This is a genomic window from Nocardiopsis sp. YSL2 (assembly GCF_030555055.1).
Classification (GTDB): domain Bacteria; phylum Actinomycetota; class Actinomycetes; order Streptosporangiales; family Streptosporangiaceae; genus Nocardiopsis.
In genome coordinates this window covers 2,699,651-2,814,993 of record NZ_JAMOAO010000001.1, presented here as the reverse complement: position 1 = coordinate 2,814,993, position 115,343 = coordinate 2,699,651, and the positions used below count along the sequence as shown (strand labels likewise).

Genomic DNA, 115,343 nt, shown 5'->3' with positions numbered 1-115,343 from the left:
CCAGGCACGCTCCCTCACCGGGGTCAGACACGTCGTGTGCAGTGGAGAGGCACTCACCGCAGGGCTGCGTGAGGACTTCACGCGCCTGTGCGATGCCCGCCTGCACAACCTGTACGGGCCCACCGAAGCAGCCATCGACGTCACCGCCCATGAGTGCGTGGACCCCTCCTCCGATGGGGACACCGTCCCCATCGGACGTCCCATCAGCGGTGTCTCGGTGCACGTACTGGGACCACGCGGGGAACTCCTCCCCCCGGGCGTGATCGGTGAACTCCACATTGGCGGCATCGGGCTCGCCCGAGGTTACGTAGGGCGACCCGAACTCACCGCCGACAGGTTCGTCCCTTCTCCCCTCGGAGAGCCCGGCGCACGGTTGTACCGCACGGGCGACCTGGGCCGACGGCTCACCGACGGATCCATCGAGTTCCTCGGGCGCAATGACGGCCAGGTCAAGCTCCGCGGCTTCCGGATCGAACTGAGCGAGGTGGAGAGTGCGATCGAGCGGGTCCCCGGAGTCCGCCAAGCCGTCGCTGCACTCTGGACGGGCCCGTCCGGAAAACCCGTGCTGGTCGCCTACCTGACCTGCTCACAAGAGGACCCGCACGTGGTTCAGACGACCCGGGACGCACTCGCTCAGTGGCTGCCCGAGTACATGGTCCCCACGCAGTGGACGGTGCTGCCGCACTTTCCGCTTCTGCCCTCCGGGAAGGTCGACCGTTCAGCGCTGCCCCAACCCGACAGTCCTCGTGGTCCCGACGAGGACGAGGGCGACCAGGCATGGACCGACCGCGAGACACTGCTCGCCCAGCTGTGGGAGCGGACGCTGGGCGTGCCCCCGCGCAGCCCGCGCGACGACTTCTTCCTCCTGGGCGGCGACTCGATCCTCAGCATCGACCTCGTTTCCGCCGCGCGCGCGGCCGGTCTCGAACTCACCGTGGAAAAGGTCTTCCAGAACCCCGTGCTCACGGCCATGGCAGCCGTGGCCGACGACATCGACACATCCCAGGTGCCGACCGACACAGCGCCCTTCGCCCTGGTCCCCCCCTCCGTCCGCACACGCCTCCCTGCAGGAGTGGAGGATGCCTTCCCCCTCTCCCGGCTGCTCGCTGGGCTCTACTACGAGTCCACGGCCAACCCCGACTACCGGGTCTACACCACCTCCTTGCGGCTCCGGGGAGAGTTCGACGCGTCGCGCATGAGAGCGGCCCTCAAAGCGCTGGTAGACCGCCACCCCTTCCTGCGCAGCTCGATCGACGTCACGTCCTTCGACGAGCCCCTCCAGTTGGTCCACACGCACATACCGGACGCTCTCACCGTTGTCGACCTGCGGGAACTGGACCCGTCACACCAACGCACCGCGTTCGACCAGTGGTTCACCGTCGAGCGCGACCGCTCCTTCGACTGGCAGTGTCCCCCTCTGCTGGTGCTCACCGCCCACCTGATGTCCGATGACGAGTTCCAGCTCACCCTGACCGAGCCCTTCCTCGACGGCTGGAGCGTCGCCCTGGCGGTCAACGAACTGCTCGACAACTACCGGGAACTGGCCATGGGGCCCCTCCCCCAGCCAGAGCCCGTACGCGCCCAGACCGATTTCCTGCTCCTGGAGTCCGCCGCCTGCAAGGACCCCGGGGCCCGGGACTACTGGCTCGGTGTCCTCTCCGACCCGCCCCCCGCCGGCCTGCCCGGACGCTCCTCCTCCGGGTACGAAGTACGCCCTGTGCGGGTCACGGCAGAGACCTCCGACGGGCTCCAAGCACTGGCCGAGTCCCTGGCGGTCCCGCTCAAGTCCGTCCTCATGGCCGCGCATGTCCAGGTCGTGTCGTTGCTGACCGGCCGACGTGACGTCCTGACCGGCCTGATGGCCAACAGTCGTCCGGAGAACGCCCACGGCGCCGCTGCGGTCGGCATGTTCCTGAACACCACACCGATCCGGGTCAACGTGGGAACCGGGTCCACGGTCGACGACATCCGCAGAGTCCACGCCGCCGAGGCCGGCGCCCTCACCCACCGCGGCTACCCCTACGCCCAGATGCTGCAGGATGCCCGGATCGACACCCCCTTCGACACCACGTTCAACTACACCCACTTCCGGCCCTACGAACACCGCACACACGACAGCGGTCCACAGTTGCTCTCCTTGCGCGCCACCGACCAGACCTACCACCGTCTCACCGCGCAGTTCCGACGCGACGTACTCAGCGGCGGGGTGGGGTTGTTCCTGGAGTTCTCCGACGCGGGTCTGAGCGACGCGCACATGGACGGCATCGCCGGGTACTACGAAGAAGCCCTACGCCATATGGCCTCTTCCCCCCACGCTCCGGCCTCCCCACTGGACCGGCTGCGCGCAGCCGAGACACCCCGCGTCCAGGACACCTCACACGACCTGATCGACGAGGAATCCGACCTGTTCGACCGGTTCACGCGCCAAGCACAGCACACGCCCCGCGCGGAAGCGCTGCGCTGGGAGGGCGAGGCGGTCCGCTACGCCGATCTCGCCGAGGACGTCGCGCGCCTGTCCGCGCACCTGGCTGCGCACGGAGTGTCAGAAGGCACGGTCGTACCCGTGTGCCTGGAACGGACACCCGCCTACGCAGCCGCCGTTCTCGCCGTCCTGAGGCTGGGGGCGTCCTACGCTCCCATGGACCCTTCCCAACCACGGGAACGCCTGCGCACCCTGCTCAGCGCCGCGGCCGGGCCCGTGGCTCTGGGAAACACCGCCCGACTCCCCGTGCCCTCAGGGACGGTCGCGCTGGACGTCAGCTCACCGCCCGCGCCGGGCTGGGTACCCGCGGTCTCCCCCGACCCCGGGCGCACCGCCGCCGTCGTCTTCACCTCCGGAAGCACTGGACAGCCCAAAGCAGTGGCGTTGCCGCACACGGCGATCATGAACCGCCTCGACTGGTCCACCCGCGAGGAGCCCGCAGGCCCTGACGAGGTCTTCGCGATGCGCACACCGATCGGCTTCGTGGACTCCATCGCCGAACTGTTCGACGGCCTGCTCAGGGGCGTCCCCACCGTGATCGTCCCCGAGCGCGTCCAGGCGCCCGAAGACCTCATCGCCGTCCTGTCGCGCAGCAACGTCACGAAATTGACGCTGGTTCCGACCCTCCTGGCGGAAATCCTCCGCACGGGCACCGACCTCGCCGCGGTGCTGCCGAACCTGCGCACGTGGCATCTGAGCGGCGAGCCCTTGCGCGCCTCCCTCGCTCACGCCCTACACGACCAGCTGCCGAACGCCCGCATCCGCAACATCTACGGTTCGACGGAAGTCTGCGCGGATGCCACCACTCACCTGGTGACCGGCCGCGAAACAGGCCGCGTGCCGGTGGGTACGCCCCTGTCCGGTGTGACCGTACACGTGCTCCATGAGGACGGCGGCACCGTGCCGGACGGCACCGTGGGCGAGCTGGCCATCGGCGGCGCCTGCTTGGCCCAGGGCTACCAGGCAGACGCAGCGATGACAGCGTTGCGGTTCGCCCCGGCACCAGGCACGCCCGGGCTCCGCGTCTACCGCACGGGCGATCTCGCCGTGCGGAGCAGGGACGGCTCACTCGAACTCCTCGGCAGAGCCGACCGGCAGATCAAGGTGCGCGGCGTCCGCATCGAACCAGCTGAGGTCGAGGCCGCACTCACCTGCCACCCCCAGATCGACGAAGCGCTCGTGGTGCAACGCGAGCGCGACCACGGGAAGCCGGTCCTCGCCGGTTACCTGCTCCTGAACTCCGCGACGCCACCGTCTGCCGCGGAACTACGCCGCTTCCTCCTGGACAGACTCCTCCCGGCGTCGATCCCGGAGGCCCTGGTACCCGTCACCGGCTGGCCCCGCCTTCCCTCCGGAAAGATCGACGCTGCTGCCCTTCCCCGCCTGGAGACGGGTCTGATCACCACACGGCCTCGTCTGCGCCCGCCTTCGGGCCTGCTCGAAACCGAACTAGCCACGCTGTGGGAACAGCGCCTCGGCGAGCTGCCGAGCGACGTGTCCGACGACTTCTTCGACCTCGGGGGAAACTCCCTGCACGCGATCGTGTTGGCCGGGCTGGTCAGCCGTTGGACCGATTCCCCAGTGAAGGTGGCCGACATCTTCAACAATCCGACCCTGGCCGAGCAGGCGCTCATGATCGAGCGGATCCTGGTGAACGAGGGATCACCACCCATGGAAACCAAACCATAACAGTGTGTACTATCGCTACGGTCGAGGACTGCCTCTGAGCACCCTCCAACGGAATACTCCCAGCCTGGGATCCCATCGCGCACCGTCCGCGCCCCTTACCAGGGAAAGGGCTCTTCTTTGCAGCGGCAAGACTTCCTCCCAAGATCACATGTTGGCCTAACCTGGCCATCCGTTCTCGGTACCCGCGGATACCCCGCGCAGGATGCCGACTATCACTTGGTTATCATGATGAAGCCGGACCCCTCGGAGCTGAACCCGTTGGGTGGTCTCGGCTTCCCGATCACACAGCCCCTCGCCCCCGTCGAACACTGGGGCACCTCCCGGTCATTCGTCCACGGCGGCTACTCGGTCACTCTGATCCCTGTCACGGAAAGCGCCCACCCCGAGGCGTTGGAGAGCCTGATCGCGCAAGCTTCCGCCTGGATCGAGGCGACCGGTGAACGACGCTGCGCCGCCTTCGGATCCGCAACCGGGCACAACCGGATCGGCACCACCGTGGACGACCTTGAAATGGTCATACGTGTGGTGGAACGGCTGGGGTACTCACCGGGTGTCTACCGAACCGAAGACATACCGATAGAAATCGCTCTCATGCGTTCACCGGACCTCGCCGAACTACTCGCGGGCCGACTCGTGCCGCTCACGCTCGCGGGCGCCCCGTTGATGGAAACGCTCCTGTCATATCTGGAGCACGGCAGGGAGCGTGCCAACGTCGCACGACAACTCCACATCCACCCCAATACGCTGGACTATCGCCTGCGCAGGATCCACGAACTGACCGGACTGTCCCCCTGGTTGATGAAGGACATCCAGATTCTCGGAGCTGCCTCGATCGCGGCGAGACTTTCGCCGGAGAACGAGGGTCGGTGCCATACCGCCGTGGCGACGCCACAGGCCAGAGGGGCTACTGATGGGGACGAGGGCTTCCTGAGATGATGGGGGCCTGGGCCGCGCGGCCCAGGCCCCCGGGACGTTCTCATAAGGAAAATGCCGACCAGATGGCACGCGCCGGCAGGAGGCGCCACACAACATCAGGGACGCTAGGCCCTGACCATAGGAAACGTCATAGCGCGATACCACACGGAACGATATAACCCTGGTCTTCGCTCTGATCATGCGGGTGGGGGAGCGAACCCCCGGGTTCAAATCCCATATCCTCCGCGCTTCGACCTGGGGCTTTCCGCATCGCGGAACTCCCCAGGTCTTTTTTCGTGTCCGGAGGCATCCGCACGGCACCCGGCCTACGCCCCGAGGTTGAGCCGCCACATCGTGAAGCTCAGCAGTGCGGCGAAGGTCGTCCACGCCCAGTAGGGGACCAGGAGCCAGGCCGCCGGTCGCGAGAGCCTCGCGAAGAGGGCGATCGTCGCGGACAGGACCACCCAGAGCACGACGATGTCGGCGAAGGCGATGCCGCGCAGCCCCAGGGTGAAGAACAGAGGGCTCCACGCGGCGTTGAGCAGTAGCTGCAGTGCGAACAGCGAGAGCGCCGGGCGCGCCTCCCTCCAGCCGAAGCGCCGCCACACCAGCCAGCCCGCCAGGGCGATCATGGCGTAGAGGGTCGTCCACACGGGGCCGAACAGCCAGGACGGGGGCGCCCAGTCCGGCTGGTCGAGCCGCGCGTACTCCTGGGCGGTGTCAGGACTCAGGAGTACGCCCGCCAGGGCGGTGGCCGCCACCGCCGACACGAACACCACCAGGCCCGCCAGGGCGGTGGCGCCGCCGTGCCGCCGTTCTCGCGGTGCGATCGTCACGCCTGCCCTCCTCTCGAGATCGCCGTACGCCGGCGCCCCGGGATCGGGACACCGGCGCCTCACACAGCGTCATTCCACGTGGCCGCGGAAATAATCTCGAAAATCGAGTATCTCTGTATCCGCACTACGCTGGCGCGTTCTCAGCGGCGGGCGGACGTCCAGCGGTGGCCGGCCACGCCCCGCTCGGTCCCGTGGTCGGCGGCCCGGAGTTCCAGGTCCCACCCCTGGGCGACCAACCAGGTCTCGACGGCCGCCCTCTCGTGCCGCAGCGAGTGGTACCGGGCCCGGCAACGCTCCCGACGACCGGTGTTCCTCGGTGCCTGCCGCAGCGCGCGGGCAGCCTTGGCGATGCGCCGTTCATAGAACTCGCCGACGACGGTGGCGGCGTTCGCGTGACTGAGGTATCCGTGCTCCTGCCACGCGGTCAGGTCTTCGGCGTGCAGTTCCGCCATGGCCTCCCCCGCGCCCCGCGCGGCCCCGTCCGCCTGTCGCGCTCTGCGGTACACGCTCAGCGTCTTCTCCAGACGGCCCACGAGGAACTCCTCGATCGCCGCGCAGGCGACGGCCTCCGTGTCTCGCGGGTCAGACTCCTGCACCATGGTCGTCCACCTCCCCCTCAGCAACCGATTCTAGGACCATGCCGGGGACTTCCCCGAGGTCACGCGGCCGTGGCCGGGGGATCGAACACCTGCCCTCGGACGCCCCGCGGGACCCGGACCGGCGCCCGTCGGCCCCGCGCCAGTTCTTCCTCGATCCCTCCACGGCCCGCCCCGGGAGCGCCGTCACGACGAACGGGCCGAGGTGCCGACGCCGCCGGAGCGGGCGGCACGGGCACGCGAGGTGAGCCCCGCGGCCGTCGCGCGCACGACCTCCTCCCACGGGGTCGCCTCGATCCCGAAGGTCTCGGTGGTCACGTCGGCGTCGATGACGTAGGGAGCGTCCCACTGGTAGAGCAGCTCCCCCACCTCCCGGAGGAACGGTGAGAACGGGAAGGCCGCCCTGAGCAGCGGCCGCGGGATCTTCGACACGGAGGGGTGGTCCGCACCGAACTCCCGCGCCAGGTCGGCGACCGTCTCCCGCACCGTGCGAGCCCTGGGCGAGGGCACGTGCCAGCCCAGCCCCCACGCCCGCTCGTCGGTGGCCACAGCGGCCAGCGTGCGGGCGACGTCCGGGACGTAGGTGACGCTGTGCACCTGGTCGGGGTCGGCGAAGGTGAACACGCGCCGCCGGGTACGCGCCTGGTCGGCGTAGAACTCGGGGTAGCTGTTCATCGGGTTCATGGCACCCATGTAGTCCGAGGCGCGCACCTCCGTCACCCGGACCGCGCCCGCCTCGTGCCGGGCCAGCGCGTCCGCCCACATCCGCGCGCGCAACCGCCCCTTGTGGTCGGTGGCGGCCAGGGGCAGGTCGCGGTGGATCGGCCCCTGGACCGGGCCGTAGCCGTAGAGGTTGCCGCCGATGGCCAGGACCGCCCCGGTCCGCTCGGCGGCCTCCAGCAGGGAGGCGGCCAGCGGGGGCCAGAGCCGTTCCCACATCTCGTAGGAGGGCGGGTTGGCGCAGTTGTAGAGGACGGCGGCGCCGCGCGTGAGCCGGATGAGCTCGGCCGCGTCGGTGGCGTCGGCCCGCACCCGCTCGACCGACGGGTGCTCGGGGCCGCCTCCGGAGCGGGTGATGATCCGGACCTCGGTACCCCTCTCCGCGAGCTGCAGGGCCAGGGAGGTGCCGAGCGCACCCGCACCGACGATGACGTGGAAAGACATGGTGGACCCTTCTCGACATTGGCGAGAACAGTGATCTCGCACAAGATCAGCGTTCCACGATGAAGACCCTCCAGTCAAGATCACTGTTCACACTTCACATCACTGATCTTTCGTGGCAGACTCGCCGCATGGTTGGCATCCGAGACCGCGTTCGCGCCGAGTACGTCGCCGAGATCACCGAGGTCGCGCGCCGCCATCTCGCCGAGCGCGGCGCGGCGGGCCTGTCGGTACGCGCCGTCACGCGCGAACTCGGCATGGCCGCGTCGGCGGTCTACCGGTACTTCCCGAACCGGGACGCGCTGCTGACGGCGCTCATCGTCGCGGCCTACGAAGGAGCGGGGGACGCGGCGCAGAAGGCGGAGTCCGCCGTCGCCCGCGACGACCACGCCGGGCGCTGGATCGCCGTCTTCCGGGCGGTACGCGCCTGGGCGCTGGCCCATCCGCACGAGTACGCCCTCATCTACGGCTCACCGGTACCGGGTTACGCGGCACCGCGGGACACCACCGAACCGGCCACCCGCGTCGTGCTGCTGCTCACGCGCATCGCTCACGATGCCCGCCAGGGGCCGGGCCTGGCCCCCGCGGACCTGCCGCCGGTGCCGCCGGAGCTGCGAGACGACATCGTGGCGCGTATCGAGCGCATCGCCGCCGACCTGGAGCCCGAGCAGGCCGCGATGCTCACCGGTGCCCCGCCGGAGATGGCGCTCGGGGTCATCGACGGGTGGACCACACTGTTCGGAACGGTCGGCTTCGAGCTCTTCGGCCACTACGCCAACATCATCGACGCACGCGAGGCGCACCTGGAACGCGTGGCACGCGCGGCGGCGCGCGCCGTCGGCATCCCCGGAGCCTGACGCCACCGGCAGGGCGTACCGTGCGGCGCCTCCCCGACGCGGGCGTGGCGGGCGCCGTCCGGCCCGGCTTCTCGACCCCGCTCGCCCGGTCGCCCTGGGGCGGGAGGCGCCCGCCGGTGCTACTCCAGGCCCTTGCGGCGCAGCAGCGGGCCCATCTCCGCGTCGCGGCCGAGGAACTCGCGGAAGGCGTCCAGGGGGTCGACGCTCCCGCCGCGCGCCAGCACCAGCTCCCGGAAGCGGTCACCGTTCTCCCTGGTCGGTCCGCCGTTGGCGGTGAACCACTCCACGCTCTCGGCGTCGAAGACCTGGCTCCACACGTAGGAGTAGTAGCCCGCGTGGTAGTCGCCGGAGAAGATGTGCAGGAAGTAGGCGGTGCGGTAGCGCGGGCGCACCTGGTCGAGGTCCAGGCCCCACCGCTCCAGCGCGCGCGCCTCGAACGCGGGCGGGTCCAGGTCCTCGTCGGCGCCGATGCGGTGCCAGGACCAGTCGAGCAGGGCGGCCGCGAGGTACTCCACCATCGCGAAGCCCTGGTTGAACGTCTGGGCCTCGGTCAGCTTCGCGACGAGGTCGCCCGGAAGCGGCTCCCCGGTCTCGTGGTGCCTGGCGTAGCCGGCGAGGATCTCCGGCCAGAACATCCACATCTCGTTGACCTGGGACGGGTACTCCACGAAGTCGCGCGGCACGTTGGTGCCTTCGAGCCGGGGGAAGCGGACCGACGAGAACAGGCCGTGGAGGGCGTGGCCGAACTCGTGGAAGGCCGTCCGGACCTCGTCCAGGGTCAGCAGGGTCGGCCCGGTCTCCGGCTTGGCGATGTTGAGGTTGTTGACGACCACCGGGCGCTCGTCCAGCAGGAACGACTGCTCGACCAGGTTGTGCATCCAGGCGCCGCCCCGCTTGGTCGGGCGGGCGTAGGGGTCGAGCAGGAAGAGCCCGAGTGCGGTGCCGTCCTCGTCGAAGACCTCCCACACGCGTACGTCGGGGTGGTAGCCGTGCAGGTCGTGCCGCTCGGTGAGGGTGACGCCGTACAACAGGGCGGCGGCGAGGAAGACCCCGTCCTCGTAGACCCGGTTCAGCTCGAAGAAGGGCCGCAGGGCGTCCTTGTCGATGTCGTAGCGCGCCTGGCGGACCTTCTCGGTGTAGAAGGACCAGTCCCAGGGCTCGATGGCGTGGCCGGCCTGCTCGGCCAGTGCCTCGGCCTCCTTCAGGGCGTTGCGGACGGCAGGGCCGACGAGCTGTCCGAGCCGCTCCTCCACCGCGTCGACGGTCCTCGCCGTCTGGTCGGCGACCTTGTACGCGGCGTGGTCGGGGTAGCCGAGCAGCACGGCGCGCTCGGCGCGCAGAGTCGCCATCCGGGCCGCGAGGGCGAGGTTCTCCGGGGCGCGCTCGGTGCTGAGGGTGTAGAGCCGCTCGCGCGTGGCGCGGTCGGTCAGCCGGGCGAGCGCGGGCTGCACGGTGCTGTTCAGCAGTGGGAGGACGTACTCGCCGTCCTTTTCGATCGCCCGGATCCGGGCCTCGTCCAGCCCGTCGAGCTCGGCGGCGTTCCCGACGACGAGCGCGGACTCGGTGGCGGATCTGAGGACGTTCTGGGCGAACTCCGTGGAGAGCTCGGCGAGCTCGCCGTTGAGCTCGCGCAGCCGGGCCTGCTGGTCCTCGGTCAGGTCCGCGCCGGCCTTGACGAAGTCCGTGCGGTAGCGCTCCAGCAGCCGTGCCTCCTCGGGGTCGGCGGCGGTGACCCGCCTGATCCGCTCCCACAAGGGACGGTGGAGCGTGATCGCGTCCCGGTGCCGGGCGAGCCTCGGCGCCATCTCCCTCTCGATCTCCCAGATGCCCTCCGTGCCGAGGGACTCGGCCAGCGTGTCGAACACCGTCTGGACGCGGTGCAGGATCCGGCCGGACCGCTCCAGCGCCGCGAGGGTGTTGTCGAAGGTCGGCGGTTCGGGGCTGTTCGCGATCGCCTCGACTTCGGCCAGGTGGTCGGCCATACCCCGCTCGAACGCCGGGACGAAGTGCTCCTCGCGGACGGCGGCGAAGTCCGGCAGTCCGTAGGGAAGGGTGCTGGGCGCGAAGAAGGGATTGTCGGTCAAGGCTGCGGCTCCTGGGGTCGGTGCTCATCGGCCTGGGCGGCCCACCCCGGTTGCGGCGGCGGGAAACGTCGTGGCGAGCCGAGACGACCGCTGCCGGGCACGGCGGGACGGCCGGAGCCCACCAGCGGCCGGTCCGCGCGCCCAGGACACTGCCTGCCGTTCTATCGCGCCCGACTCGCACTGTCACGTGACTTTCGGGTGGTGTTGGACGTTTGCGCACCGAAGAACAGAGATCGTGCCCGAATGTCTCACCTTCCGACGGCGGAAACCCCGTGGAGGGAAGGACAGGCCCCGGGTTTCTGTTCCGCCTTCCCTGCGAGCCGTGGCGCGCGGACCCCGCCGCCGAGGGAGGTTCCGGTCGTGGCACTCTCCTCACTGCCCCGAGCCGACAGGTACCTTGATGTCAAGGTACCTGTCGTCTAGGTTCCGGATCGGCCGGGCGACAGGACCACCGGGCGCTCGTACAGGTACTCCAGGCCGTCCGCCTTCTCCCACTGCTGGCCCACGTGCTCGAACCCGAATCCGGCGATGACCGCCAGCGACGCGGGGTTGTCCGGGCTGATCGCCGCGCGCACCGTCGTGACCTCCGGGGCCGTGGCGGCCCGGACGATCAACGCCGCCACGATGGCCCTGGCGTAGCCGCGACGGCGGAACTCCGGAGCCACCGCGTAGCCGATCTCGACCATCCCGTGGTCGTCCGGCGGCCCGTGGAAGCTGGCGAACCCGACCGCCGCGCTCGGCCCGTCGGCCTCGGCGTCCACCGCCGCGTGGGCCAGCCACCCGGCGCGGTGCGGATCGTCCTGGAGCTGGGACTGCCGCAGCCGCCACCACCAGGTCTCGCCGAGGAAGTAGGGCCCCAACTCGGCCCCCGCGGCCTCACCTGCCGCGGCCAGGTCCCCGTCGGCCAGTGCGGCGAGAGCGGGTACGCCGAGTTCCACGAGGCGCACCCGCCGGGCGCTCCGGCCCGCCGGGTCGGCGCTCGCGTCGATATCCGTCATGGCTCGATCATCCTCCGGGAGGTGCCCGCCCCACAACGCCATTCCCCGCACTGTCCGCCGGCGCTGCCACCATGGGGGACGACCACCGCACACCAGCGCTTCGAGGAGTCGCCATGCCCCCGACCGACGACCGACTGTGTTCCTGGGCGCAGGGCTCCTCGGAACTCATGCGCGCCTACCACGACACCGAGTGGGGCCGGCCCTCGCACGACGACCGCCACCTGTTCGAGATGCTGGTGCTGGAAGGGGCCCAGGCCGGACTGTCCTGGTCCACCGTGCTCAACAAGCGGGAGAACTACCGCGCGGCCATGGACGGCTTCGACGTCCAGCGGATCGCGGAGTACGGACAGGCCGACACCGACCGCCTCCTCCAGGACGCCGGGATCATCCGCAACCGCCTCAAGATCGCCTCCGCCGTCCGCAACGCCCAGGCGTTCCTGCGCGTGCAGAAGGAGTTCGGAACCTTCGCCGACTACCTGTGGGGGTGGGTGGACCACACTCCGGTCGTCCACCACTTCACGGACGCCTCCGAGGTCCCGGCCAGCACGCCGTTGTCGGACCGCGTCGGCAGGGACCTGAAGAAGCGCGGGTTCAACTTCGTCGGCACCACCATCGTCTACTCCTATCTCCAGGCCAACGGGCTGGTCGACGACCATCTGGTCGGCTGTCCCGCCAAGCCGGCGACCCCGTGCGCTACCGGCTCTCCGTGAGCCGTGAGCGGGCCGCCGCGGCCGACCTGCGGCGGGCGGCCAACATCGCTGCCGACGCCGCCGTCCGGGCCTGCATCGCCGCCCGCGTTCCGTCGCGCGGAGCGTGAACGGCCCCACGGAGGCGGCGCCGTCGACGCCGCGCGGCGGAACGGAACGTGCGCCGCGCCCGGCGATAGGGTGGACCACGCGTCGGCTCCGCATCGGCGCGCGACCGCGCCGCGTATCCCGGGAGGGGATGGTATGGAGGACCTCGACCTGTCGTTGATCGGCGACCTGTACCGCAGGTACCGCGGTCCGCTGGCGGAGGTCCGGGACGCGCAGCGGGAGTTCCTCCGGCGCACCGAGGGGCGGATGACCCCCCAGCTGGACGACCTGGAGGCGGAGATCACCTACCTCCTCCTGCGCGAGCGGCGACCGGACACGGTGATGGAGCTGGGCACCTTCCACGGCTGGTCCACCACCTGGATCCTGTCGGCGCTGCGCGACAACGGCCGGGGGACGCTGCACTCCTTCGACATCGTGGACAACGTGGTGGCGAACGTGCCCGAGGAACTGGCGCTGGGCCGCTGGGAGTTCCACAAGGGCGACGTGCGCCAGAACATGGCCGAGGTTCCCGAGGGGATCGACTACCTGTTCGTGGACGCCGCGCACAACGGCCGCTTCGCGAAGTGGTACCTGAACGAGCTGTTCCCCCGGGTGGCGCCGGGTACGCCGGTGAGCGTCCACGACGTGTTCCACGGCAAGCGGGCCCTGCCGCTGACCGAGGGGGCCGTGGTGCTGTCGTGGCTGCGCCGGACCGGCACCGACTTCCTCACCGTCTCGCGCAAGAAGGCGCCCGCCCCCTACACCGCGCTCATGGAGCTGCGGGAGGACCTGGGCCTGGGTGAACCGGTCCGCACGAGCACCCACAACCCGATGATCTTCTTCCGCATGCCGGTGCACCAGGACGTGCGGCCCGCCCGCTGAGGCCGGGTTCCCCGAACCTCGTCCCCGGTTCGCCCCCGGGTGCCGGAGGCGCGTGACCTACGGCCGCCCTCCCCAGTCACCGATCTCCCGGAGCCGCCGTCGCTGCTGGCGGGCGGCTCCGCCGTTGGCCGGGTCCCGGGCGACGAGCCCGTCGGCGATCTCCGCGCGCTGTTCGGTCGGTCTCCGGTCGTCGTACTTGAACTTGGCGGCGGCCTCCTCCACGTGCAGGCGCAGGCCCCGGATGCCGGAGAGCAGCCGGGCGTACGGGGGCCCGTCCGGGGTGACGGGCGCGTAGCCCTCCTCGCTCTGGAAGTAGGCCATCTGGGCGTTGAGCAGCTCGGCCTTGTCCGTCGGATCGTCCACGAACTCGGCCCGGCAGGTGAACTGGACCGCCGCGTAGTAGCTGGTGGGCACGCCGTCGCGCGGGTCCGTTCCGGGCTGGGCGCGCAGGGTCCCCGGAACGAAGGCGTGGTCGTCGATCACGGTGTAGAGCACCGGGTCGCCGTCGGAGAGGACCTTCCACACCGGATTGGGCCGGGCCAGGTGCACCAGCAGCCGCCCCGGTTCCGGGGCGGCGTGGACGGGGACGACCACCGGCGGGCGTCCGGCGGGGCCGTTGACGGCGAGCTGGCCGAAGTCGCGGCCCTCAGCGATCCAGGTGCGCCACTCGTCGTCGCCGACCGCGGCGTCCCACGGATGGATGAGCACGACATCACCTCAAGAATATGCAGTAGTCTGCATACTAAACCATACCGCGCGTATCGTCTGCCTTCGCGAACGGGAACGGCCGTGCGCCCCTCGTGGGGACACACGGCCGTTCAGGTCCTCTCGCGCCTCAGCCGCGCAGGGCGGCGGCCTCGCGGGCCAGCGCCTCGACCTTGTCCCACGCGCCCGCCGACACCAGGTCGGACGGGGTCAGCCAGCTGCCGCCGACACAGCCGACGTTGGGCAGCGCCAGGTAGGTGGGTGCCGACGCGGCCGTGATGCCACCGGTCGGGCAGAACCGCACCTGGGGCAGGGGGCCGCCCAGCGACTTCAGGAACGGGACACCGCCCGCCGCCTCGGCCGGGAAGAACTTCATCGCGGTGATCCCGCGCTCCATCAGTGCCAGCGCCTCGGACACCGTGGCCACACCCGGCAGGAAGGGCAGTCCGGTGTCGGCCATCCCCTGGGCCAGGTCGGGGGTGCAGCCGGGGCTGACCAGGAAGCGGGAACCCGCCTCCGCCGCCGCCCGCGCCTGGTCCGGGGTGGCCACGGTGCCCGCGCCCACGACGGCCTCGGGCACCTCGGCGGCGATCCGCTCGATCGCCTCCAGCGCGGCCGGGGTCCGCAGGGTCACCTCGATGCCGGGCAGCCCGCCCGCCACCAGCGCGCGGGCCAGCGGCACCGCCGTCTCGGCGTCGGAGACCACGACCACCGGCATGACCGGGGCGAGGTCCAGGATGTCGGCTCCAGATCGGGGCGTCGTCGTCATGTGCGTGCTCTCCAGGATTCGATCAAACTGAGCTGGGCGCGAAGCGCCTCGGTTGAGGGCGGTAGCCCACCCCCGCGCAGCACCCCGGTGGGCGATGGCGGGCGACGGGCGGGCTGGGCGCGAAGCGCCTCGGTTGAGGGCGGTAGCCCACCCCCGCGCAGCACCCCGGTGGGCGATGGCGGGCGACGGGCGGGCCGCCGGGCGGGTCAGAGGTGGAAGACTCCGGCGCCCTTCTCGGCGGGGCCGACCGAGCCGCGCATGGCCGCGAACAGCTCGCGGCCGGTACCGGAAGCGGAGTCCGCCGTCGCCTCGGCGGGCTCGCGCCCGCTGAGGTCGGCCAGCACCTCCAGTGTGCCGGTGGTGGCGTCCAGCCGGATGAGGTCGCCGTCGCGCACGAACGCCAGCGGACCGCCCGCCTTCGCCTCCGGGGAGACGTGGATGGCGGCGGGCACCTTGCCGGAGGCGCCGGACATGCGCCCGTCGGTCACCAGGGCGACCTTCTGGCCGCGGTCCTGGAGCACCGCCAGCGGCGGGGTGAGCTTGTGCAGCTCGGGCATACCGTTGGCCCGCGGGCCCTGGAAGCGCACCACGGCGACGAAGTCACCGGTCAGCTCACCGGCGGAGAAGGCGGCCTGGAGTTCGGCCTGGTCCCCGAACACCTTGGCCGGGGCCTCCACGACGTGCCGCTCGGGGGCCACGGCCGAGACCTTGATGACCGCGCGGCCCAGGTTGCCCGAGAGCATGCGCAGGCCGCCGTCGGGGGCGAAGGGGTCCTCGACGCCGCGGAGCACGCTGGTGTCGCCGCTCTCCTTGACCTCGTCGACCCAGGTCAGGTTGCCGTCGTCCAGGCGCGGAGCCAGCCGGTACTGCGACAGGCCCCCGCCCATCAGGGTGCGCACGTCCTCGTGGAGGAGACCGGCGTCGAGCAGGGAGCCGATCAGGTAGGCCATGCCGCCGGCCTCGTGGAACTGGTTCACGTCCGCGGCACCGTTCGGGTACATGCGGGTGAGCAGCGGCACGACCTCGGACAGGCTCGCGAAGTCGTCCCAGGTCAGCTCGATCCCGGCCGCGGCGGCCATGGCCACCAGGTGCAGGGTGTGGTTGCTCGACCCGCCGGTGGCCAGCAACGCGACCACGGCGTTGACGATCGCGCGTTCGTCGACCTGCTCACCGATCGGGGTGTGGTGCTGCCCCAGGGCGGTGTGCCCGAGGACGCGGCGCCCGGCTTCGGCGGTGAACGCCTCGCGCAGCGGTGTGCCCGGCTGCTCGAAGCTCGCACCGGGCAGGTGCAGGCCCATGACCTCCATGAGCATCTGGTTGGAGTTGGCCGTGCCGTAGAACGTGCAGGTGCCGGGCGAGTGGTAGGCGGCGGACTCGGCCTGGAGCAGCTCGCGGCGCCCCACCTTGCCCTCGGCGAACTGCTGGCGCACCCGCGCCTTGTCCTTGTTGGGCAGGCCGGAGGGCATCGGACCGGCGGGGACGAAGGCCACCGGCAGGTGACCGAAGGACAGCGCGCCGATCAGCAGGCCGGGCACGATCTTGTCGCACACACCCAGCATGAGGGCGCCGTCGAACATGTCGTGGGAGAGCGCAACGGCGGTGGCCATGGCGATCACGTCGCGGCTGAACAACGAGAGCTCCATGCCCGCGCGCCCCTGGGTGATGCCGTCGCACATGGCGGGCACGCCGCCGGCGAACTGGGCGACGCCGCCCGCCTCGGCCACCGCGGCCTTGATGGTCTCGGGGTAGTCCTTCAGCGGCTGGTGCGCGGAGAGCATGTCGTTGTAGGAGGAGACGATCGCCAGGTTGGGGGTCACGTCGCCCGACAGCTTGAGCTTGTCGGAGACTCCGCAGGCGGCGAATCCGTGAGCGAGGTTGGCACAGCCGAGGGAGCCCCGGGCGGGACCCTCGCTCGCCGCGGCGGCGATCCGCTCCAGGTAGGCGGAGCGGCTGGCGGCACTGCGCTCGGCCAGGCGTCGGGTGACCTCGGCGACGACAGGGTGGACCCCGCGCTGGAGGCGTCCGTCGGAGGTGGTGGCGGGCGACGGGTGGACGGTGTTGCCGTCACCGGCGTCGGGGGTGTTCGCGGTCATCGGTGCTGCTCCTCTTCGTGCCACGTCCGGCCGGTACGGCCGATGAGCCGGTGGGCGCCCGCGGGGCCGGCGCTTCCGGCGGGGTAGGTCTCGGGAGTGGTGCTCAGGCCGTTCCAGGCCTCGATGATGGGATCCACCCAGCGCCAGGCGGCCTCGACCTCGTCACGCCGCATGAACAGGGTGGAGTCCCCCGCCAACACGTCCATCAGCAGCCGCTCGTAGGCCTCGGGCGAGCGGGTGGCGAAGGTGTCGGCGAAGCTGAGTTCCAGGGGGACCGGCCGCAGCCGCAGCGCTCCCGCGCCGGGGGTCTTGGCCAGCATGGTGAGGTGGATGCCCTCGTCCGGCTGGAGGCTGATGACGAGGCTGCCCGCACCGGGAAGGCTGTTGGTGCCGGGGAAGATCGTGTGGGGGACCTCGCGGAAGCGGATCACGATCTCGGAGCGGGAGTGCCCGAGGCGCTTTCCGGTGCGCAGGTAGAACGGCACGCCCGCCCAGCGCCAGTTGGCGACCTCGGCGCGCAGGGCCACGAAGGTCTCGGTGGTGCTCGCCGGGGAACCGCCGGGCTCGTCGAGGTAGCCGGAAACCTCGGTTCCCTGGATGACGCCGCCGCCGTACTGGCCCCGGACGGTGTCCTCGGTGACCTGGTCGCCGGACAGGGGGCGCAGGGACTGCAGGACCTTGAGCTTCTCGTCGCGCACGGCCTCGCGGTCGTAGCTGGCCGGGGGCTCCATGGCGGTGAGGCAGAGCAACTGGAGCAGGTGGTTCTGGACCATGTCCCGCATCGCGCCGGAGCCGTCGTAGTAGCCGCGGCGCCCGCCCACGCCGACGGTCTCGGCGGCGGTGATCTGGACGTGGTCGATCCAGCGGGAGTTCCACAGGGGTTCGAGGAAGACGTTGGCGAACCGCAGCACGAGCAGGTTCTGGACCGTCTCCTTCCCCAGGTAGTGGTCGATCCGGTAGATCTGCTGCTCGGTGAAGATGGCGCCGACCTCGTCGTTGACCTTCTGCGAGGAGGCCAGGTCGCGGCCCAGCGGCTTCTCCATGACGACGCGCGACTCGGGCGTGACGAGTCCGGCGTCACTGAGGCCGCGGCAGATGCCGCCGGAGATCATCGGGGGGACGGCGAGGTAGAAGACGCGGTCGCGGTCGGGCGACAGGGCCGCCACGAGGTCCGCCCAGCCGGAGGGGTCGCCCCCGACGTCCACGGTGACGTGGGAGAGGCGGTCCAGGAAGCGACTGAGCACGTCGGGTTCGGTGACCTGCACGGCCTGGTGGCCGCGGACCGCCGAGGCGGCCTTGTCGCGCAGATCGGCGTCGGTGAGGCCGTCACGGGAGACCGCGACGACCCGGGTTCTCCCGTCCAGGTGCCCGTCGCGGTCCAGGAGGTAGAGGGAGGGGAGGAGTTTACGCATGGACAGGTCGCCGGTACCCCCGAAGACCACCAGGTCGGTGGGACGGGACACGGACTGCTGCGACATCTCGGCTTCTCCTGCGGGGATGCGGACGGGGAGGGAGGGGGTGTGACGCCGACCGCCACGAAGACGTGTGGCAAGTGAGAGGCGAACCACCGGTTCGACCCCCCTTGGCCTCTTTCGAGCCTAAGGCCGACTATGGTAAAAAACCAAGCACACTTCAGAACACTTCTTTACATAACCTCCCAGCCTTCCCACCGCAACGCGGGTGAAATGGTTCAATGAGACATGGCTAGAACCCCGGGACGCCTGTCCTCCTCGGCGACCAGCGGCCACATCCTGGAGATGATCCGCACCGGCACCGCGACGAGCCGCTCGGAGATCGGACGGGCGACCGGGCTCTCCCGCCCGTCCGTCGCCCTACGCGTCACCGAGCTGATCAACAGCGGCCTGGTCGTGGAGCGGACCGGCGCGGTCTCCAGCGGCGGACGCCCGCCGACGCTGCTGGAGTTCAACGCCGACAGCGGACTCGTCCTCACCAGTGCCCTGGGCATGGCACGCAGCCAGGCCGCCGTATGCGACCTCAACGGCACGATCCTGGTCCGCGCGCCGGGCTCACCCGACATGGAACAGGGACCGGACGCCACGGTCCCCTGGCTGCTGGACACCTGGTCCGAACAGATCGCGGCGCTGGGACGGGACCCCTCCGAGGTGCGCGGCGTGGGGATCGGCCTGCCCGGCACCGTCGAGTTCCACGCGGGGCGCGCCGAGGACCGCCCCTTCCTGGGCAAGTGGGCGGGTGTCGCCCTGGCCCCGCTGATCGCCGAGCGCTTCCCCGTACCGGTCCTGGTGGACAACGACGTGAACGTGATGGCGCTCGGCGAACACGTCGCAGGAGGGCACGGGCACCCCGACGACATGGTGTTCGTCAAGGTCTCCACGGGGATCGGCGCCGGCCTGCTCTCCGGGGGGAACCTGCTCAGGGGCGCACTGGGCGCGGCCGGCGAACTCGGCCACATCCCGGTGCGCGGGGGCGGGGGCCTGCCGTGCCGGTGCGGCAACACCGACTGCCTGGAGGCGGTGGCCGGGGGCCGCCGACTCCTGGAGCGCGCCGCCGAGCAGGGACGGCCGGTCGCCGGGCTCAAGGACCTGGTGTCCCTGGCGGGCGAGGGCGACGCGGTGGCGGTCACCCTGATCCGCGAGGCGGGCCGACGCCTCGGTGAGGCGCTGGCCGGGGCGGTCAATCTGCTCAACCCCGAGGTGATCGTGCTCGGCGGGGACCTGTCGGAGGCCTACGACCACCTCGTCGCGGGCGTGCGGGAAGTGGTCTTCCAGCAGTGCACCGCGCTGGCGACCCGCCAGCTGCGCGTGGTCCCCAGCAGCCTGTGGGACGACGCGGGCGTGCGCGGCTGCGCGACGCTGGTCACCGAGGAGATCCTGTCCCCGGAGGCGGTCAACAAACTGCTGTCCGGCTGACGTTCGGGCACCGGCGGACGGCGCGCCGGTGCCTCGGGGCGGGGTTTCGGGTCGGGGCTCCGGGGCGCGGTTCGTCCACAGCCTGTGGACAGGAGGTTTGCCACCCCCGCCGCCCCGGGCACGACTCCTATGAAGGACGTGGTCCCGTCTCCGCCCGTCGGCGCCCACCGCGGCACCGCGCAGGGGATGGGCCGGCACCCCCCCGAACGAGGCGCTCCGCGCCCGACCCGCCCCATTCCACCGATCCCGGCCATGCCCCCGCGCCCCGCACCGACCGACGCCTTCGGCGCGGATACACCGCCTGGACCTGCACGGACGCCGTTCACGACGAGCGTCGGTCCCGTCATGACACTTGACAAGCACCCCCTCGGTGGCGAATAGTCCACCAGCACCGTTCCCGACCCCGCACACATCCGTCACCCCCGTGACCGCACCCCGTGCGGACCCCCGCCCGGAAAGGTCCCCCGTGCTCACAGAGAACCCGATACTGCTGATCCTGCTGGGCGCCGCCATCAGCCTCGTCACCAGCGTGGTCGTGACCGGCGTGCAGGCCCGCATCATCCGACGCGGCGACATCCGCGCCTCCTCACGGTCCTCGGCCCGCAGCCTGACCAGCGCGTTCATCGCGGAGCGCGACGCGGATGACTCCAGGGAGAGCTTCCTCGCCGAAGCGGAGCTCACGGTCATGTCGATGACCGACCGCAAGACGCGCGACCGGCTCCGGGACACCATCCGGCTGCTGCGCGAGCGCACGCTCCCGGAGGTCGAGGAGCTCGGCGGCATCAAGGCCGAGCGCGCCCGGCAGGTGCTGTGCGACCACGCCCTTGAGGTTCTCGGAGCCCACCTGCGCTCCGAGCGGCTGCCCGAGACGCCCCCGCAGATCCGCAAGATGCTCAGCATCGAGGAGGAGGCGCTGAGCATCCACTCCGGTGAGGCTCCGCGGCCCAACCCGCCCATCGCCAAGAGCGCCGTCACCTCCCGCCCGCGGCACACGCCGGCCAAGACGACGCCCGCGCCCGCGCGCAAGTCCGCCAAGAGCGGTACGAAGACCACCGCCAAGCCCGCGGCCAAGGGCGGGCGCACCGGTACCGCGACCGCCGACGAGAACGAGGACAAGGACGAGAAGCCGAGCACCTTCTGGGACGACTGACCCCCGCGTCCCCCTCCACCCGTCGCAGTGGCCCGCCGTGTCCGATCACGGCGGGTCATGCGTGTTTCCGAGGGCTCTGCTGAGAGGATCGGGCAAGGAAGCGTCCGCGGACGACGACCGACCGAGGATTCGTGCGGCGCAATTGGGGTCAGGACACGCGTGCGCGGACAACACGCGCGCGCACACCGACGGAACTTCACCTAGGATCACTGCGACGCGGGGATTCCGGAGCCGTCGACCGGTTCCCGCCGTCTCCGCTGTCGAGACCCCCCGTGCCCCCGCCGTTCTCGCGGTCGGCCCCTCGTCGCCCATGGCCTTCCCCGTGTGTACCCCCCGCGCCCTCCGACCGCCCCCGGCCCGGACGCGCGCGTTCCCCTGGTGTCCGGCCGTTGGCACGCCTCGCCGTCCGCCCTGACCGAGATTGCGCTATGCCCGCTGACGAGAACTTTCCGCCCGACCACGGCGAGGACCGCACTCCGGATGCACCGTCCGACGACGGGAGCGACTCCGTGAGAGAAGAGGACACCGGCGACCTGGCCGGACCCGACCCCGCGCCGCCGGAGGACGCCGCCGCCGCGCCCGCCCTCGGGGCGGCCTCCGGTCCCCCGCGCCGACGCGGTCGCCGGATGGCCCTGTGGGCCGCCGCGGGCCTGGCCCTGGTCATGGCCGCCGGTGTCGCCACCGCCTACGGCTACTACCAGTCGCTGCGTTCGGGCATGGTCCAGCACGACCTGGAGGCCGTGCTCGACGAGGCCGACCGCCCCGACCGCCTCAGCGACGCCGTGAACATCCTCTTCATCGGCTCCGACGGCTACGAGGAGGGGAGCACGGCCTACCAGCGGGAGTTCGAGGGCGAGCGCTCGGACTCGATCATGCTCGCGCACATCTCCCCGGACGACCGGGTGTCGGTGATCAGCTTCCCCCGCGACTCGCTCGTCCAACTCCCCCAGTGCGACGCCTACGCACAGACCGAGGGCACCTCCGGCTACTTCGGCATGATCAACGCGGCGATGTACCACGGCGGTCCGCCGTGCGTCGTGCGCACGGTCGAGAGCCTCACCGACATCCGCGTCGACCACTTCGTGCACCTGAGCTTCATGAGCTTCCGCGACGTCGTGGACGCCATCGGGGGCGTGCGGATGTGCATCCCCGAACCCATGAGCGACCGCCGCTCCCACCTGGACATCGACGCGGGCGACCAGGTGCTCGACGGAGACCAGGCCCTGTCCTTCGTACGGGCGCGCTACGAGATCGGCGACGGCGGCGACATCGGCCGCATCGACCGCCAGCAGATGTTCCTCGGGGCCCTGGCGGACCAGGTGACCAGCGGCGACGTCCTCACCAGCCCGGGCAAGCTCAACGGTGTCCTGGAGGCGGTCGCCCAGCACAGCGCTACCGACCGGGAACTCACGCTCAACAAGATGCTGAGCGTGGCCGTGACGCTGACGGACGTGGACCTGTCCGACATCGAGTTCCACACGGTTCCCTGGTACCAGGCGCCCCACGATCCCAACCGGGTCATGTGGTACCCGGAGGAGTCCGAGGAGCTGTTCGCCGCCGTGCGGGAAGGCCGTTCCCTGCCCCCGCTCCCCGCCGACGAGGCGGGCACGCCGCAGGAGCGTCCGGATGCCTCACCCACACCCGCGGACACATCCGCCACCGAGGACGACCGGCAGGCCTCCGAAGAGCGGTCCCCGGACTCGCTGAACGGTGGCGGCCGCGACGCCACCTCCAACCCGTGCGCCGACGGCCTCGGCTTCGGCTCGGACGAGGACGGGGTCGAGGAGCGCTAGCGTCCGACGGGCCCTCGCGGACGTCCACCGCGCGGGCCCGCGGGGCGGCAGGGCCCCGCGGGGCGGCCCGTGGAGACCGCACCGCGTCGGAACCAGGCAGTACAGGACCGCGGCCCCGGACGGATGTCCGGGGCCGCGGTGTGCCCCGGGCGGCGGGAACTCTTCGTCGGACCGGTACACACCGGGAACCCCCACAGTTCGACCGGTGCCACATCGGAAGGACGTGGTTCCGCGCGCCACCCGAGGCGTGTGCGCCCGCCACGACCGGCGGGCGCACGTTCGGGGTGGTCCTTCTGTCAGACCAGGCCGCCACCCAGCAGGTCGGTGACCTGGCCGGTGTCGACGGTGGGCTCGCCCACCTCGGGCAGGCCGTTCACGGAGGCCACGTCTCCGCCCAGGACGTCCGACCCCACCAGGTCCGTCACCGCGGAGGTGTCGGGCGCGGCCATCGGCAGCATCTCGGTGTCGGCCGCGTCGGTGAGCGAGCCGACGCCGCCCACGACGTCGGTGGCCTCGCCGGCCTCGGGCAGCGCGGGCAGCTCCGGGGCACCGCCGGCCATGGGCAGGACCTCGTCGGTCGGCACCACGCCGGTGACCAGGTCGCCCGCGCCACCGGTCAGGTCGGTGTTCTCACCCGCGTCCAGGGCGATCGGCTGGTCCGTGCCGGCCATGGCGACGGTCTCGTCCAGACCGACCAGCTCGCCGCCCACCTGCTCGGCGCCGGACTCGGCCAGCGCACCGACCTCGGACACCTGGCCGTCGGCCTGCTCCACGGGCCCGGCCAGGTGCAGCGGCTGGCCGCTGGTGGCGGGCTTCACGGTGCCGTTCAGCTCGTTGAGCGGCTGGCCGCCGGTGGCGGGCTTCAGAGTGCCGTTCAGCTCGTTGAGCGGCTGGCCGCCGACCGGGTTGCTCATCGGCAGGGTCTCGGGCGACAGGCCGCCGGTCAGTCCGCCGAGCGTGTCGACGCCACCGAGCGTGCCGCCGCCCGTCAGGCCGCCCAGCAGACCCGAGAGCGGGTCGCTCGCGCCGTTGGACAGCGGCACGACGTCCGACTGCGAGCCCAGGCCCACGGTCCCCAGGAGCTCCGAGACGGGGTCCGAGCCCAGTTCCTGGCCCTCGGCGGCACCGGTGACGGTGCCGGAGGCGTCGGACAGGGGCAGGGTCTCGGTCAGGGCCAGCGGCCCGAGGTCGGCCGCGTTGTCCTCGGCCACCTCCAGCGGGGCGTCGGTCGTGAGGCCCTCACCCGCGGCCCTCTCGACCGGTGCGGTGTTGTGCTCGATCTCCGGAGCCGCCGAGACCTCCCCGGGGTCGACCTGGACCAGGTCGCCCAGCGGGGTGGAGACACCCTCGGTCAGCGGTGCGGGGACCTGGCTGCCCAGGTCGTTGAGCGGGAGACCGTCCGTGGCACCACCGAGCGCGTCGGCCCCTGCGATCCCGGCGCCCAGAGCGACGAAGCTCGCGGCGCTGGCGGCCACCAGCAGGGCCCTGGCGGAGGTGCGGGCGGTGTTGAACATGGGAGTCCTTCCGAAAGTGCGTTGTCTCGCTATGGCGGTGTGTACGGCGGGACGGGTGTCGTGCCCCGCCGTGCCGCGGTCCGGTTCCCCTTGGCCGGGGGGAATCCGAGGGCCGCGGTGGGTCGAGCTCTCCGTCCGGGGGTGTTCCGCCGTTCCTGGTGGGAGCGACGGACCCGGTCGGTTTCTCCAGTCCTTGGTCTGGCCGACCACTGACTGACGTGAACCTCGCCGCTTCGAGTGCGCGGCTCACGTCAATCCCCAGAGCGTCGCGGGACCGTCCCCGCGGTGATGCGGGTGTCCCGTGGCTGGGATGGGGGTGCCAGGAAGGGGTCGCTCAGGCGACCGAACCGGGGAGAGGCGCCGCGCTAGTCGGGCGAGAAGGTGGGCTCGTCGGCGTCTTCGGCGGGAACCGAGCGCAGGACGTGCCACGCGGCCTGGGACAGGCCGGGCTGCGGGGCCGAGGCCCCGATGGTGAACGGGTGGTCCGCGACCAGGCCACCGACCGCGGTGGCCGGGGCGGAGGAACCGGAGGACGCACCGGTGACGCTGTTGAGCGACGACACCACGGACGTGTCGGTGGTGACGGCCGGGGTGTCGGAGTCGGCCGCGGGCTCGGCCGCGCCGGCCTCCTCCTCGGGGACGTCGGCGGCTTCGGGGAACGCGACGTCCTCGACCGGAGCGAACGCCGCGTCGGCGTCCACGTCCGCCTCCTCGACGGCTTCCTCGTCCGCGGAGCCCTCGGGCTCCGACTCGGGGGCGTCAGGGCGGGGGTGACCGGAACCCGGGCCGTGGCCCCGACCGTGTCCGACGGCGTTCTCGGAGACCTCGGTGACGGTCTCGCGCACGGTGTGGGAGACCTCGGGGCCGTGGTGCGACGGCTCGAAGGCGGCCGCGACGGGGGTGGAGGCGGGCACGCTCTGCGCGACCTGGGAGGGCCGTGCGGCGTGTCCGGCGACGGCCGAAACGGTGTCGGCCACCGGCTTGTCGAGCCCGGGCGGTACCTCGGGTGCGCGCCCCTGGGACGCCCCCGGCCCGTTGCCCCGCTCGGACGCGCCCGCCGCGGCGTTGGCCGCGGCCGCCGGATTCTCCCCCGCCTGAGCCGGTACGGCGGCCGCCAACCAGGCGGCGACCAGGATTCCGGCGACCAGGCCGACGAGCAGCAGAGCCCGGCGGCCCGGCACGGAAAGCACGGCGGAACGGGCGCCGGAGGCGCTCGTCAAACCGTGGATTCCAGACACCGGGGATTCCTTCCAGCGTGGGGTGGTCCAGCAGAAGTCGCTCCGACTGTGGGGGAGCCGGGCGGGACAGGGTAGGTCAGACTACTCGGACCCGTCTCGACGCGGAAGGGCAGAGACCCTTCGTGCGCCGGCTGATCGCGACGTTAGCATGAATTGCTCCGTGTGACTCCGCAACCCGGGGAATTACCGCAGAGTAGGAAGCACGAGTCTGTCCAGCCTGAGGTGGCAAACCGGCAAAAAACCGACGACAATTCGACCATTGCAGGGAATAGCGCGCTTCGCCAACAGAGCCCGCCCGAGCGGCTCTGCGGAGGTTGACCGACACCATGACAGAGATCCCCCAGAGCCACCGACCCTCACCGGCCGGCCTGGACGACCTGCTCGGCGAGACGCACACGCGCCTCGACCCGGGCCTGTCGGCCCAGGGCCGGGTGCACTCGCTCCTCCAGGCGGTGCTGACCATCGGCGGTGACCTGGACCTGGCCACCGTGCTGCGCCGCCTGACCGAGGCCGCCGCGCAGCTGACCGGTGCCCGCTACGCAGGCCTGGGAGTGATCGACGACGACGGCAGCTTCGCGGAGTTCATTCCCGTCGGCATGACCCGGCACCAGGCCGAGCGGATCAACCGCTTCCCCCACGGGCTGGGTGTCCTGGGGGTCCCCCTGCAGGCCCGCACGGCGCTGCGCCTGGCAGATCTGCGCGAACACCCGGACTTTCGGGGATTCCCCGAGGGCCATCCCCAGATGACGAGTTTTCTCGGTGTTCCCATCCAGGTCCGCGACGAGGTGTTCGGCAACCTCTATCTCACGGAGAAGGCCAACGCCGAAGAGTTCGACGGTGAGGACGAGGCGATGGTCACGGCGCTGGCCACCGCGGCGGGCGTGGCGATCGAGAACGCGCGCCTGTACGAGGAGGCCCGGCTGCGCGAGCGCTGGCTGGCCTCCTCCACCGAGATCACCACCCGGTTGCTGTCGGGCGCCGACACCGAGGAGGTGCTCGCCTACATGGCGGGGCAGGCCCGCGAGATCGGCGGTGCCGACACGGCCGTGATCCTCCTGCCCGACTCCCGCGCCCGGGGCCACCTGTTCGCGGAGTTCGCCGACGGGCCGATCGCCCAGGAGGTGCTGGGGACCTCGGTGTCGCTCCACGACACGGCCTGCGGGCGGGTGTTCGAGTCGGGCGAGCCGGAGAGCATCACCGACCTGCGCCAGGCCAACTGCCCGATGCTGACCCAGCGCGGCTACGGCCCCGGCCTCCTGGTGCCCCTGGGCACGCCGGGCAACACCCGGGGCGTGCTGCTGCTCGGGAAGCTGTCGGACCGGGCGCCGTTCGCGGGCACCATACGCCGCATGCTGCACGGCTTCTCCGTCCAGGCCGGTGTGGCCCTCGAACTGGCGGAGGCCCGGCGGGACACCGAGCGGATCGTGGTCCTGGAGGAGCGCGACCGTATCGCCAAGGACCTGCACGACGTCGTCATCCAGCGACTGTTCGCCTCGGCGATGACGCTGATGAGCACGGTGCGGCTGATCACCTCGCCCGACGCTGAGGAACGGGTGCAGCGCACCATCGACGAGCTCGACGGCACGATCCGGGAGATCCGGTCGACGATCTTCGCACTCCAGCACCCGCCGAGCCGGCGGGACACGTCGTTGCGCGGACGCATCCTGGAGCTGGCCGAGAACACCGCGCACAGCCTGGGCTGCCACCCCGGAGTGAGCCTGGACGGACCGATCGACGCGTCGGTGCCGGACGACATCGGGGAGCAGCTGCTCGCCGTGCTCGGCGAAGGGCTGAGCAACGTGGCCCGCCACGCCGACGCCACGGAGGTGCACGTGTCGGTGGCGGTGGAGGAGACCGCGACCACCGGCCGTGCCACCACGCTGACACTGACCATCACCGACAACGGCGTGGGGCTGCCCGAGGGCGGGCGCCGCAGCGGGCTGCGCAACCTGGACGAGCGGGCCCAGGCCCTGGGCGGCGGGTTCACGGCGCGCCGGGGCGAGGTCGCGGGCACGGTCCTCGTCTGGCGGGTTCCGGTGCCCGACGACGCGGTCCCGCCGCCCGACAGCTTCTGAGCCACGGGCGACGCGACGGGCGCGGTCGAAGGTTCAGCGCGCGGAGGGCGCCACGACGCAGAACTCGTTGCCCTCGGGGTCGCGCAGCACCTGGAAGGAGCCCTGGTCGTCGGTCACGACTCCGCCGACGGGTTCGGCGCCGCGCGCGACGACGGCCTCGGTGGCCGAGACGATGTCGGCCACGCGCACGTCGGCGTGGATCCGGTTCCGGCCGTCCTTCGGCGCGGGATCGGGCTGGAAGGACAACCGGGGGCGTCCGAGGGCCGGATCTCCCTCCACGAACGCCCAGCCGTCCGGCCGGGTCACCGCCTCACCGCCGAGGACGAAGGCCCAGAAGCGGGCGAGGGCCTGGGGGTCGGCTGCGTTCACGACCCACTGGTCAAGGTTTCCCACGGTCATGAGCGGGACCCTACCGTCCGGCGTCCACCGCGGTCGGGGGCGGTGGCGGTGGCGGGCAGAGGGGACAGCGGCCGCAGGCCGTCCGTTGAGGGTGGTAGCCCCGCGCACACGCGCGCAGCGCACTTCGCGGGGCGATGGTGGGCGACGGGCAGGGTCAGGGCCCACATCTCAGTAGCGGCGGCCTCTGAGCTCGGCGATGAGCACGGCCGCCTGCGTACGGCGTTTGAGGTCGAGCTTGGCGAGCAGCGCCGACACGTAGTTCTTCACGGTCTTCTCCGCCAGGTAGAGGCGCTCGCCGATCTGCCGGTTGGTCATGCCCTCGCCGATGAGGTCGAGGATCTGTCGCTCCTGGCTGGTCAGCTCCGCCAGCGGGTCGGGTTCGGCCTGGGCGCCGCGCAGGCGCTCCAGCATCGCTCCCGTGCTGCCCGAGTCCAGCAGCGACCCGCCCGCCGCGACCGTGCGCACCGCCCCGACCAGGTCGGCGCCGTGGATCTGCTTGAGCACGTACCCGGCGGCACCCGCCATGACGGCGTCGTACAGGGCGTCCTCGTCGGCGAACGACGTGAGCATCAGGCAGGCGATCTCGGGGTGGTCCGAGCGGATCTCCCGGCACACCTGCACCCCGGATCCACCGGGCAGGCGCACGTCCAGGATCGCGACGTCGGGCAGGACCACGGGAATGCGGGACAGCGCCTGTTCGGCCGTCCCGGCCTCCCCGACGACGGTCATGTCGTCCTCGGTCTCCAGCATGGCCGCAACTCCCCGGCGCACCACCTCGTGGTCGTCCACGAGGAAGACCCTGATGCGCTCGCGCGCCTCGCCGGTTCCACCGCCGCTCATCCGCTCACCCTCAATCCCTGTGCCCGCGCGGGTCCGACACGACTCCGAGGATGACGGTAGTACGAGCGGGCGACACCGCGCGGGCCATTGGGCACGGAACTCCCCGGACGAAGGTCCCGGAAAGGGACAAAGCCCCCGCCCGGGGAGCGAATCTCAGAAGATGATCGGTATCGATCCCGTCACGGGCGGCGATCCGCCCACGGGCGCGCGATCTCGAACGCCCGGCAGGCCGCCAGTACCCGGGCGTCCGCGTGCCTGGGGCCGACGATCTGCAGGCCCACCGGCAGCCCGGCTCCGTCGAATCCGCACGGGACACTCGCCGCCGGCTGCTGGGTCATGTTGAAGGGGTAGCTGAACCCGGCCCAGGAGGTCCACCGCTCCCCCGCCAGCTCGGGCGGCGACTCCAGCCCGGCCTCGAACGCCGTGATCGGCATCGTCGGCGTGAGCAGCAGGTCGTACTCGGTGTGGAAGCGACCCATCCGCGCGCCCATCTCCATCCGCAGCGCCATCGCCGTCAGGTAGTCCTGCGCGGAGTAGGTCAGGCCCTCGTCGATGATCTCCCGCAGTCCCGGGTCGAGCAGGTCCCGGTCCCGCTCGGTGAGCTTCTCCGTGGCCTTGGCCGCGCCGGAGAACCAGAGCACGTGGAACTCGTCCCGTGATTCCGGCAGGCCGGGGTCGACCTCCTCCACCCGGGCACCGAGCTCCTCGAACACGGCGACCGCCTCGGCGACGGCCCGCGCCACCTCCGGGTGGACGTCGAGCCCGTTGAGCGTGGGGCTGAAGGCCACCCGCATCCCGCGCACCAGCTCCGCGGCGTCCGTGCGGTAGCGCACGTCGGCCAGCCCCGGCCCCGGCGTGGGCAGCGCCGCCCAGTCCCTGGGGTCGGGCCCGGTGATGACCTCCAGCATCAGGGCCGTGTCGCCCACCGTGCGGGTCATCGGCCCGGTGTGCGCGAGTGAGCCGAACGGGCTCGCCGGGTAGTGCGGCACCAGCCCCCAGGTGGGCTTGAGCCCGCAGATCCCCGTGAAGCTCGCCGGGATCCTGATCGATCCGCCCCCGTCGGTTCCCGTCGCCAGCGGCCCCATTCCGGCGGCGACCGCCGCCGACGAGCCGCCGCTGGACCCGCCCGGCGTGGTGGACAGGTCCCAGGGGTTGCGCGTGACGCCGGTGAGCGGGCCGTCCGTGACACCCTTCCAGGCCAGCTCCGGGGTGGTGGTCTTGCCGAAGAACACCGCGCCCGCCTCCCGCAGGCGGGCCACCACCGGCGAGTCCTCGTGCCACGGCCCGTCCTGGTCCGTGGTGACCGAGCCGCGCAGCGTGGGCCAGCCCCTGGTCAGGTGGATGTCCTTGATCGCGGTGGGCACCCCGTCGAGCATGCCCGCGGGCTCGCCGCGCCGCCACCGCTCAGCGGAGGCGCGGGCGGCCTCGCGGGCTTCCTCGGGCCGTACCAGGCAGAAGGCGTTGAGCGCGGGGTTGTCCTGCTCGACCCGCTCCAGGACGGCGTCGACGGCCTCCACCGGCGATAGTTCTCCGGCGGCGTAGGCCGCGAGCAGTTGCTCCGCGGACAGGTCGGCCGGTGTGGTGGGCGCCTCGTCGCGCGCCCGCGGAACGCCGGCTGCCGCCGACCCGGACGTCTGCGCCCGGTCGGTGTCGGCCCGATCGATCGTCACTTCAGCCTCCTGTGTCATGCCTGGGCAGGGGTCACCCGGGGACGTAGCCGCGGGTCTTGTCGACGACGTAGAACAGTTCGCGCCCGTCCAGGTAGCGGGCGAGGTTGTCCAGGAAGAGGTCGACCAGCTCGTCGCGCCAGCCGACGACGTCGCCGGACATGTGGGGGGAGACCAGCGACCCGGGCAGTCCCCACAGGGGGGAGACCGCCTTGAGCGGCTCGCGCTCGAACACGTCCAGGGCCGCGCCGTCGATGTCACGGCGTTCCAGGGCTGTGGCGAGGTCGGACTCGACCACGATGGGGCCGCGCGCGACGTTGATCAGTCGCGCGGTGGGCTTCATCAGGTCCAGGAAGCGGTGGTCGACCAGGCCCTCGGTGGCGTCGGTCAGGGGTGCGGCGATGACGACGTAGTCGGCCTCGGGGAGTTCGGCGGCCAGGGTGGTCCCGCCGTCGGCGCCACGCTCCGCCAGGGAGGCCTCGGCCACGGTGCCGAAGTCGGCGTCGCCCGAGCGGGCGACGCGCCCCCCGCCGCGCACGTCCATGCCCACGGCGGAGAGCTTGCGGGCGATGTGGCGCCCGATGGGGCCGGTGCCGATCACCAGGGCCCGCTTGCCGGAGACGCGTTCGGTCTCACGGTGCTGCCACCGGCGTTCCTGCTGCAGGTGCCAGGTCCGGTGGAAGTCCTTGGCGAAGGCGATCACCTGGCCGAGGACGTACTCCGCGATGGGCTCGTCGAAGACCCCCCGCGAATTGGTGACGACGGTTCCGCTCTCCACCAGGCCCGGGAACATGAGGTTGTCCACACCGGTGGTGGCGGCGTGGACCCAGGTCAGGCTGTCGGCCTTGGGCCAGGAGGCGGCGAGCGCCTCGGAGAACAGGTCCCAGACGAGCAGGGCGTGCGTACCCGGCAGAGCGGCGTCGAGGCCGTCCGCCGTGGTGTAGACGACCTCGCCGAGGCGCGGATCGGCGTCGATCCGTTCGTGCCCCGGGGGTAGGTCGCCGCCGTGCAGGACCAGGAGCCTGGGCCGGTCCGGGGCGCTCGGGACGGCCGGTGCGGACGTGGTGGACGGGGCGGAACTGTTCACGGGCGGGCACTCCGGTTGGCGACGTGGTCGGTGCTGACGTGTGCGGTGGGATGTTCGCCCTGCAGGAGAAACGCTAGGGAGCCGACATAGGATTGTCAACAATCCACAAAGTGGCGGATCTGCGGGCAAAACACCACCTCACTCCCCACTCTGACGGGTGCGGGAGCCCACGGGCGCGATCTATTGCCGCGCCTGGCATGTAGATCATAAGATTGTCGACAATCAACAGTGCTGTTGTCGCGTAGTTCGTCACGAAAGTCCGCCAGCACCAGGCTCCCGTCGAAGGGACTCCCGACATTGCCGAGGTACATGACCATCACGCTGCCCAAACGCGGGGTGTCCTGCGTGGCCGAGCTCCTGGACAAGGACGCCCCGCGCACCTGTGAGGCGGTGTGGAACGCACTGCCCCAGGGGGACGCCGTGCAGCACGCCAAGTACGCGCGCAACGAGGTCTACACGATGGTGCCGCGGTTCGCCGAGACCGAACCGGGCCAGGAGAACCCCACCGTCACCCCCATCCCCGGCGACATCGTGTACTTCTCCTTCGACGGAGGCATGCTCGACCGGGGGTTCAAGGAGGACAAGGGGATCGGCCACCTTCCCGGGGTCATCGATCTCGCCCTGTTCTACGGGCGCAACAACCTGCTGCTCAACGGCGATGTCGGCTGGGTCCCCGGCAACGTGTTCGCCACCGTCGTCGAGAACCTGCCCGCCATGGCCGAGGCCTGCAACGACGTCTGGCGCTCCGGCAGTGTCGGCGAGCGCCTCCTGTACGAGCGGCTGGTCCGCTGATCCCGACCGCGGCCACCGCGGCCGGGTCCGTCCCGGGCAGCCGTCGTCCTTCTCCACCAGTCCCGCCAACCGCGGCGGCCCTCGCACCCGGCCGTCGTTTCCCACACACGACACACATCCCGGGAGGTGAGTGACCGATGCGAACTGACGGAGACGGCAGGGTCGTCGAGGACTCCGGAACGGACCACGAGGTCGTCGAGCTGGCGGCCGCGACGCGGACGCCGTGGCAGTCGGGGGTCGGCGTGATCGCGCCCTACGACTTCGCGCTCGACCGCGAGCTGTGGCGGTGGACGCCCGACGACATCTCGCTGCACGTGACGAGGCTGCCCTACGTGCACGTTCCCGTGACCGTCGACCAGGCCGCCGCGCTGAGCCAGGAGGGGAACGTCGCCCCCGCGGTCCGCGCGCTGCTCGCCCCCGAACCGCTGTCCATCGGGTACATGTGCGCCTCCGGCAGCTTCGTGCACGGGGCCGAGGGCGAGCGCCGGCTGCACCGGACGATGACGGACGCCGGAGCGCCCGCCGCGGTCACCACGTCGGGCGCGCTCATCCAGGCGCTGAACGCCCTGGAGGTCGACCGCATCGCCGTCGTCACGCCCTACGTCGACAGCGTGACCGACCGCCTTCTCGACTACCTGGGCGAACACCGCATCAACGTGTCCTCCAGCGTGGGGCTGGGCCTGCTCAGCCACATCTGGAAGGTCGACTACGCGGAGGTCTCCCGGGCGGTGCACTCGGTGGACCACGCGGACGCCCAGGCCGTGTACATCAGCTGCACCAACGTGCAGACCTACGACATCATCGCGCCGCTGGAGCGGGAACTCGGCAAGCCGGTGATCGCCGCCAACCAGGTGACCATGTGGGCGGTCCTCAGGGCGGCGGGCCGGCACGCGGTCGCGCGCGGCCAGAGCCTGCTCAACGCGACGACCCCGACCACCTTGGTGTGAACCGCACGGGACCAGGGACGCAGGACCAACAGAAGGGACGGACATGACCCGCGTCGGATTCCTCTATCCCGGCTTCAGCGCCGAGGACGACTACAAGGTGTTCGAGTCGGTGCTCGACGGCGTCGAGCTCTCCGTCGTGCACACGCTCATGCGCGAGGACGCCCACCGGGTGGACGCCCTGCTCGACGTGGGCAGCGGGGACGTGCTCGCCGAGGGCGCCGGCAAGCTCGCCGGGATGGAGGTCGACGCGGCGGTCTGGGCGTGCACCAGCGGCAGCTTCGTGTTCGGCTGGGAGGGCGCCCGCGAGCAGGTCCGCGGAGTGCGCGAGGCCGCGGGCGCGCCGGCGTCGAGCACGTCGTTCGCGTTCGTGCACGCCCTGAGCCAGCTGCGGCTCTCGCGCGTGGCGATCGCGGCCACCTACCCCGACGACGTCGCGCAGCGCTTCGTCGAGTTCCTGTCCGCGGCCGGGGTGAGCGTGCTGTCCCTGGCCAGCCACGGCATCGCCACCGCGGCCGAGGTCGGGCGCCTGGACCCGGACGAGGCCGTGGACTTCGTCATCACCAACGACCACCCCCGGGCGGAGGCCGTCCTGGTCCCGGACACCGCCCTGCACAGCGCGGACCTCATCGAACCCCTGGAGGCTCTGCTGGGCAAGCCGGTTCTCACCGCGAACCAGGTGAGCGTGTGGGAGGGGCTGCGGCTGGCGGGCGAGACCGGACCCCGGAGCGGACCGGGGGCGCTCTTCCGCGCGGGGTCGGCGGCGGTCACCAGCGCGCTGGCCGCCGGTTAGCCTCGACCACGGAAACGTCCCCTGTGCCACAGGAAAACCGGAGAAGAAGGAAGATCACGTATGTCCGCCCCAGGTCAGCTGAGACCCGTGCCCCGGCGGTCGACCGCCGAACTCATCGCCGACCAGTTGCGCGAGGCGATCATGTACGGCTCGCTGGCCCCGGGCGACCAGCTCGGTGAGGCCGAACTGGCCGGACAGCTGGGAGTGAGCCGCGGTCCGCTCCGCGAGGCGATGCAGCGCCTGGCGCAGGAAGGGCTGCTGCGCAGTGAGCGGCACAGGGGCCTGTTCGTGCGCGAGCTCACCCCCGACGACGTCCGGGACATCTACGTGGCGCGCCTCGCGGTGGAGCGGACGGCGTGCGAGCTGATCATGCGGGGCAACCGGGGCGAGGCTCTGGCGAGGCTCACCCCGGCCCTGGACGCGCTCGCCGAGGCCGCCGCCGGCCGCGACCGGACCGCGATGAGCAACGCCGACCAGTCCTTCCACCGCACGCTCGTCAGCTGCGCGGGCAACCGGAGGCTGGAGCGGATGGCGCAGACGCTGCTCGTGGAGACCCGCATGTGCCTGTCGGTGATGCAGGAGGTCTACCCGGAGCCGGAGGAGATCCTGGAGGAGCACCGGCGCCTGCTCGACGCCATCGTCGAGGGCGACGAGGAACGGCTGCTGGCGCTCATCGAGTCGCACATGGTGGACACGGTCGCGCGGATCAACGCCGAACCCGGAGCCGGATCCGCGCACGGGCCGGAGCCCGAGGCCGACACGGGCGCCTGACGCGCGGGCGGCCGACGGCGCGACGGGCCGGCGGCCGGATCCCCGAGCACCCCGCCCCGAGTCTGGATCCCAGCGGTTCCCGGCTCGTTCGGCCGCACGCGCGGTCGAAGCCGCGTCGTTGCGTTCGCCGGGCGGAGCGGAGGAGGCGCGGCTCTCGTACCGGTGTACCGGGCGCCCGAGTACCCGGGAGGGGCCGGGGTGTCGGGGGGAGCGCCGCACGACGCTCCCCCTCGGGCCTCAGATGCCGCCGATGCCCACGTACTTGGTGTCGAGGAACTCGTCGATGCCCACGCGGCCGCCCTCGCGGCCCAGGCCGGAGTGCTTCACCCCGCCGAAGGGGGCCGCGGGGTTGGACACGACGCCCTGGTTCAGGCCGACCATGCCGGTCTCCAGGGCCTCGCTGACCCGCAGGGCGCGGTTGAGGTCGCTGGTGTAGAGGTAGCTGACCAGGCCGAACTCGGTGTCGTTGGCGACGCGGAGCGCCTCCTCCTCGGTGTCGAAGGTGAGCACGGGGGCCACCGGGCCGAAGATCTCGGTGGTGGACAGCTCCGCGGCGAAGGGCACGTCGGCGAGCACGGTGGGCTGGTAGAAGTGCCCGGCGCCCTCACCCGGGCCGCCCCCGACCAGGACGCGCGCGCCGCGGTTGACCGCGTCGTCGACCAGGCCCTGGACCTTGTTGCGCGCCTTGTCGTCGATGAGCGGGCCCACGTTGACCCCGTCGTCCAGGCCGCGGCCCATGCGCAGCGCGCCCATGCGTTCGCTGAGCCGGCGCGCGAACTCGTCGGCGATCCCCGCCTGGGCGTAGATGCGGTTGGCCGCGGTGCAGGCCTCGCCGATGTTGCGCATCTTGGCCAGCATCGCACCCTCGATGGCGGCGTCGAGGTCGGCGTCGTCGAAGACGAGGAACGGCGCGTTCCCGCCGAGCTCCATGGAGGTGCGCAGGACCTGCCCGGCGCTCTGTTCGAGGAGTTTGCGGCCCACGGCGGTGGATCCGGTGAAGGAGAGCTTGCGGATCCGGCCGTCGCTGAGCAGGGGTTCGGTGATGCCGCCGGGGTCCGTGGTGGGCAGGACGCTGAGGACGCCCTCGGGCAGCCCCGCCTCGGAGAGGATCCCGGCCAGCGCCAGGGCGCACAGGGGCGTCTGGTGGGCCGGTTTGAGGATCATGGTGCAGCCCGCGGCGATGGCGGGGCCGATCTTGCGGGTGCCCATCGCCATGGGGAAGTTCCAGGGGGTGATGAGCATGCAGGGGCCGACCGGCTGGCGCATGATGAGGAAGCGCGACTTGCCGTCGGGCGAGGTGGAGAAGCCCCCCTCGATACGGACGGCCTCCTCGGAGAACCAGCGGAGGAACTCGGCGGCGTAGGCGATCTCGCCACGGGCCTCGGCGAGGGGCTTGCCCATCTCCAGGGTCATCAGGACGGCCAGGTCCTCCTGGCGTTCCATGAGCAGCTGGTAGCCCCTGTGGAGGATCTCGCCCCGTTCGCGGGGGGCGACCTTCGCCCAGCCGGGCTGGGCCCGCTGCGCGGCGTCCAGAGCGACGAGGGCGTCCTCCTTGCCCGCGTCGGACACCTCGCAGAGGGTCTCGCGCGTGGAGGGGTCCTCGACGGCGAGGACGGCCCCCGAAGCGGCGTCGGTCCAGGCGCCTCCCACGAAGAGCTTCTTGTCCACCTGCGCGACGACGCGTGCTTCCCGATCCGACATGTTCGCTACTCCCCAGTCGATATATCGACCCGTGAACGGGCCTGTGGACAGAACTGCCCGACGTGCGCCCTCTGGACACCGTCCGGTGAGGATGTTTCCATAGGCGTGTCGATTGTCAACAATCCTACGGAACTCGCAAGACGGAAGTGAGGCAGCGCATGGCGGAGCTCTCCCCGGCCCTGAAGCAGGCGACCCCGGTGGTGGCCGCACGGGGCGAGGGTGTCCACATCTACGACGAGGACGGTCGCCGCTATCTCGACTTCACCGCCGGCATCGGCGTCACCAGCACGGGGCACTGCCACCCCCGGGTCGTGGCCGCCGCCCAGGAGCAGGTGGCGACGCTGATCCACGGCCAGTACACCACCGTGATGCACCGGCCCCTGCTGCGACTCACCGAGCGTCTGGGCGAGGTCCTGCCCGAGGGCGTCGACCGGCTGTTCTACGTGAACTCCGGCAGTGAGGCCGTCGAGGCGGCCCTGCGCCTGGCCCGCCAGGCCACGGGGCGGCAGAACGCGGTGGTCTTCCAGGGTTCCTTCCACGGGCGCACCATGGGAGCGGCGTCGCTGACGACCTCCGGTGTGAAGATCCGCGCGGGGATCGGCCCGCTCGCCCCGGGTGTGGTGGTCTCCCCCTTCCCGTACGCCTACCGCCTGGGGCTGTCCGAGGCCGAGGCCGTCGAGTACGCGCTCAAGGAGCTGGACTACCAGTTCGCGACCGTGACCTCACCGAAGGACACCGCCGCCGTGTTCATCGAGCCCGTGCTCGGCGAGGGCGGCTACGTCCCGGTGCCGGACGCCTTCCTCCAGGGCCTGCGCGAGCGCGCGGACCAGCACGGCTTCCTCCTCGTCATGGACGAGGTGCAGACGGGCTTCGGCCGGACGGGCACGTTCTGGGGCCACGAGCCCTCGGGGGTCCGCCCGGACATCGTCATCACCGCCAAGGGCCTCGCCAGCGGGTTCCCCCTCTCCGCGATCGCCGCCCCGAACGCGATCATGGAGAAGGCCTGGCCGGGCTCCCAGGGCGGCACCTACGGCGGCAACGCGGTCTCCTGCGCGGCCGCCCTGGCCACCCTGGACGTCATCCAGGAGGAGGGGCTGGTGGAGAACGCGGCCCGGCAGGGCGAGCGGCTGCGCGAGGGCCTGGAGAAGGTCGCGGGCGCCAACCCGGTCATCGGCGACGTGCGCGGACGCGGACTGATGCTGGGCAACGAGTTCACCGCCGCCGACGGCTCCCCCGACGGGGCCACCGCTCTGCGCGCCCAGCAGGCCGCCGCCGAGAACGGCCTGCTGCTGCTCACGTGCGGCCCGGCGGGCAACGTGGTCCGGATGATCCCGCCGCTGGTCGTCACCGGCGACCAGGTGGACACCGCCGTCTCCCTGTGGGCCGCCTCGGTGGAGGAGGCCACCGCCTGACCGGGGCGGCACGTACGATCGGCCGCCCCGGCACGGACTCCGCGCCGGGGCGGCCACGCGGAGGCCGCGGGCGGACACGCAGGCGTCCCGCGGGGATCCCGGCTCAGGGTTGACGCGGTGGTTTCGCGAGCGACAGATGGGGACCAGTTCATTCACTCCGGCCCCCACGTGAGGCGGTCCCGATGACCGATCGAACTCTGCTCCCGGGCGGAGCGCCCCTCGCCGTCCGTACCGGCGGCGTCGCACTGGCCTGCGCCGCCGCGCTCCCCCTGACCTCGTGCGCGACGGGCTCCCCCGCCGAGGTGGAGACCGTCGCCGGCCCGGCCTCCGCCTCGTGCGGCCTGTTCTTCGACGACTTCGACTACGGCGGCCCCACCGACCCGGCCCTGGGCGAGCAGGGCTGGAACGTCCGCAGCCGGGCCGGCGGCCCCGGTGTGCCGGGCGCGTCCTGGGACGTCGACAACGTCTCCTTCACCGACGAGGACGGCGACTCGCTGCTGCGCCTGTCCTCGACCACGGACGGCACCCCGGCGGGCACCAGCCAGGCCGGGCTGGCCTTCGGGGAGGAGAAGTTCCACGAGGGCACCTACGCCGCCAAGGTCAGGTTCGCCGACACCCCGGCGTCCGGCCAGGACGGCGACACCGTGCTGCAGACCTTCTACACGATCACTCCCCTGGCCTTCGACAACGACCCCGCCTACAGCGAGCTCGACGTCGAGTACCTGCCCAACTCGGGCTGGGGCGCCCCGGCGGAGGCCGTCTACCTGACCTCGCACCACACCTACCAGCGCGAACCCTGGGAGGCGGACAACACCAGCGACGTGGTGGACCGCTCCTTCGAGGGGTGGCGCGACCTGGTGATCCAGGTGGACGGCGGCGTGGTCCGCTACTACGTCGACACGCGCCTGCTGGCCGAGCACAGCGGGAAGTACTACCCGTCGTCGCCGATGTCGATCAACTTCAACCAGTGGTTCATCGACATGAGCGGCCACACCGGCGGCCCGAGCACCTATGTGCAGGACGTCGACTGGGTGTACCACCAGCAGGGCGAGTCCGTGGCGCCGGAGGAGGTCGACCGACGCGTGGGCGAGCAGCGCGACGCCGGTGTCTCCCGCGTCGACGGCGTGGAGCTCGGCGGGACGTGCTGACCCGTAGCCGCTTCAGGCGGCACCGGTACGCAGCGCAAGCGTGGCATGCCGGGCCGCCGTCCCGCATGGCCGGGGTCACACGGAAAAGTTGCTCAAAGCCCTCCCCGCACCGTGATACAGTCGGAGACGTCGCCAGGGAGGCCAAGGCCGAACGGGCGACACACAAATGAATACCTGCACTCGTAGCTCAATGGATAGAGCATCTGACTACGGATCAGAAGGTTGGGGGTTCGAGTCCTCCCGAGTGCACCACCTTGAGACAGTGGAGAAGCCGCCCGAACTGCGAAAGCAGCTCGGGCGGCTTCTTTTGTGCCGGAGCACGACATCCGGCTGGCAACGGGCGGAGCCCGGGCGGCGGTGCCGTCCGGGCTCGCTGGGACTGCGTTGAAGACCGCTGGCCCACGGTGTCACTCCTGCGCGGACCAGGAGTGGAGTGTGGTGGAGGTGTTCCAAGCCCGCTTGGCGACGGCGGGCTGGGCTGCTCCGGCCAGGTCGAAGACGAAGCGTTCCAGCTCGAAGTTGACCCATGGGTGGTTGGGGGCGAGCGCCTGGCAGACGTCGGTCATGGCCGTGGTCGGATCGATGCCCAGCAGCCCAGAGTAGCGGGCGGCGGCAGTGGGGGTACGGCTGCGACCTGCGGCGCAGTGCAACAGCACCTGTTTGCCCTCCTGGCGCAGGCCGTGCACGGCGCGAGCGGCCTGGTCGAGGGTGTAGTGGCCGTGGGCGTTGGCTCCGGGACGGTCGATGAGCCAGATCCGCAGGTGGTCGCGTGCGGGGACGTGGGCGAAGTCGGCGGTGCCGACGCGGCACAGGGAGACCACGGCGTCCACGTCCAGATCGGCGGGGTCGAGGTCGGCCAGGGGCAGGTTGCCCAGGATGACGCCGTCATCGTGCGGATGGGCCACACGGTAGGGCGTGAGGGCGTTGGCGTTGCGGGGGTGGCGGTCGACCAGGGGCCAGACGTGGCGGTCGGGCATGTGGTGGTGACTGATGCGCACACCCAGCCCGATGAGGTCGCGTGCTGTGGTCTCGGGCCAGCCGTGGACGGCGCGCTGCCAGTGCCAGGGCACGGCCGAGACGCCCCAGCGGGCGCCGAGCAGGGCTCCGGCGATGGCGGCGACTGTGTTGGTGTCGTGTCCGGCGCGCACGGCGGCTTCCAGGGCCAGGCGCAGGTGGTCGGCGGCGAAGACGCCCTTGGCTGGGTTGTTGGCGGGCACGGGTGTGCGGGTGATCGCGGACCAGGCGGCCTGGAGCGCGGTGACGACGTAGCCGTTGTCGGGAAAGGTGTGCGGGTCCTGGGATTCGGCTTCGTCCAGCCAGGTGTGCCACTGGGCCCGGCGTTCGGTGGGCAGGAGTGCCACTCCGGCGCGGACACCGTCGAAGTTCGCGTGGAGTACGGCGTGGCGGATGGCCTCGCACCAGATCACGCAGGCGTCCCCGGCCAGGGGGTCGGCGTGGGTGAGTTCGCTGACCAGGCGGGCGGCTTCGGCGGTTTCCCCGGCGTCGTGCAGGCCGTAGAGGGCGACGGGTCCGGTGCGCGTCAGCGACCCGTTGCCCGCCGCGTGGCGCCCTGACTTCCACAGGTCACGGGCTTGGCGAAGCATGGCGCCGGCGACCCAGGGGGTGGCCGCGTCGTCCTGGACGGCGACGGGCTGGGTGTCGACCAGGGCTTGGGCGATGCACACCGCCATCTGGGTGTCGTGGGAGTACTCCCCCGGTGCGTAGGGGCCGAGGCCGCCGCCGATCATCTGCGGGGACTGGTCGCGGTCGAGTCGGGAGCGGAACTCGTAGGGGACACCGAGTGCGTCGCCGCAGGCGGCGGCGAGTAGGACGCCGGCGGCCCGGTCGTCCTGATGGGCGGTGGGCGTCTTGGGTAGGACCATATGGGCTCCTGATCTGAGACGGGCGAGCGGAACGACTGGGCATGTGGAGCAACCCCTGGAGGTTCTCCGTGTCAGAGTTCGGCGCGGGAGGCGGGGCGCAGGTTGACTCCCGGGCCCTGATTTCCCGGATGCCGTGGCATGGGCCCACGGGCCCGAGGAGGAAGCACCCCGACCATGCGGCGGGGAGTGGTGTCGTCGGTCAGGAGCCGTCCCGCAACCGCTCGAGGCCGTCGAGGATCAGGTCGAGCCCGAACTCGAACCCCTCACCGTGGGATGGCTGCTCCAGGTGGTGGCGGATGTGGGCCACAAGGTCGGGGAACTCCGCGAGCGGCGACGACCGCAGCATCGGTTCGCCCAGTTGCCGCATCTGTTCGTCGTCGAGCGCAAACCCGATCGCCCGCATCGCGTGGCCGACGATGTGGTCCTCGATGGCGTGGTAGCCGCGGTCGAGGAGGTCGGGCGGAAACCCGGCTTCGCGCAGGCTCCGCAGGGCGTGGTCCATGTAGCGCATCCGTACGGGGCCCAGAGTGATGCGCGAGGTCCACAGCGCGGGCAGCCACGTGTGGCGCATCAGCACGGCATGCGCCGAGACAGCGCGCCGCCGCGTGAACCGCCGCCAGTCGGTGCTGTCCTCGGGTAGCTCGATCTCGTCGGCGGCCCACTCGATCATGCCGTCCAACAGGTCGTCCTTGTTGTCGACGTGGTTGTAGAGCGCCATCGCTTCCACCCCGAGTTCTCGCCCGAGCCGACGCATCGACAGCGCTTCGGCACCTTGCGCGTCCGCCAGGCGGACGCCGGCTTCGATCACCCGCTGACGGCTCAGCGTGACGCGGTGTTCGGCGGGACCCCGCTTCGGCACTGGTGGCTTTCCCTTCTTCCTTGACTGGCTGTGGACTTCAACTTAACATACGGCGTAAATATTTACGGCGTAAATACTGAGGGGGAGCACGAGAGCGACCGTCCCGCATGCCTACGGGGTCCCGGCCGACGTGTCGGAGCTCAGCGAGGCCGACCGCCCGTCCTGATCGCGGCACCCACCGATCGTCCGCACACCCAGGGAGTCCCACATGGCACCACCGAACGGAACACGTTCCGGAGCACACCTCACCGCCGACGACAGAGGTCTCCTGCGCTGGGGCGGCCTGACCGCTCTGGCCGGCAGCGCCGTCTTCGTCGCAGTCCTGGTCCTCGTGATCTTCCACATCGGCTCGGACCCCGCCGGGCCCGAGGGTCCGATCTCACGGTTCCCCGAGATCCGCGCGGCCCGGACCGTGGAGAACGGCCTCTACCTGCTCGCCCTCCTGCTGTGGGCGCCGTTGTCCGTGGCCCTCCACCGTGGCCTGCCCGGCGCGCGGTCGGCGTCCGCGCGCTTCGGAAGCGTGCTCAACCTGCTGGGCCTGGCGGTCCTCGCCGCAGGCGCCCTGCCCCACGTCGTGGCCGTCCACCTGTCGGATCGCTTTCACGCCGCCGACGCCACCCCCGGGGAACGGGAGACCCTCGTCCTCCTCTGGCAGGCCGCTCAGGGCCTGTTCGACGCGATCCTGTTGGCGGGGCTGCTCATGCTGTCGATCGGTGTGATCCTGGTCGGCTTCGCCATGAACCGCGGCGCGGGCTTCGGCCGGCTCGTCGGGGGCGCCAGCGTCGGTCTGGGAACGGTGGGGCTGGCCGCCGCCACGGTCATGCTCATCGACCCCCGGTCACCGTCCGGGGGCGTCACGGTCCTGGCGCTCATCGTCTTCCACCTTCTCGCCGGCTGGAAGGCGTACCGGCTCTCCGGCCGACCCTCGCCTGCGGCCGAGCCGCTGGAGAGGGGGACGCAGGAATGACCTCGTGATGACGGTGACGATGACCACCCAGTCGACCGGCGTCGCGCTCAAACCGACATCAGCAACGGTGTCTTCGACCGCTTCCGGTCCCTGCCGATCTGGCATCCCACCGCGTTGATCGGTCCGCTGCTGGCGGACCTGGTGCGCTACGCGACCAGTGCCGCGGTCATCGTCGTTGTCGGCGTGCTGCTCGGTTTCCGCCCACACGCCGGTCCTCTCGGGCTGCTGGCCGGCGTCGGGTTGGTGCTGGTGTTCGCCTGGAGCCTGTCGTGGGTCTGGACGACCTTCGGGCTGCTGGCCCGCAGGCCCGAGTCGATGATGTTCATCGGGATGCTGGTGACGTTCCCGCTGACCTTCGTCAGCAATGTGTTCGTCGATCCCGCCACCCTGCCCGGGTGGCTGAGGGGCTTCGTCGACCTCAACCCGGTCTCGTGGCTGGTGACCGCGACACGCGGGTTGATGCACGGCGACCCGGTGGCGTTGCAGGTCGGCAGCGTCTTGCTGGCCTGCGTCGGCATCGTCGCGGTCTTCGCACCCGTGACGATGCGGCTGTACCGCCGCGAGCGGTGACTCGACGCCCCGGGCCGCGACCACGGGTGCGCCGGGCGCAGCCCGGCGCACCAGAGCCCATGGGCTCTGCGGTGGTGTCCGCAGGACCGCCTGGCACGGACCCGACGGGACACCGTGCCCCGCCCTCGTTCTCGGTCGGCGAGCGGGGCTCAGGGAGCGTGCACGATCATGAGCGGACAGGGCGCGCAGTGCAGCAGACCGTGCGTGGTCGCCCCCAGTGCCACGCGTGGGAAGCCGTGGCGCCCCCGTGCCCCGACCACGAGCAGGTCGGCGTCCCGCGCGGCCTCGGTCAAGGCGGTCACCGGATACTCCTCCACGACCCGTGCCTCGACCGATACGTCCGGGTGCTCGGCGCGCACGGGGGCCAGGTCGCGTTCCAAACGCTCTTCCTCGGACGTGTCCACCACCGCGGGCGCTGAGAGGTCGACCGGCCGCCAGGCGCGCAGGACCCGCACCCGTGCTCCGCGGAGAGAGGCCTCGTCGAACGCCGCGGCCAGGGCTCGCCGACCGTGCGGTGAGCCGTCGTCGCCCGCCACGATGAGCCGCTCACCCGCTGCCCGGGACTCGGATCCGACCACGACCACCGGAGCGGGGGAGTGCGCGGCGACCCGGTAGGCGACCGAACCCACCCGCATCCCCGGGACAGCGCTCCGCCCACGGAGGCCGACGACGATCATCGCGGCCTGTTCGGCGCGGTTCACGAGCGCTGTGGCCGGGGAGTCCAGCACCGCGGCCTGTTCGACGGCGACGTCGGGCCATGTGTCCCGAACCCTGCGCCGTGCCCCGTCGAGCACGGCGTCGATCTCTCCGCGGACTCTCTTCTCGGACAGGGTGAACGCGACCTCGGCCGATGGCATGGCGAACGCCGTCAGCAGGAGCAGGCCGCAGCGGCGCCGGGATGCTTCGGCAGCGGCCCAGTCGACCGCTCTGAGCGCCGCGTCCGAGCCGTCCGCGCCCACCAGAATCGGCCGCGTCATGGAGATCCCTCCGTTCGAGTCCGGCACGTGTGCCCCAGTTCCCGCCGCAGGGCGCGGTGCCGGTGCTGTGTCCGGGGTCCGGTGTGCCGTTGGCGCGAAGGCCGAACGGCAGCCGGGCCAGGCTACAACACGCAACTCCGAAGGGTCATGATGGCAACACTGAGGGTTGTCTGGAGTGTGGCGGCCACGGGACGAAGGGGGGCTCCAGCACGGACTGCGACCCCGAGTGGGTCCGGCGAGGGCGTCGCCGTGCCGCACGCTCCGTCACCGCGGTTTCCGGGACCGGAGCGACCAGGGGACCAAGGGAGGACGGGCCCGGGTCCAACGTCCCCGCACCGGGGGCAGTCCGTGCCGTGCCCCGTGCACGCGGCCGGGGCAGGGAGGGAGTGGACCAGGTGGGACCGGTGAGGGAGGAGCCCATGAACGAGACCGTAGGCGACCTGATGACCGAACACGTCTTCGCCGCACGGGAGGACACCGGGTACAAGGGCCTCGCCGCCTTCATGCGTCGCAAGCATGTCAACGCACTGCCCGTGGTGGACGTCCGGAACCGGGTGCTCGGTGTCGTCTCGACGGCCGACCTCCTCACCAAACTCGCCGATCCCGATCCCGAGGAAGGCTACATGGCCGAGCCCCTCCGCGAACGGCTCGACCGGATCAAGAGCAGCGCGGCCGTGGCCCGGGACCTGATGACGGCTCCGGCCGTCACCGTCACCGCCGACGCGCAGCCCCGCGAAACAGCGGCCCTCATGCGTCACCGCAGGGTCAAGCGCCTGCCCGTGGTCGACGGTGACGGCCGCCTCATCGGAATCGTGAGCCGATCCGACCTGCTGCGGGTGTACGAGGTGACCGACGACGAGCTCCAGCGGACGGTGGACCGCGAGATCGTGCACGGAAGGCTCGGGCTGGCCGATGTCGAGACCGCGGTCCGCCGAGGCGTGGTCACCCTGACCGGCAACGTGCCCCACCGGTCCGACATCCCCCGGCTGGCGCACGCCGTGCGGGCCGTCGAGGGAGTGGTGCGCGTCGACTGCCCTCTGTCCTACGACCACGACGATCTGGCGGTCCTGGGGCCGGCGGTGTGACGGTGGCTCGGCCCGGAATCCGGACGATGCCGGTGGAGGCTTCCCATGACCGCTGAACCCTACGTCGTCCGCCTCGACGAGGTGGGCCTGGCCGACCTCGCCCGGGTGGGCGGCAAGAACGCCTCGCTCGGGGAGATGATCCGGTACCTCTCAGGCGAGGGGATCGCCGTGCCGGGAGGCTTCGCCACCACGGCCGCCGCCTACCGGCACTTCCTCGAGACCAACCGGATCACGGACCTGGTCGCCGACCAGGTCGGACGCCTGGCCCGGGGAGCCCCGATCCCCGAGGTCGGGGCCGCCGTGCGCGGGCTCGTCCTTGCCGGGGACTTCCCCGATGATCTGCGGACCGCGGTGCTGGACGCCTACGCCGACCTGGCGGCGGCGGGGCGGGACCACCGCTCCGGTGTCGCGGTGCGCAGCAGCGCGACCGCCGAGGACCTCCCCGGAGCCAGCTTCGCCGGACAGCAGGACAGTTTCCTCAACGTCGTGGGCGGCGAGGCACTGCTGGAGGCGTGCAAGCGCTGCTACGCGTCCCTGTTCACCGACCGGGCCATCGGCTACCGCCGGGACCAGGGCTTCGACCACCTGTCCATCGCCCTGTCGGTCGGAGTCCAGCCCATGGTCCGGGCCGACCTCGCCTGCGCGGGCGTCGCCTTCACCGTGGACACCGAAACCGGTTTTCCGCACAGCGCGGTGGTCAGCGCCGCCTTCGGGCTCGGCGAGGGAATCGTGAGCGGAGCGGTCGACCCCGACCAGTACACCGTCTTCAAACCCGCGCTGGACACCCCCGACCTGGTCCCCGTCATCTCCCGGAGCCTCGGGGACAAGGCGCAGCGGACCGTCTACGCCGAGGACGGCCAGGGTGTGCGGGCGGTGCCCACGAGCCCCGGGGAACGGAGCGCGTGGGCGCTCGGCACCGACGAAGTGCTCACCCTGGCGCGGTGGGCGGTGGCCATCGAGGACCACTACGGCACCCCGATGGACATCGAATGGGCCAAGGACGGTCCGGACGGCGGCCTCTTCGTGGTCCAGGCCAGGCCGGAGACCGTGCACTCCCACCGGTCCACCGCCTCCATACGCCAGTACCGGTTGACCGAAGCAGGCGAACCCCTGGTCACCGGGCAGGCCGTGGGGGACGCGATCGGCGCCGGACCCGCGTGCGTACTGCGCGGCCCTGAGGACATCCCCCGGTTCCGGCCCGGATCGGTGCTCGTCACCGCCGTCACGGCCCCCGACTGGGAGCCGGTGATGAAGCAGGCGGCGGCCATCGTGACCGACCACGGGGGCCGCACCTCGCACGCGGCCATCGTCAGCCGAGAGCTGGGACTGCCCGCCGTCGTGGGAACCGGTGGAGCCACCCGGCTCATCAGGCCCGGACAGGACCTCACCGTCTCCTGTGCCCAAGGCGGTGTCGGCCGCGTCTACCCCGGCCTGCTCGAGTACGAGAGCCGTGAGGTCGACATGGACGCCATCCCGGCCACCCGCACCGCCGTACGCCTCAACCTGGCCGACCCCGACGCGGCGCTTCGCTGGTGGCGCCTCCCCGCCGACGGGGCCGGGCTGGTGCGCACCGAGTTCGTGGTCGGCACCCTCATCGGGGTCCATCCCATGGCCCTCCTGCACCCGGAAGGACTGGACGCGGCCGACCGCGAACGCGTCGCCGAGGCGGCGTCGGGATATGCCGACGGCCCGGAGTTCTTCGTCGACCGCCTGGCACAGGGGATCGCCGTGATCGCGGCCTCGCGCTGGCCGAGCCCGGTCCTCGTGCGCATGAGCGATTTCAAGTCCAACGAGTACGCGCGCCTGCTCGGCGGTGGACCGTTCGAACCCCGCGAGGAGAACCCCATGATCGGCTGGCGGGGGGCCAGCCGGTACCACAGCCCTGGCTATCGGGAGGCTTTCGCCCTGGAGTGCCGCGCCATCACGCGCGTGCGCACCGTCATGGGACTGGGCAACGTCGAGGTGATGATCCCGTTCTGCCGGACCCCGGCCGAGGCCGACCTGGTGCTGTCGGCCATGGGGGAGTCGGGTCTGCGCCGCGGTGACGGCGGCCTGCGCGTGCATGTGATGGCGGAGATCCCCGCCAACGTCATCCTCGCCGCCGAGTTCGCTGAGCGCTTCGATGGATTCTCCATCGGCAGCAACGACCTCACCCAGTTGACCCTGGGCGTGGACCGTGATTCCGCTCTGCTCGCGGACGTGTTCGACGAGCGGGATCCGGCGGTGGTGCGCAGCATCGAGCGCCTGATCACCGACGCCCACGCGGCCGGTCGGCCCGTGGGGCTGTGCGGGCAGAGGCCCGGCGACGACCCGGCGTACGCCGGGCTCCTGGTCGAGGCCGGGATCGACTCGGTGTCGGTGGCGCCGGACGGCTTCCTCGCGGTCAAGGAGAACGTCGCCGCGGCCGAGCGGAGACGGAACCCCTGAGCCGCGTATGGCGGCGCCGCACCCTACTGCTCGGACCCGTCCAGCTACTGCTCGGACCCGTCCAGGTCAAGGGACTGGCCCGCCAGGGCCCCGCCGTCCACCAGGAACTCGCACCCCGTGGAGTAGGTCGCCAGGGTGGCGACGAAGTGCACCATTCGCGCCACCTCCTCGACGTCCCCGAAACGGGGGATCGGCTGCCCCGCGGCCACCGAGTCGTCCATCCCCTCCGTCATCGGAGTGCGGATCGGCCCCGGGTGGACCGAGCACACGCGGATGCCGTCAGCGGCGAACTCCAGCGCCGCGGTCCTCGTCAGCCCGCGCACCGCCCACTTGCTCGCAACGTAGGCACCCAGGTTCGCGTAGCCCTGCAGTCCGGCCGTCGAGGACAGGTTGACGATCGCAGCGCCCGGAACACCGCGCAGCAGCGGGAGGGCCGCGCGCATGCCCAGCCAGGTGCCGACCAGATTGACGTCGAGCACCCGACGCAGTTCCTTCTCCTCCTGGGCCTCGATCGGAGCCACGGCCAGGATCCCGGCGTTGTTGACCAGTACGGTGAGGTGACCCGTCCAGCGGTGGCACAGCTCGGCCGCGGCGCCCCAGTCCGAGGCCGAGGTCACGTCCACGTGGACGTACCGGGCACCTCCGCCGAGCGCGGCGGCCGTCCGGGCCCCCTCGTCGTCGAGGACGTCGGCGATCAGCACGGCCCACCCCTGCCCCGCGAAGGTGCGGGCCACGGCGGCGCCGATGCCCCGCGCACCGCCGGTGACCATGACGGTGTTCTCCTGAGCCCTGGCGTCCATGGTGTCCTCCGAACGTGGCCGGGCCGATGGCGTCCTCGGAACGCGAGCCCGAGGCCGGCCTTCAGTAGCGGCTCCCGCCTCCCCGCCGGCCTTCGGGTCGACGCGCCACGATCTCCATCGTTCTGGGCTGCCCCTCCTTCGATGGTCGCTCCCTGTCCCCTGTGGTGCGAGCGTCGTACGTCCTCGGGCGCGGGTTCCTTGGTCCCCGGGTGGGGCGTGCCTCGCCGCGCGCCACCGACGCCGTTCTCTCCTCGAGCCGGATCTCGATGGGCGCACGTCCCGACGGCGGCACGGTGAACCCCACGTCGCACTGGCCGACGTACGGACGCACGCCCTCGTTCCCGGACGGCGTGCAGGTCCGCTCTGCGCCGGCCGCGCCCGCGCCGTCGGCAGGCGCACCACAAGCCGTGTGCCCGCCGACGGTCGGGGCGGCCGTCACATCGTGAGGGCGTCCTCGAACTCCCCGGCACGCTCCGGGCACATGTGCTCGATACCGATCCGCAGGGCCTCGGAATCGCCGCCCTCGCTGAGGAAGCCGAACACGAACAGGGCCGGGTCCTCGGCCTCGCACGCGGACTCCATCGTGGCGGTGACGTCGTCCATGTCGTCGGCCACCGAGATGCCTTGGTCCTCCAGGGCCTGGCGGTGGGCGTCCTGGTCGTAGGCGTTGCCCGAACAGGCCGTCGCCGTGAGCAGGCCGACGGTGGCGGTCAGGGGAAGAACGGCGCGCATGGAATGACTCCTCGCCTCGGGGGATGGCCAGGTTGGACGCGCCCCGCGCCCTGACGGTTGACCACACCGGACACACGGATCACCGTGGCACCGATGTTGGGCGTTGGCACAGAGATCTGCTAACAGCCGGTGATAAGCGCAGATCAGTGGGTATCGTTTCATTACGAAACGTGACGCCTCCCCTACTCTCCCTTCCTTCCGCCCTGGAGGCCCCATGCCCGAACCCGACAAGCTTCAGTGGCGAAGCGACTTCGGATGGTCACCGTACTCGCCCGCTTCGTGGGCCAACCCCCGCTCCGGGTTGGTCATCCACTACGACAGCACCGACCAGGGACTGGCCGGGGAACCGCACGCTGCGTGCGTCTCGTACTGGCAGAGGACACGCGCCTTCCACACCGGGCCGAGCCGGGGCTGGGCCGATATCGGCTACTGCGTGGACGAGGCCACCGAGATCCTCACCGAGGACGGGTGGAGGAACTTCCGTCAGATCGAGGAGGGCGTCGTCGTCCTCACCCTGGACCACGAGACCGGCATGTCTCAGTGGCAGCCGATCGAGGCCGTGAACGTCTTTCCGGCGAAGCCGCGCGAACTGGTCCGTATGGCGGGCCGGGAACACTCCTCCCTGACCACCGCTCAGCACCGCTGGCCGGTTGAACGCTACTCCCGGCGGACCGGAACCCGGCGTCGGACGTCAGCCGACGGCAGGTGGGCCGGTACAGGCCGGCCCGAGCGCACGCGGCAAGGGCATGAGCGTGTGTGGGCGACCACGGACAGCCTCACCCTCCGGGACCGCATCCCCCTCTCTGCTCCGTGCGACGACCTGCCGACCGGTCCGAAGTGGTCGGATGCCCTCGTCGAACTGGTGGCGTGGTTCTGGGCCGAAGGGCAGAGGACGCCGCAGAGCCGGAGCCGCCTCCCCGGCACCGGCGTGGTCATCGACCGCTCGGACGCCGAGAACCCGGAGCACGTGGCCCGGATCAGGGGCGCGCTGCACGTCCTCCTCGGCCCGCCATGCCGATCCCTGCCTCGATCGGACGGCGGGTCGGACGGTCTCCCCCGGTGGTGGGAGGCCCGAGACCGGCACCTGACCGAGTTCCACCTGTCGGTGGACGCAGGCGCCCTGATACTCGAACAGGCACCCGATCGCGTTCCCACGTACGCTTTTCTGCGTTCCCTGACCCGGGCCCAACTCGATCTGTTCATCGCCGTCTCCCTCATGGCCGACGGCCACACCGACCGAACGGTCGACGAGCGGGCACTCAGCCGGAACAGCAGGGAGGCCGCGGAGGCGTTCCAGTTCGCGGCGACGCTGGCCGGACACGCGACGTCACTGCGTCGCCGTCCGCCCGACGCGTCCACGAACGACGACACGTGGGACGTCGGGCTGCGCCGAAGGACCCACTTCTCCCCCCGGGTGGCGGCCGCGAGGAAGTCGGTGTTCCGCATCTCTCGCGAGGCCTACGACGGCCACATCTGGTGCCCGACGACACCGAACGGCACCTGGCTGGCCCGACGGGAGGGGACGGTGTACTTCACAGGGAACTCCTTCATGTGCTGTGCGCACGGATACGTGATGGAGGGCCGCGGCCTGTTCCGCACCCAGGCCGCACAGCCGGGTGGGAACTCGACCTACTACTCGTGCACACTGGCGACAGGACCGAAGGACCCGATCACCGCCGCGCAGGTCAACGCGGTCCGCCAGCTGCGGGAATGGCTCATGGAACCGCGGTCGTCGATCGCCGGGACGGTCAGGGGCCACCGCGACTTCGTGGCCACCTCCTGCCCCGGGGAGAAGGCCTACGACATGGTGCGGGACGGCACGTTCCGCGCGGCGGCGCGGTGGGGCGACGAGGCACCCGACGCGGACGAACGCCCGGCGCCCGACCCTGACCCGCCCCGGCGACCCGAGCCGGGGACGGACGCACCTCCGTTCCCGTTGCCGCGCGGCCATGCCTTCGGCCCGAGGAGCGGGCCGGTCTGGCAGGTTAGCGGCTACTACTCGCACCGCGAGGACCTGCGCCGGTGGCAGCGCAGGATGCGCGACCGGGGCTGGATCATCACGCCCGACGGCCTGTACGGCGACCAGACCGAGGCGGTCACCAGAACATTCCAGGCTGAGAAGGACCTGGTGGACGACGGTCTGATCGGTGTTCGGACCTGGGCGGCCGCCTGGACCGCACCCATCACCTGACCGGCTCGCGACGGTCACCGCCCCGGCTCACCCTCACGGCGGTGACCTCCTCGTCCGGCGGCCCCGGCTCGGGCTGCGGGCGACCGTCCTTCGAGAACGCCCACCAGGGCCGCGGCGACGCGGGCGACGGCGTGGTCGTCGTCGTGGGCCAGGTGGCGCAGGACCTCCAGCCCGGTGGTTCCCGCGAGCTCGACCAGCGCCTGGGTGAGGCGGATCCGCGTCGCGGAGTCAGCGGTGGGCGCGGCGAGTTCGTCGATCAGGGCGGCCGTGATCCGGTCCGCGCGCCCGGGGTCCTGGGACAGCGTTCCCAGGACCTCCGCGGCCTCCACGTCGTTGGCCCCCTCGACCACCATGCCGACCAGTGCGGGCACCGCCGCGGCCGCGCCCCGCCGGCCCAGAGCCAGAGCGGCGTGCCCGCGCACCGTCGGATCCGCGTCCCGCAGGGCGTCCGTGAGCACCGCGTCCGCCCCCGGGGCGTCGGCCATACCGGCGATCGCCAGCACCGCGCGCCGCCGGATGTCGACGTCCTCCGAGCGCGCTCCCGCCTCCAGCTCCGCCACGCCGCCGCCCGAACGGGCGACGGCCCACCGCAGGGCGCCCGCGACATGGGGGTCGGCCTCGGTCAGGACCGCCCTGGCCAACAGCTCGGCGGAAGCCGACACGTCGTCCGACCGGGCCAGGACGGCCTGCTGCCTGCGCCCGGCGCTGGGCGAGTCGAGTTCCCGCATGAGTTCGACGATGCGCAGGACGCCCTGCCAGCCGGTGGGCGTCGTCGCGTCGATCGCTCGGAGCCGCTCGAGCAATTCCCGTTCCCTCGCCAGACGGTCCTCCGTCCACCTGATGAGGTCGCTGACCAGAGCTGCCGGTGTGAAGGCCGGGTCCTCCAGGGCGCGCCCGATCTGCTTGAGGGAGAGCCCGAGGGACCGCAGGCTCTCCACGTGGAAGATCCTGCGGACGTCCTCGGCGGAGTACTCGCGGTAGCCACCGGCGGTGCGGCCCGTCGGCCGGACCAGTCCCAGGGCGTCGTAGTGCCGCAGCATCCGGCTGCTCACCCCGGAGAGACGGGCCACCTCGCCGATCAGCAATGCGCGGCCTCCGGCGACCCGTCCGCCTCCGGCGACCCGTCCGCCTCCGGCGACCCGTCGGCCTCCGGCGCCTCGGTACCGGCCGCCGTGGCCGCCACGGCGGCGGCAGCGGCCGCGGCTCGCCGGGGACCGAGTGTGTTCACGCGCTCCGCCTCCTCGATGGCCGCGTCGAAACCGGCCTCCGGGTCCCGCCGGAGCATCTCGGTGGCGCGGGCGTGCGCGGCCACCGCCGGGTCGGGGTGCCCGGCGGCCTCTTCCAGCGCGGGTTCCACGGCCTCACCGAGGTCGACGAGCGCCCGGCTCAGGCTCAGCCGCACCCCGCGGTCGCCACGACCGAGCTGCGAGACCAGTGCGTCGGCCAGGTCCCCCTTCTCGCGCTCGGGCACGAGCATGGCCGCGACGCGCCACGCGGTCCGCGCGACCTGGTCGTCGGCGTCGCGGAGCATGTCGCGGGTGATCCAGGGCCACGTGCTCCTGTCGCCGATCTTGGAGAGCAGATGCAGCGCCTGACCGCGGGCCTGGGGGCGCTCGGAGTCCAGCTCCTGGCAGATCCTGGGCAGAGTGATCTCCGGCGGGAGGCGGATCAGTGCCCAGGACAGCATGTCCCGCACGAAGAAGTCGGGCTCGACCGCGCAGCGCTCGATGAGCGTCTCCAGCAGTTCGGGGTCGGGGTTCGAGCCGACCGCCAGGGCCGCCTGGAGCCGGACCGAGGTGTCCTTGGCGGACAGGGCCTGGGCCGCGCGGGTGTTCGGGGTCGTGTTCATCGGGACCACCTCCTGCGCTCCAGTGAAGACCTTGTCACGGTGTCAAGGTCAAGTCCATGACCGATGGAGGGGGAACCCGCCGGTCACGGATCGCCCGATGGGGGTGCGCCCCGACGACGTGTCCTACGCGGACCGCCCGCGCCGGGCCGCGCCGTCTCGGGGCGCGTGCGGCGGGACCGCGGTCTGGGCGGAGACCGCTGGACCAGCGCCGCGAGCTGCGGGGTACCCTCGTCGAGCCAGTCGAACTCCACCTCGTGGGGCAGGGAACCCGGTGCGAACCCGGGACTGACGCGCAGCGGTGAGGGTGACGGGCGGGCACGCCCCGGGACGGTGTCCCGGGGCAGTCACTGGAGCGGTACGAGGCTCCGGGAAGGCGCTCCGCACCGATCGATCCCGAGTCCGAAGACCTGCTGGCGCTGGCGGTGACGGGCCGCCAGGTCAACCGGGTCCCGCGAAACGGGCCCCTGACCCGAAGGACGCACGTGTCCCCGAAGGATGTCCCCTCCGCCGATCCGCGCACCCCGCGTACGCGGCGCGACCGCTGCCCCGGCGCCCTGCGCCCGTGGCCCGCCGACGACGGGCTGCTCGTCCGGCTCCGGCTCGTCGGCGGCCGGCTGCCCGCGAGCACGCTGCGCGACGTGGCGGCCGTGGCCGCCGAGTTCGGCGACGGCCGGGTCCGCGTGACCGGCCGGGCCAACATCCAGCTGCGTGCCCTTCCCGGACACGACGGGCGGCTGACCCCCGAGGCGTTCCACGCGGTGGAGGGAACCGGTCTGCTGCCCTCGCCCGCCCATGAGCTGGTGCGCAACATCATGGCCTCGCCGTGCACCGGCCGCACCGGCGGACGCGCTGATCTGCGGCCGCTCGCCGCCGCACTGGACGGGCTGCTGTGCGCCGATCCGCGTCGGGCCGGGCTTCCGGGCCGGTTCCTGTTCGTCCTGGACGACGGGCGCGGTGACCTGGTCGAACGCTCCTGCGATCTGGGCCTGACGGCCCTTGACGCGCGGGTCGCCCAAGTGAGGGTCGGGGACGGCTGGGGCCCGGTCGTGCCGCTCGACGAGGCGCCGGGCGCGATCGTGCGACTCGCCGACGAGTTCCTGGCGCGGCGTGGCGAGGGCCCCTCGGCCGCGTGGCACGTCGCCGAGCTCCCGGCGCCGCTGACCGATCCGGTGCCCCCGGATCCGCGCCTGCCGGACGCCGCGCCACCGCTGCCGTACGGCCCGCTGGCCGGTGGCGGTCGCCACGTGCCGGTCCCCGACGCGGGCCTGGACCGGGCCGCCGCCGAGGCACTCGCCGAGGAGGCGCTCGCCGCCGGTGACGGAGAGCGCGGCGACCTCGTCGTCACGCCCTGGCGCGGCGTCCTCGTCCCCGGGCGGGCACAGTGACCACAGCGAACCGACCGAATCCATCTCACCGGCCGGGCCGACTCGACCAGCCGAGCGGCCCGGACCGACGTGAGCCCGCGAACCAGCCGGACCGACGTGAGCAGATGAACCAGCAGAACCGACCGGTGAGACCGGACGACCCGAACCGACCGGACGCGCCCGACGCATCGGACCGGAGGCACCGGCCGAGCCCGCCGAAGCGACCCGTCCGGCACTACGAGTACATCGACGACGGGCCCGCGATCTACGCCGACTCCTTCGCCATCATCCGGCGCGAGGCCCGGCTGGCGCACCTGCCCGCCAACGCCGAACGGCTCGCCGTGCGGATGATCCACGGCACCGGCCAGGTCGATCTGGCCGACGACCTCGTCGTCCACCCCGGCCTCGTCCCGGCGGCACGCGCCGCCCTCCGGGACGGCGCGCCGATCCTGTGCGACGCCACGATGGTCGCCACCGGAGTGACCGCGAACCGGCTGCCGCGGGGCAACGACGTGCTCTGCTTCCTCGGCGACGAGCGCGTCCCCGGCCTCGCCCGTGAGTGGGGCACCACCCGCACCGCGGCCGCGGTGTCGCTGTGGGAGCCCCTGCTCGAGGGCGCGGTCGTCGCCGTCGGCAACGCCCCCACCGCGCTCTTCCACCTGCTGGAGATGCTGGCCGACGGCGCCCCGCGCCCCGCCGCGATCGTCGGCTGCCCCGTCGGCTTCGTCGGGGCCGCCGAGTCCAAGCAGGCCCTGACCGAATTCGCCGAGCGGTTCGGCGTGGACGTCCCCTACGTGACCGCTCGCGGCCGCCGCGGAGGCTCCGCGATGACCTCGTCGGCCCTCAACGCACTCGCCAAGGAGGAGGAGTGACCGGTCGTTTCCACGGCGTCGGTGTCGGTCCCGGAGACCCCGAGCTGATCACCCTCAAGGCGGCCCGGCTCATCGCCGCCGCCGACGTCGTCGCCTACCACGCCGGCGTCGGCAAGCAGTCCAACGCCCGGCGTATCGCCCAGGAACTGATCCCTTCGTCGGCGGTCGAGGAGCAGCTCACCTACCCGGTGACCACCGGCGCGACCGACCACCCCGGTGGTTACGCGGGCGCGCTGGCCGACTTCTACGAGCAGTCCGCGTCCCGGCTGGCCGCCCACCTGGACGCCGGCCGCGACGTCGTGCTGCTCTCCGAGGGCGACCCCCTGTTCTACGGGTCGTACATGTACATGCACGACCGGCTCTCCGAGCGGTACGAGACGGAGGTCGTGCCGGGGGTTCCGGCGTTCGCAGCCGCCACGGCCGCGCCGCTGGCCCGGCAGACCGACGTGCTCACCGTGCTGCCCGGCACCCTGCCCGAACCCGAGCTGGCCCGCCGCCTGGCGGACACCGACGCGGCCGTGATCATGAAGCTGGGCCGGACCTTCCCGGCCGTCCGCCGCGCCCTGGAGGCCGCAGGACGACTGGAGCACGCGGAGTACGTGGAGCGGGCCTCGATGGCGTGCGAGCGGCGGATGCCGGTCTCGGAGGTCGACCCGGCGACGGTGCCCTACTTCTCGCTGGTGCTGGTCACCGGCGACAGCCGCAACGGCCGCCGGTCGCGGAGCGGCGCGCCGACACCCGCGGTCGCCGGATCCGCTGGGCAGGCCGCCCGGACCGGGGCGGCAGGGCAGGGCGGTACCGCGGAACGGGAAGGCGGCGCCGACCCCGCGGCGGCCGCGGAACGCGCGGGCGAAGTGCTGGTCGTGGGGCTGGGGCCCGGTCCCGAGCACTGGCTCACGCCCGAGGCCGCGACGGCGCTCGGCGAGGTGGGCCATGTCGTGGGCTACGGCCCCTACGTGGCCCGGGTCGCGCCGCGCCCCGGCCTCACCCGGCACGCGTCCGGCAACACCGTCGAACTCGACCGTGCCCGCCTCGCCCTGGACCTGGCCGCACGCGGCGAACGCGTCGCCGTGGTCTCGGGCGGTGACGCCGGGGTCTTCGGCATGGCCACGGCCGTGTTCGAGGCGGCCGAGGATCCCGCGTACCAGGACGTGCCGGTCCGAGTGCTGCCCGGGGTGAGCGCGGTGCAGGCGGTCGCGGCCCGGGCGGGCGCCCCCGTCGGCGGTGACTTCGCGGTGATGAGCCTCTCCGACCGACTGAAGCCGTGGGAGGTGATCGAGCGGCGGCTCCGCGCCGTCGCCGAGGCCGACCTGGCCCTGGCCGTCTACAACCCGGCCTCCCGGTCGCGGACCGAACAGGTCGTCAACGCCCGACGGATCCTGTTGGAGCACCGCAAGCCCGACACCGTGGTCGTCGTCGGCCGGGACGTCGGACGCGAGGGCGAGTCGCTGACGGTGACCACCCTCGCCGACCTCGATCCGGCCGCCATCGACATGCGCTGCCTGGTGATCGTCGGCGCGTCCGGCACCCGGGTCTCCGGTGCGGGGCGGGTCTGGACCCCCAGGTGGGTGAAGCCGTGACCGTGCACTTCGTGGGGGCGGGCCCCGGCGCCGCGGACCTGCTGACCGTGCGGGCGACGCGGATGCTCGCCGCGGCCGGCGTGGTGCTCTACCCCGGCACGTACCTGGACCCGGAGGTCCTCACCCACTGCGCGCCCGACGCCGACCTGGTGGACACCCAGGGCCTGGACCTCGACCGCATCACCGACCACCTGGTCGCCGCGCACGCCTCCGGGCGGGACGTCGTCCGGCTCACGTCCGGCGATCCGTCGATCTACTCGGCGCTGGCCGAACAGACGCGCCGGCTCGACGCGCACGGCGTCCCGTGGGACGTCACTCCGGGTGTGCCGGCGTACGCGGCCGCCTCGGCGCTGGTGGGGCGGGAGCTGACCGTGCCGCTGGTGGCGCAGTCGGTGGTGCTGACGCGGACCCGGGCGCGCTCGACGGCCATGCCGGAGACCGAGTCGCTGGGCGCCTTCGCGGCGACCCGGGCCACGCTGGTGCTGCACCTGGCGATCAGGCGGGTGCGGGAGCTGATGGCGGAGGTCGGTCCCGAGTACGGCGCCGACTGCCCGGTCGTGGTCGTCCACCGCGCCAGCCAGCCCGGTGAGGCCGTCCTGCGCGGCACGGTCGCCACCATCGCGGACGCGGTGGAGGAGGCCGGGTTCCGGCAGGCGGCGGTCGTGCTGGTGGGGTGGGCGCTGGACGCCCGCGAGGGTGGCGAGTCCTTCCTCTACGACCCGGCCCGGCCCAGGGGTGTGGACCCCGGCCGGTGACGCACCGGCCCGCCGCGGGAGTGGGGGCCGTGGCCCGCTGGGACCAGGACGGCGCGGTGCGTGGTGCCCCCGCGGTCCGGCACGGTCGGGAGCGGTGACGGTCAGTGCCCGGAGGCCAGGAACCACTGGGTGACCGTGCGGGCGGGTGCCCAGCCGGTGAACGTGCCGATGGGCGCGGCGGTCTCGACGGCGATCCGGGTGAGCTCGCCTCCGTGGCGCCGGTAGGCGTCCGCGAGCAGGTGCTCGGTCTCCAGCGTCACGCCGTGCACCACGAGCCGGCCGCCGGGCCTCAGCGCCCGCAGGCAGGTGTCCAGTACTCCCGGCCGGGTCGCGCCGCCGCCGACGAACACCGCGTCGGGAATGGGCAGCCCAGCCAGGGCGTCCGGTGCCCGGCCGGTCACGACCGACAGTCCCGGGACGCCGAGGCGGCCCGCGTTGCGGCCGATCCGGGCGGCGCGCTCGGGGTGGGACTCGACCGCTGTGGCGGTGCAGGTGGGATGGGCGCGCATCCACTCGATGCCGACCGAACCCGCACCCGCGCCCACATCCCACAGGTGCTCCCCCGGCGAGGGCGCCAGCCGGGCCAGGGCCGAGGCCCGCAGGTCGCGCTTGGTGAGCTGGCCGTCGTGCTCGAACGCCTCGTCCGGCAGGCCAGCGGCCAGGCCGTACCCGGGTGGGCCGACGAACTCCAGAGCGAGCACGTGGAGCGGGGACACGGGTCCCGGCGGGTCCGACAGCCAGTCGTCGGCCGTGGCCTCCAGCCGGGATTCCGATCCCGGTCCCGGTTCCGGTTCCGCGCCTGCGCCCGGCACCGGGTCCGATCCCGAACCCGCTCCCAGGTCGCCCAGGACGGTCATCCGGCTGGCCCCGTAGCCGGCATCCGCCAACAGGGCCGCGACCGCCGCGGGGGTCCGCCCGTCGGAGGACAGTACGAGGACCCGGCGGCCGGGAGCCAGTTGCCGCAGGACCAGGCGCGGGTCGCGCCCGACCAGGCTCACCACCGCGCAGCGCTCGGCGGGCCAGCCCATGCGGGCCCGGGCCAGAGCGACCGAGGACACGGCCGGTTCCACCCGCACCGCCCCGGCCCCCAGCAGATCGACGAGTGTGGTGCCGATCCCGGAGACGAACGGATCACCGGACGCGAGGGCCACGGTGGCGGCGTCGTCGAGCGCGAGGGAGCCCAGCAGATCCGGCAGTCCCTCCCGGAGGGGCGAGGGCCAGGCCGCCCGGCGCTGTCCGGGCCGCTCCGGCAGCATGGCCAGGTGCCGGTGGCCGCCCAGGACCACATCCGCGTCGAGGATGAGCCGACGAAGCCGCTCCGGTACACCGGGCCAGCCGTCGGCACCGACGCCGACGACGGTGATCCGGGGTTCGGTGGGAGGGGGAGGGTCGGCCTGCATGGCCTCGACGCTATCGTGGCCACAGGCACGAGGTGCCCCTACGGCCCAACCATCGGAAAGGGTGGGGACGGCGGAAGGGGAGAATCTGGGAAGCCCGGTGAGATTCCGGCACAGGCCCGCTGCGGTGAACCGAGCCTCCGTGAGGGAGGACTCGGCAAGTCCGAAGACCGGCCTCGCGCCCGTCCTTACGGATGGCGACACGAGCGGGAGCCTCACATGCCATGGGTGCCATCGCACTACCCCTTCTCCGCGATCGTCGGCTGCGACGCCGACGACCTCGACGACCTGGGCCTGTCCCTCGTCCTCAGCAGCCTCTCGCCGGAGATCGGCGGTGTCCTGGTACGCGGTGAGAAGGGCACGGCCAAGTCCACCGCCGTACGAGCCCTGGCCTCCCTCCTCCCGCCCATCGAGGTCTACCAGGGCGACCGCTTCTCCGTGGACCCCGCCGACACCGCCCAGCGCTCCCCGGACGGCCCGTTCGGGCCGGGAACGGCCGTGGAGAGCAGGCCGGTCCGGCTCGTCGAACTCCCGGTCGGCGCCACCGAGGACCGCGTGCTCGGCTCCCTGCACCTGGAGCAGGCGCTCACGCACGGCCAGGTGGCCTACGAACCCGGCCTGCTCGCCCGCTCCCACCGGGGTCTGCTGTACGTCGACGAGGTCAACCTGCTCCACGACCACCTCGTGGACCTCCTCCTGGACGCCGCCGCGACCGGCCGCGTGACCGTGGAGCGCGACGGGTTCTCCGTCGAGCACGCCGCCCGGTTCCTGCTCATCGGCACGATGAACCCCGAGGAGGGCGAGCTGCGCCCGCAGCTCCTGGACCGGTTCGGGCTCACCGTCGAGATCGCCGCGCCGCGTGACCCCGCGTCGCGGGCCGAGGTGGTGCGCAGGCGCATGGCCTACGATGCGGACCCGGTCGCCTTCTCGGCCCGCTTCCACGAGGCGGAGAAGGCGCTCGCCGAACGCATCGCCGAGGCCAGGGAGCTGCTCGGCCGGGTGCTGCTGTCCGAGGCGGCGCTGCTGAAGATCGCCGAGGTGTGCGCGGCGTTCGGGGTGGACGGCCTGCGGGCCGACATCGTCACCGCGCGCACGGCGGTGGCGCACGCGGCCTGGGCGGGCCGCACCTCGGTCACGCTGGCCGACATCCGCCGTGCCGCCCTGCTCGCCCTTCCGCACCGGCGCCGCCGCAACCCGTTCGACGCTCCGGGGCTCGACGAGGACCTCCTCGACCGGGTGCTGGGGGATGAGGAGCCGCCGCCCGACCCGACCGACCCGCCGGAGGGCGACGGGTCGGATGGGACGGATGGTGCGGAGAGCACGGAAGGGACGGAGGAGTCGGCGGAGACGGAAGGGCCTTCGGACGCCGGAGAGCAGCCCCCGCCCGCGCCCGACGGCCCCGCCGACGGCGGGGCCGGTCCCGAGGCGTCCGCTGACGACCGGGGCGACCCGGCCGAGCCCGGCGACGGGACGCACGACGCACCGACCGAGGAGGAGGCCCCCTCTCCCGGACGGGACGGCTCCGACGGGCGGGACGACGGCACCGGCTCGTCGGTCCTGGCCAAGGCGACCGCTCCCTACCGGCCCCGGACGCTCACCGTGCGGGGCACGGGAGAGGGCGCCGACGGCAGGCGCAGCCGGGCCATCGGCACCCGGGGCCGCCGGATCGGCGCGACCCCGCCCGGCCAGGGGCCCGGCACCTCGCTCCACCTGGTCGAGACCGTGCGCGCCGCCGCGTCCCGGCCGCGGGGCGGCGAACCGCCCCAAGGCGGAGGCCGGCTGCGGATCCAGCCCCGTGACCTGCGCGTCGCGGTGCGCGAGGGCCAGGAGACCAACCTGATCCTCTTCTGCGTGGACGCGTCCGGGTCGATGGCGGCGCGCAAGCGCATGACCGAGGTCAAGACCGCGGTCCTGTCCCTCCTCCTGGACGCCTACCGGCGCCGCGACAAGGTCGGCCTGGTCACCTTCCGGGGCCGGAGCGCCGAACTCGCTCTGCCGCCCACCCGTTCCGTCGACGTGGCCGCGGCCCGACTCGACGACCTGCCCGCCGGCGGCCGTACCCCGATCGCCGAGGGGCTGGTGGAGGCGGCTCGCGTCCTCCAGCGCGAGCGGCTGCGGGACCCGAAGCTGCGCCCGCTCCTGGTCGTGGTCACCGATGGCCGGGCCACGGGGGGCTCGGGCGCCGTGGGGCGGGCGATGAGCGCCGCCGACCACGTCGCGGGCCTGGGCGTGGCCACCGTCGTGGTGGACGGCGAGTCCGGTCCGATGCGTCTGGGCCTGGCCGCCACCCTCGCCGCCCGGCTGGGAGCCGACCACGTACCCGTCAGTGAAGTCAGCGCCGACGCGCTGGGCAGCGCCGTACGAGAGAGGGCCGCCTGATGCCTCAAGGACAACCGCTCGTCGTCCCCGACGACGGACTCACCACGCGGCAGCGCCGCAACCAGCCGCTGTTCGCCGTCCACACCGGCGACGGGAAGGGCAAGTCGACCGCCGCGTTCGGTCTCGCGCTGCGCGGCTGGAACCAGGGCTGGCGGATCGGCGTGTTCCAGTTCGTCAAGTCGGCGAAGTGGCGCATCGGCGAGCAGACCGTCCTGGAGCGCCTGGGCGAGCTGCACGAGGAGACCGGCGAGGGCGGCCCGGTCGAGTGGCACAAGATGGGTTCGGGCTGGTCGTGGATCCGTCGGAAGGACGGGACGGAGGACCACGCGGCGGCGGCCGTGGAGGGCTGGGCGGAGATCAGGCGCCGGCTCGCCGACCAGACGCACGACCTGCTCATCCTCGACGAGTTCACCTACCCGATCGCCTGGGGCTGGGTCGACGCCGACGAGGTCGTCGCGGCCCTGCGGGACCGTCCCGGCCGACAGCACGTGGTGATCACCGGACGGCGCGCCGATCCGCGGCTGCTGGAGGCCGCGGACCTCGTCACGGAGATGACGAAGGTGAAGCACCCGATGGACGCCGGGAGGAAGGGCCAGCGAGGGATCGAGTGGTGATGTCCCCCGGGGGTTCCGGGGCGCCGGGAGCGGCGGCGCGGACGCGGGCCCGGGACCTGCCCCGGTTGATGATCGCCGCGCCCATGACCGGTCAGGGCAAGACGACGGTCGCGACCGGGCTGATGGCCGCGCTGCGTTCCGCCGGGCACGTGGTGAGCGGCCACAAGGTGGGCCCCGACTACATCGATCCCGGCTATCACGCCCTCGCCACCGGGCGCCCCGGCCGCAACCTCGATCCCCACCTGGTCGGCGAGGACCGGGTCGCTCCGCTGCTCCTGCACGGCGCGCGGGGCGCGGGTGTCGCCGTCGTGGAAGGGGTCATGGGACTGCACGACGGGCGGCTCGGCACCGACGGGTTCGCCTCGTCCGCGCACGTGGCGGCGCTGACCGGGACGCCGGTGGTCCTGGTCGTGGACGTGTCCCGGATGTCCCGGTCGGTGGGCGCGCTGGTGGCGGGCATGGCCGCCTACGATCCGGCGGTCGAGGTCGCCGGGGTGATCCTCAACCAGGCGGGCTCCGCCCGCAACGTCGCCGAGATCATCCGAGCGGTCCACCTGCCCGTGCTGGGAGTCGTCCACCGCGACGAGGGCCTCGCCACCCCGTCCCGGCACCTCGGGCTCGTCCCGGCCGCCGAGCGGGCGGAGTCGGCGCGGGCGGTCGAGCGGCTCGGGGCGCACATCGCACGGCAGGTGGACCTGGGCGCCCTGCTCGACGTGGCCCGGTCCGCGCCGCCCCTGGACGCCGCGCCCTGGGAGCCGGAGCGGGGGGCGGAGGCGTCCCGGGACGCCCGGCGGCCGGTGGTCGCGATGGCGGGCGGGCGCGCCTTCACGTTCCGCTACACGGAGACGGAGGAGCTGCTCACGGCCGCCGGATGCGAGGTCGTCGGCTTCGACCCGCTCACCGACACCGGGCTGCCCGCCGGAACCCGGGGGATCTACCTCGGTGGCGGCTTCCCCGAGGTGTACGCGCGCCGGCTCGCCGCCAACCGGAGCCTGTCGGCGGATCTGGGGAACGCGGTGCGGGACGGGGTGCCGACCGTGGCGGAGTGCGCGGGGCTGCTCTACCTGTCCGAGTCGCTCGACGGCGAGCCCATGGCCGGGGCCGTCCCCGCGCACGCCCGGATGTCGGAGCGGCTCACCCTGCGCTACCCGGAGGCGACCTCGCCCGGGGACACCCTGCTGACCCGGGCCGGGGAGAAGGTCACGGGGCACGAGTTCCACCGCACCCGGCTCACCCCGGGTGCTTCCGGCGACGGCCCGGCGTGGGAGATCGAGGGCTCTCCTGAGGGGTTCGCCTCACGGACGCTGCACGCCTCCTACCTCCATGTCCACTGGGCCGGGCACCCGCGGATCGCCACCCGCTTCGTGGACGCCGTGCGCACGACCTGACCCGGCGCACCCCGGCGGATCAGGTGCGGTGGTCGGTGACCCACGTGAGGGCGGCCCGGACGTCGTGGACGGTGGGCACGCCCCGGGGTCCCGGGGGGCGCCGGACCACGACGACCGGCAGGCCCAGCCGCCGGGCGGCCGCCATCTTGGGCCAGGTGTAGGTACCGCCGGAGTCCTTGGTCACCAGAACGTCGGCGCGGTGCCCGCTCAGGAGGCCGAGTTCGCCGTCCAGGGCGTAGGGCCCCCGGCTGGTGAGCAGACGCCAGGCAGGGGGCAGCGCGAGGTCGGGGACGTCCACCACGCGGACCAGGGCCGCGTGGCGGTCGAGGGCGGGGACGAAGCGGGCGAGCTCCTGGCGGCCGACCGTGAGGAAGGGACGCGTGCCCAGGGACGCGGCGGCGGTCGCCGCCTCCTCATGGGTGTCGACATAGCGCCACGCCGGGTCGGGGTCCCAGCCCGGGCGCTCCAGGCGCAGCAGGGGCACGTCCGTGCAGGCGGCCGCCGCGTTCGCGGTCATGCCCAGGGCGAAGGGGTGCGTGGCGTCGACCACCAGGTCATAGTCGGCGAGCGCCGCCTTCAGGCCCGGCACGCCGCCGAAGCCGCCGATCCGGACCCTTCCCACCGGCAGGCGGGGTCGCGCGACGCGGCCCGCGAGGGAGGTGGTCACGTCGATGCCGGATTCGACCAGCAGTGCGGCGAGCTCTCGTGCCTCGGACGTACCCCCGAGGAGCAGCAGTCTCATGCGGACCCCCGGGGGGCGAGTGGGGGGAGGTCGCGGGGAGCGCCCTCGCGGGCGAGGGTGAGCAGCGCGTCGACGTCGAGGTGTTCCTCCACGAGGTCGGCGAGCAGGTCCAGACGCCGTTCCCGGGCGTCGGCGAAGCGCGTCCCCGACGGCTCCAGTCCCAGCGTCTCGGCGAGGAAGGCCGCGCGGAAGGCGTCGCCCTCCAGGCTGCCGTGCCACATGGTGCCGAAGACGTTGCCTTCGCGGACCAGGAACTCCTCGGGTGTGACCCGCCCGTGGTGGATCTCGTAACCGTGCGCCGGTGCGCCCAGGGCGGTACCGGTCGGCAACCGGAGGGTCTTCTCGGCCGTGAAGTCGGTCCGGACGTCGAGCAGGCCCAGGCCCTCCGTGTCGGCCGGCCGCGCCTCGATCCCGTCGGGGTCGGCGATGGTGCGGCCGAGCATCTGGAAGCCGCCGCAGATCCCGAGGACGGGGCGCCCGCGGCGGGCGTGGTCGGTGATCGCCAGGTCCAGGCCCCGGGAGCGCAGCCAGGCCAGGTCGGCGAGGGTGGACCGGGTGCCGGGCAGGACGACCAGGTCCGCGTCGGCGAGGTCGCGCGGCCCCGAGGCGAAGACGACGTCGAGGCCGGGTTCCAGTCCGAGGGCGTCCACGTCGGTGAAGTTGCTGATCCGGGGCAGGCGCACCACCGCCACGCGGCGGCCGGTGCCCGGGGACCGGCGGCCCTCCAGGTCGAGGGCGTCCTCGGAGTCGAGCCAGAGCCCGGCGTCCCACGGCAGGGTGCCGAACACCCGGCGGCCGGTGAGCCGTTCGAGGTCGGCCAGGCCGGGCTTGAGGAGCCCGGTGTCCCCGCGGAACTTGTTGATCACGAAGCCCGCGACCAGCTCCTGGTCGGCGGGCTCCAGCAGCCCCACCGTCCCGTAGAGCGCCGCGAACACGCCGCCGCGGTCGATGTCGCCGACGACCACGACGGGCAGACCCGCGTGGCGGGCCAGGCCCATGTTGACGTAGTCGCCCGCGCGGAGGTTGATCTCGGCCGGGCTGCCCGCCCCTTCGGCGATGACGACGTCGTAGCGGTCGGCCAGGTCGTCGAAGGCGGTGTGCGCGGCCTCGGCGAGGTGGCGGCGGCCCTCCTGCCAGTCGGCGGAGGAGACGTCCCCGGCGGGGTGGCCGAGCAGGACGACGTGGCTGCGCCGGTCGGTGCCCGGTTTGAGCAGCACGGGGTTCATGGCGGGCTCCGGCGTGGCACGGGCGGCCACGGCCTGCACCCACTGCGCCCGGCCGATCTCCGCCATGCGCCCGTCGGGTCCCCGGCAGACCATGGAGTTGTTCGACATGTTCTGCGCCTTGTACGGCGCCACCCGCAGGCCGCGGCGCGCGAACGCCCGGCACAGGGCGGTGGTCACGACGCTCTTGCCCGCGTCGGAGGTGGTGCCGGCGACCAGGACCCCTACCCGTCGCCCGCCACCACCCTCAACGGACGCCTCCGACGCAGCCCTCCCTCTCCGTCGCCCGCCACCACCCTCAACGGACGCCTCCGACGCAACACGTTCCCCCTGCGGTACGCCGTCAGCGGTCCCCCTCACGCGGTCCTCCTCAGCAGCGCGGTGTCCATCACCCATCCGGCGCGTTCGCGGGCCCGGGCGCGCGCCGCCCCGATGGCGGGGAGCACGTCGCCGACCCGGCCCGCGACCAGTTCCTCGGTGTCGGTGCCGAGGTTGGCGCCCCACCACACCGACCACTCCTCCAGGCCCTCGAAGGCGGGGCCGCCGCCGAGCATGACGACGATGTTGTCCTGCCCGGCGGCGACGGCCTCGCGCAGCCGGCGGGCCGGGGTGACGTGCACCGGGCGGCCCACCTCGTGCAGGACGACGCGGTGCCGCGCGGCCAGGAGCTGGGGCGCGGCGACACCGGGGAGCACGTCGTACTCCACCGGCACGGCGCCGCGCGCGGCGATGCGCTCCACGATCCGCAGGGTGGAGTCGTACAGGGAGGGGTCGCCCCACACCAGGAACGCCGCCGTGCCGCCGCGGTCGCCGAGCACCTGCTCGTAGGCGGCGACCCGGGCCTCGTGCCAGGAGGCGACCGCCGCCGGGTAGTCGGCGGGGTCGTCGCGGTCGCGTTCGGGGTCGGGCACGGCGACCAGGGGCACGCCGTGGGCGTCGCAGACCGCCCGGCGCAGGGCGAGCAGCCCGTCGTCGTCGCGCTTGCGGGCGGCCACGGCGTAGTCGCAGCCGCGCAGCGCCTCGGCGACCTCCTGGGTGAGCTGGTGCGGCCCCATGCCGATGCCCAGGATCCGTACCCTCATTCGGCCCGGTCCTCCAGGTCGCCCTCGACCTCCAGGTAGACCTCGGTGAGCGCGTCGAGCGTCGCCTGGTCCGGCTCGGCCCACAGCCCGCGCCGGGCGGCCTCGTGCAGCCGCTCGACGATGCCGTGCAGCGCCCACGGGTTCGAGCGGCGCAGGAACTCCTGGGTCTCCTCGTCCATCACGTACTCGGCCGCGAGCTTCTCGTACATCCAGTCGTGGACGACTCCGGCCGTGGCGTCGAAGCCGAAGAGGTAGTCGACGGTGGCGGCCAGCTCGAACGCGCCCTTGTAGCCGTGGCGGCGCATGGCGGAGATCCAGCGCGGGTTGACCACCCGCGCCCGGAACACGCGGGCGGTCTCCTCGGTGAGGGTGCGGGTGCGGATCGCGTCGGGCGAGGTGGAGTCGCCGACGTAGGCCCGGGGGTCGGTGCCGGTGAGGGCGCGGACGGTGGCGATCATGCCGCCGTGGTACTGGAAGTAGTCGTCGGAGTCGGCGATGTCGTGCTCGGCGCTGTCGACGTTCTTCGCGGCGACCTTGATCCGGCGGTAGTTGGCGCGCATGTCGTCGGCGGCGGGGGCGCCGTCGAGTCCGCGCCCGTAGGCGAAGCCGCCCCAGGCCGTGTAGACCTCGGCGAGGTCGTTGTCGTCGCGCCAGGTGCCGGACTCGACGAGTTGGAGGATGCCCGCGCCGTAGGAGCCGGGCGCGGAACCGAAGACCCGTGTGGTGGCGCGGCGGTGGTCGCCGTGCTCCTCCAGGTCGGCGCGCGTGTGCGCGCGGACGAAGTTCTGGTCCTCGGGCTCGTCGAGGTCGGCGACGAGCCGTACGGCGTCGTCCAGCATGGCGACCACGTGGGGGAACGCGTCACGGAAGAAGCCGGAGATGCGGACGGTGACGTCCACGCGCGGGCGGCCCAGCTCCTCCAGGGGGACCACGTCGAGCCGGGAGACCCGGCGGGACGCCTCGTCCCATTCCGGGCGGACGCCGAGCAGCGCGAGGACCTCGGCGATGTCGTCGCCGGACGTGCGCATCGCCGAGGTGCCCCACACCGACAGGCCCACCGACTCTGGGTAGGTCCCGGTCTCCTCCAGGTGGCGGCGCAGCAGGGAGTCGGCCATCGCCTGCCCGGTCTGCCAGGCGAGTCGGGAGGGGACGGCGCGGGGGTCGACGGTGTAGAAGTTGCGGCCGGTCGGGAGCACGTTGACCAGGCCGCGCAGCGGGGACCCGGACGGACCGGCCGGGACGAAGCCGCCGGACAGGGCGTGGACGGTGTGGTCGAGTTCGTCGGTCGTGCGGGCCAGGCGGGGCACCACCTGGGTGGCGGCGAACTCCAGGACTGCGCGCACCCCGGGGTCGTCGTGCAGGGCGGCCGCGGCGGCCGGGTCCCAGTCCGCGGCCTCCATCGCCTCGACGAGGGCGCGGGCGGCGGCCTCCACCTCGTCGACCTCGCGGGCCGGTGCGTCATCCTTGAGTCCGAGGGCGGACCGCAGTCCGGGCACCGCGTGCCCGATCCCGCCCCACACCTGGGCGGCGCGCAGGACGGCCAGGACCAGGTTGACGCGGGCCTCGCCGGCCGGAGCCTCGCCGAGCACGTGCAGGCCGTCGCGGATCTGCGCGTCCTTGATCTCGCACAGCCAGCCGTCGACGTGGAGCAGGAAGTCGTCGAACTCCTCGTCGTCGGGCCGCTCCTCCAGGCCGAGGTCGCGGTGCAGCTCCGCGGCGCGCATCAGGGACCAGATCTCGCCCCGGACCGCGGGCAGCTTCGCCGGGTCCATGGCCGCGATGTTGGCGTGCTCGTCGAGCAGCTGCTCCAGGCGCGCGATATCGCCGTAGCTCTCCGCGCGGGCCATCGGCGGGATGAGGTGGTCGACGACGGTGGCGTGGGCGCGGCGCTTGGCCTGGGCCCCCTCGCCCGGGTCGTTGACCAGGAACGGGTAGACGAGCGGCAGGCCGCCGAGCACGGCGTCGGTGGCGCAGGACGCCGACAGCGCCGCGTTCTTGCCGGGCAGCCACTCCAGTGAGCCGTGCTTGCCGAGGTGCACGACGGCGTGGGCGCCGAAGCCGTGCTCCAGCCAGCGGTAGGCGGCCAGGTAGTGGTGGCTCGGGGGCAGGTCGGGGTCGTGGTAGATCGCGATGGGGTTCTCGCCGAAGCCGCGCGGCGGCTGGACCAGGACGACGACGTTGCCGGCGCGCATCGCGGCGAGGACGAGTTCGCCCTCGTCGTTGACGTACAGGCGGCCGGGTGCGGGCCCCCACGCCTCGGTCATCGCGTCCTTGAGCGCCGCGGGCAGGTCCTCGGTCCAGGCGGCGTACTGCTCGGGCGTGATCCGGACCTGGGCGTCGGTCAGCTGGACGGAGGTCAGCCAGTCCTCGTCCTGGCCGCCCGCCGCGATCAGGGCGTGGATCAGCGCGTCGCCGGCCTCGGTGTCGTCCTCCAGGTCGAGTCCGGGCAGGTCGCCGGGCTCGCCCAGGTCGTGTCCCTCCGCCCGCAGCCGGCGCAGCAGCCGGACCAGCGAGCGGGGGGTGTCGAGGCCGACGGCGTTGCCGATGCGGGAGTGCTTGGTGGGGTAGGCCGACAGCACGACCGCGATCCGCTTCTCGGCCGGGGGCACGTGCCGCAGCCGGGCGTGGGCGGCCGCGATCCCGGCCAGGCGGGCGCAGCGCTCGGGGTCGGCGACGTAGCGGGGCAGCCCGTCCTGGTCGATCTCCTTGAAGGAGAACGGCACGGTGATGATCCGGCCGTCGAACTCCGGGATGGCGATCTGGCTCGCCGAGTCGAGCGGGGTGACGCCGTCGTCGGAGGCCTCCCACTCGGCGCGCGAGCTGGTCAGGCACAGTCCCTGGAGGACGGGGACGTCCAGCGCCGCCATCCGTTCCACGTCCCATGCCTCGTCGTCGCCGCCGGCGCTCGCGGAGGCGGGCACGCTGCCGCCGGCCGCCAGGACGGTGACGACCAGGACGTCGAACGCGCGCAGCGCCTCGAAGAGTTCGTCGGGCGCCGAGCGCAGGGAGCCCGCGAAGACGGGGACGCCCACGGCCTGCCCGGTCGCGTCGACGGCGTCGGCGAGGGCGTGCGCGAACGCGGTGTTGCCGCCGGCCTCGTGCGCCCGGTAGTAGAGGATGCCGACCCGGGGAAGCGAGGGATCGACCGGCTCGGCCCGCTCGGCGAAGCCCCACTGCGGGACGGGTGCGGGCGGGTCGAAGCCCTCGCCGGTCAGCAGCACGGTGTCGGACAGGAAGGCGTGCAGCCGCCCGAGGTTGGCGGGGCCGCCCTGGGCGAGGTAGCGGTGGGCGTCGGCCGCCAGGCCGATGGGGACGGTGGAGTGCTCCATCAGCTCGGCGCTGGGCTGCTGTTCGCCGCTGAGCACGACCAGGGGCGTGCCCCGCTCGCGGACGGCGGCCAGGCCCGGCCACAGGTCGTGCGGCGAGCCGAGCAGCCGCACCACGACGAGGTCGGCGCCCTCGACGGCGGCGATGAGCTCGGTGTCGGAGGCGCGGGACGGGTTCGCCCACGCGTAGTCGGCTCCGCAGGCGCGCGCGGAGAGCAGGTCGGTGTCGGACGTGGACAGCAGAGCGATCCGTACCGTCATGGCCGGAGTCCTCCCTCGGGGTTCTCGCCCCATCGGCGGTAGGAACGTTCGAGGCCAGTGTCTGGCTGTACCCCTGGCGGGGGTCTCACAGTGGCGGAACCGCCCCGGACTCGCACCGGGTTCCTGCGCCTCGAGCGAAGGATCCACACCTTAACGGTCCGCCGCCGTTTCCGCTGTGGCGGGTGACTCCCGAGCCGCCTCAGCGCAGGAACCGGATGACCGGGTATCCGGGCCCGGCGTCGACTTCCGCGCGCACGCCGTAGACCTCGCCGATGAGGGACGGGGTCAGCACCGCCTCCGGTGTGCCCTCGGCGACGACCCGGCCGCCGCGCAGCACCACGAGCCGGTCGCAGTACATGGCGGCCAGGTTGAGGTCGTGCATGGCGATCACGGTGGTGACCGCCAGTCCCGCGACCAGTTCCATCAGGTCGAGCTGGTACTGGATGTCGAGGTGGTTGGTCGGCTCGTCGAGCAGCAGCTCGGTCGGCTCCTGTGCCAGGGCGCGGGCGATCTGGGCGCGCTGGCGCTCTCCGCCCGAGAGCGTGTGCCAGGACCGGTCGGCCAGGCCGGTGAGGCCGGCGCGTTCCAGGGCCGCCGTCACGGCCTCCAGGTCGGCGGCGGACATGGGCGCCCAGGCGCGGCGGTGCGGGATCCGTCCCAGGGCCACGACGTCGCGGACCGTCAGCTCGGTCTGGGTGTGCGCGTTCTGCTCGACGGCGGCCACGCGCCGCGCCGCCGCCCGGCGCGCGGTCCGCACGAGCGGCCGCCCGTCCAGGGTGACCACGCCGGAGGAGGGGGCGAGGACGCCGCCGAGCAGGCGCAGCAGTGTCGACTTCCCGGAGCCGTTGGGGCCCAGCAGGCCGATGGTCTGCCCGGTACGCGGAGCGAGGGTGACGCCGTCGAGGATGAGCCGGCCGCCGACCAGCCGGCTCACGCGTTCGGCGCGCAGCCCCGCCTCATGCTCGTCGGCTTGGGCCCGGTGGTCGGCCACGGCCGGTTCGGTGTCGTTCACGTCGTCCTCCTGACCCGGTACAGCACGGCGATGAAGGCGGGCACGCCGATGAGGGAGGTCATCACGCCCACCGGGATCTCCTGCGGGTCCAGCACGGTGCGCGCCGCGGTGTCCACCCACACCAGGAAGACGGCGCCGCTCAGCGCCGTCACGGGCAGGAGCCGGGCGTGCGCCGACCCGGTGAGCGCGCGGGCTGCGTGCGGCAGGACCAGGCCCACGAAGCCGATCGCCCCGGCCGAGCTGACCAGGGCCGCGGTGAGCAGGGCCGTGGCGGTCAGGAGCAGCAGGCGGGCCCGGACCACCCGGACGCCCAGGTGCGCCGCGGCCTCCTCGCCGAACGCGAAGGCGTCCAGGGTGGTGGTGTGGGCGAGGCAGACGGCGAGGACGCCGGCCAGCACCGCCGCGCACAGGGCCACGTCCGCCCATCCGGCGCCGCCGAGCGACCCCAGCAGCCAGAACAGCACGCCCCGGGTCGTCTCGGCGTCCGCGGAGGTGAGGACGATGAACGAGGTGAGCCCCCCGAACAGCTGCATGGCCGCGACCCCCGAGAGGACCACGCGGTCCATGGTCGGGCCGAGGCTCTGGGCGAGGACCACCACCATCGCGAAGGAGAGCACCGCGCCGGCGAAGGCGCCGGCCGACAGCGACACCACGCCGCCGCCCCAGCCGAGGACGATCACGGCCACCGCCCCGGTCGAGGCCCCGGAGGACACCCCCAGCACGAACGGGTCGGCCAGCGGGTTGCGGAGCAGGGACTGCATGACGGCGCCGCACAGGGCCAGCCCGGCGCCGCACACCGCGGCGAGCAGGGTCCGGGGCATCCGGAGGTTCCAGACGATGCCCTCGCGCAGCGGGCTCAGGGGGCTGTCGCCCAGCCCCAGACGCGCCGACACCGAGCGCCAGACGTCGGCCGTGGTGATGTCCGCGGGGCCGATGGTGACGGTGATCGCGATCGAGACCGCGAGGACCACGAGTCCGCCGGTGGTGAGCAGCGCGGAACGCGCACCCCTCACTGGGTGAACCCGAGGTCCCGCAGACCGGCGGCGACGTGCTCGATCCCCTCGACCGTGCGGATCGAGGGGTTCATCGCCTGGCCGCTGAGCAGGATGTAGCGGTCCTCCCGGACCGCGGTGAGGTTGCGGGTGGCGGGGTCGGATTCCAGGAACTCGATCTTGGCGTCCGCGGACTCCGCCGTCTGGGCCTCGCGGGTCAGGTCGCCGAGCACGATGACGTCGGGGTCGCGGTCGGCCACGGTCTCCCAGTTGATCTGCGGCCACTCGTCGTGGGTGTCGTCGAACGCGTTCTGCGCGCCGACCGCCCGGGTGATGGCGCCGGGAGCGCCGCAGCACCCGGCGAGGTAGGGCGACCGCGAGTCGGAGAACCAGTACATGAGGGAGGTGTCGGAGGCGTCCAGGTCCGCGGTCGCCGCGTCCACGCGCCCCTCCAGCTCGGCGACGAGCGCGTCCCCGCGCTCCTCCACGCCGAAGATCCGCGCGAGGTCGTGGATCTCGCCGTACACCGCGTCGAGGGTGAGGGGTTCGCTGCGGGAGCCGTCGCCTCCGCTCTCGTTGTCCTTGCCGGCGGCGCAGTCGCTCGGGGAGACGTAGGTGGGCACGCCCAGGTCCTCGAACTGTGCGCGGGTGGCGACGCCGCCGGTGCCGAGTGTGGAGACGAAGGAGGCGGTCACGAAGTCGGGTTCGGCGTCGAGCACCGCCTCGAAGGAGGGGTTGTCGTCGGCGAGCCGGGGGATGCCCTCGTTGGCCTCCTCCAGGCCCTCCATGATCGGGTCGGTCCAGGTGGCCGTGCCGATGACCCGGTCCTCCAGGCCGAGGGAGAGCAGGATCTCGGTGGTGCCCTGGTTGAGGGAGACGACGCGTTCGGGAGGGGCGTCGACGCCCACCTCGTGCCCGCAGTTGTCGATCGTCGTGGTGGCGCCGGAGTCGGATCCGGTCCCGTCGGAGGTCCCGTCCGCGGACGGGCCGCAGGCGGTCAGGAGCAGGGACGGAGCGAGGAGGAGGGCGAGGGGACGGAGCGCGGAACGCAGCATGGGTATGCCTTGGATGTCGGGGCCCGAACGCGGAGCCTGGCATGGATGCTCCTCCGCGCACTCGACGCGGAGGGGCCAGCAGGTCTTCGGACTCGGGTTCACCCGGACGGGGTGCCTTCCCAGGCCGGTTCCGCGTCGACGCTGTGGTCGTCGCGGCCCCGCCCCAGTGGCGCACAGTACCCCGCCCGTCCCCCTCACCGCTGCGCGTCAGTTCCGGATTCGCACCGGATTCCCTGACCACTGATGTGGTACGACTGGCTCCGGCAGCGTACCAAGGCCCCGTTTCACCTCACACGGACGGATCCCGTGGCCGACGGGTCGCCCCGGGCGCCCGGTCCCCGGCTCGCGACTGCAGCTCCCCCGGCTTCCTGACTTTCGACAGATGACGCCGGCTACCGGCACCGGTTACCTTCCAGACCATGCGAGTACTTCCGGCCCGGCCCCCTTGGAGCCACGCGGGCCTGGCCTGCGTCGTCGCCATGGGCCTCCTGGCCCTGTGGTGGCCGCTGCTGGTGATCGCCCTACCCGTGCCCGCACTGCTCACCGGCCGCTTGTCGGAGGATCCCCGTCCGGCGGTGACGGTCTACTTCACCGGTGTGGTCGCGGGAACGGTGTGGCTCGTCCTGAGCACCCAGCCACTGGGGATATGGGTCACGGGCAGTGCACTGGTGCTGTTCGCCGTGCTGCTCCCCTGGTTGGTGGGTCTGTATCTGCGTAGTACTTCCACGCTGGAGCAGGCCGGTTGGGAGCGGGCCCGGACCCTCGAACGGGAAGCCCGACTCGTCGCCGAGCGCGCCCGGATGCGAGAGCGCTCGCGCATCGCCCAGGACCTGCATGACGAAGTGGGCCACGAACTGAGCTTGTTGTCGCTGCGAGCCGGCGGCCTGCAGATGGCCCCCGACTTGAGCGAGGAGCGCCAGGCACAGGCCAAGGAGCTGCGTGAGGCCGCCGGCCGGGCGGCGGAGCAGATCATGGAGGCGGTCGGAGTACTGCGTGCCGACGCGGATCCGGCTCCACTGGACCCGACCGGGGGCGGGATTCGCACCTTGGTGGAGCGGGCCCGCGCATCGGGCATGGATGTCGCCCTGGAGCAGCAGGAAGAGGAGTCCGGCGACCTGCCGGTGATGGTGGACCATGCGGTTCGGCGAGTGGTCCAGGAGGCTCTGACCAACGCCGCCAAACACACGCCCGGAGCGGCTCTGCGCGTGGTGGTCTCCAGAACATCGGACGAGGTGTCCGTACTGGTGAGCGAGACGTCCTCTCAGCAAAGGCGGACGGAGCACACGGCACCTGGGGCGCCGGGCACCGGAACGGGGTTGGTGAGCCTACGCGAACGGGTGCGGTTGGTGGGCGGATCGCTCGAAGCAGGGAAGGATGAGACCGGCTGGACGGTCTCGGCGCGCATCCCGCTTCGAGGCTCGGTCGCCGGGTCACGGTCCGGGGGCGACCCCAGGACAGCGGCTGAGCCGAGCCCGAAGGCTGGCAGGTTCAGAGGTGCCCCGGTGGCACCGATCCTGCGCGAGCCACACCCGGACGTGGCCCCGTACCGTCGGGCGCGCAGGCTGGTGGGTTGGGCGATCGCAGCAGTGGTGGGCCTCCCCGTCGGGGCCGCGTTGACCGGCTACGGGTTGACGGTGGCGCTTGCCACGCATCAGGCGGCGACCGCCACCCTGGATCCGAGCGTGTTCGAGGAGCTGGAACCGGGTCGGCCCCGGGCCGAGGTCGAAGCCGTGCTCCCCGAGGGCGACCTCTACCGGACTCCGTTCGGGGAGCGGGAACGGCCCGACGGGCCGGACGGGCTGGAGTGCGTCTACTACAGGTCCAATGACGATGTGTTCGGTGGCGGGTACGAAACGTACCGATTGTGCTTCGATACTGAGGTGCTGGTGTCGGCCGAGACACTGGTGCGATGACGGGAGAGGCCAGGCGTGATCCGAGTACTGCTGGTGGACGACGAGGCGATGGTCCGCGCGGGGGTGCGGTCGATCCTCGACGGTGACCCCCGGATCGACGTCGTGGCCGAGGCCTCGGACGGGCGGGAAGGCGTGGATCTCACCCTGTCCTACCGGCCCGACGTGGTCATCGTCGACATCCGCATGCCGGTCATGAACGGACTGGACGCGGCCGCCGAGATCCGGCGCGCGGCCCCGGGAACAGGCGTGATCATCCTGACCACGTTCGGGGAGGAGGAGTACGTGGTCCGTGCGCTGTCCGGGGGCGCGGACGGGTTCCTGCTCAAGACCGGCGACCCGCGGGAGCTGCTGCTGGGCGTGCGTGCTGTGGCCGAGGGCGGCGCCTTCCTGTCCCCGAACGTCGCACGGAGAATCCTCAACGGGCTTGAACACGGGCGGTCGATGGGACAGCTGCACGCTCGCGAGCAGGTGGGCGAGTTGACCGATCGCGAGCGTGAGGTCCTGGCTCTGCTGGGCGCGGGGCTGTCCAACGGCGAGATCAGCCGCCGACTCTACCTCGTGGAGGGGACGGTGAAGGGCCACGTGAGCACGATCCTCAAGCGTCTGGGGCTGCGCAACCGGGTGGAGGCAGCCGTGATGGCACATGATGCCGGGCTGAAGCCCGGAAGCGGCGACGGATTCGACTAGACGGTATGTAGGGAGGGTTCGCGAAGAGGCCGGGACCCCGCTCACACGTTGCCGTGGGTTGCCGACCAGGCAGAACCTGGACGGTAGTGCCTACATGTGTGGGAGGTCCCGGTGTCTTTCGAGCCTACGACCGTCGGGCTGGACGTGCACGCCCGCTCCACCACCGCGTGCGCGATCTGCGGCCCCACCGGCGAAATCAGCACCATCCGCCTGAGCAGCGACCACACCCAGATCCTCGGCTGGCTCACCGGCCTCGCGACCCCGGTCCGTGTCGTCTATGAGGCCGGGCCCACCGGCTTCGCCCTGGCCCGCACCCTGACCGGGGCCGGCCTCGACTGCGTGGTGGCCGCCCCCTCCAAACTCCAGCGCCCCAGCGGCGACCGGATCAAGACCGACGCCCGCGACGCGCTGCACCTGGCCCGCCTGCTCCGCCTCGGCGAGGTCACCCCGGTCCGGGTCCCCACCCCGGCCCAGGAAGCCGCCCGTGATCTGTCCCGGGCCCGCGAGGACGCCCGCGCCGACCTGATGCGCGCCCGCCACCGCCTGTCCAAGCTCCTGCTGCGCCAGGGTCTGCTCTGGGAGGGCAAGAACACCTGGTCCTGGGCCCACCACGACTGGATCGCCCGCCAATCCTTCACCGACCCGGCCCTGCAGGCGGCCTTCGAAGCCGCCCACGAACAGGTCCTGATGGTGCGGGACCGCCGTGACCGGTTGGATGAGGCCATCACCCAGCAGGCCGCCGACCCCGGGTGGGCGCCGGTGGTGGAGCGGCTGCGGTGCCTGCGCGCGATCTCCACTGTCACCGCGTTCGGGCTGGCCACCGAGATCGGTGACTGGCACCGCTTCACCGGGTCCAGCATCGGCGCGTATGTGGGACTGGTGCCCAGCGAGCACTCCTCGGGGTCCCGCCGTGTGCTGGGTCCGATCACCAAGACCGGCAACACCCACGTGCGCCGGCTGCTGGTGGAGGCCGCCTGGCACCACCGCCGCCCCTACCGTCAGCCCACCCGCGAGATGCGCGCCCGGTGGGAGAGGGCCCCGGCAGCGGCCAGGTCCCGGGGGCATGCGGGCAACCACCGCCTGCACCGCCGTTGGGCCCGTTTCGATGAGCGCGGCAAGAAGCCGTCGGTGGCCGTGGTCGCGATCGCCCGGGAGCTGGCCGGGTGGTGCTGGGCACTGGCCGTGGTGCAGGAGTGAGCCCTTGCGATAAGCCGACCGGTGGGAGGGCGCTGCGTGCCGCCGCGTGAGGAACGATCCGCGATACAGCTATGAGCAGCCCGGGGCTGACCCCCTGGGCCACGCTCGTTCTCTAGAGCCGCGGCCTCGTTCCCGCCGAACAGCCCGTCCTGCGGTAGCCAACCCGCGCATATCAGTCTGACCACGCGTCGTGCGTGACACGCGGGCCGCAGGCTGCCTTCCCACCGGTCCCCATAACGAACCTGTGGCGCCTTCTCCGCCAGCTTCAGGATCCTCACGCCCTCGCTGGTGGTCAAGGTCGTTCGTCCCTCGCTGCGCTCGGGGCGCTCCACCTTGACTTCCAGCTCAGCGCGAGGGATCGGCATCTGTCGAAGAAGACCAGGGACCACCCCAGCAGGGAGACCAGCGGTGGCAGATCACCACCTATCACCGCTGGTCAGCGCTGCGCTCTTGACAAAAAACCCTACATATCAGCTGGGGCGTGTCCCGTTGTGGGCGGTGGCGGGCGGCGGGTGGGTCGCGAGCAGGGCGATGACAACGGCTTGGTAGCCCGCCGGGAGGGCAGCGCCTGTACCTGCAGCAGCACCAGGGTGCCCTCGATCACCGCCAGCTCCCCGAGATGGTCGGCCCAGGCCGCGCGGTGGGTCAGCAGGGGGTGCATTCGGTCCCAGGCCCGGGCGGTGGTGACGGCCTTTGCTGTGTTCTCACGTCTTTCTTGGTCGATGCACATGATCACGTGAAGGCCGTCGTGGTGTGTGTGGGACAGCCGGACTCGTGGCCTGAACGATGTCCGGGCCACGGGCCGAGGTTGAACGCCAAGCCAGGCTTCATCTCGGCCCTGCTTGGCCCGGCCTCCTGGCCGGTGAGGCGCGACGCCCGTCTGGACAGCAACCTCGCGAAGACGGATTACCCGCCGGCGGAGCTGCGGTAGACGCTGATGTACGTGCCGCTGTGAGGTTCGACAGGGCCGCGGTGCCAGTCGCCGAACCGCGCCAACGATTCCAGTCCCGCCTCAGCCGCATGGCCGTCCAGCTCCTCGGGGGGCGTGAGACGGCAGGTCTCCTGCGAGACCTTGACGCCGGAAGCCCCGAAGTAGGCGCTGGAAACCCGCCACAGGCTCCGCTCGGTGTCCAGGACACGGCTGACGAGGACTCCGGTCCCGTTGTCGGGGTGAGCCTGGAAGACCGTGTCGATCGTGCGGTCACCGTGGATCAGGGCCACCGCCTCGGGGTTCTGCATCTCGAGGACGAGGAGTCCGTCCGGTGCGAGGTGCCGGGCCCAGGCCAGGACGGAGCGGCGCTGGTCCTCAGGATCGGTGAGGCCCGAAAGAGTTCCTGTGACGCAGTAGACGAGCGGGTAGGCCCTGCCATCGGCGTAGTCCCGCATGTCGGCGAGAACGGAGCGGACGTTCTCCCCCGTGGACTTGGTGTCACGTTCGAGCTGGTCGAGCATGCCCTGGGAGAAGTCCACACCGACGACGGTGCCGATCCGCCGGGCCAGAGGTAGAGCGATCCGGCCTGTCCCGACGCCAAGTTCGAGAGCCGGTCCGCGGCCCCGCGCCAGATCCGCCAACACGTCGGCGGTCTGCTCCGCCACGGCGTCCTTGGGCATGACCTCGTCGTAATGGTCCGCGAACATGCGTCCATATCCGTTGTCGTCGACCTGCACCACGGCTCTCCCTTCGCCCGGCGCCCGGCCCAGCCGGCCGGCACGCATCCCGGAGAACGCTAGCAAAAAAGGTGCGAAATTCTCTTCACTGATCAGTTCAATAACCATGAACAGAGATCATATATCCTCGGACAGGAGTTTTATGGCATGCCTCTTACGGCCACGGCATGCCTTCCATAGACTCACCCGGCGAATGCCATGAACCAGTCGTTGACTTCCTACCGAAAGGCGCACTTCAAGCGCACTCAACCCCCACTGACTTGACCCCTGCACCATGCAAAGCAAGGGCTCCGACCGGAGGATCGATCAGGCTTCAGCAACTCCCAGAATTTCTACAGAACGATGCCCTGACCAGCAAAGACATATCAAAGTTGCAGGTTAAACCAGCTATTCGTGAGACACGAAGAGTTCGACTATCACGCGCCACGGAGATCCTCAAGGGTCAGCCCATGGCCCATCCCGGACATCGGTACATCTCTCCGAGATTAGCGAACGTCTCCCCAGGCGAGACCGCCCGTTGGCTCGGATTCACTCGCTTGAGCACGCCTTGAGAACGACCCGAGTGGTTGACACCCCCTCACCTGGCTCCTAGCTTTATTCCTGCCCGAGATGATCACGTCAGCACTATTTCTCAGCCATCTGTGCTCACGCCCTCTCGGGCTTATCACCCCACCTGAGGACCGATGAAGAAGAAAGGGAACAACATGACTGTCGCCATGCTGGACCGCGTCAAGGCCGGCACCGACCCGGCGGGCGCTCCGGCCGACGACCTGTTCGCCCAGGACCTCATCGCCGAGGGGAACGAGATCTACGCCAGCAGTAGCGGCTGGGTCTGCTCCCTGACCATCGAGTGCGGCACCCTCGTCTGCGCCTGCCAGTAGCACCTGACCCGTCCCCACGGCGCGGTGCGTGTCCGGGCTCAGTCCCGGGCGCGCACCGCGCTCCCGCGTGGGAGAACGCCCCGAATGGTCCGCCCACGAACCCTCCCAAGGAAACGGTCGACCGTGGATTCGCACGTCATTGCCCAGATCGCCAACCGCGCACTGTCCCTGTCCGAGCGGTTGCGCGCCGTCGCGCACGACGACACCACCGCGCTGTGGGAGGCGCCGGACGAGTGGAAGCGCGAGGCCTTCCACGACGAGGAGTCCTTCCATCGCTACCTCGCCGCGCACGGAACCACCGAGGGCGACGTCGCCCGAGCCCTGGCCCGACGTGCATCGACCCCGACGACCGAACTCCCCGACTGGACCCGGGACCTCGTACAGGTGATCACCAGCGCCCACGAGGTGAACGACGACGAAGCGGTTGTCTTCGGCCTCCCCTGCGCACCAGCCCCGTTCTCCGGCTTGACCTCCCGATTCACCGGACCCGCCATGCGCGAGATGCGCCGCGCCCTGCGGGATTCGGTGGACTTCCCGGCCCCCGGCTCCCGTCTGGAACGGGATCTGCGCTCGTCTCTGGCCACCCGGATCCTGGCTCTGTCCCTGCGCACCCTGGTCACCGAGTTGCACCGGGCACGTGAAAGCGGTGAGCTGCGTGGGGACACGCCCGAGGCGAGGTATGCCGACTTCGACCAGCGCCTGCTCGCCGACCCCGCGTACCTCACCCGCCTGTTCACCGACTACCCCGTGCTGGCGCGCCTGCTCGTACGGGCACGGCGGGACTGGCTCCGGCACGCCACCGAGCTCTTCACCCGGCTGGACTCGGACCGGGCGGAGTTGGCCGCGCGCGGCTGGATCACCGGCCCCAAGACCCCGATGGTGTCGTTGTCCATGGACTCCGGCGACACTCATGACGAGGGGCGCACCGTCGCGATCGGCGCCTTCGCCTGCGGCGGACGAGTCGTGTACAAGCCGCGCAGCACCGGGATGGACACCCTGTACGAACGCGCCGCGCACCACCTCAACGAGCGCGCCACCCGACCGCTGGTCCGGGCACCGGGAGTGGTGGACCGGGGCGGGTACGGCTGGACCGAATTCGTCGAGCACAGCGCCTGCCCGCCGGAAGACCTCGCCAAGCACTATCGGGGTGTGGGCGCCGCACTCGCCCTCACACACGCCCTGGGGGCCAACGACATCCACATGGAGAACGCCGTGGCCTCCGGTATCCATAGCGTCGTCGTGGATTTGGAGGCCCTCCTGCAGAACCGCGAAGTGGCCGATCCATCGGCGAGCGCATTCGCACGTGCCCGCGACCTGCTCAACCGCAGCGTGCTGGGCGTCGGGTTCCTGCCGATGCGCTCGGGAAACGGCCAGGGTGGTACCACAGCGGACATCAGCGTCGTCGCCGGCGGCCTCGAATCCGTGGAGATCACTGTTCCCACCCTGGTCGACTACAGCACCGACCGGATGTCGGTCGGCCAGGGCACGGGTCGGATGCGGCCCTCCGCGAACCTGCCGGGCGACCCGCAAGGGCTGCGACCCGAACACCACACCGAGGACATCGTCGACGGGTTCACGCGAGCCCGCGGCCTGATCTCCGCCGACCCCGACGGCTTCATCTCCGCCCTTGGGCACCTGTCCTGGTTGCGGGCCCGCCACCTACTGCGTCCCACCAGGTTGTACGGCAGGCTGCTGTACGAGAGCACGCACCCTCGTCACCTCGGTGACGGCGTCGACCGCGAGCACCTGTTCGACCGTCTGTGGGCGACCACGAGCGGTCAGCCCACGGTTCGCGCCGGCGTGGCCTCCGAAATCCGTCAGCTCCTGCGGCACGACGTGCCCCGCTTCGACGCTTCCGTGGAGGGGATCTCCCTCTTGGACGGCGAGGGTGTGGTGGACGAGGCCTACTTCACCGCGACCGCGGCCTCGGCGCTGCGTGAACGGGTAGCGGGCATGGACGAGCCTGACCTGATCCGGCAGGTGTCCACCATCCGCGAGGCAATGTCGACCCTGGCCGCGGACGGACACGGCCGGGGCCGGCTCCAACCGGTCGCCCTGACCCCTGGTCCCGAGCCCGAGGCACTCCGTGAACGGGCCCTGGCCGCTGCGCGAACCGTCCTGGCGAGGTTGGATGCCTCCCGGGTGGACGGCTCCTCGGGGCGTGACTGCACCTGGATCGGGATCAGTCCCGCCTCGTTCAGCGGCGCCGGCTTCGAGTACCGGCCTCTGTCCCCGATGCTGTTCGAGGGGCTGTCCGGACTGACCCTGACCCACGTCGGCGCGGCCTTGGCTCTCGGTTCCCCCGACGCCCCCGATCCGGCTTTGTTGGACACCGCTTGGCTGTGCGCCCGACCGGTGATGGCCTTCGTCGAGGACACCAACGCCGGAGCGGCGCCCGTTTCGGACGCGATGGGCGCCTACAGCGGCTACGCGGGCGCCCTGTACGCCTTGGCCCACCTGTCCGCCGCCGTCGGCGGCGACTCCCGGATCGACCGCCTCCTGAAGGGCGGTGTGGACACCATCGTGCGTCTGGCCGAACGCGACACTTACCACGACCTGGCAGCCGGGGCCTCGGGCGCGGCCGTGGTGTGCCTGCGCCTGTTCGAGTACACGGGTGACGAACGCACCCTGACCGCCGCGCTGCGGGTCGCCCGTATCGTCGCGGGGCGGGGCCAGGAGGACGGCGAGGCACTGGGCTGGCCGACCGACATCGACGGCGGTGTCCTGGGCGGATTCGCGCATGGTGCCTCCGGAATCGGCTGGGCTCTGGTGGAGGTCGGAGCCGCGGGCGGCGACGACACGCTGATGGAGGCCGGGCTCCGGGCCCTGGCCGTGGACCGGAAGAACTTCAACCCCGACGTCGGTTCCTGGCCCGATCTGCGCCGGGAGGTACGGGGACAAGCCGCCTTCCCTGTCCAGTGGTGCCACGGTGCCCTCGGTATCGGGCTGAGCCGTGAGCTTGCGCACCGGGTGGTGCCCGACTCCGACTTGGCAGCCGAGGCCGAACTGGCGGTCGAGGTCGCCCTGGACCGCGGTGTTCCCCCCAACGACTCGCTGTGCCACGGCACCCTGGGTGCCCGTGAGTTCCTCTCCCTGATGTCCGGGCACTCGGCGCGGGCCCGCGCCGCCCTGGGACAGCTGGACCGAACGATCCTCGAGCGGTTCGAACAGGGCAAGGCCGAGGACGGCATCGCCGGGACCCGTGCGCCTTCCCCTGGCCTGATGCTCGGCTCGGCGGGGTTCGTCCTGGGGCTCCTGCGCATGGCCGAACCGGCTGTCGTCCCGTCGGTTCTCCACCTGGAGGGACCCCGGCAGCGGTGAGGCGGCGGCCAGTGCCTCGGGCAAGCCCGTCAAAGCACTGGACCGCCCGGTCGCCTCAGTCACCGCTGAGCCCTTCGGCCGGCGCGACACGGGCGGCTCGATGCGCCGGGAACACCGTCGCGGCGATCCCGATGGCCAGGGCTGCGAGCAGAACCAGTCCCAGGGTGGCCCAGGGCACGGAGACCACCAGGGGTGCGGTGGCCCCCACGATGGCGTCCACACCGACCAGCCCGTACGGCACCCCGATGAGGATGCCCAGCAGAGCACCCAGGGACGCGATCACCATCGCCTCGACCGCGAGCGTGCCCCGCAGCCCGGATCTGGTCAGCCCCAGCGCCCTGAGCAGGGCCGACTCCCGGGTGCGTTCCAGAACGGACAGCCCCAAGGTGTTCGTCACGCCGATGATCGCGATCACCACGGTGATGAACAGCATTGCCAGGGACAAGTTGACCAGGATGTCCAGCACCTCGGTGATATCGCGCCGCTCGCTCAGCGCACCGCTGAGAGCGATATCGGGATCGGCCCCGGCGACCTGGGTCATCCGGTCGGCAAGCTCATCGCGATCGGTCTCGGGCCCGGCCACACCCCACACCATCCCCTGGTCCGTGTCCGTACCCAGGGAATCCATGACATCGTCAAGGACCACGGGGGCGACCTCTCCCGAAGCGGTGGCCAGGTTGGACGACACCACGGTAAAGGTCTGGTCGACCTCTCCGACGACCAAGTCCACATCCCGCCCTGACTCAGCGCCAAGCACTGCCAGCTGGTCTCCGGACACGAGCATCACCGGGAATCCCGTGCCGCCCTCGTCCAGCTCGTCGGCTCCGGCCGCCCGAGCCATATCCGGGGAGATCCCGACCAGAGTCTGCGCACCGAGTTCACCGATCTCCACCTCGGCGGTGCGCACCGCCTCGACCATGTCCAGGGAGTCGATCTCCGCGACCATCTCGACGGTGCCCGGGCCGACCGAGCCGGAGTCCACACGGGCGCTCACGTCCACCGGGTACCGGTCGCGCAGATCGCTGTCGATGGTCGCCCGGCCGGTGGCGGCGGCCGTGGTCAAAGCGGTGATCAGGCCGAGCCCCAGCACCAGCGCGAGCGTGGCTGTGGCCGCCCGGCCGAGGTTGCGCTGAAGATTGGCCCCGGCCAGCTCCGCGATGCCACCCATCCGGCGCAGCAACGGATCGACCACCCTGATGAGTCCGGAGATCGCGGACCGCAGTACCACGAGCAGGCCGATCGCCCCGACAAATCCACCGCCGATGGCCAGCGGCAGAGAACCGGCCGCCGCTCCCACACCCATCGCCGCCACACCGACCAGCGCGACCGCTGCGCCCACGACCTGAACCACGCCGAAGCGGGGATAGCCCTGCAGAGGGGCCGAGCGCAGGGCCTCCACCGGCGCCGTCGCGGCGGCCCGGCGAGCAGGCAACCACGCCGCGCACACGGTCGTTCCCACACCGACCAGGAACGCTCCGCCCAGGGCCGGCAAGTTGACGTCCAGGCCGCCGCCGGTGAGCCCCATCATCGAGGCCGCCGCGTATCCGACGCCCACTCCCGTGGCCACTCCAAGAAGCGAACCCGCCGAACCCGTGATCAGGGACTCGGTGACGACCAGGTTGCGCACCTGTGCACGGTCCGCCCCGACCAGCCGCAGCAGAGCAGTGTCCCTGCGGCGCTGGGCGAGCAGGATGGTGAAGGTGTTGGTGATGACCATCGCCGCCGCGAGTAGGGCGATGAGTGCGAATGCGAGAAGGATCAGCTCCAGCTGTTGGGAGCCGCCCGCGAACCGGTCGGCCGCCAAGTCGGCCTGTTCCTCGGCCGTCATGGCGCCCAGGCCCTCAGGCAGGGAAGCCGTCAGGTCCGCCGCCGTCGCGGAAGCGGATGCGCCGTCGGCGACACGGCCCAGGGCGCTGACGGGCGTGTCCCCCGCGAAGTACGCCTCGGAGGCATAGAACTGGTACTGGACCCCTGTCAGCGGCTGGAAGCCCAGTTCCACGGCGCCGACCACGGTGACCCGGGATTCCTCGCCTTCCGAGGGGACGAGCCGCACAGTGTCCCCGATAGCAAGGCCCGCCGCTTCCAGGGTCGTGGAATCGGCGATGATCTCGTCGGTCGCCGAGGGCCAGACACCCTCCTCCAGGTCGAACCAGCGCAGCTCGGGCTCGGCCGCGATGCTGTAGACGTTGGTCGTGGCCCGCTGGTCGTCCGTGAGCAGTTCGACGGTGCGGGCATGGTAGGGGGCGACGACTGCCACGTCGGGGTGGTCGGCGACCAGGTCCGGCCACTCCGGTCCGGGATCAGCGGCCTCCGGATCCAGATCGACGACCACGTCGGCCGCGGAGAGCGGGGCAGCGGCCACCGCCCGCAGCCCCGCGGCGGAGGTAGAGGTGAACACGGCCGTGGCCGCGAGGAATGTCGTACCCAGAACGATCGCCAACAAGACGGCCGTCAGCCGGACCGGGTAGGCGCGAATCTGCGCCCAGGCGTAGCCGAGCATCAGCCCTCCGCCCGGGTCATGGCTGTGAGGACCTCTTGAGTGGTGGGATGGTCGATGGTGCCGTGCAGCACACCATCGGACATCAGCACGACACGGTCCGCGTAGGTCGCCGCGACCGGGTCGTGGGTGACCATGACGATGGTCTGGCCCAGTTCGACGCAGGCCACACGCAAACGTTCGAGCAGTTCACGGCCGGTGGAGACGTCAAGGGCCCCGGTCGGCTCGTCGGCGAAGACAACGGCGGGCCGCGTGAGCAGGGCACGCGCGACCGCGACTCTTTGCTGTTGCCCGCCCGACAGCTCGCCAGGACGGTGCCCGAGCCGGTCGCCGAGGCGCAGGGAACGCACTACCTCAGCGAAGAAGGCCTGGTCCGGGCGTCGGCCGGAGAGCTTGAGCGGGAGCAGGATGTTCTGCTCCGCGGTGAGGGTGGGCAACAGGTTGAAGGCCTGAAAGACGAAGCCGATCCGCTCGCGCCGCAGAACGGTGAGCTCCTTGTCGGTGAGCTGGGACAGGTCTCGGCCCTCGACCACCACCCGCCCGCTGGTGGGCGTGTCCAACCCCGCCAACAGGTGCATGAGGGTGGACTTACCGGACCCGGACGGCCCCATTACCGCGGTGAACTCCCCACGGGAGAAGCCGAGCTCCACGCCGGCGACGGCGGTGACGGAGGTGGGACCCTCGCCATACTGTTTGACCAGGTGGACCGCCTGAAGTGTGTATCCGCGCTGCCTCGTGGGCGTGCCCATATCGCCGCTTTCCCGTCGTGGTCGTCTCATCATGACCACGCTAAGTAGCGACAGCACTCCGCCGACAGTGCCGACCGACCGGGCACGGCCCTGACTTTCGTCAGGTCGGGTGGCGTCGTTCGATCACGAAATGACGGATACCGCGATACGCGCAGCCGTGGGGCGGGATCCCGGAACGCGCGCTCGAACGCGGAACTCCCAGGATCAGGACATGCACACCCGGGACGGGCTCTCAGAGCCGTTCGGTGGCCAGGAGCTGTCCGGCGGCCAGGTCCCGGTACAGCTCGTCCCCGGTCACCAACTCGGCGTGGGTGCCCACCGCGCGCACCCGGCCCGCGTCCATCACCACGATCCGGTCCGCATTGGTGACCGTGGATAGCCTGTGGGCGACCACGATCACGTTGGTGTGCCGGGCCGCCTCCAGCATGACTGCCTTGAGCGCGCCCTCGTTGGCCGCGTCCAGTTGTGAGGTCGCCTCGTCCATGAGCAGCAGCCGGGGGTCGCGCAGCAGGGCGCGGGCGATGGCCACGCGCTGCCTCTCGCCGCCGGAGATGGTCACGCCCCGGTGGCCGATGGCGCTGTTCATCCCCTCAGGCAAGCGGTCGACCAGTTCGCTGAGCCGGGCCCGGGCCACCACATCGGCCAGCGCGTCCTCGCCCGCCCCGGGTGCGGCCATCATCAGGTTCTCCCAAAGGGTGCCGTCCAGGACCGGGGCGTCCTGCTCGACGTATCCGATCTGGGCGCGCAGGGCTGCCAGCGGCCATGAGCGCACGTCGATGCCGTCCAGCAGGACCCGGCCCGAGGTGGCATCGTAGAACCGCTCGATCAGAGAGAACACGGTCGTCTTGCCCGCGCCGGAGGGGCCGACCAGCGCGGTGAGGCCAGCGCCGTCAGCGGTGAACGATACACCGTGGTGGACCGGGGCCAGTCCGGGCCGGTAACGGAAGGCGACGTCCTCGAAGACCACCGAGGCGGGACCGCCGGCGCCGGTCGCCGGTCCCCGGGCCGAGCGGGGCTTCGCGTCCTCGCGGTCGAGTTCGGCGACCTCGTCGATGCGGCGCACGGCGGCCAGGCCGGTCTGCAACTGGGTCGCTGAGGAGGTCAGGCTGCTGATGGGCTGCATGAGATAGAAGAGCAGCAACAGAAACGCGATCAGCGTCGACACGTCCATCCCGCCGGTGGCCACCCGGGCGCCGCCGATCGCGAGGATGGTCAGGAAGGCGATGTTGACCGCCAGCCGGGTCGCGGTGCCCGACACCGCGGACCATCCGGCCACCGCGACACCCTTGCGCCAGGACTCCACGGCCGCCGCGTCCAGCCGGTCGGTCTCCACCCGCTCGGCCGAGGAGGCCTTGACCGTGCGGAACGCCCCGAAGACCCGCTCCAGATGAGAGCCCATCTCGCCCAGTGCCGCCTGGGCGGCCTGGGTTGCGGCGCCGATCCGCGGCAGGACCACGCCCATGAGCAGTCCGACCGCCACGACCATCGCGGCACTCACCAGGAACAGGCGCCAGTCGAGGAAGACCATGACGGCGATACCTCCGACGAGCAGGAGGGAACTGCTGACCATGTCGGTCAGGCCACTGGTCGCGACCGAGCGCAGCAGGGTGGTGTCGGCGGTCAGCCGTGCGACGAGGTCGCCCGGCTTGAGCCGGTCGACCTCGCTCACGCGCAGCCGTACCAGCGATCCGACCAGGCTGCGGCGCACGTCCAGCACGATGCCCTGACCGGTGCGCTCCAGCAGGAAGGCCCCGAGCGCCCCGATCAAGGCTCCGCCGACGATGACGGTGGTCAGGGCCAGGACCGCGCCCATGACCGGATCGCCCGCGCCGAGGGCGTCGATGACGTGGCGGGCCACGAGGGGCTGGGCAAGGCTGGTCGCGCCGCCGAGGAAGGAGAACACGGTCCCGACCACGAGCACACGCCAGTGCGGTCGGGCGTAGTCCCATAGCCGCCGCAGAGGGGCCGTGCGGGCCGCCTCCGCCAGAGGATTCTCTACGTCGTCAACACTCAAGGAAGGCACCCTCAGAAATCGTATTCGTGTGAAATCATCATCCCCGAGGACAATCAACGCCGCTTCAGGGCACGTATAACATTGGAATTCATCTCATCCGCTAGAGCGAATTTTCAGCCAGAAATCGAGCACGCATGCGCTGAGTATTACATCCTTGTTCATTTCGTAATAGAAGGAGAAGAAATTACCTGAGTGCCGAGAGTACTCGGCAGATGAGAAGATGTCCAGCTTCCTACTCACCCGACCCTGACAGCAGAGAAATGAGAAGCCGCAGGCCACGCGCCTCGACTCGACCATCAGACCATTTCGACTGGAGCGCCAACCCACCTACTATCTCGGTGGGTTTCAGCGTCTCAACAGGTCAGACACCCCTGCCCGCAACTCATCATGTGGCCGAAAGTGGCCATCTTCCTCCGGGCTCGGCGAGGTGGCATCTTGGTCCAACATCATTCCGTCGCCCAGTAACGGACTCACGCATCTGGACTGCAAACGAGCAGCCCAGTGGTATGCCGGGGGCACCGTGCAGCCGACAGGAAGTGCAGAATCCCCCACCCCCAGAGGCGAAATCCCCTGGCGGAACCAGGGAAAGACGCACAGCGGAATTCCGGTTCCTTTTCGGATATAATTCAACCGCCATGCACGAGCTGCGCATACTCCCATTGACGCTGCGCAGCCTGGGGATCTCGTGGCCACATTTGTCGATCGTCGTGGTGGCGCCGTGTCCGGGTCAGGCCCCGCCGCCGAGGGAGGACGAGGACGCGCAGGGCTTCGCGCCGGGCATGTGAGCGCTCACATTACGGGGGCCCCGGCCGCCGGCCCTGCCAGACTGAACGGTTATCCTCCCGGAGGCCGTCCCATCGCGGCGGCGCCTCGGGAACCGGGACACGACACCTCTCTCCTTCGGAGGGCTCATGCCCACGCCGCACGCACCGCTCCGCAACTGGGCCGGGAACGTCACCTTCGCCAGCCCGCGGGTGCACCGGCCCGCGACCGTCGACGAGCTGCGACGGCTCGTCCGGGACAGCACCGGCATCCGCGCCCTCGGCAGCGGCCACTCCTTCAACCTCGTCGCCGACTCCGACCGCGACCTGGTCCGGCTGGACGGGCTGCCCGTGGTGACCGAGGTCGACCCGGCCGCTTCCACCGTGACCGTCTCCGCCGGACTGCGCTACGCCGACCTGGCCGTCGCCCTGCACCGCGAGGGCTTCGCGCTGGGCAACCTGGCCTCACTGCCGCACATCTCCGTCGCGGGCTCCTGCGCGACCGGCACCCACGGCTCCGGTGACGGGCAGCGCTGCCTGTCCGCCGCCGTCCGCGCCCTGGAGCTCGTCGGGCCGGACGGCGACCTTCGGTGGCTGGGCCGCGACACCGATCCGGACGCCTTCCCCGGGGCCGTGGTCGCCCTCGGCGCGCTCGGCGTCGTCACGCGGCTCACCCTGGAGGTCGAGCCCGCCTACGAGATGACCCAGCGGGTGCGGGTCGGGGTGGCCCTGGACGAGGTCGCCGATCGGTTCGACGACGTGTTCGGCGCGGCCACCAGCGTCAGCCTCTTCACGGACTGGCACGCGGGCGGGGGCGACGTGTGGCTCAAGAACCGCACCGACCGGCCGGAGGGCGGCTGGGACGGCGGACGGCCCGCGACCGGGCCGATGCATCCCGTCCCCGGTATGCCGCCCGAACCCAGCACCGAGCAGCTGGGCACCGTCGGGCCCTGGTTCGAGCGCCTGCCGCACTTCCGACCCGAGCTGCCCCCGAGCGCGGGCGACGAACTGCAGTCCGAGCTCTACCTCCCCCGGGCCGCCGCCCCGGCCTGCTTCGCCGCGCTCCGGGAGATCGGGCACCTCATCGCCCCGGCCCTGCACATCTCCGAGGTGCGCACGATCCGCGCCGACGACCTGTGGCTGAGCCCCGCCCATGGCCGGGACACCGTCGCCTTCCACTTCACCTGGCGCAAGGACCCCGCGACCGTGCTGCCCGTCATCTCCGCCGTGGAGGACCGGCTCGTGCCTCTGGGCGCACGGCCGCACTGGGGCAAGCTCACCGCGCTGGACCCGGCGGAGGTCATCGGCGGCTACGAGCGGGCGGCCGACTTCCGGGGCCTGCTCGCGGACTTCGACCCTCGGGGGAAGTTCCGCAACGCCTTCACCGACGCCCTCTTTCCCCTGGTGTGAGGCCCGGGACCTGCCGGGTCCTCCCCCGGCCCGCCGGCGTCAGCTCCAGATGAGCCCGAACCCGGTGGTCACCTCGGCCGCGGTCTGCCGGTACTCGGCCAGGGCGTCGCCGCGGGGGTCGGTGCGCAGGTCGAGGAGGGGTGCCGGACTCACCCACCTGTTCCAGGCCCTCTCGAAGGCCCGGGACCCCCGCCGGTCGCGCTCGAACACGTGCGGGACCGCGTGGTAGACCTTCCGGTTCGGCGCGGAGCGGCCCCGGACCTGGGCGCGGGCCCACTCGCGCCCCTCCCGCGCCGAAGCGGGAACGGGGAGCTCGTACCGGACCGCCAGCCAGCGGCGGTGGCGCCGGGCGGTCGGGGCCGGATCGCCGCCGACGGCCGGGTTGAGGACCTCCTCCAGGGCGACGGCGAACATCTCGGCGGCCCCGGGCCCCGCGCCGGTCAGGGTGCACTGGCGCACACCGGCCGTGTCCACATGGATCCGCACTCCCTGCGCACCGACCTCGGAGTGCCCCGCGTACCTGAGCGCGTCGGCGACGGCGCACGCGTACCTGTCGATCCCGACGGGTCCCCTGGCCTGTTCCAGCAGGCGTCGGGCGTCGCGTACCTCCGCCCCGCGCTCGGCGCCGGCCGTCGCCAGCTCCGAAGCCGCCACACACAGCAGGGCCACCGCCACCACGACCGGCAACGGGCCGAGGAACATGCCCGACACGAGGCCGGCGACCGCGGCGCACACCGACCGGGCCGACGCGGCGCGCCCCTGTCGCCGGGCACGCTCCGAATCCCCGGGGTCCGCCGCCCTCCGGATCGCTCCGGCGTCGGCGGGCAGCACGGTGGGCGGCGGCCCCGGAGCGGGGGACCGCCCGTGCTCGGGGGGCTCAGGGTGGACGGAGGGCTGCCGGGGAGCGGGGGGCACCCGCTTCTCCCAGACCCGCAGCGCGGCGGTCAGCGTGTCCTGGTACGGCTCCCCCAGCCGCCACTGCTCACGTGTCTCGTCCCGGGCACCCGCCCGGATGAGCATGCGCGCGTTGATCGCGTCCGTCTGCCCCTCCGGCGGCGGTTCGTACGGGGAGAGGCGGGCGTCGACGTGCGCCACCCCGCTCACCACGCCGCCGTCGGTGCCCAGGGCCGGGTAGCCCTCGTGTTTACGGACGAACCGGTTCCAGTCCGCGTCTCCCTTGGGGTGGTCGTGGCTCACGCACACGACCGTCCAGGTGTGCGCGGTCTTCTCCGGCCATGAGGGGTCCAGTCGCAGGGCCCTGCCCCGGCCCTGCGCGACCGCCGTCGCCGTGGTGGAGGTCGTCAGGTCCACGACCACGTTGATCCCCCGCGCGTCCCACCCCTCGCCGAGGAGTGCCCTGGTCCCGACCAGCACCCGGCAGCCGGCCCAGTCCAGGAAGCGGGTCACCAGCCCGACGCGTGTGCGCGGTGGCCACGTCCCCTCGATGACGTGGAGGCCGTCCACCTCCCGGACGGACAGGTCGAGGTCGGGGCGCTCGGCGCGGACGAAGCCGATGAGCGCGTCGCTGGTCCACGGGCTGGTCGCCACCGTGCGGGCGGTGATCATGACGGGGTTGAGGAAGGCGGTGCGCGGGTCCTCCACGAGCAGGGCCAGTTGGAGCCAGGCCGACCCGGCGTCCTCGGCGAGGACGCCGCGCAGGGACCGCGGTGTGCGGGCGCGCTCCTGGTCGCACAGGACCAGGGCGCGCAACCGGTCGCCGAGCGCGTCCGCCTCGGTGTCCACGATCTCCACGGTCGCCTGGGACTTGGCGGCGCTGCGGGCGAGGACGCGGTCCACGGGCGAGGCGGTGGCCCGGACGCCGCGTCGGGTGAGCTGGTACCCGACGGTCGGCAGGGCGGCCCGGATGCTCTGACGCGCGGCGCCGTTCCGCTCGGTGCCGGGGTCGAGGCAGTGTCGCTCGTAGTCCCGGATGAGCGCCGCCCAGTCGTCGGCGTCGGGCGGGTGGCGGTGCCGTTCCGCGAGGCGGGCTCCCCTGGGGAGCGCGCAGAGTCCGGCGTGGTGGAGCCGCAGGACCGCGTCGGCCTCGTCGGGGCGTTCACCGGCCAGCCGGTCCCAGTCGGCCCGGTCGTGTCCGGCGGTGAAGCGGTGGACGAACCGCACGTCGATCCACGCGAGGAAGTCGGTCCCGGCGAAACCGGGGGTGAGCAGCTCCGCGCACATCTCCGTGAACCGGAGCCCCTGCTCGGCGAGGTACTCGCGTTCCAACGCGTTGGGCACGGTGATGTAGGCCAGTTCCGCGAACGGGGCCAGGTAGCCGTCGCGGACGAGCGCGGGGACGGACGCGCCGGTGATCGGCGCTCCGAAGAGGCGCTCCACCAGTGCCTTCTCGGTTCTGGTCAGGCTCGCGGAGGGTGTTCCGGTCAAACCGATGACGTGGGCGTCGGGAAGCCCGTCCAGGATCTCGGCGAGCAGGCGGCCCCACACCTGGAGGAGGTGGTGGCACTCGTCGAGGACCACGGTGAGCGGACCCGCGTCGTGGAGGGCCGCCACCAGGGACCGGCCGTTGGCGTGGAGGCGGTCGCGGACGGAGCCGCTCCCGCCGGTCTCGGCCTCGGGGTCGAAGACGGCGAGCGACTGGTAGGTCAGCACGTTGAGGTCGTGTTCCAGGGCCCGTTCGGTTCCGGCCGTGCCGCCCTCCGGCCGGTCGTAGGCCTCCCAGTGGGTGATCCACTGCCCCTGGATCGCGATGTTGGGGGCGAAGACGACGGTGCGGCGGCCGAGGCGGCGGGCGGCCTCCAGTCCGACGAGGGTCTTTCCGGCGCCGGGCGGCAGCACGACCCAAGTGCGCCGGTGGCCGTCGGCCCATCGTGAGCCGACCTGGCTCAGCGCGTCGTTCTGGTAGGACCGGAACTCGCCGGGCCAGGAGGCCGCCGCGAACACCGACGGTTCCGGGGCCGTCCGCCCGCCCGAGCCGGGCTGTCCCCCTCGGTGTGCGTCGGGCATGCGCCCGGCTCTAGGACGGGCGGCGGAGTCCGCGCCAGGCGTCGACCCAGCGGCGGCGCTCGCCCTCGTCCTCGCCCGCGCAGGCGGTCACGAAGGCCATGAGGAAGACGTACCTCGGCAGTTCGGTGCCCTCGAGGACCTCCCGGAAGGTGGCCGCCTTGACGGCGCCGCCGCACAGGTACTCCAGTTCCAGGTAGGACCAGTCGCCCGCCCAGACGAGGTAGCGACGCATGGTCAGCAGGAAGTCCTCGGTACTGCGGGCCCTGCGGGGGTCGGGCCGTTCGTCGTAGCCGGCCAGGTCGCGGAGCAGGCCGATCCGCTCGACGGTGGTGTCGATCGGCGTGGACAGCAGGCGGTCCAGCCAGCCGGTGGCGCGCAGGGAGGAGTTGGGACCGGTCGGTTCGAGAACGGCCGTCGTACTCAATGAGTCTCCGCAGGATGGGGATTCGACCAGGAGCGTGTGTGTTCGTCGCAGCGCACGCGCGAACGGTGCATACGCGAACAAGGGTGCGGGAGAACACCGACGGCCAGAGGAGGGGTGTTGCCGAGATAACTCCGACTGATCGGCTACGGGGAAATCTACCGGAAGAAGGCGACACGCGAAAGCGCCTGTGGCGTGGGCGCTGTGGAGGCGTGCGACACCCCTGGGTGTGACGCGGGCACACCGCGATGAACGCTGAGGATTATTCCAAGGAAAACACATCAAAGGTGATCTCGAAGCGTAGTGAATACGTCCCCATTACGCCGCATAGATTCCCTGCTGTTACGCCTGGTAATAGAGGGTCAGCGGAGAGCACTTCCTTTTTAGCACACCCGAATATCCGTATTGAGGTTGACCGAAACACGCGACCTTCGGGCGCGACCGGCCTCGCGCATGTGCGGGGTGATCCGTGGGTGCCGCCGGGCGATCCGGCGGCACCGGGCCCGGATCATCGGACGACGACGGTCGTGTACACCTCCATGTTCCCGCTCTCCCACAGCCAGTCCATCGCGGCCATGCTCACCCGGGCGCATCCGTGCGAGGCGGGCTGCGGCGGCACGCTGGGGTAGCCGTGCACGGCGATGCCGCCGTTGAAGTACTTGGGCCGGTACAGGGCGCCGTAGGGGCCCGGGTCCCAGGAGTCGACCTCGCGGAAGACCGAGTACGTGCCGGTCGGCGTGGTGGCGATGCGCTCGGTGCCGTCGGAGCCCTCGTAGGGCCGTCCCGATCCGGTGGAGGTGTTGAGCACGCGTTCGACCTCTCCGCCGGAGACCACCAGCAGGAGCTGGCGCTCCAGGTCGATCTCCAGCACGTCGCCCGACGAGGAGGTGGCGGAGGGCCGCACGCCCTCGTCAAGCGCGGCACGGGTATCGGGGCCGACGATGCCGTCGCGGTCGATCCCGGCCGCCTTCTGCAGCGCCGTGACCGCCTGGGCCGTGTTGAAGCCGAACTCGCCGTCCACGCCGTCGATCCAGTAGTCGAGCTCGGCCAGGCGTTCCTGGACCTCGGACACCGCCGGTCCGGAGGAACCCTGGCGCAGCTCGGCGGGGGCGACCGCCGCGGCGGGCCGCGCCGTCGCGGTGAGCGCCGCGACCAGCGCGCACGCCACCACCGCGGCGGTGACGGCCGCACGGGTGGGGACGCGCGCGCGGAACCTTCGTGGGAGTGACAAGGGGGTTACCATACGTCTCCTTTACCCACCCGCACGGCGTTCCCCGCCCTTCGTCCACAGATGTGGACGAACGGGGGGAGGGCGGCGACCGCCGTTCAGCGGCGCGCGTCCGTGTGCAGGGACAGCGCCACGTGGACCAGCGCGCGGCAGCGGGCGAACTCCAGGGCGGTGAACGGAACCGCCACCTGCCGCCCGCCATCCCCGGGGGAGGACCCGGTGTCCCCCTGGCGGCGCACCACGAGGACCCCGCCGTCGGGGGCCGGGAGCGTCATGGCGGTACCGGACAGGTCCTCGCGTCCCATGCCCTCCGGCGGCCGTGCGACGCGCTGGACCTCCTGCGCCGCCGACAGCGCCACCAGCGACCGCTCCAGGGTCGTGGCACCGGTGATCAGGGCGCTGACCAGGGCGAGCGTCCGGCTGGTGGTGTCGCTGAGCTCGTGGACGTCGGCCGGACGCACGATCACGTCGCGGACCCCCGCCCCCTGCACGGCGTCGTACAGGTCGCCCTCCGCCACCCGGGCGGGGGCGTTGACGAAGAACTCGTCTATCGCCTCGGGCCCGCCGGGGTGGACCTGCATGAGCCGGATGTCGACCCCGAGCCCGGCGAACCGGGAGGTGAGCGCGGCGAGGCCGCCGGGGACGTCGGCGACGGTCACCCGGACGCTCCACAGCCGGTCGTCGGCGTGGTCGTGGAGGGGCGCGGGGAGGGCGCCGACGGAGGCCGCCGGGGGCGCGGACGGGCTGGTCCCGGTCGGCCGCCCTCCGCGACGGGCCCGCCGCCGGACCGCGTGCGCGGCCCGCTGGCGGTGCCAGCGGTGGAGTCCGGACACCGCGAGCAGGAGCACGCCCACGGCGATCAGTGCGCGGACCCCGCCGTCGCTGTGGCCGAGGGAGAGCACCACGACGTGCGCGGCCCCGGCCGCGAGCAGGAGGATTCCCAGGTCCAGCGCCTCGCGGCCGAGGAAGCCGGGGCGCGTGTGGTCGTCGGTTCCGTGACTGCCTTCGGAAGCGTCCATGCCCACGACAGTGCCAAGCCGACGTTGCGGGGGTCCTTCACTCTGTGACGGGCCGGTAACAACAGAGCGTGACCCTGGTCACGGAGCGGGGTCGCCGCCCGTCCCGCACTACCCCCGTCCGGCGTAGGGCATCTCCCGCGCCATCACCGTCACCTGCGGCACGGAGACGTCCGGCGGCAGCGAGACGACGTGCGCGATCGTCGACGCCACGTGCGCGGGGTCGATCACGGGTTCGGCGCGCACCGATCCGTCGGGCTGGACGGCACCGGCCCCGAACCCCGCCACCATCGCCGTCGACGCGTTGCCCACGTCGATCTGCGTGCAGGCGATCCCGTGGCCCCGCAGGTCGAGGTTCATGGACGCGGTGAGCCCGGAGACGGCGTGCTTGCTCACGGTGTAGGCGACGCTGGAGGGACGCGGCACGTGCGCCGAGACCGACCCGTTGTTGATGATCCGGCCGCCGCGGGGGTCCTGCTCCTTCATCAGGCGGGCCGCCTCTCGCGCGCAGTACATCGACCCCGTGACGTTGGTGGCCAGGACGCTCTGCCAGTCCTCGTCGGAGACCGCGTCGACGGCGGCGCTCGGGCCGAACACACCGGCGTTGTTCACCAGCACGTCGACCCGGCCGAACCGCTCCCGAACCAGCGCGAACAGCGCCCGCACGGAGTCGGACGAGGTCACGTCGGCCTCCACCACCACGGCACGCGGTCGGCCGTCGGCGGTCTCCTCCAGAGCGGATCGCCGGCGGCCCGCCAGCACCACCGCGTACCCGTCGTCGAGCAGCCGCGCGGCGGTGGCCCTCCCCAGACCCGATCCGGCGCCCGTCAGCACCACGACGCCCCGTCCGGCCCCGGTCCCCGCCCTCTCCTCCGACACCCGCGCTCTCCCTTCGTCCACCAGCGTCTCCCCCGGCCCGGTCGCGGCCCGGAGCCGTCGTGGAACGGTACCGCCCGCCGGGCGCGCGAACCGGTACCGGTCCCCGGATGTGCTACCTTCTCTTCCTCGCGGCGACCCGGACCTGTGTCTGTATCAGGGACGTGCCGGACCCCCGTGTCTCCTCCGGGGGCGGTCCCCCTCCCCCAGGTCCCCCGCCCCTGCGCCGAGACCGGTCGTTCATCTTCTGCACGGTCTCGATCTGCCAGGGAGTACGCACCCGTGCGTGTCTACTGCGCGGTGGCCGCCCGAGGGCTGCGCCGCTATTCCACCTACCGTGCGGCCGTGGCCGCCGGACTGATCACCAACAGCGTCTTCGGCGTCATCAACGCGATGGTGCTGCTCGCCCTCTTCGCGGCGCGCCCCCAGATCAACGGCTACGACGCCGACGACGCGGTGACCCAGGTCTTCGTCGCCCAGGGGCTGATCGCGGTGGTCGCGATCATGGGTCCGCCCCTGGAACTCGGCGAGCGCGTGCGCAGCGGCGCGGTGGCCACCGACCTGCTGCGGCCGGTCTCGCTCCTGGGGTGGTGGCTGGCCGACGACCTCGGCCGCGCCGCCTTCAACCTGGTGTTCCGGGGCGTCCCCACCTTCGTCGTCGGAGCGCTCCTGTTCGACCTGCTCATCCCGACCGACCCGTGGCGCTGGGCGGCGGTGGCGGTGTCGATCGCCCTGGCCACGCTGGTCTCCTTCGCGCTGCGCTACCTGTACGAGCTGGCCGGCTTCTGGCTGATGGACACCCGCGGCATCCAGACGGTGGCCGGGTTCCTGGGCCCGATCGCCGCGGGCATGCTCCTGCCGCTGCCCCTGTTCCCCGCGGGTGTGGGCGACGTGCTGCGGCTCCTGCCCTGGGCGTCCATCGTGCAGCTGCCCGCGGAGATCTTCCTGGGCAAGGACACCCTCCCCGGCGGCACCGTCCTGAGCGGCCTCGCGGTCCAGGCCGGATGGGCCCTGGCCCTGTTCGCGTTCGCCGCGTGGTCCACCTCCCGGGCGACCGGCAGGGTGGTGGTCCAAGGTGGCTGACCTCCTCCGACGAGTGCGCGGCGGCTGGGAGGGGCGCCCCGGCCGGAGCCCGGCGGGCACCCCCGTGCGCACCTACCTCCGGCTGGCGTGGACGTGGTGCAGGGCCATGGCGCAGTACCCGGCGTCGCTCGTACTGATGAGCCTGGCGACGTCCCTGGGCGCGGTCGCGGAGATCGGCGCCGTGCTGGTGGTGTACACGCACGCCGGGCGCCTGGCCGGGTTCGGTGTGCACGAGGGACTGCTCATCTCCGGGCTGGCCACCACGGCGTTCGGCTGCGCCAACATGCTCATGGGATCGGTCGAGAGCCTCGGACAGCACATCCGTACGGGCACCCTCGACGCGATGCTGGTCCGGCCCGTCTCCCCGCTGGTGCAGATGGCCACCGACCGCTTCGCGCCCCGCCGCCTGGGCCGCATCCTGCCCGCCGCCGCGGTCACGGCCTACGCCCTGGCCGCCGCCGACGTCGACTGGACGCCCGGCCGGGTGCTGGCGCTACCCGTACTCCTGGTGTCGGGGACCGCCATCGCCTGCGCGATCTGGGTGATCGGCGCGTGCCTGCAGTTCTTCCTCCCCGACGCCCGGGAGGCGGCCCACTCGGTGACCTACGGCGGCCAGGCACTGGTGGAGTACCCGCTGTCGGTCTACTCGCGCGGCGTCGTACGCGCCGCCACGTTCGCCGTGCCGCTGGCCTTCGTCAGCTGGCAGCCGGCCCTGTACCTGCTCGACCGCCCCGACCCCGCCGGCCTGCCCGACGCCCTGCGCCTGGCCACCCCTGTCGTCGCCGTCCTGTTGTGCGCCCTGGCCACCGCCACCTGGCGGTTCGGGCTGCGCCGCTACCGATCCACCGGGAGCTGACCGATGCCGCCGAAGACCACGACCGCCCCCGCCCGGACCTGCGCCGAACCCGTCATCGAAGCCGCGGGCCTGGGCCGGGACTTCACCCTCACCGAGGGCCCCTTCCTGCGCCGTCGGCGACGCACCGTCAGCGCGGTGCGCGACGTCGACCTGACCGTGTTCCCCGGTGAGATCGTCGGCTACCTCGGACCCAACGGGGCCGGGAAGAGCTCGACGATGAAGATGCTCACCGGCATCCTCAGCCCGACCCAGGGCCGGGTCCGGGTCACCGGCCTGGAACCGGCCCGTCAGCGCACCCGGCTCGCCGCACGCATCGGGGTCGTGTTCGGCCAGCGGTCCACCCTGTGGTGGGACCTGCCGCTGCGCGACAGCTTCGAGCTCACCCGGCACATGTACCGCGTTCCGGCCGCCGACCACGCGCGACGGCTCGCCGAGCTCACCGAACTCCTGGAGCTCGGACCGTTCCTGGCCACGCCGGTGCGCCAGCTCAGCCTGGGCCAGCGCATGCGCGGCGACCTGACGGCCGCCCTGCTGCACGGGCCCCGTCTGCTGGTCCTCGACGAACCCACGATCGGTCTGGACGTGGTCAGCAAGTCGACCATCCGGGAGTTCCTGCTGCGGCTCAACGCCGAGGAGGGCACGACGATCCTGCTGACCACGCACGACCTGGGGGACGTGGAGCGCCTGTGCGAACGCGTCGTGGTGATCGACCAGGGGAGGCTGGCCTACGACGGCGGCCTCGCCGGGCTGCGCGCGAGCGTGCCCTCCCCCCGTGTCCTGGTCGTGGACCTGGCCGCGCCCACCGCGCCGCTGGCGGTCGAGGGCGCCAGGTGCGTCCGTGTGGAGGGCCCCCGCCAGTGGCTGGAACTGTCCGACAACCCGGCGCGCGTCATCGCCGAGGTCACCCGGCGGCACGGGGTGGCGGACCTGACACTGCGCGAACCCGACATCGAGAGCGTGGTCGCCGCCCTGTACCGGGGTTCGGTCGCCGGTCACGGGTAGGGCCGACACCGCTCCCGGAGTGGACCGCCCACTCTGGCCACCGGTCCCGGCGCGGAGAATGCTGGAGGACATGGAGAGAACGGTTCCCGCCCCCGTGGTGTGGGCGACGGTGTTGTGGGCGGCGGCGGTGGCGTGCGGCGTCATCGCGACGGCGCCGGCGGTCACCGCGCGAGGGGTGGACCGGAGGTCGGTCAGGCCGTACGCGGCGGCTACGCGCCACCCCGTGCGGAGGACGGAGGGCCGACCGGCATGATGGCGGCCATGGGAATCTGGCTGGGAATCGTGTTCGGCGTGCTCTCCTGCGCGGCCTACACGGCCGCCGCGGTGACGCAGCGCAGACTCGCCGTCCACGTGCGGGCGCCGCTGACCCGTCGGGGTGAGCTGGCCACGCTGCTTCGCCATCCGCTGTGGTGGGTGGCCCTCGTGTTCAACGGGGGCCGGGCGGGCTTCCAGGTCGCGGCCGTGAGCTTCGCGCCGCTGACCGTGGTGCAGCCTCTGGGCGTCCTGGTCCTGGTGTTCGGCATCCCCTGGTCGGCGCGGCTGGGCGGGCGCCGCGTCGGGCGCGATGAGTGGCGCGGCGCCGCCTGCACGGTGGTGGCACTGGGGGTACTGCTCGCGGTGACGGTCACCGGCGGGCAGGGCGGGGTGCTCAGTGACACCGGCTCGGCCCTGGTCGGCCTGGGCACGGTGGGGCTCCTGGCGCTCACGGCGTGGGCGGCGGGCCGGGCGCGCACGGCGGCGTGGCGCAGCTACCTGCTCGCCGGAGCCGCCGGTGTGGCGTTCGGTGTCTCCTCGGCGACCGTCAAGACCGCGGTCACGGTCATCGGCGGGACCGGAGCCGTCGGTCTCCTGCACCCGTCCCTGGCGGCGACGGTGGTCATCGCGGTGTTCGGGCTGCTCCTCGCCCAGGCGGCCTACCAGGGGATGGACATCGGGGCCCCGCTCGGCATCACCACCATCGCCAACCCGGTCGCCGCGGCGGTCGTGGGCGTGGCCTTCATGGGCGAGTCCTATGCGGGCGGTTGGTGGGGCGGCGCGGTCGCCGCGGTGTGCGCGGTGCTCGCCTCGTATGGCATCCGCCTGCTCACGGTGCCGCAGAACGGGGCTCCGGCGGGCGCGGCGGACCCCGAGCCGGCGCCGTAACGTTTCTCCGCGCTCTGCCCTCTCCACGGGTTTCCCGGTTTCGTTGCGTTGTGTTTCGTCGTCCGGGCGGTGCCTGGCGGGCCGCCCGCGGGGAACGGTCGGCCGCGCCGCCGCCGGTGCCGGCCTCCGGCGTGGAATCCCCGCGGTCGGTCGTCCTCCCGGCGCCGGGAGGACGACCGACCGGATCAGAGCAGCCAGCGGTTGGTGATCGGCAGCCGCCGGTCGCGTCCGAGCGTGCGCTTGGTGATCTTGGGGCCGGGCGGGTACTGGCGGCGCTGGTGCTCGGCCCGGTCGACCAGGCGAACGACGTGCTGGACCAGGTCCGGCGCGAACCCGGCCGCGGCCAGCGCCGAGGCACCGTGGTCGGTCCCGATGTAGGCGTCCAGCAGCGCGTCGAGGACGTCGTATCCCGGCCGCTCGGGCGCCGAGCCGAGGGCGTCCCACCCCCGTGCCGGGTCGCGCACCAGGGCGCGCTCGGGGATGGGCGGGGCGCCGTCCGTGGTCGGCTTCTGGGAGTTGCGCCACAGGGACAGGTCCCGGACCAGCGTCTTCCAGCAGTCCCTGAGAGGCGCGTAGGCTCCCGCGCCGTCCCCGTGGTGGGCGCACAGGCCCATCGCCAGCTCGCTCTTGTCCCCGGTCGCCAGGACGAGGTGGCCCTCCTCGCGGGAGAGGGCTTTGAGGAGGACCCCCCTGGCCTGTTCCAGCAGGTCCTCACCGCCGTCCTCCCCGGCGACGGTGATCGTGGACTCCAGGGCGTCGAGCAGGCCGTCCACGGGGTAGAGGCGGCGGGTGAGGCCCTGTCGCTTGATCAGGTCCTCGGCGTCGTCGAGGGCGTCGGGGTCACGGCCCCGTGCGGGCATGACGAGCGCGTGCACGGCGTCCGCCCCCACGGCGTCGGCGGCGATCGTGGCGGTCAGCGCCGAGTCGGCTCCGCCGGAGACGCTGACCAGGACCGAGGTGAAGCCGTTCTTGCGGACGTGGTCGCGCACCCCGGCCACGAGCGCCGAGTAGACCTCGCCGAGGTCGTTCAGCGGGTCGCGGCGCGGGGTGAGGGACGGCGGGCGTGACTCGTACGGCGCCGGGGCGCGGTCGGAGACCGTGTATCGGACGATCCGGAAGCCGCCGGCCTCGTCCGCCTGGCCGGGGACGTCCTCCGCCCGGGGCAGGGCGATGTCGGTGACCAGCAGTTCCTCGTCGAACTGCGCGGCGCGGGCCACGAGCTCGCCGTCGGCGTCGACGACGAGCGAGTCACCCTCGAAGACCAGGTCGTCCTGGCCGCCGGTCATGTTCACGTAGCCGATGGCGGCGCCGAGCTCGCGCGCGCGGCGGCGGCACAGGTCGAGCCGCACGTCGTCCTTGTGCCGTTCGTAGGGCGATCCGTTGAGGGTGATCAGCATGCCCGCCCCGGCCTCGGCCGCCGCGGCGACGGGACCGCCGTCCTGCCACAGGTCCTCACAGATGGCGAAGGCGATGTCGGCACCGTGCAGCCGCAGCAGGGGCAGTGTGTCCCCGGGGACGAAGTACCGGAACTCGTCGAAGACACCGTAGTTGGGCAGGTGGTGCTTGGCCGAGGCGAGGCGGATCCGGCCCTCGTGCAGCACCGCGAGCGAGTTCTGCGGCGCACCGGAGGGCTGGCCGAACCGGGGCCCGGGGCCCTTCTTGCGGCTGAGGAAGCCGACGACGACCGGAAGGTGCGCGAGCCCCTCCGCGGCGAGCCGGGCGGCGAGGTTGTGGGTGGCCTTGGTGGAAGCGGAGACGAAGCCGTCCCGCAGGGCGAGATCCTCGACGGAGTATCCCGTGACGACCATCTCGGGGAACACGACGAGATGGGCTCCAGCGTCGCTCGCCTGGCGAGCGTGGGCGACGACGCTGTCGCAGTTACCTTCCAGATCCCCGACAACCGGGTTGATCTGGGCCAGAGCTATACGAAGTTGTACCACGGCGGCGACAGTAGCGAATGAGTTAACACAGGCGCAACATGTCTCATTTCTATAACGCCGGAAATGCGGTGCCCGTTCGGTACATCCCCGACACCGCTCGACAACCGCCCGAAAACGACCCGCCAGTGAGATGAACCACAAGGCGCCCTTCCAGTTTCCACGCGAAACATCCGACCGCGCCCTCGGCGCCGCCCTCGCGTCGAGACGGTACGAAACCCCAGTTCAACAGCGTTGACCCCCGGCTGCTCAGGAGTTTTCCCCTTCGCGGCCCACCGGCGCCCCGCGCCTCTCGGCCCCGCTCTCCACGGGGCGACGGACACTAATCCCGAACAACGTTCTACTGTGACCCATCTTGCAATTCGGGCGTTTTTCCCTTTATCTGGTCGACGGCTCGTACACCCCACTTCGTGCCAGATCCCCCCACAGGCGAAAACCTCGCCCACAGCGTCACCCACGTGTCCGGACACGACAGACCACACTCATCCACCACACAATCTCCGCCCTGCTCACGCGGAACACCGACCGGTCGCGGAGCGAGACAACGCCGTCTCCGCCGACGACGAAGGGAACGCCCCCTGTGGATGCCATCAACGCGGGCATCGTCGCCTTCAGCGACGGGCTCTGGGCCTGGCTGCTCATTCCTGCCCTCATCATCCTGAGCCTGTACTTCACCGTGCGATCGGGCGCGGTGCAGTTCCGGATGATCCCCGACATGTTCCGGGCGATGCGGAGCGATCCCGGCCTCGCCGCCGACGGCGGCAGACCGATCTCCGCCTTCCAGGCCTTCGCCGTCTCCGCCGCCGCCCGCATCGGCACCGGCAACATCGCGGGTGTGGCCACCGCGATCGCCCTCGGCGGGCCCGGCGCCATCTTCTGGATGTGGGCCATGGCACTGCTCGTCGGGGCCGCGAGCTTCGTCGAGTCCACCCTCGCGCAGCTCTACAAGGTCGGGAGCAAGGAGGGATACCGCGGCGGCCCCGCCTACTACATGGAGTACGGGCTCCGGTCACGCTGGATGGGCGTGCTCTTCGCCGTCATCATCACCGTGACCTTCGGTTTCGTGTTCACGAGCGTGCAGAGCAACACGATCTCGTCCGCCGTGGCCACCTCGGTCTCGACCGTCTCCGGCGCCGAGAGCCCGGCATGGCTCGCCCCCGCGATCGGCGTCGCCCTCGCCCTCGCCACGGGAGTCATCATCTTCGGCGGCGCACGGCGCATCGCCCGGGCCGCGGCCCTGATGGTGCCGTTCATGGCCGGGATCTACCTCCTCATGGGCCTGGCCGTGGTCGCCCTGAACATCGGCCAGATCCCCGCGGTGCTGACCGACATCGTCACGCACGCCTTCGGGCTGCGGGAGATCGCCGCGGGCGGACTCGGCACCGCGATCATGCAGGGCATGCGACGCGGCATGTTCTCCAACGAGGCGGGGCTGGGGTCGGCCCCCAACGCCGCCGCCAGCGCCGCGGTCAGCCACCCGGTCAAACAGGGCCTGGTGCAGACCCTGGGCGTCTACTTCGACACCCTCGTCGTGTGCTCGGTCACGGCCTTCATCGTGCTGCTGTCGGACCCCACCTACACCGAGGAGGCGGGACCGGCCCTGACGCAGAACGCCCTGGAGGCCAACCTCGGGCCCTGGGCACTGCACCTGCTGACGCTGATCATCCTGCTGGTGGCCTTCACCTCGGTGCTCGGCAACACCTTCTACGGCGCGGCCAACATCGCCTACCTGACGTCGAGCCCGAACGCCATGACCGTGTTCCGCCTCCTGGTGGTCGCGGTGGTCTTCCTCGGCGCGATCGGCTCCGGCGGCCTGGTGTGGACCCTGGCCGACAGCACCATGGGCATCATGGCCCTGGTCAACCTCGCCGCTCTGGCCCTGCTGGCGCCGGTCGCCTGCCGTCTGCTCACCGACTTCGTGCGGCAGCGCAGAGAAGGGCTGGACCCCTTCTTCAGCCGGGACAGCATGCCCGACATCACCGGTGTGCAGTGCTGGAGGGAGGAGGACCTGGCCCACCTCCGCAAGCCCCTGCCCCGGAGCTGACCGCCTCCGTCCGCCGCCGTCCTTCCAGCCCCCGAGGGGAAGGACGGCGGCGGACGGCACGGCCGCGGCACCGGTGCCCGGACCGCGCTCACACGGGGCCCCCGGGCACGGCCCAGGGGTCGATGGGGACGGCACCCGTCCGGTAGCCGCCCTGGTCGAGCAGCTGTCCGCTGAGCTTCATCGTCCAGAGCGCGACGGCCCGGTCCCCGATCACGATGTCCGGTGCGACCCGTACCAGGTCCGCCTCGAACCGCTGGGCGTCCTCCACCGACCGGCTCCACGCGATGACCATGAGGTTGTGCCGGCCGGTCACACCCGCGCACAGCCGTACCTCGCGCATGCCCGTGATGCGCTGCGCGGCCTCCGGGATCTGGTCGGGTGGGACCCGCGCCCAGACCGTGACGGCGACCGGCCACTCCGACAGCGGTCGCGCGACCTCGCACCGCGCCTGCATCATCCGCGCCGCGAAGAGGTGCCGGACCCGGCGGCGCACGGTGTCCGGGGTGCTGTCGCACAGCTCAGCCAACTCCGTGTAGGCGGCCCGCCCGTTCTCACTGAGGGCCAGGAGCAGACGACGGTCGAGTCCGTCCGGCTCCCGCGGCGCCCGCGGCGCCGGAGCGTGCTCGGACAGGCGGTCGACCTGCCGGGGGCTCAGGGCCCGGAACCGCCACCGGCCGCCCTCGGTGAAGACCGTCCCCGCCAGGTGCGTGCGGCTGGCCCTCACACCCGGCATCGCGTCCAGTCCGCCCACCACCCAGCGGGACACCGCGGCCACGTCCTCCGCCATGACGGTGAGCAGCAGGTCCCGGTCCCCGGTGACGTGCTCGACCGCTGACACGTGTGGGAGGCGGGTGAAGGCCCTGGCCACGTTGAGCAGCTCGCCACTGGCGCAGTCGACCTCCACCAGGGCCAGGCAGCCGCGTGCCGCACCGGCCAGACCGGTACCGGGATAGCACGTCACCCAGGCGGCACCCGCTTCCTCGAGGCGCTCCCAGCGGCGCGCCACGGTGGCGGCGTCCACGCCCAGCACGGAGGCGATCCGGGACCATCTCGCTCTCGGCGCGATCTGCAGGGCGTGCACCAGCGCCTGGTCGATGTCATCCATGCGGTTTTCCAGCATCGAGGACCACCTTAGTGCGTTTTCTCTGCGATTTTCGGCCATCGAACAGCTGACCAGGCCAGTCTGACGGCAACGCTGGCAACACGACGAGGGGGACGCGCGATGTCGATGGTGGAACGGGCCGAGGGGCTGCGTGCGGAACTGGTCGCACTGCGCCGGGAACTGCACCGTGAGCCCGAGATCGGCCTGCATCTGCCGAGGACCCAGCACAAGGTCCTGGCCGCGCTGGCCGGCCTCCCGCTGGAGATCTCCACCGGCTCCGGCCTGACCTCGGTCACCGCCGTCCTGCGCGGCGGTCGGCCCGGCGGGGCCGTCCTGCTGCGCGGCGACATGGACGCCCTGCCCGTCCACGAGACCGCCGACGTGGACTACGCGTCCGCGGTCGACGGCCTCATGCACGCCTGTGGGCACGACCTGCACGTCGCCGGCCTGGTCGGTGCGGCGCGACTGCTCTGCGCGGCCCGCGAAGAGCTGCACGGCGACGTCGTCTTCATGTTCCAGCCGGGTGAGGAGGGGTACAGCGGCGCTCCGAAGATGATCGACGAGGGCGTACTCAAGGCCGCCGGGAAGCCCCTCGACGCCGCCTACGCCGTGCACGTGGCCCCCTGCCAGCTGCCGGCCGGGGTCATCGCGACACGGCAGGGCGTGGCCATGAGCGCGTCCGCCGTGCTGAAGGTGACCGTCCACGGCGTCGGCGGGCACGGATCGGCCCCCCACGCGGGCAGGGACCCCGTGCCCGCCACGTGCGAGATGGTCACCGCGCTCCAGAACCACGTGACCCGCGCCTACGACATCTTCGACCCCGTCGTGGTCACCGTCGGCAGGCTGGCCGCCGGGACGCAGCAGAACGTCCTCGCGCACCGGGCCGAATTCGAGGCCACCGTGCGCTGCTACTCCGAGGCCAACAGCGCCGGACTGCGGGAGAACCTGCCGGCGCTGGTCCGGGGGATCGCCGCCGCGCACGGGCTGCGCGTGGACGTCGAGTACGAGGACCAGTACCCGCCCACGGTCAACGACGACGCCGAGGCCCTGTTCGCGATGGAGACGGTCCACGACCTGTTCGGCGAGCACAACGGGTTCCTGTCGCCCATCCCGGTCTCCGGGTCCGAGGACTTCTCCTTCGTCCTGCGCGAGGTCCCCGGCGCCATGGTCATGCTCGGCGCCACACCCGGGGACCTCGATCCGGCCACCGCCCCGGCCGGGCACTCCCCCGACGCGCGCTTCGACGACTCCGTCCTTCCCGCCCAGGCCGCCTTCCTCGCGGAACTGGCGGTGCGCCGACTCGCGAAGACGGCCTGACCCCCTCCCCCGCACAGAAGGATGCCGCCCGTGACCCCGAGCCGCCCTGAGGCCGACCGGCCCGACCAGAACGTTCCAGCCGCGTGCGACCCGCCGTCCGCGCCGGCCCCGCCCGCAGCGGGGGTCCTCGCCGTCGTCGGCCTGCTGGTCTTCTTCGAACTGACGAGCGGATTCCTGCAGGGCTCGATCGCGCCACTGCTGCCCTCCCTCCAGGGGGCCCTGGACATCTCCAGCGCCCATCTGCACTGGGTGGTCGCCGTGCAGTTCCTGGCCGCGGCGGTGTGCGTCCCCGTGTTCGGGCGGCTCGGCGACCTGTACGGTCACCGCCGCATGCTGCGGATCTCCCTGGCCTTCATCGCCGTGGGCGCCGTCGTCGTGGCCGCGGCCCCCAACCTGGCGGTGCTGCTGGCCGGCCGGGTCCTGCTGGGACCGCTCGCCGCGCTCCTCCCCCTGGAGATCGGCCTGGTGCGGGACCGGCTCACCCCGAAGCAGAGCCGCCGCGCCATCGGCCTCCTGGTGGGCGCGCTCACCTTGGGAGGGCTGCTCGGTTCGCTGGCGTCCGGCGTGGTCCAGACCCTCGTCGGGGACGTACGGATCACCCTGGGGCTGATGGCCGCCCTGGCCGTGGGCTGCTTCGCCCTGTCCTACACCGCGATCCCGGAGTCACGGAACAGGGCGAGCGGCCGCATGGACTGGGCGGGCGGAACCCTGCTCGGGCTGTCGCTGATCGTGCTGCTGGGGACGATCTCGCAGGCCAACACCTGGGGCTGGTCCTCACCGGCCCTGTGGTGCGGATTCGCCGTGGCCGTGGCGCTGTTCGCCTGGTGGGTGCGGGTGGAACTGCGCGGCACCGACCCGCTGGTGGACGTGCGCGCGGTCGTCGGACCCGCGGTCTCCCCGCAGTACGCGGCCGGTTTCACGCTGGGCCTGGTCATGCTCGGCGGCCAGAGCGTCATCGTCACCTACCTGGCGTCCTCGCCGGAGGCGGTCGGGTACGGGTTCGGAATGGACGTCCTCAGCCTCGGACTGTGCGTCACGCTGCCCGGCGTGGCGGCGTTCCTCGGGGCGAGTACGGTCGCGCCGGTGGGCACGCGGATCGGCTATCGGCGCGCGGTCCTCCTCGCGTTCACACTCGTCGCGGCGGGGGCCCTCGGCCTCGTCCCGGCCTGGGACTCCCTGGTGCCGTTCCTGACGTCCTTCGCCGTCCTCGGCCTGGGGTGCGGACTGGCGCTGGGCGCCCTGCCCACGCTGATCGTGGAGGCGAGCGCCGAGGACCGCGCCGGCAGCGCCACCGCCGTGTACAACAACCTCAAGACACTGGGCGGAAGCGTGGGCGGCGCCGTCTTCGCCACGGTGCTCGGCTTCCTCCTCATCGACGGGAGCGAGGCGCCCTCCCTGGCCGCCTACCAGGTCGTGTGGGCACTGACCGCGGTCACGGCGCTGGCCACGGCGGTGCTGGCCGGACGTACCCCGCGTTCCCTGCGGCAGCGGGCCCCGACCGGCTGAGGCGGAGGGCGCGCCCGTTCCGCACGGTGGAAACCGTCCGGAACGGGCGCGCCGGTGTCGTCCACAGGGGGTGGGCACGCCCGCGGGGGTGGGGCAGACTGACGGGGTGCCCGCACCCGCCCCGCTCCGGTTGCCACGCGCCTCGGTGTTCGCCGGGGTGTGTGTCGGCGTGTCCGCGGGGGGCCACGCGCTCTCCTCCGGGCACGGTGTGGCCCCGGTCGGCGTCGTGGCGGGATTCGCCCTCGTGCTGGCCGCCGCCCACGGGCTCGCCCGACGCGAGCGGGGACTGGCCGCCGTCACCGCGCTCATGCTGTGGTGCCAGCTGGCGCTGCACGTCCTGTTCTCGGTCGCGGGATCGGGAGACGCGGGGAGCGCGGTCACCGGCTCGCACGCCGCCGGGCACCAGGCCGTCGGCGCGGTCGGCGGTGCGGTCGGCGGCCTCGCAGGATCCGGCCTCGGCCTGAGCATGCTGCTCGCCCACACGGCGGCCGGGCTGGCCTGCGCGTGGTGGCTGCGCCAGGGCGAGCGCAGCGCCTTCGACCTCGTCGGGCTGCTCCGCGGCCTGTTCCGACGGCTGTTCACCGTGCCGTCCCCGCCACCGCCGCCCCGGTCGCGACCCGCCGTCCCCTTCCGGGACCGGAGCTCCCGCCGCGTGGGCGGAGTGCCCTTCCTGCGCCACGTGCGCGTCCTGCGCGGTCCACCCGCGCCCTTCCTGATCTGAGACACCACCCGGCCGGGCCGCGCGCCCGGCCCCGCGTCGGCTTACCCGCCGGCGCCCTCACCCGTGCCGACGGCCATGCGCCGCTCGGCGTCCCGTCCAGGAAGAACGCACACGTGAGCACGAGAACCCCCGAACACCCCGAACCGGCGGCCTCCGGCACCGGACCGGACGCGCCGATGCCGGAAGCCGCGACCCCACAGAGCGGGGCGCGCCCCACCTGGTCCGCGCTGCGCCGCCTGCTTCTGCGCCTGCACTTCTACGCGGGGATCCTCATCGCCCCGTTCGTGGTCATCGCGGCCCTGACCGGGCTGGTGTACGTCTACACACCGCAGCTGGAGCAGGTCCTGTACGCCGAGCAGCTGCGCGTCGAACCCGCGGACGGCACGGTCCCCCTGGAGCGGCAGGCCGCCGCCGCGGCCGGGGCCCACCCCGACGCGGAGCTGAGCGCGGTCCGGCCGGCCGAGGCCCCCGACCAGAGCACCCGCGTGCTGATGAACGCCGACGGCCTGCCCGACGGGTACCGGCTCGCGGTGTTCGTCGACCCCCACGACGGCACGGTCCTGGGCGACCTCACCAGCTACGGCAGCTCCGGGTCGCTTCCGGTGCGCTCGTGGCTGGCCGAACTGCACCGCGGCCTCCACCTGGGCGACGCGGGCCGGCTGTACAGCGAGCTCGCCGCGAGCTGGCTGTGGGTGGTCGCCCTCGGCGGCGTGGTCCTGTGGACCACCCGGCGACGGCGCGAGCGCCGGGCGCGCCGGCTCCTGCTCCCCGACTCCTCCGCCACCGGGCGGGCGCGCACCCTGTCCTGGCACGGCTCCGTCGGCGTCTGGGCGCTCGCCGGACTGGCGCTCGTCACCGCGACCGGACTGACCTGGTCGCAGTACGCGGGCGGCAACATCTCGCAGATCCGCGAGGCCCTCGACTGGCAGACCCCCTCCCTGTCGGCGGCGGACGGCGCCGAGCACGCCGCGCACGGGGACCACGCCGACCACGCCGACCACTCCGGCCACGAGGGCAGCGGCGTGCCCTCGACCGACCTCGACGGCGCGCTGGCCGCCGCGCGGTCGGCCGGGCTCGACGGCCCGGTGGAGATCGGCGTTCCCGTCGCGCAGGGCGCCCCGTACACGGTGGCCGAGACCGTGCGCAGCTGGCCGGTCCAGCAGGACCGGGTGGCGGTGGACGCCGTCGACGGCGCCGTCGTGGAGGAACTGCGCTTCGACGACTTCCCCCTCATGGCCAAGCTCAGCAACTGGGGCATCGGCTTCCACATGGGACTGCTCTTCGGCCTCCCCAACCAGCTGTTCCTGACGGCTCTGGCCCTGTCCGTGCTGGCCCTGGTGTTCTGGGGCTACCGGATGTGGTGGCAGCGCCGCCCGACCCGGGGCGGCTCGTTCGCGGTGGGCCGCCCGGTCCCGCGCGGAACGGGGCGCGCCCTTCCCTGGTGGTGCGCGGCCCTGCTCGTCGCCTGCGCGGTGGGGGTCGGAGTCCTGGTCCCGGTGCTGGGGGTGTCGCTGCTGTGCTTCCTCGCCGTGGACGCGGTCGTCGGCCTCCTGCGTCGGCGCCGTGGCCGACCGCACGCGCCCGCGGCGCGGGCGTCGTCCTGACCGCCCGGTTCCGGGCGCCGCGCAGGGGAGACGACACAGCCCCATCGCCCCCGGAGGCCACGTTCTCCGAGCGGCGGGGGCGCCTCCAGCGGGCTAGGATCCGGGGATGGTCATCATGGGTTTGGTGTTCGCGCTCGTGGGAGCGCTCGTCCACGTGTACATCTTCGTACTGGAGTCGCTCCTGTGGACGTCCCCGCGTGCCCGCGCGGTGTTCGGCACGAGCGAGGAGGGAGCCCTGGCGACCCGGGAACTGGCGTTCAACCAGGGGTTCTACAACCTGTTCCTGGCGGTGGCCGTGGTCGTGGGGACCGTGCTCCTGGGCGCGGGGCTCACGGGGGCCGGGGCCGCGCTGGTCTACGCCGGCGCGGGTTCGATGGTGCTGGCGGGGACGGTGCTCGCCGTCTCGTCGCCGAAGAAGCTCCGCGCCGCGCTGATCCAGCTCGCCGCTCCCCTGGTCGGCATGGTCCTGCTCACGGTCGGACTGGCGGTGTGAGAGGGGGCCCGGGTGTTTCACGTGAAACACCCGGGCCCCTCCGGGTGCTCGGCCGGTCGAGCCGACGACGCCCGCCGTCCCGGCCTCGGCAGGCGCCGCGGCGGGGCGGCGTCCGCGCGCCGGGGACGGCACGAAGGCGGCCACCGTCCCGTATCCGAGCGGGACGGTGGCCTGTCGGCGGTTCCCTCCGCTACGAGGGGAACACGCGACGCCCTAGATGTTCCCGGGACCGGCCCCCGCACGCACGATGGACGGGATCTCCTCGGCCGCGTCGAGCGAGTAGTCGTAGGGGACGGGTGCGACACTGCCCGCGGACTCCGGCTCGCCCGAGCCGTTGGCGTAGACGTTGTCCCGCTCCACCAGGCGGCCGTCGTCTGAGTCGCCGTAGCCCACGTGCGTGGGTGCCTTGACCCCGTCGAAGTAGTTGCCCTCGACCAGCACGCCCGCGTCCATCGTGGACGCGACGCCGTAGTCGTTGTCGACGTAGTAGTTGTTGAACACGTGCACGGTCTCGCCGAACCGGACCCGCGGGTGGCGGCTGAAGGAGCCGTCCAGGAAGTTGTGGTGGTAGCTCACCCGCAGGTGCCCGGCGTCCTCGGTGTGGCCGTCGGAGTGGCCCAGCAGCATCGTCTTGCGGTGGTCGAAGAAATGGTTCCACGACACCGTGACGAAGTCCGACTCCCGCTTGATGTCCACGGCCCCGTCGTAGCCGTTCGTGAAGCTGTTGTGGTCGACCCAGACGTTGGTCGATCCCTGCTGCACGTTGATGGCGTCGTCGTCCCAGTCCGAGAACGCGATGTTGCGGATGACGACGTTCTCGACCCCGCTGAGGTTCAGCCCTCCCCCGGTGATCTCGGCACCGTCGGTACCGATGATGCTCGTGTTCGAGGGGACGCTGTGCATGCCGGACAGCTCGATCGTGCCGCTGACCTCGATGACCCGCGGGCCGTCCTGCTCCAGGGCGTCGAGCAGCTCGTCGCCCGAGGAGACCGCGACGGTGGGGCCGCCTTCACCGCCGGTGGTGCCGCCGTTCTCGCCCGCCCAGCCCGTCGGCCCGTCGGCCGCCGCGTCGGCGTTCCCGGTGTCCTCGGAGGGCTCTTCCGCGGGCTCCTCCGCCGGTTCCTCGGTGGAGGTGTCCGCCGGGGACTCGCTCGCCGGCTCCTCCGGGGCGTCCTCGGTCGGCTCGGCGGTCGGCTCGGTGCCCGGCTCCTCCGCCGGAGCGCCGGTCCCGGGACCGAAGGAGCAGGAGACGTCGGCGGGCGCGGTGCCGCCGTTCGGAGCGGCGGCCTGGAAGCCGAAGGCGGCCGTCGCGCCGGCGTCGATCTCACCGTTCCAGTCGGCGTTGTCCACGGTGACGGAGGAGCCGTCCTGGCCGTGCTCGCCGTTCCAGGCGTTGGTGACCTCCTGGCCGTCGGCGAAGGTCCAGGTCACCGCCCAGCCCTCGGCCGGGGAGTCGGACACGTTGGTCACGGTGACCTCGGCGTTGAAGCCGCCGTTCCACTCGCTGGTGACCTGGTAGCCGACCTCGCAGCCCGTGGCCCGCGACTCGGCGGCCACGGTCTCGGCCGTGTCGTCGCCGGGGAGGACCATCAGGCCGACGGCGAGTGTGCCCGCCGCGGCCGTGGCGACGGCGGTCGTGGCCAGGGCCGCGGTTCGGCGCCTACCGCGCCGAGCTCTTCCCCGTCTGCGGGGGCTGACGTGCTCAGACGAACTGCTCATAGGGGATTCGCTCTCCTCGGGAGGCTGGGGGAGGGTCGCCCGTCGCGTCGCGGGGCGCTGCCGGTGCTCCGGTGTGGGGCCGGAGGTTCGCTTTTCGGCAACGACTTCAACCGCGGTTACGGCGACCCGAAAAAAGCAAGCGCTTTCTCAGGCAGGGACGCTACGGCGCCCGCGGAAACGGTGTCAACACCGCCGTCGAACAAAGGACTTTGGTCCCTCAACCATCAGCGGTCTCGATCGTCCCCTCCGTTGCGAGCCGCACACGGTCCTTCCTGGCCCTGCGCGCCGTGGGCATGACGGACGCCATCGCCACCGGGCCCGCGCGCACGGCCGCCGGGGAGGGCGGGACCGTGCCGACCGAGCGGGAACCCTCGCTCAGCGGGGCGCCTCCTCCCCCAGCAGCCCGTCCAACAGCGTCAGGATGGTGGCCCGCAGTTCTTCCGACGAGGGCGGCGACGCCGCGCCCGCCCCCGCCAGCGCGTCGAAGAGGACGCCCTCGCTCCAGTGGACGAGGACACCGGCGTGGCGCTCCGGCTCCGCCGATCCCAGCGCCGCCAACAGCCCCGTGATCATCCGCCGGAACCTCGCCCCCAGCCGGTCGTAGACCTCCCGGAGCGCGGGACTGCGCCCGGCCTCCAGGGCCAGCTCCAAGCGGGCCAACGAGCGCGCCCGGTCGCGCGTGTACGCCGTGTGGAGGAAGTCCGCCCCCATCCCCGCCACCGCCGCCCGGTCGAGGACGCCCCCGGCCTCGGACTCGCGCAGCGCGCGCAGCGAGGGCTCGGCCTCCTCCTGCTCCACCAGCCAGATCAGCGCGGCCTCGATCAGCCGCGCCCGGGTGCGCGCGTGGTACGAGGTGGACCCGGTCGGCAGCCCCGCCGCCTCGTCCACCGCCCGGTGCGTGAGCCCGCGCAGCCCCCGTTCGGCGATCAGCTCCAGCGCCGTCGCGGCGATCAGCTCCGCCCGCGTGCCCGACTGCGGCATGCCCCACCCTTCACCGTGATCTCTACACCTGTAGAGTACAGGCACTACAGGTGTAGAGATCGGAGTCGGCATGCGAACGGCAGTGATCATCGGAGCCGGAATCGGCGGGCTGGCCGCGGCCCGGGCCCTCACCCGGCGCGGCTGGCGGGTCCGGGTCCTCGAACGGGCCAGGACCCTGGAGGGCGTCGGCGCGGGCCTGGCCATGGCACCCAACGCCCTGCGCGCCCTGGACACCCTCGGCCTCGGCGACGCGGTCCGCGCACGGGGGGCGATCGGCTCGGCGGGGATCCGCACGTGGCGCGGGCGCTGGATCCTGCCCACCGGCGCGGACGCCATGCGGAAGCGCTTCGGCGACACCATCGTCGTGCTGCCCCGGGCGGAGCTGGTCGACCTGCTCGTCGGCGGCCCGGTGACCGGACTCGTCCACACCTCCAACGAGGCCGTACTCACCGATCCCGGCGGTCCGGACCGCCCCGCCCGCGTCTCCGCCGACGGCCGGGAATGGACGGCCGACCTGGTGGTGGCCGCCGACGGCGTCCGGTCCCGGAGCCGCGGGTACCTGTTCCCCGACCACCCCGGCCCCGCCTATGCCGGTGCCACGACCTGGCGCCTGATCACCAAGGGCGTCACCGTCGCGGAGGCGAGCGAGTCCTGGGGCCCGGAGGGGCTGGTGGGGATGATGCCGCTCGCCGCAGGCGGCACGTACTTCTACGCCATGGCCTGGCTGCCCGCCGGCACCGCCTTCCCACCCGTCTCCCGCCATCGCCCCCGGGCGCT

Annotated in this window: 88 protein-coding genes, 1 tRNA gene and 4 riboswitches (2 of these 93 running past the window's edge); of the genes, 45 read left to right on the top strand and 44 right to left on the bottom strand. The window is 72.2% G+C overall.

The features are described from left to right. On the top strand, positions 1 to 4,171 hold the 3' portion of the coding sequence (locus tag M1P99_RS12200) for a non-ribosomal peptide synthetase (protein WP_304452761.1). Its footprint begins 2,333 nt before the window's first position; 4,171 of the gene's 6,504 nt are visible here — the last part of the coding sequence; its start codon lies beyond the left edge, outside the window; its stop codon occupies positions 4,169 to 4,171. Between the two features lie 225 nt (positions 4,172 to 4,396). Next, positions 4,397 to 5,107, top strand: a complete 711-nt coding sequence (locus M1P99_RS12195) for a CdaR family transcriptional regulator (protein WP_304452760.1) — start codon at positions 4,397 to 4,399, stop codon at positions 5,105 to 5,107. A 305-nt stretch (positions 5,108 to 5,412) separates the two neighbouring features. On the opposite strand, the gene M1P99_RS12190 is transcribed toward M1P99_RS12195, so the two are convergent. From M1P99_RS12190 to M1P99_RS12180, 3 genes are all read right to left on the bottom strand, one after another. Beyond that, positions 5,413 to 5,922, bottom strand: a complete 510-nt coding sequence (locus M1P99_RS12190) for a TspO/MBR family protein (protein WP_304452759.1) — start codon at positions 5,920 to 5,922, stop codon at positions 5,413 to 5,415. Positions 5,923 to 6,062: 140 nt separating this feature from the next. Then, complete coding sequence (locus tag M1P99_RS12185) at positions 6,063 to 6,521, bottom strand: hypothetical protein (RefSeq protein ID WP_304452758.1); 459 nt, start codon at positions 6,519 to 6,521, stop codon at positions 6,063 to 6,065. 183 nt (positions 6,522 to 6,704) lie between these two features. Next, entirely contained in the window at positions 6,705 to 7,682 is a 978-nt protein-coding gene (locus tag M1P99_RS12180; protein WP_304452757.1) for an NAD-dependent epimerase/dehydratase family protein, read from the bottom strand. Positions 7,683 to 7,810: 128 nt separating this feature from the next. Between M1P99_RS12180 and M1P99_RS12175 the strand changes: the two genes are divergently transcribed. Continuing rightward, positions 7,811 to 8,536 (top strand): TetR/AcrR family transcriptional regulator, encoded by a 726-nt coding sequence (locus M1P99_RS12175; protein WP_304452756.1) that lies wholly within the window; start codon positions 7,811 to 7,813, stop codon positions 8,534 to 8,536. A 119-nt stretch (positions 8,537 to 8,655) separates the two neighbouring features. Here the strand turns inward: M1P99_RS12175 and M1P99_RS12170 are convergent, their stop codons facing one another. Further along, positions 8,656 to 10,620 carry a M3 family metallopeptidase gene (locus tag M1P99_RS12170; RefSeq protein ID WP_304452755.1) on the bottom strand — a complete coding sequence of 655 codons (1,965 nt, stop codon included), beginning with the start codon at positions 10,618 to 10,620 and terminating at the stop codon, positions 8,656 to 8,658. Positions 10,621 to 11,039: 419 nt separating this feature from the next. Next, on the bottom strand, positions 11,040 to 11,618 hold the full coding sequence (locus M1P99_RS12165) for a GNAT family N-acetyltransferase (protein WP_304452754.1): 579 nt from the start codon (positions 11,616 to 11,618) through the stop codon (positions 11,040 to 11,042). Positions 11,619 to 11,731: 113 nt separating this feature from the next. On the opposite strand from M1P99_RS12165, the gene M1P99_RS12160 reads away from it, so the two are divergent. Together M1P99_RS12160 and M1P99_RS12155 are read left to right on the top strand one after the other, a co-directional pair. Then, the gene (locus M1P99_RS12160; protein ID WP_304452753.1) at positions 11,732 to 12,328 is read left to right on the top strand and encodes a DNA-3-methyladenine glycosylase I; all 597 of its coding nucleotides are present in this window, start codon (positions 11,732 to 11,734) and stop codon (positions 12,326 to 12,328) included. 240 nt (positions 12,329 to 12,568) lie between these two features. Next, positions 12,569 to 13,294 (top strand): class I SAM-dependent methyltransferase, encoded by a 726-nt coding sequence (locus M1P99_RS12155; RefSeq protein ID WP_304452752.1) that lies wholly within the window; start codon positions 12,569 to 12,571, stop codon positions 13,292 to 13,294. Positions 13,295 to 13,351: 57 nt separating this feature from the next. On the opposite strand, the gene M1P99_RS12150 is transcribed toward M1P99_RS12155, so the two are convergent. The 4 genes from M1P99_RS12150 to zwf form a co-directional block, all read right to left on the bottom strand. Next, the gene (locus M1P99_RS12150; RefSeq protein ID WP_304452751.1) at positions 13,352 to 14,002 is read right to left on the bottom strand and encodes an FMN-binding negative transcriptional regulator; all 651 of its coding nucleotides are present in this window, start codon (positions 14,000 to 14,002) and stop codon (positions 13,352 to 13,354) included. A 127-nt stretch (positions 14,003 to 14,129) separates the two neighbouring features. Beyond that, positions 14,130 to 14,768, bottom strand: a complete 639-nt coding sequence (eda, locus tag M1P99_RS12145) for a bifunctional 4-hydroxy-2-oxoglutarate aldolase/2-dehydro-3-deoxy-phosphogluconate aldolase (protein ID WP_304452750.1) — start codon at positions 14,766 to 14,768, stop codon at positions 14,130 to 14,132. Between the two features lie 206 nt (positions 14,769 to 14,974). Continuing rightward, entirely contained in the window at positions 14,975 to 16,861 is a 1,887-nt protein-coding gene (gene edd / locus M1P99_RS12140) for a phosphogluconate dehydratase (protein WP_304452749.1), read from the bottom strand. Beyond that, positions 16,858 to 18,339 (bottom strand): glucose-6-phosphate dehydrogenase, encoded by a 1,482-nt coding sequence (zwf, locus tag M1P99_RS12135; protein ID WP_304452748.1) that lies wholly within the window; start codon positions 18,337 to 18,339, stop codon positions 16,858 to 16,860. The genes edd and zwf overlap by 4 nt, the downstream gene beginning before the upstream one ends. A gap of 222 nt (positions 18,340 to 18,561) precedes the next feature. Between zwf and M1P99_RS12130 the strand changes: the two genes are divergently transcribed. From M1P99_RS12130 to M1P99_RS12120, 3 genes are all read left to right on the top strand, one after another. Further along, positions 18,562 to 19,749, top strand: a complete 1,188-nt coding sequence (locus M1P99_RS12130; RefSeq protein WP_304452747.1) for an ROK family transcriptional regulator — start codon at positions 18,562 to 18,564, stop codon at positions 19,747 to 19,749. A 466-nt stretch (positions 19,750 to 20,215) separates the two neighbouring features. Beyond that, positions 20,216 to 20,899 (top strand): hypothetical protein, encoded by a 684-nt coding sequence (locus tag M1P99_RS12125; RefSeq protein ID WP_304452746.1) that lies wholly within the window; start codon positions 20,216 to 20,218, stop codon positions 20,897 to 20,899. Positions 20,900 to 21,327: 428 nt separating this feature from the next. Further along, a complete protein-coding gene (locus tag M1P99_RS12120; protein ID WP_304452745.1) occupies positions 21,328 to 22,692 on the top strand; it encodes an LCP family protein in 1,365 nt (454 codons plus the stop codon). Between the two features lie 296 nt (positions 22,693 to 22,988). Here the strand turns inward: M1P99_RS12120 and M1P99_RS12115 are convergent, their stop codons facing one another. Then, complete coding sequence (locus M1P99_RS12115) at positions 22,989 to 24,206, bottom strand: hypothetical protein (RefSeq protein ID WP_304452744.1); 1,218 nt, start codon at positions 24,204 to 24,206, stop codon at positions 22,989 to 22,991. 365 nt (positions 24,207 to 24,571) lie between these two features. Continuing rightward, complete coding sequence (locus M1P99_RS12110; RefSeq protein WP_304452743.1) at positions 24,572 to 25,396, bottom strand: hypothetical protein; 825 nt, start codon at positions 25,394 to 25,396, stop codon at positions 24,572 to 24,574. Positions 25,397 to 25,770: 374 nt separating this feature from the next. On the opposite strand from M1P99_RS12110, the gene M1P99_RS12105 reads away from it, so the two are divergent. Continuing rightward, positions 25,771 to 27,519 carry a GAF domain-containing protein gene (locus tag M1P99_RS12105; RefSeq protein WP_304452742.1) on the top strand — a complete coding sequence of 583 codons (1,749 nt, stop codon included), beginning with the start codon at positions 25,771 to 25,773 and terminating at the stop codon, positions 27,517 to 27,519. Between the two features lie 33 nt (positions 27,520 to 27,552). Here the strand turns inward: M1P99_RS12105 and M1P99_RS12100 are convergent, their stop codons facing one another. From M1P99_RS12100 to M1P99_RS12085, 4 genes are all read right to left on the bottom strand, one after another. Continuing rightward, positions 27,553 to 27,918, bottom strand: coding sequence for a VOC family protein (locus M1P99_RS12100; RefSeq protein WP_304452741.1), 366 nt, complete (start codon positions 27,916 to 27,918; stop codon positions 27,553 to 27,555). Positions 27,919 to 28,086: 168 nt separating this feature from the next. Beyond that, on the bottom strand, positions 28,087 to 28,758 hold the full coding sequence (locus M1P99_RS12095) for a response regulator transcription factor (RefSeq protein WP_304452740.1): 672 nt from the start codon (positions 28,756 to 28,758) through the stop codon (positions 28,087 to 28,089). A gap of 179 nt (positions 28,759 to 28,937) precedes the next feature. Then, positions 28,938 to 30,446, bottom strand: a complete 1,509-nt coding sequence (locus M1P99_RS12090; RefSeq protein ID WP_304452739.1) for an amidase — start codon at positions 30,444 to 30,446, stop codon at positions 28,938 to 28,940. A 13-nt stretch (positions 30,447 to 30,459) separates the two neighbouring features. Further along, positions 30,460 to 31,512, bottom strand: coding sequence for a D-2-hydroxyacid dehydrogenase (locus M1P99_RS12085; RefSeq protein WP_304452738.1), 1,053 nt, complete (start codon positions 31,510 to 31,512; stop codon positions 30,460 to 30,462). 309 nt (positions 31,513 to 31,821) lie between these two features. Here M1P99_RS12085 and M1P99_RS12080 point away from each other — a divergent pair, with 309 nt between their 5' ends. The 4 genes from M1P99_RS12080 (at position 31,822) to M1P99_RS12065 (ending at position 34,812) form a co-directional block, all read left to right on the top strand. Next, on the top strand, positions 31,822 to 32,304 hold the full coding sequence (locus M1P99_RS12080; protein WP_304452737.1) for a DUF3830 family protein: 483 nt from the start codon (positions 31,822 to 31,824) through the stop codon (positions 32,302 to 32,304). Between the two features lie 137 nt (positions 32,305 to 32,441). Further along, positions 32,442 to 33,251, top strand: a complete 810-nt coding sequence (locus M1P99_RS12075) for an Asp/Glu racemase (RefSeq protein ID WP_304452736.1) — start codon at positions 32,442 to 32,444, stop codon at positions 33,249 to 33,251. Positions 33,252 to 33,294: 43 nt separating this feature from the next. Further along, positions 33,295 to 34,041, top strand: a complete 747-nt coding sequence (locus M1P99_RS12070; RefSeq protein ID WP_304452735.1) for a maleate cis-trans isomerase — start codon at positions 33,295 to 33,297, stop codon at positions 34,039 to 34,041. A 60-nt stretch (positions 34,042 to 34,101) separates the two neighbouring features. After that, complete coding sequence (locus M1P99_RS12065) at positions 34,102 to 34,812, top strand: GntR family transcriptional regulator (protein ID WP_304452734.1); 711 nt, start codon at positions 34,102 to 34,104, stop codon at positions 34,810 to 34,812. 237 nt (positions 34,813 to 35,049) lie between these two features. Here the strand turns inward: M1P99_RS12065 and M1P99_RS12060 are convergent, their stop codons facing one another. Continuing rightward, the gene (locus M1P99_RS12060; RefSeq protein ID WP_304452733.1) at positions 35,050 to 36,513 is read right to left on the bottom strand and encodes an NAD-dependent succinate-semialdehyde dehydrogenase; all 1,464 of its coding nucleotides are present in this window, start codon (positions 36,511 to 36,513) and stop codon (positions 35,050 to 35,052) included. Positions 36,514 to 36,671: 158 nt separating this feature from the next. Between M1P99_RS12060 and M1P99_RS12055 the strand changes: the two genes are divergently transcribed. From M1P99_RS12055 to M1P99_RS12045, 3 genes are all read left to right on the top strand, one after another. After that, complete coding sequence (locus tag M1P99_RS12055; RefSeq protein WP_304452732.1) at positions 36,672 to 37,925, top strand: aspartate aminotransferase family protein; 1,254 nt, start codon at positions 36,672 to 36,674, stop codon at positions 37,923 to 37,925. 182 nt (positions 37,926 to 38,107) lie between these two features. After that, positions 38,108 to 39,073 (top strand): glycoside hydrolase family 16 protein, encoded by a 966-nt coding sequence (locus M1P99_RS12050; protein WP_304452731.1) that lies wholly within the window; start codon positions 38,108 to 38,110, stop codon positions 39,071 to 39,073. A 176-nt stretch (positions 39,074 to 39,249) separates the two neighbouring features. Further along, positions 39,250 to 39,325 (top strand) — tRNA-Arg (locus tag M1P99_RS12045). A gap of 155 nt (positions 39,326 to 39,480) precedes the next feature. Here the strand turns inward: M1P99_RS12045 and M1P99_RS28645 are convergent. Together M1P99_RS28645 and M1P99_RS12035 are read right to left on the bottom strand one after the other, a co-directional pair. Next, positions 39,481 to 40,956, bottom strand: a complete 1,476-nt coding sequence (locus M1P99_RS28645) for an ADP-ribosylglycohydrolase family protein (RefSeq protein ID WP_369696548.1) — start codon at positions 40,954 to 40,956, stop codon at positions 39,481 to 39,483. Between the two features lie 199 nt (positions 40,957 to 41,155). Further along, the gene (locus M1P99_RS12035) at positions 41,156 to 41,815 is read right to left on the bottom strand and encodes a TetR/AcrR family transcriptional regulator (RefSeq protein WP_304452730.1); all 660 of its coding nucleotides are present in this window, start codon (positions 41,813 to 41,815) and stop codon (positions 41,156 to 41,158) included. Between the two features lie 208 nt (positions 41,816 to 42,023). On the opposite strand from M1P99_RS12035, the gene M1P99_RS12030 reads away from it, so the two are divergent. Both M1P99_RS12030 and M1P99_RS12025 read left to right on the top strand, forming a co-directional pair. After that, entirely contained in the window at positions 42,024 to 42,782 is a 759-nt protein-coding gene (locus M1P99_RS12030) for a hypothetical protein (protein WP_304452729.1), read from the top strand. Positions 42,783 to 42,896: 114 nt separating this feature from the next. Then, positions 42,897 to 43,352: an ABC transporter permease gene (locus M1P99_RS12025; protein WP_304452728.1), complete on the top strand. Its 456-nt coding sequence runs from the start codon at positions 42,897 to 42,899 to the stop codon at positions 43,350 to 43,352. Between the two features lie 149 nt (positions 43,353 to 43,501). Here the strand turns inward: M1P99_RS12025 and M1P99_RS12020 are convergent, their stop codons facing one another. Further along, the gene (locus tag M1P99_RS12020) at positions 43,502 to 44,329 is read right to left on the bottom strand and encodes a universal stress protein (RefSeq protein ID WP_304452727.1); all 828 of its coding nucleotides are present in this window, start codon (positions 44,327 to 44,329) and stop codon (positions 43,502 to 43,504) included. A 419-nt stretch (positions 44,330 to 44,748) separates the two neighbouring features. Between M1P99_RS12020 and M1P99_RS12015 the strand changes: the two genes are divergently transcribed. Together M1P99_RS12015 and ppsA are read left to right on the top strand one after the other, a co-directional pair. Beyond that, positions 44,749 to 45,414 (top strand): CBS domain-containing protein, encoded by a 666-nt coding sequence (locus tag M1P99_RS12015; RefSeq protein WP_304452726.1) that lies wholly within the window; start codon positions 44,749 to 44,751, stop codon positions 45,412 to 45,414. Between the two features lie 45 nt (positions 45,415 to 45,459). Continuing rightward, a complete protein-coding gene (ppsA, locus tag M1P99_RS12010; RefSeq protein WP_304452725.1) occupies positions 45,460 to 47,841 on the top strand; it encodes a phosphoenolpyruvate synthase in 2,382 nt (793 codons plus the stop codon). 44 nt (positions 47,842 to 47,885) lie between these two features. On the opposite strand, the gene M1P99_RS12005 is transcribed toward ppsA, so the two are convergent. Both M1P99_RS12005 and M1P99_RS12000 read right to left on the bottom strand, forming a co-directional pair. Beyond that, entirely contained in the window at positions 47,886 to 48,641 is a 756-nt protein-coding gene (locus M1P99_RS12005) for an SDR family NAD(P)-dependent oxidoreductase (RefSeq protein WP_304452724.1), read from the bottom strand. A 435-nt stretch (positions 48,642 to 49,076) separates the two neighbouring features. Continuing rightward, the gene (locus tag M1P99_RS12000; RefSeq protein WP_304452723.1) at positions 49,077 to 49,373 is read right to left on the bottom strand and encodes a hypothetical protein; all 297 of its coding nucleotides are present in this window, start codon (positions 49,371 to 49,373) and stop codon (positions 49,077 to 49,079) included. Positions 49,374 to 49,587: 214 nt separating this feature from the next. Here M1P99_RS12000 and M1P99_RS11995 point away from each other — a divergent pair, with 214 nt between their 5' ends. Continuing rightward, positions 49,588 to 51,564, top strand: coding sequence for a peptidoglycan-binding protein (locus M1P99_RS11995; RefSeq protein WP_304452722.1), 1,977 nt, complete (start codon positions 49,588 to 49,590; stop codon positions 51,562 to 51,564). 14 nt (positions 51,565 to 51,578) lie between these two features. On the opposite strand, the gene M1P99_RS11990 is transcribed toward M1P99_RS11995, so the two are convergent. Both M1P99_RS11990 and M1P99_RS11985 read right to left on the bottom strand, forming a co-directional pair. Further along, entirely contained in the window at positions 51,579 to 52,649 is a 1,071-nt protein-coding gene (locus M1P99_RS11990; protein ID WP_304452721.1) for a MerR family transcriptional regulator, read from the bottom strand. Then, positions 52,643 to 53,413 carry a HEAT repeat domain-containing protein gene (locus tag M1P99_RS11985; RefSeq protein WP_304452720.1) on the bottom strand — a complete coding sequence of 257 codons (771 nt, stop codon included), beginning with the start codon at positions 53,411 to 53,413 and terminating at the stop codon, positions 52,643 to 52,645. The genes M1P99_RS11990 and M1P99_RS11985 overlap by 7 nt, the downstream gene beginning before the upstream one ends. A 220-nt stretch (positions 53,414 to 53,633) precedes the next feature. Then, a riboswitch (cobalamin riboswitch) is annotated at positions 53,634 to 53,843 on the top strand. A 52-nt stretch (positions 53,844 to 53,895) separates the two neighbouring features. On the opposite strand from M1P99_RS11985, the gene M1P99_RS11980 reads away from it, so the two are divergent. From M1P99_RS11980 to M1P99_RS11965, 4 genes are all read left to right on the top strand, one after another. Next, a complete protein-coding gene (locus M1P99_RS11980; RefSeq protein WP_304452719.1) occupies positions 53,896 to 54,798 on the top strand; it encodes a nitrite reductase in 903 nt (300 codons plus the stop codon). A 104-nt stretch (positions 54,799 to 54,902) separates the two neighbouring features. Continuing rightward, positions 54,903 to 55,649 (top strand): precorrin-8X methylmutase, encoded by a 747-nt coding sequence (locus M1P99_RS11975; protein WP_304452718.1) that lies wholly within the window; start codon positions 54,903 to 54,905, stop codon positions 55,647 to 55,649. Beyond that, complete coding sequence (locus M1P99_RS11970) at positions 55,646 to 57,229, top strand: precorrin-2 C(20)-methyltransferase (RefSeq protein ID WP_304452717.1); 1,584 nt, start codon at positions 55,646 to 55,648, stop codon at positions 57,227 to 57,229. Before M1P99_RS11975 ends, M1P99_RS11970 begins: the two co-directional genes overlap by 4 nt. Further along, positions 57,214 to 57,984 (top strand): cobalt-precorrin-4/precorrin-4 C(11)-methyltransferase, encoded by a 771-nt coding sequence (locus M1P99_RS11965; RefSeq protein ID WP_304452716.1) that lies wholly within the window; start codon positions 57,214 to 57,216, stop codon positions 57,982 to 57,984. The genes M1P99_RS11970 and M1P99_RS11965 overlap by 16 nt, the downstream gene beginning before the upstream one ends. A gap of 101 nt (positions 57,985 to 58,085) precedes the next feature. On the opposite strand, the gene cbiE is transcribed toward M1P99_RS11965, so the two are convergent. Next, entirely contained in the window at positions 58,086 to 59,384 is a 1,299-nt protein-coding gene (cbiE, locus tag M1P99_RS11960) for a precorrin-6y C5,15-methyltransferase (decarboxylating) subunit CbiE (RefSeq protein ID WP_304452715.1), read from the bottom strand. A 28-nt stretch (positions 59,385 to 59,412) separates the two neighbouring features. Continuing rightward, positions 59,413 to 59,560: riboswitch (cobalamin riboswitch) on the top strand. Positions 59,561 to 59,600: 40 nt separating this feature from the next. Between cbiE and M1P99_RS11955 the strand changes: the two genes are divergently transcribed. The 3 genes from M1P99_RS11955 to M1P99_RS11945 all read left to right on the top strand — a co-directional run bounded on the left by M1P99_RS11955 (position 59,601) and on the right by M1P99_RS11945 (position 63,762). Next, positions 59,601 to 61,760 (top strand): VWA domain-containing protein, encoded by a 2,160-nt coding sequence (locus M1P99_RS11955; RefSeq protein ID WP_304452714.1) that lies wholly within the window; start codon positions 59,601 to 59,603, stop codon positions 61,758 to 61,760. Next, complete coding sequence (gene cobO, locus M1P99_RS11950; RefSeq protein ID WP_304452713.1) at positions 61,760 to 62,374, top strand: cob(I)yrinic acid a,c-diamide adenosyltransferase; 615 nt, start codon at positions 61,760 to 61,762, stop codon at positions 62,372 to 62,374. Before M1P99_RS11955 ends, cobO begins: the two co-directional genes overlap by 1 nt. 68 nt (positions 62,375 to 62,442) lie before the next feature. Beyond that, positions 62,443 to 63,762: a cobyrinate a,c-diamide synthase gene (locus M1P99_RS11945; RefSeq protein ID WP_304455670.1), complete on the top strand. Its 1,320-nt coding sequence runs from the start codon at positions 62,443 to 62,445 to the stop codon at positions 63,760 to 63,762. Positions 63,763 to 63,781: 19 nt separating this feature from the next. Here M1P99_RS11945 and M1P99_RS11940 read toward each other — a convergent pair whose 3' ends face one another. From M1P99_RS11940 to M1P99_RS11910, 7 genes are all read right to left on the bottom strand, one after another. Continuing rightward, positions 63,782 to 64,504, bottom strand: coding sequence for a cobalt-precorrin-6A reductase (locus M1P99_RS11940; protein ID WP_304452712.1), 723 nt, complete (start codon positions 64,502 to 64,504; stop codon positions 63,782 to 63,784). Continuing rightward, entirely contained in the window at positions 64,501 to 65,946 is a 1,446-nt protein-coding gene (locus M1P99_RS11935; protein WP_304455669.1) for a cobyric acid synthase, read from the bottom strand. Before M1P99_RS11935 ends, M1P99_RS11940 begins: the two co-directional genes overlap by 4 nt. A gap of 137 nt (positions 65,947 to 66,083) precedes the next feature. Continuing rightward, complete coding sequence (gene cobF, locus M1P99_RS11930; protein WP_304452711.1) at positions 66,084 to 66,809, bottom strand: precorrin-6A synthase (deacetylating); 726 nt, start codon at positions 66,807 to 66,809, stop codon at positions 66,084 to 66,086. After that, entirely contained in the window at positions 66,806 to 70,396 is a 3,591-nt protein-coding gene (gene cobN, locus M1P99_RS11925; protein ID WP_304452710.1) for a cobaltochelatase subunit CobN, read from the bottom strand. The genes cobF and cobN overlap by 4 nt, the downstream gene beginning before the upstream one ends. A 34-nt stretch (positions 70,397 to 70,430) precedes the next feature. Beyond that, positions 70,431 to 70,564, bottom strand: a riboswitch (cobalamin riboswitch). Positions 70,565 to 70,595: 31 nt separating this feature from the next. Next, a complete protein-coding gene (locus M1P99_RS11920) occupies positions 70,596 to 71,408 on the bottom strand; it encodes an ABC transporter ATP-binding protein (protein WP_304452709.1) in 813 nt (270 codons plus the stop codon). Continuing rightward, complete coding sequence (locus tag M1P99_RS11915) at positions 71,405 to 72,421, bottom strand: iron ABC transporter permease (RefSeq protein WP_304452708.1); 1,017 nt, start codon at positions 72,419 to 72,421, stop codon at positions 71,405 to 71,407. Before M1P99_RS11915 ends, M1P99_RS11920 begins: the two co-directional genes overlap by 4 nt. Beyond that, positions 72,418 to 73,455: an ABC transporter substrate-binding protein gene (locus M1P99_RS11910; protein WP_304452707.1), complete on the bottom strand. Its 1,038-nt coding sequence runs from the start codon at positions 73,453 to 73,455 to the stop codon at positions 72,418 to 72,420. The genes M1P99_RS11915 and M1P99_RS11910 overlap by 4 nt, the downstream gene beginning before the upstream one ends. Positions 73,456 to 73,514: 59 nt before the next feature. Then, a riboswitch (cobalamin riboswitch) is annotated at positions 73,515 to 73,729 on the bottom strand. 145 nt (positions 73,730 to 73,874) lie between these two features. Here M1P99_RS11910 and M1P99_RS11905 point away from each other — a divergent pair. From M1P99_RS11905 to M1P99_RS11895, 3 genes are all read left to right on the top strand, one after another. Then, the gene (locus M1P99_RS11905) at positions 73,875 to 75,368 is read left to right on the top strand and encodes a histidine kinase (protein ID WP_304452706.1); all 1,494 of its coding nucleotides are present in this window, start codon (positions 73,875 to 73,877) and stop codon (positions 75,366 to 75,368) included. A gap of 15 nt (positions 75,369 to 75,383) precedes the next feature. Further along, positions 75,384 to 76,055 (top strand): response regulator transcription factor, encoded by a 672-nt coding sequence (locus M1P99_RS11900; RefSeq protein WP_304452705.1) that lies wholly within the window; start codon positions 75,384 to 75,386, stop codon positions 76,053 to 76,055. 111 nt (positions 76,056 to 76,166) lie between these two features. Then, positions 76,167 to 77,252 (top strand): IS110 family transposase, encoded by a 1,086-nt coding sequence (locus M1P99_RS11895; protein WP_304451417.1) that lies wholly within the window; start codon positions 76,167 to 76,169, stop codon positions 77,250 to 77,252. 906 nt (positions 77,253 to 78,158) lie between these two features. Here M1P99_RS11895 and M1P99_RS11890 read toward each other — a convergent pair. Next, positions 78,159 to 78,890 (bottom strand): class I SAM-dependent methyltransferase, encoded by a 732-nt coding sequence (locus M1P99_RS11890; RefSeq protein WP_304452704.1) that lies wholly within the window; start codon positions 78,888 to 78,890, stop codon positions 78,159 to 78,161. A gap of 734 nt (positions 78,891 to 79,624) precedes the next feature. Here M1P99_RS11890 and M1P99_RS11885 point away from each other — a divergent pair. Both M1P99_RS11885 and M1P99_RS11880 read left to right on the top strand, forming a co-directional pair. Then, complete coding sequence (locus M1P99_RS11885) at positions 79,625 to 79,801, top strand: hypothetical protein (protein WP_304452703.1); 177 nt, start codon at positions 79,625 to 79,627, stop codon at positions 79,799 to 79,801. A 123-nt stretch (positions 79,802 to 79,924) separates the two neighbouring features. Next, positions 79,925 to 83,122: a type 2 lanthipeptide synthetase LanM family protein gene (locus M1P99_RS11880; protein WP_304452702.1), complete on the top strand. Its 3,198-nt coding sequence runs from the start codon at positions 79,925 to 79,927 to the stop codon at positions 83,120 to 83,122. 55 nt (positions 83,123 to 83,177) lie between these two features. Here the strand turns inward: M1P99_RS11880 and M1P99_RS11875 are convergent, their stop codons facing one another. The 3 genes from M1P99_RS11875 to M1P99_RS11865 form a co-directional block, all read right to left on the bottom strand. Continuing rightward, positions 83,178 to 85,622, bottom strand: coding sequence for an FtsX-like permease family protein (locus M1P99_RS11875; RefSeq protein ID WP_304452701.1), 2,445 nt, complete (start codon positions 85,620 to 85,622; stop codon positions 83,178 to 83,180). Next, on the bottom strand, positions 85,622 to 86,368 hold the full coding sequence (locus M1P99_RS11870; RefSeq protein WP_304455668.1) for an ABC transporter ATP-binding protein: 747 nt from the start codon (positions 86,366 to 86,368) through the stop codon (positions 85,622 to 85,624). Before M1P99_RS11870 ends, M1P99_RS11875 begins: the two co-directional genes overlap by 1 nt. 232 nt (positions 86,369 to 86,600) lie before the next feature. After that, on the bottom strand, positions 86,601 to 88,382 hold the full coding sequence (locus M1P99_RS11865) for an ABC transporter ATP-binding protein (RefSeq protein ID WP_304452700.1): 1,782 nt from the start codon (positions 88,380 to 88,382) through the stop codon (positions 86,601 to 86,603). A gap of 911 nt (positions 88,383 to 89,293) precedes the next feature. Between M1P99_RS11865 and M1P99_RS11860 the strand changes: the two genes are divergently transcribed. Continuing rightward, on the top strand, positions 89,294 to 90,553 hold the full coding sequence (locus M1P99_RS11860; RefSeq protein WP_304452699.1) for an FAD-binding protein: 1,260 nt from the start codon (positions 89,294 to 89,296) through the stop codon (positions 90,551 to 90,553). A 39-nt stretch (positions 90,554 to 90,592) separates the two neighbouring features. Here M1P99_RS11860 and M1P99_RS11855 read toward each other — a convergent pair whose 3' ends face one another. The 5 genes from M1P99_RS11855 to M1P99_RS11835 all read right to left on the bottom strand — a co-directional run bounded on the left by M1P99_RS11855 (position 90,593) and on the right by M1P99_RS11835 (position 97,082). Next, positions 90,593 to 93,517, bottom strand: a complete 2,925-nt coding sequence (locus M1P99_RS11855) for a DEAD/DEAH box helicase family protein (RefSeq protein ID WP_304452698.1) — start codon at positions 93,515 to 93,517, stop codon at positions 90,593 to 90,595. A gap of 10 nt (positions 93,518 to 93,527) precedes the next feature. Continuing rightward, complete coding sequence (locus tag M1P99_RS11850; RefSeq protein ID WP_304452697.1) at positions 93,528 to 93,941, bottom strand: hypothetical protein; 414 nt, start codon at positions 93,939 to 93,941, stop codon at positions 93,528 to 93,530. 505 nt (positions 93,942 to 94,446) lie between these two features. Next, entirely contained in the window at positions 94,447 to 95,181 is a 735-nt protein-coding gene (locus M1P99_RS11845) for a L,D-transpeptidase family protein (protein ID WP_304452696.1), read from the bottom strand. Between the two features lie 83 nt (positions 95,182 to 95,264). Beyond that, a complete protein-coding gene (locus M1P99_RS11840; RefSeq protein ID WP_304452695.1) occupies positions 95,265 to 96,185 on the bottom strand; it encodes an ACT domain-containing protein in 921 nt (306 codons plus the stop codon). A 108-nt stretch (positions 96,186 to 96,293) separates the two neighbouring features. Then, the gene (locus tag M1P99_RS11835) at positions 96,294 to 97,082 is read right to left on the bottom strand and encodes an SDR family oxidoreductase (RefSeq protein ID WP_304452694.1); all 789 of its coding nucleotides are present in this window, start codon (positions 97,080 to 97,082) and stop codon (positions 96,294 to 96,296) included. Between the two features lie 258 nt (positions 97,083 to 97,340). Here M1P99_RS11835 and M1P99_RS11830 point away from each other — a divergent pair, with 258 nt between their 5' ends. The 4 genes from M1P99_RS11830 (at position 97,341) to M1P99_RS11815 (ending at position 101,142) form a co-directional block, all read left to right on the top strand. Then, complete coding sequence (locus M1P99_RS11830; protein WP_304452693.1) at positions 97,341 to 98,141, top strand: ABC-2 family transporter protein; 801 nt, start codon at positions 97,341 to 97,343, stop codon at positions 98,139 to 98,141. Between the two features lie 106 nt (positions 98,142 to 98,247). Next, positions 98,248 to 98,997, top strand: a complete 750-nt coding sequence (locus tag M1P99_RS11825) for an ABC transporter permease (protein WP_304455667.1) — start codon at positions 98,248 to 98,250, stop codon at positions 98,995 to 98,997. Positions 98,998 to 99,000: 3 nt separating this feature from the next. Further along, positions 99,001 to 99,999 (top strand): ATP-binding cassette domain-containing protein, encoded by a 999-nt coding sequence (locus M1P99_RS11820; RefSeq protein ID WP_304452692.1) that lies wholly within the window; start codon positions 99,001 to 99,003, stop codon positions 99,997 to 99,999. Between the two features lie 252 nt (positions 100,000 to 100,251). Further along, entirely contained in the window at positions 100,252 to 101,142 is an 891-nt protein-coding gene (locus M1P99_RS11815) for a DMT family transporter (protein WP_304452691.1), read from the top strand. Positions 101,143 to 101,327: 185 nt separating this feature from the next. Here the strand turns inward: M1P99_RS11815 and M1P99_RS11810 are convergent, their stop codons facing one another. Beyond that, positions 101,328 to 103,082, bottom strand: coding sequence for an NAD+ synthase (locus M1P99_RS11810; protein ID WP_304452690.1), 1,755 nt, complete (start codon positions 103,080 to 103,082; stop codon positions 101,328 to 101,330). Between the two features lie 577 nt (positions 103,083 to 103,659). Here M1P99_RS11810 and M1P99_RS11805 point away from each other — a divergent pair. Beyond that, the gene (locus M1P99_RS11805; protein WP_304452689.1) at positions 103,660 to 105,123 is read left to right on the top strand and encodes a sodium:alanine symporter family protein; all 1,464 of its coding nucleotides are present in this window, start codon (positions 103,660 to 103,662) and stop codon (positions 105,121 to 105,123) included. Between the two features lie 88 nt (positions 105,124 to 105,211). Here the strand turns inward: M1P99_RS11805 and M1P99_RS11800 are convergent, their stop codons facing one another. Further along, positions 105,212 to 106,243 carry an Lrp/AsnC family transcriptional regulator gene (locus M1P99_RS11800; protein ID WP_304452688.1) on the bottom strand — a complete coding sequence of 344 codons (1,032 nt, stop codon included), beginning with the start codon at positions 106,241 to 106,243 and terminating at the stop codon, positions 105,212 to 105,214. A 102-nt stretch (positions 106,244 to 106,345) separates the two neighbouring features. Here M1P99_RS11800 and M1P99_RS11795 point away from each other — a divergent pair, with 102 nt between their 5' ends. The 5 genes from M1P99_RS11795 to M1P99_RS11775 all read left to right on the top strand — a co-directional run bounded on the left by M1P99_RS11795 (position 106,346) and on the right by M1P99_RS11775 (position 111,866). Next, positions 106,346 to 107,542: a M20 family metallopeptidase gene (locus M1P99_RS11795; protein ID WP_304452687.1), complete on the top strand. Its 1,197-nt coding sequence runs from the start codon at positions 106,346 to 106,348 to the stop codon at positions 107,540 to 107,542. Between the two features lie 30 nt (positions 107,543 to 107,572). Then, positions 107,573 to 109,048 carry an MFS transporter gene (locus M1P99_RS11790; protein WP_304452686.1) on the top strand — a complete coding sequence of 492 codons (1,476 nt, stop codon included), beginning with the start codon at positions 107,573 to 107,575 and terminating at the stop codon, positions 109,046 to 109,048. A gap of 106 nt (positions 109,049 to 109,154) precedes the next feature. Beyond that, the gene (locus M1P99_RS11785; protein ID WP_304452685.1) at positions 109,155 to 109,769 is read left to right on the top strand and encodes a hypothetical protein; all 615 of its coding nucleotides are present in this window, start codon (positions 109,155 to 109,157) and stop codon (positions 109,767 to 109,769) included. 113 nt (positions 109,770 to 109,882) lie between these two features. Further along, complete coding sequence (locus M1P99_RS11780) at positions 109,883 to 111,373, top strand: PepSY domain-containing protein (RefSeq protein WP_304452684.1); 1,491 nt, start codon at positions 109,883 to 109,885, stop codon at positions 111,371 to 111,373. Between the two features lie 106 nt (positions 111,374 to 111,479). Next, a complete protein-coding gene (locus M1P99_RS11775; RefSeq protein WP_304452683.1) occupies positions 111,480 to 111,866 on the top strand; it encodes a DUF1304 domain-containing protein in 387 nt (128 codons plus the stop codon). Between the two features lie 213 nt (positions 111,867 to 112,079). On the opposite strand, the gene M1P99_RS11770 is transcribed toward M1P99_RS11775, so the two are convergent. After that, a complete protein-coding gene (locus M1P99_RS11770; RefSeq protein ID WP_304452682.1) occupies positions 112,080 to 113,585 on the bottom strand; it encodes a cellulose binding domain-containing protein in 1,506 nt (501 codons plus the stop codon). A 375-nt stretch (positions 113,586 to 113,960) separates the two neighbouring features. Beyond that, a complete protein-coding gene (locus M1P99_RS11765) occupies positions 113,961 to 114,566 on the bottom strand; it encodes a TetR/AcrR family transcriptional regulator (RefSeq protein ID WP_304452681.1) in 606 nt (201 codons plus the stop codon). A 70-nt stretch (positions 114,567 to 114,636) separates the two neighbouring features. Between M1P99_RS11765 and M1P99_RS11760 the strand changes: the two genes are divergently transcribed. Beyond that, a protein-coding gene (locus tag M1P99_RS11760) for an FAD-dependent monooxygenase (protein WP_304452680.1) crosses the window boundary here: on the top strand, positions 114,637 to 115,343 show its 5' portion. The gene runs 541 nt beyond the window's last position; only the first 707 of its 1,248 coding nucleotides appear in the window; it begins with the start codon at positions 114,637 to 114,639; its stop codon lies off the right edge, out of view.

Coding starts and splice junctions, on each gene's coding strand:
- M1P99_RS12195 (WP_304452760.1), top strand. CDS start 4,397: ATGATGAAGCCGGACCCCTCGGAGCTGAACCCGTTGGGTGGTCTCGGC.
- M1P99_RS12185 (WP_304452758.1), bottom strand. CDS start 6,521: ATGGTGCAGGAGTCTGACCCGCGAGACACGGAGGCCGTCGCCTGCGCG.
- M1P99_RS12180 (WP_304452757.1), bottom strand. CDS start 7,682: ATGTCTTTCCACGTCATCGTCGGTGCGGGTGCGCTCGGCACCTCCCTG.
- M1P99_RS12175 (WP_304452756.1), top strand. CDS start 7,811: ATGGTTGGCATCCGAGACCGCGTTCGCGCCGAGTACGTCGCCGAGATC.
- M1P99_RS12165 (WP_304452754.1), bottom strand. CDS start 11,618: ATGACGGATATCGACGCGAGCGCCGACCCGGCGGGCCGGAGCGCCCGG.
- M1P99_RS12160 (WP_304452753.1), top strand. CDS start 11,732: ATGCCCCCGACCGACGACCGACTGTGTTCCTGGGCGCAGGGCTCCTCG.
- M1P99_RS12155 (WP_304452752.1), top strand. CDS start 12,569: ATGGAGGACCTCGACCTGTCGTTGATCGGCGACCTGTACCGCAGGTAC.
- eda (WP_304452750.1), bottom strand. CDS start 14,768: ATGACGACGACGCCCCGATCTGGAGCCGACATCCTGGACCTCGCCCCG.
- edd (WP_304452749.1), bottom strand. CDS start 16,861: ATGACCGCGAACACCCCCGACGCCGGTGACGGCAACACCGTCCACCCG.
- zwf (WP_304452748.1), bottom strand. CDS start 18,339: ATGTCGCAGCAGTCCGTGTCCCGTCCCACCGACCTGGTGGTCTTCGGG.
- M1P99_RS12130 (WP_304452747.1), top strand. CDS start 18,562: ATGGCTAGAACCCCGGGACGCCTGTCCTCCTCGGCGACCAGCGGCCAC.
- M1P99_RS12120 (WP_304452745.1), top strand. CDS start 21,328: ATGCCCGCTGACGAGAACTTTCCGCCCGACCACGGCGAGGACCGCACT.
- M1P99_RS12115 (WP_304452744.1), bottom strand. CDS start 24,206: ATGTTCAACACCGCCCGCACCTCCGCCAGGGCCCTGCTGGTGGCCGCC.
- M1P99_RS12105 (WP_304452742.1), top strand. CDS start 25,771: ATGACAGAGATCCCCCAGAGCCACCGACCCTCACCGGCCGGCCTGGAC.
- M1P99_RS12100 (WP_304452741.1), bottom strand. CDS start 27,918: ATGACCGTGGGAAACCTTGACCAGTGGGTCGTGAACGCAGCCGACCCC.
- M1P99_RS12095 (WP_304452740.1), bottom strand. CDS start 28,758: ATGAGCGGCGGTGGAACCGGCGAGGCGCGCGAGCGCATCAGGGTCTTC.
- M1P99_RS12090 (WP_304452739.1), bottom strand. CDS start 30,446: ATGACACAGGAGGCTGAAGTGACGATCGATCGGGCCGACACCGACCGG.
- M1P99_RS12080 (WP_304452737.1), top strand. CDS start 31,822: ATGACCATCACGCTGCCCAAACGCGGGGTGTCCTGCGTGGCCGAGCTC.
- M1P99_RS12075 (WP_304452736.1), top strand. CDS start 32,442: ATGCGAACTGACGGAGACGGCAGGGTCGTCGAGGACTCCGGAACGGAC.
- M1P99_RS12070 (WP_304452735.1), top strand. CDS start 33,295: ATGACCCGCGTCGGATTCCTCTATCCCGGCTTCAGCGCCGAGGACGAC.
- M1P99_RS12065 (WP_304452734.1), top strand. CDS start 34,102: ATGTCCGCCCCAGGTCAGCTGAGACCCGTGCCCCGGCGGTCGACCGCC.
- M1P99_RS12060 (WP_304452733.1), bottom strand. CDS start 36,513: ATGTCGGATCGGGAAGCACGCGTCGTCGCGCAGGTGGACAAGAAGCTC.
- M1P99_RS12055 (WP_304452732.1), top strand. CDS start 36,672: ATGGCGGAGCTCTCCCCGGCCCTGAAGCAGGCGACCCCGGTGGTGGCC.
- M1P99_RS12050 (WP_304452731.1), top strand. CDS start 38,108: ATGACCGATCGAACTCTGCTCCCGGGCGGAGCGCCCCTCGCCGTCCGT.
- M1P99_RS28645 (WP_369696548.1), bottom strand. CDS start 40,956: ATGGTCCTACCCAAGACGCCCACCGCCCATCAGGACGACCGGGCCGCC.
- M1P99_RS12030 (WP_304452729.1), top strand. CDS start 42,024: ATGGCACCACCGAACGGAACACGTTCCGGAGCACACCTCACCGCCGAC.
- M1P99_RS12020 (WP_304452727.1), bottom strand. CDS start 44,329: ATGACGCGGCCGATTCTGGTGGGCGCGGACGGCTCGGACGCGGCGCTC.
- M1P99_RS12015 (WP_304452726.1), top strand. CDS start 44,749: ATGAACGAGACCGTAGGCGACCTGATGACCGAACACGTCTTCGCCGCA.
- ppsA (WP_304452725.1), top strand. CDS start 45,460: ATGACCGCTGAACCCTACGTCGTCCGCCTCGACGAGGTGGGCCTGGCC.
- M1P99_RS12005 (WP_304452724.1), bottom strand. CDS start 48,641: ATGGACGCCAGGGCTCAGGAGAACACCGTCATGGTCACCGGCGGTGCG.
- M1P99_RS12000 (WP_304452723.1), bottom strand. CDS start 49,373: ATGCGCGCCGTTCTTCCCCTGACCGCCACCGTCGGCCTGCTCACGGCG.
- M1P99_RS11995 (WP_304452722.1), top strand. CDS start 49,588: ATGCCCGAACCCGACAAGCTTCAGTGGCGAAGCGACTTCGGATGGTCA.
- M1P99_RS11985 (WP_304452720.1), bottom strand. CDS start 53,413: ATGAACACGACCCCGAACACCCGCGCGGCCCAGGCCCTGTCCGCCAAG.
- M1P99_RS11975 (WP_304452718.1), top strand. CDS start 54,903: ATGAACCAGCAGAACCGACCGGTGAGACCGGACGACCCGAACCGACCG.
- cbiE (WP_304452715.1), bottom strand. CDS start 59,384: ATGCAGGCCGACCCTCCCCCTCCCACCGAACCCCGGATCACCGTCGTC.
- M1P99_RS11955 (WP_304452714.1), top strand. CDS start 59,601: ATGCCATGGGTGCCATCGCACTACCCCTTCTCCGCGATCGTCGGCTGC.
- cobO (WP_304452713.1), top strand. CDS start 61,760: ATGCCTCAAGGACAACCGCTCGTCGTCCCCGACGACGGACTCACCACG.
- M1P99_RS11945 (WP_304455670.1), top strand. CDS start 62,443: ATGATCGCCGCGCCCATGACCGGTCAGGGCAAGACGACGGTCGCGACC.
- M1P99_RS11940 (WP_304452712.1), bottom strand. CDS start 64,504: ATGAGACTGCTGCTCCTCGGGGGTACGTCCGAGGCACGAGAGCTCGCC.
- cobF (WP_304452711.1), bottom strand. CDS start 66,809: ATGAGGGTACGGATCCTGGGCATCGGCATGGGGCCGCACCAGCTCACC.
- cobN (WP_304452710.1), bottom strand. CDS start 70,396: ATGACGGTACGGATCGCTCTGCTGTCCACGTCCGACACCGACCTGCTC.
- M1P99_RS11910 (WP_304452707.1), bottom strand. CDS start 73,455: ATGCTGCGTTCCGCGCTCCGTCCCCTCGCCCTCCTCCTCGCTCCGTCC.
- M1P99_RS11905 (WP_304452706.1), top strand. CDS start 73,875: ATGCGAGTACTTCCGGCCCGGCCCCCTTGGAGCCACGCGGGCCTGGCC.
- M1P99_RS11890 (WP_304452704.1), bottom strand. CDS start 78,890: ATGTTCGCGGACCATTACGACGAGGTCATGCCCAAGGACGCCGTGGCG.
- M1P99_RS11885 (WP_304452703.1), top strand. CDS start 79,625: ATGACTGTCGCCATGCTGGACCGCGTCAAGGCCGGCACCGACCCGGCG.
- M1P99_RS11875 (WP_304452701.1), bottom strand. CDS start 85,622: ATGCTCGGCTACGCCTGGGCGCAGATTCGCGCCTACCCGGTCCGGCTG.
- M1P99_RS11870 (WP_304455668.1), bottom strand. CDS start 86,368: ATGGGCACGCCCACGAGGCAGCGCGGATACACACTTCAGGCGGTCCAC.
- M1P99_RS11860 (WP_304452699.1), top strand. CDS start 89,294: ATGCCCACGCCGCACGCACCGCTCCGCAACTGGGCCGGGAACGTCACC.
- M1P99_RS11855 (WP_304452698.1), bottom strand. CDS start 93,517: ATGCCCGACGCACACCGAGGGGGACAGCCCGGCTCGGGCGGGCGGACG.
- M1P99_RS11845 (WP_304452696.1), bottom strand. CDS start 95,181: ATGGTAACCCCCTTGTCACTCCCACGAAGGTTCCGCGCGCGCGTCCCC.
- M1P99_RS11840 (WP_304452695.1), bottom strand. CDS start 96,185: ATGGACGCTTCCGAAGGCAGTCACGGAACCGACGACCACACGCGCCCC.
- M1P99_RS11825 (WP_304455667.1), top strand. CDS start 98,248: ATGGCGCAGTACCCGGCGTCGCTCGTACTGATGAGCCTGGCGACGTCC.
- M1P99_RS11820 (WP_304452692.1), top strand. CDS start 99,001: ATGCCGCCGAAGACCACGACCGCCCCCGCCCGGACCTGCGCCGAACCC.
- M1P99_RS11815 (WP_304452691.1), top strand. CDS start 100,252: ATGGCGGCCATGGGAATCTGGCTGGGAATCGTGTTCGGCGTGCTCTCC.
- M1P99_RS11800 (WP_304452688.1), bottom strand. CDS start 106,243: ATGCTGGAAAACCGCATGGATGACATCGACCAGGCGCTGGTGCACGCC.
- M1P99_RS11795 (WP_304452687.1), top strand. CDS start 106,346: ATGTCGATGGTGGAACGGGCCGAGGGGCTGCGTGCGGAACTGGTCGCA.
- M1P99_RS11775 (WP_304452683.1), top strand. CDS start 111,480: ATGGTCATCATGGGTTTGGTGTTCGCGCTCGTGGGAGCGCTCGTCCAC.
- M1P99_RS11770 (WP_304452682.1), bottom strand. CDS start 113,585: ATGAGCAGTTCGTCTGAGCACGTCAGCCCCCGCAGACGGGGAAGAGCT.
- M1P99_RS11765 (WP_304452681.1), bottom strand. CDS start 114,566: ATGCCGCAGTCGGGCACGCGGGCGGAGCTGATCGCCGCGACGGCGCTG.